Origin of the sequence: Lentzea sp. NPDC051213 (assembly GCF_044455585.1) — a bacterium.
GTDB lineage: Bacteria > Actinomycetota > Actinomycetes > Mycobacteriales > Pseudonocardiaceae > Lentzea.
The window spans coordinates 315,116-426,651 of sequence record NZ_JBITEX010000009.1 but is presented as its reverse complement, the minus strand read 5'-3'; the positions used below and the strand labels follow the sequence as shown (position 1 = coordinate 426,651).

The 111,536-nt window shown below is 68.7% G+C and carries 112 protein-coding genes, 2 tRNA genes and 2 pseudogenes (1 of these 116 cut by a window edge); 48 read left to right on the top strand and 68 right to left on the bottom strand.

What is annotated here, in order from left to right:
* The 4 genes from ACIA8G_RS36325 to ACIA8G_RS36310 all read left to right on the top strand — a co-directional run.
* On the top strand, positions 1-375 hold the 3' portion of the coding sequence (locus tag ACIA8G_RS36325; RefSeq protein ID WP_396423270.1) for an SRPBCC domain-containing protein. 351 nt of this gene lie to the left of the window's left edge; 375 of the gene's 726 nt are visible here — the last part of the coding sequence; its start codon lies beyond the left edge, outside the window; the stop codon is at positions 373-375.
* A 47-nt stretch (positions 376-422) separates the two neighbouring features.
* Entirely contained in the window at positions 423-1,694 is a 1,272-nt protein-coding gene (gene dctA, locus ACIA8G_RS36320; protein ID WP_396423269.1) for a C4-dicarboxylate transporter DctA, read from the top strand.
* A gap of 60 nt (positions 1,695-1,754) precedes the next feature.
* Entirely contained in the window at positions 1,755-2,411 is a 657-nt protein-coding gene (locus ACIA8G_RS36315) for an HNH endonuclease family protein (RefSeq protein WP_396423268.1), read from the top strand.
* Between the two features lie 103 nt (positions 2,412-2,514).
* Positions 2,515-3,411 (top strand): hypothetical protein, encoded by an 897-nt coding sequence (locus tag ACIA8G_RS36310; protein WP_396423267.1) that lies wholly within the window; start codon positions 2,515-2,517, stop codon positions 3,409-3,411.
* A 371-nt stretch (positions 3,412-3,782) separates the two neighbouring features.
* On the opposite strand, the gene ACIA8G_RS36305 is transcribed toward ACIA8G_RS36310, so the two are convergent.
* Positions 3,783-3,856, bottom strand: a tRNA-Thr gene (locus ACIA8G_RS36305).
* Between the two features lie 74 nt (positions 3,857-3,930).
* On the opposite strand from ACIA8G_RS36305, the gene ACIA8G_RS36300 reads away from it, so the two are divergent.
* Complete coding sequence (locus tag ACIA8G_RS36300; RefSeq protein ID WP_396423266.1) at positions 3,931-5,337, top strand: hypothetical protein; 1,407 nt, start codon at positions 3,931-3,933, stop codon at positions 5,335-5,337.
* On the opposite strand, the gene ACIA8G_RS36295 is transcribed toward ACIA8G_RS36300, so the two are convergent.
* A complete protein-coding gene (locus tag ACIA8G_RS36295; protein ID WP_396423265.1) occupies positions 5,291-6,484 on the bottom strand; it encodes a glucuronyl hydrolase in 1,194 nt (397 codons plus the stop codon). The genes ACIA8G_RS36300 and ACIA8G_RS36295 overlap by 47 nt on opposite strands.
* Positions 6,481-8,070 (bottom strand): L-lactate permease, encoded by a 1,590-nt coding sequence (locus ACIA8G_RS36290; RefSeq protein WP_396423264.1) that lies wholly within the window; start codon positions 8,068-8,070, stop codon positions 6,481-6,483. The genes ACIA8G_RS36295 and ACIA8G_RS36290 overlap by 4 nt, the downstream gene beginning before the upstream one ends.
* A 133-nt stretch (positions 8,071-8,203) precedes the next feature.
* Between ACIA8G_RS36290 and kduI the strand changes: the two genes are divergently transcribed.
* The 3 genes from kduI to ACIA8G_RS36275 are packed head-to-tail and all read left to right on the top strand — an operon-like array spanning position 8,204 to position 10,487.
* Complete coding sequence (gene kduI, locus ACIA8G_RS36285) at positions 8,204-9,031, top strand: 5-dehydro-4-deoxy-D-glucuronate isomerase (protein ID WP_396423263.1); 828 nt, start codon at positions 8,204-8,206, stop codon at positions 9,029-9,031.
* Positions 9,028-9,753, top strand: coding sequence for an SDR family oxidoreductase (locus ACIA8G_RS36280; protein WP_396423262.1), 726 nt, complete (start codon positions 9,028-9,030; stop codon positions 9,751-9,753). Before kduI ends, ACIA8G_RS36280 begins: the two co-directional genes overlap by 4 nt.
* Positions 9,750-10,487, top strand: coding sequence for an IclR family transcriptional regulator (locus ACIA8G_RS36275; RefSeq protein WP_396423261.1), 738 nt, complete (start codon positions 9,750-9,752; stop codon positions 10,485-10,487). Before ACIA8G_RS36280 ends, ACIA8G_RS36275 begins: the two co-directional genes overlap by 4 nt.
* Here ACIA8G_RS36275 and ACIA8G_RS36270 read toward each other — a convergent pair.
* The 10 genes from ACIA8G_RS36270 to ACIA8G_RS36225 form a co-directional block, all read right to left on the bottom strand.
* Positions 10,484-11,680, bottom strand: a complete 1,197-nt coding sequence (locus tag ACIA8G_RS36270; protein WP_396423260.1) for a DNA polymerase III subunit delta' — start codon at positions 11,678-11,680, stop codon at positions 10,484-10,486. The genes ACIA8G_RS36275 and ACIA8G_RS36270 overlap by 4 nt on opposite strands.
* Before the next feature lie 23 nt (positions 11,681-11,703).
* Positions 11,704-13,743, bottom strand: coding sequence for a bifunctional MFS transporter/dTMP kinase (locus ACIA8G_RS36265; protein ID WP_396423259.1), 2,040 nt, complete (start codon positions 13,741-13,743; stop codon positions 11,704-11,706).
* 72 nt (positions 13,744-13,815) lie between these two features.
* Entirely contained in the window at positions 13,816-14,250 is a 435-nt protein-coding gene (locus ACIA8G_RS36260; protein WP_396423258.1) for a hypothetical protein, read from the bottom strand.
* Between the two features lie 17 nt (positions 14,251-14,267).
* Positions 14,268-17,036, bottom strand: a complete 2,769-nt coding sequence (gene topA / locus ACIA8G_RS36255; protein ID WP_396423257.1) for a type I DNA topoisomerase — start codon at positions 17,034-17,036, stop codon at positions 14,268-14,270.
* A 129-nt stretch (positions 17,037-17,165) separates the two neighbouring features.
* Positions 17,166-17,738 (bottom strand): hypothetical protein, encoded by a 573-nt coding sequence (locus tag ACIA8G_RS36250; protein ID WP_396423256.1) that lies wholly within the window; start codon positions 17,736-17,738, stop codon positions 17,166-17,168.
* A 66-nt stretch (positions 17,739-17,804) separates the two neighbouring features.
* Positions 17,805-18,353 carry a hypothetical protein gene (locus tag ACIA8G_RS36245; protein ID WP_396423255.1) on the bottom strand — a complete coding sequence of 183 codons (549 nt, stop codon included), beginning with the start codon at positions 18,351-18,353 and terminating at the stop codon, positions 17,805-17,807.
* Positions 18,354-18,357: 4 nt separating this feature from the next.
* Positions 18,358-18,954: a hypothetical protein gene (locus ACIA8G_RS36240; RefSeq protein ID WP_396423254.1), complete on the bottom strand. Its 597-nt coding sequence runs from the start codon at positions 18,952-18,954 to the stop codon at positions 18,358-18,360.
* Positions 18,955-19,020: 66 nt separating this feature from the next.
* Positions 19,021-19,578, bottom strand: coding sequence for a hypothetical protein (locus ACIA8G_RS36235; RefSeq protein WP_396423253.1), 558 nt, complete (start codon positions 19,576-19,578; stop codon positions 19,021-19,023).
* Positions 19,579-19,606: 28 nt separating this feature from the next.
* Positions 19,607-20,179 carry a hypothetical protein gene (locus tag ACIA8G_RS36230; RefSeq protein ID WP_396423252.1) on the bottom strand — a complete coding sequence of 191 codons (573 nt, stop codon included), beginning with the start codon at positions 20,177-20,179 and terminating at the stop codon, positions 19,607-19,609.
* Positions 20,180-20,243: 64 nt separating this feature from the next.
* Positions 20,244-22,553, bottom strand: a complete 2,310-nt coding sequence (locus tag ACIA8G_RS36225) for a sodium-translocating pyrophosphatase (RefSeq protein WP_396423251.1) — start codon at positions 22,551-22,553, stop codon at positions 20,244-20,246.
* 216 nt (positions 22,554-22,769) lie between these two features.
* Between ACIA8G_RS36225 and ACIA8G_RS36220 the strand changes: the two genes are divergently transcribed.
* Both ACIA8G_RS36220 and ACIA8G_RS36215 read left to right on the top strand, forming a co-directional pair.
* On the top strand, positions 22,770-25,067 hold the full coding sequence (locus tag ACIA8G_RS36220; protein ID WP_396423250.1) for a DEAD/DEAH box helicase: 2,298 nt from the start codon (positions 22,770-22,772) through the stop codon (positions 25,065-25,067).
* 137 nt (positions 25,068-25,204) lie between these two features.
* Positions 25,205-25,972: an aminoglycoside adenylyltransferase domain-containing protein gene (locus ACIA8G_RS36215; RefSeq protein WP_396423249.1), complete on the top strand. Its 768-nt coding sequence runs from the start codon at positions 25,205-25,207 to the stop codon at positions 25,970-25,972.
* A 546-nt stretch (positions 25,973-26,518) separates the two neighbouring features.
* Here ACIA8G_RS36215 and ACIA8G_RS36210 read toward each other — a convergent pair.
* The 8 genes from ACIA8G_RS36210 to ssd form a co-directional block, all read right to left on the bottom strand.
* Positions 26,519-27,139 carry a bifunctional DNA primase/polymerase gene (locus ACIA8G_RS36210; RefSeq protein WP_396423248.1) on the bottom strand — a complete coding sequence of 207 codons (621 nt, stop codon included), beginning with the start codon at positions 27,137-27,139 and terminating at the stop codon, positions 26,519-26,521.
* A 193-nt stretch (positions 27,140-27,332) separates the two neighbouring features.
* Positions 27,333-27,758: an Rv3654c family TadE-like protein gene (locus ACIA8G_RS36205; RefSeq protein WP_396423247.1), complete on the bottom strand. Its 426-nt coding sequence runs from the start codon at positions 27,756-27,758 to the stop codon at positions 27,333-27,335.
* Positions 27,755-28,054 (bottom strand): TadE family type IV pilus minor pilin, encoded by a 300-nt coding sequence (locus tag ACIA8G_RS36200; RefSeq protein WP_396423246.1) that lies wholly within the window; start codon positions 28,052-28,054, stop codon positions 27,755-27,757. The genes ACIA8G_RS36205 and ACIA8G_RS36200 overlap by 4 nt, the downstream gene beginning before the upstream one ends.
* Before the next feature lie 10 nt (positions 28,055-28,064).
* Complete coding sequence (locus tag ACIA8G_RS36195) at positions 28,065-28,226, bottom strand: DUF4244 domain-containing protein (protein WP_396423245.1); 162 nt, start codon at positions 28,224-28,226, stop codon at positions 28,065-28,067.
* A gap of 13 nt (positions 28,227-28,239) precedes the next feature.
* Positions 28,240-28,767 carry a type II secretion system F family protein gene (locus ACIA8G_RS36190; RefSeq protein WP_396423244.1) on the bottom strand — a complete coding sequence of 176 codons (528 nt, stop codon included), beginning with the start codon at positions 28,765-28,767 and terminating at the stop codon, positions 28,240-28,242.
* Positions 28,764-29,531, bottom strand: a complete 768-nt coding sequence (locus ACIA8G_RS36185; RefSeq protein WP_396423243.1) for a type II secretion system F family protein — start codon at positions 29,529-29,531, stop codon at positions 28,764-28,766. The genes ACIA8G_RS36190 and ACIA8G_RS36185 overlap by 4 nt, the downstream gene beginning before the upstream one ends.
* Entirely contained in the window at positions 29,528-30,643 is a 1,116-nt protein-coding gene (locus tag ACIA8G_RS36180; protein ID WP_396423242.1) for a TadA family conjugal transfer-associated ATPase, read from the bottom strand. Before ACIA8G_RS36180 ends, ACIA8G_RS36185 begins: the two co-directional genes overlap by 4 nt.
* Positions 30,644-31,161: 518 nt before the next feature.
* Entirely contained in the window at positions 31,162-32,196 is a 1,035-nt protein-coding gene (gene ssd / locus ACIA8G_RS36175; RefSeq protein WP_396423241.1) for a septum site-determining protein Ssd, read from the bottom strand.
* A 446-nt stretch (positions 32,197-32,642) separates the two neighbouring features.
* Here ssd and ACIA8G_RS36170 point away from each other — a divergent pair, with 446 nt between their 5' ends.
* From ACIA8G_RS36170 to ACIA8G_RS36155, 4 genes are all read left to right on the top strand, one after another.
* On the top strand, positions 32,643-33,437 hold the full coding sequence (locus ACIA8G_RS36170; protein ID WP_396423240.1) for an HAD-IB family hydrolase: 795 nt from the start codon (positions 32,643-32,645) through the stop codon (positions 33,435-33,437).
* A gap of 651 nt (positions 33,438-34,088) precedes the next feature.
* Positions 34,089-35,747, top strand: coding sequence for a glycoside hydrolase family 3 protein (locus tag ACIA8G_RS36165; protein WP_396423297.1), 1,659 nt, complete (start codon positions 34,089-34,091; stop codon positions 35,745-35,747).
* Positions 35,744-36,955 carry an exo-beta-N-acetylmuramidase NamZ domain-containing protein gene (locus ACIA8G_RS36160; protein WP_396423239.1) on the top strand — a complete coding sequence of 404 codons (1,212 nt, stop codon included), beginning with the start codon at positions 35,744-35,746 and terminating at the stop codon, positions 36,953-36,955. Before ACIA8G_RS36165 ends, ACIA8G_RS36160 begins: the two co-directional genes overlap by 4 nt.
* Before the next feature lie 7 nt (positions 36,956-36,962).
* On the top strand, positions 36,963-38,486 hold the full coding sequence (locus tag ACIA8G_RS36155) for a serine hydrolase domain-containing protein (RefSeq protein ID WP_396423238.1): 1,524 nt from the start codon (positions 36,963-36,965) through the stop codon (positions 38,484-38,486).
* Here ACIA8G_RS36155 and ACIA8G_RS36150 read toward each other — a convergent pair.
* Positions 38,469-39,806, bottom strand: coding sequence for a PLP-dependent aminotransferase family protein (locus ACIA8G_RS36150; RefSeq protein ID WP_396423237.1), 1,338 nt, complete (start codon positions 39,804-39,806; stop codon positions 38,469-38,471). The genes ACIA8G_RS36155 and ACIA8G_RS36150 overlap by 18 nt on opposite strands.
* 50 nt (positions 39,807-39,856) lie before the next feature.
* Between ACIA8G_RS36150 and ACIA8G_RS36145 the strand changes: the two genes are divergently transcribed.
* The 3 genes from ACIA8G_RS36145 to murQ all read left to right on the top strand — a co-directional run bounded on the left by ACIA8G_RS36145 (position 39,857) and on the right by murQ (position 42,238).
* Positions 39,857-40,303 carry a carboxymuconolactone decarboxylase family protein gene (locus ACIA8G_RS36145; RefSeq protein WP_396423236.1) on the top strand — a complete coding sequence of 149 codons (447 nt, stop codon included), beginning with the start codon at positions 39,857-39,859 and terminating at the stop codon, positions 40,301-40,303.
* 106 nt (positions 40,304-40,409) lie between these two features.
* Positions 40,410-41,330 carry a MurR/RpiR family transcriptional regulator gene (locus tag ACIA8G_RS36140; RefSeq protein WP_396423235.1) on the top strand — a complete coding sequence of 307 codons (921 nt, stop codon included), beginning with the start codon at positions 40,410-40,412 and terminating at the stop codon, positions 41,328-41,330.
* Positions 41,327-42,238, top strand: coding sequence for an N-acetylmuramic acid 6-phosphate etherase (murQ, locus tag ACIA8G_RS36135; protein WP_396423234.1), 912 nt, complete (start codon positions 41,327-41,329; stop codon positions 42,236-42,238). The genes ACIA8G_RS36140 and murQ overlap by 4 nt, the downstream gene beginning before the upstream one ends.
* Here murQ and ACIA8G_RS36130 read toward each other — a convergent pair.
* Complete coding sequence (locus ACIA8G_RS36130; RefSeq protein ID WP_319968931.1) at positions 42,227-42,667, bottom strand: Lrp/AsnC family transcriptional regulator; 441 nt, start codon at positions 42,665-42,667, stop codon at positions 42,227-42,229. The genes murQ and ACIA8G_RS36130 overlap by 12 nt on opposite strands.
* A gap of 106 nt (positions 42,668-42,773) precedes the next feature.
* Between ACIA8G_RS36130 and ACIA8G_RS36125 the strand changes: the two genes are divergently transcribed.
* Together ACIA8G_RS36125 and kynU are read left to right on the top strand one after the other, a co-directional pair.
* On the top strand, positions 42,774-43,589 hold the full coding sequence (locus tag ACIA8G_RS36125; protein WP_396423233.1) for a tryptophan 2,3-dioxygenase: 816 nt from the start codon (positions 42,774-42,776) through the stop codon (positions 43,587-43,589).
* Positions 43,586-44,695: a kynureninase gene (gene kynU, locus ACIA8G_RS36120; RefSeq protein WP_396423232.1), complete on the top strand. Its 1,110-nt coding sequence runs from the start codon at positions 43,586-43,588 to the stop codon at positions 44,693-44,695. Before ACIA8G_RS36125 ends, kynU begins: the two co-directional genes overlap by 4 nt.
* Here kynU and ACIA8G_RS36115 read toward each other — a convergent pair.
* A complete protein-coding gene (locus ACIA8G_RS36115; protein WP_396423231.1) occupies positions 44,685-45,413 on the bottom strand; it encodes an oxidoreductase in 729 nt (242 codons plus the stop codon). The genes kynU and ACIA8G_RS36115 overlap by 11 nt on opposite strands.
* Before the next feature lie 259 nt (positions 45,414-45,672).
* Between ACIA8G_RS36115 and acs the strand changes: the two genes are divergently transcribed.
* The 4 genes from acs to ACIA8G_RS36095 all read left to right on the top strand — a co-directional run bounded on the left by acs (position 45,673) and on the right by ACIA8G_RS36095 (position 50,304).
* Positions 45,673-47,655: an acetate--CoA ligase gene (acs, locus tag ACIA8G_RS36110; RefSeq protein ID WP_396423230.1), complete on the top strand. Its 1,983-nt coding sequence runs from the start codon at positions 45,673-45,675 to the stop codon at positions 47,653-47,655.
* A 131-nt stretch (positions 47,656-47,786) separates the two neighbouring features.
* Positions 47,787-48,953, top strand: coding sequence for a Na+/H+ antiporter NhaA (gene nhaA, locus ACIA8G_RS36105; RefSeq protein WP_396423296.1), 1,167 nt, complete (start codon positions 47,787-47,789; stop codon positions 48,951-48,953).
* The gene (locus ACIA8G_RS36100; protein ID WP_396423229.1) at positions 48,950-49,390 is read left to right on the top strand and encodes a phage holin family protein; all 441 of its coding nucleotides are present in this window, start codon (positions 48,950-48,952) and stop codon (positions 49,388-49,390) included. Before nhaA ends, ACIA8G_RS36100 begins: the two co-directional genes overlap by 4 nt.
* On the top strand, positions 49,387-50,304 hold the full coding sequence (locus ACIA8G_RS36095; protein ID WP_396423295.1) for an alpha/beta fold hydrolase: 918 nt from the start codon (positions 49,387-49,389) through the stop codon (positions 50,302-50,304). Before ACIA8G_RS36100 ends, ACIA8G_RS36095 begins: the two co-directional genes overlap by 4 nt.
* Here ACIA8G_RS36095 and ACIA8G_RS36090 read toward each other — a convergent pair.
* A complete protein-coding gene (locus ACIA8G_RS36090; protein WP_396423228.1) occupies positions 50,276-51,760 on the bottom strand; it encodes an FAD-dependent oxidoreductase in 1,485 nt (494 codons plus the stop codon). The two genes, ACIA8G_RS36095 and ACIA8G_RS36090, sit on opposite strands and share 29 nt — an antisense overlap.
* Before the next feature lie 69 nt (positions 51,761-51,829).
* Here ACIA8G_RS36090 and ACIA8G_RS36085 point away from each other — a divergent pair, with 69 nt between their 5' ends.
* Complete coding sequence (locus tag ACIA8G_RS36085; RefSeq protein WP_396423227.1) at positions 51,830-52,525, top strand: TetR/AcrR family transcriptional regulator; 696 nt, start codon at positions 51,830-51,832, stop codon at positions 52,523-52,525.
* Here ACIA8G_RS36085 and ACIA8G_RS36080 read toward each other — a convergent pair.
* Genes ACIA8G_RS36080 through nth form a run of 4 tightly spaced genes read right to left on the bottom strand, consistent with a single transcriptional unit; the run spans position 52,522 to position 55,648 of the window.
* Positions 52,522-53,709: a MarP family serine protease gene (locus ACIA8G_RS36080; RefSeq protein WP_396423226.1), complete on the bottom strand. Its 1,188-nt coding sequence runs from the start codon at positions 53,707-53,709 to the stop codon at positions 52,522-52,524. The genes ACIA8G_RS36085 and ACIA8G_RS36080 overlap by 4 nt on opposite strands.
* 15 nt (positions 53,710-53,724) lie before the next feature.
* Positions 53,725-54,384, bottom strand: a complete 660-nt coding sequence (locus tag ACIA8G_RS36075) for an NUDIX hydrolase (RefSeq protein WP_396423225.1) — start codon at positions 54,382-54,384, stop codon at positions 53,725-53,727.
* Positions 54,381-54,944 (bottom strand): TlpA family protein disulfide reductase, encoded by a 564-nt coding sequence (locus tag ACIA8G_RS36070; RefSeq protein ID WP_396423224.1) that lies wholly within the window; start codon positions 54,942-54,944, stop codon positions 54,381-54,383. Before ACIA8G_RS36070 ends, ACIA8G_RS36075 begins: the two co-directional genes overlap by 4 nt.
* Positions 54,941-55,648, bottom strand: a complete 708-nt coding sequence (gene nth / locus ACIA8G_RS36065; protein ID WP_396423294.1) for an endonuclease III — start codon at positions 55,646-55,648, stop codon at positions 54,941-54,943. The genes ACIA8G_RS36070 and nth overlap by 4 nt, the downstream gene beginning before the upstream one ends.
* Positions 55,649-55,784: 136 nt before the next feature.
* Between nth and ACIA8G_RS36060 the strand changes: the two genes are divergently transcribed.
* From ACIA8G_RS36060 to ACIA8G_RS36050, 3 genes are all read left to right on the top strand, one after another.
* The gene (locus ACIA8G_RS36060; RefSeq protein ID WP_396423223.1) at positions 55,785-56,024 is read left to right on the top strand and encodes a hypothetical protein; all 240 of its coding nucleotides are present in this window, start codon (positions 55,785-55,787) and stop codon (positions 56,022-56,024) included.
* 182 nt (positions 56,025-56,206) lie between these two features.
* Positions 56,207-56,881, top strand: a complete 675-nt coding sequence (locus ACIA8G_RS36055; protein ID WP_030477589.1) for a Crp/Fnr family transcriptional regulator — start codon at positions 56,207-56,209, stop codon at positions 56,879-56,881.
* A 331-nt stretch (positions 56,882-57,212) separates the two neighbouring features.
* Positions 57,213-58,466 carry an MFS transporter gene (locus ACIA8G_RS36050; protein ID WP_396423222.1) on the top strand — a complete coding sequence of 418 codons (1,254 nt, stop codon included), beginning with the start codon at positions 57,213-57,215 and terminating at the stop codon, positions 58,464-58,466.
* 60 nt (positions 58,467-58,526) lie between these two features.
* On the opposite strand, the gene dnaN is transcribed toward ACIA8G_RS36050, so the two are convergent.
* On the bottom strand, positions 58,527-59,618 hold the full coding sequence (dnaN, locus tag ACIA8G_RS36045) for a DNA polymerase III subunit beta (RefSeq protein WP_396423221.1): 1,092 nt from the start codon (positions 59,616-59,618) through the stop codon (positions 58,527-58,529).
* A 39-nt stretch (positions 59,619-59,657) separates the two neighbouring features.
* Here dnaN and ACIA8G_RS36040 point away from each other — a divergent pair, with 39 nt between their 5' ends.
* A complete protein-coding gene (locus tag ACIA8G_RS36040) occupies positions 59,658-60,071 on the top strand; it encodes an HIT family protein (RefSeq protein ID WP_396423220.1) in 414 nt (137 codons plus the stop codon).
* Between the two features lie 109 nt (positions 60,072-60,180).
* Here the strand turns inward: ACIA8G_RS36040 and ACIA8G_RS36035 are convergent, their stop codons facing one another.
* Positions 60,181-60,990: an MBL fold metallo-hydrolase gene (locus ACIA8G_RS36035; RefSeq protein ID WP_396423219.1), complete on the bottom strand. Its 810-nt coding sequence runs from the start codon at positions 60,988-60,990 to the stop codon at positions 60,181-60,183.
* A complete protein-coding gene (locus tag ACIA8G_RS36030; protein ID WP_396423218.1) occupies positions 60,987-61,781 on the bottom strand; it encodes an NUDIX hydrolase in 795 nt (264 codons plus the stop codon). Before ACIA8G_RS36030 ends, ACIA8G_RS36035 begins: the two co-directional genes overlap by 4 nt.
* Positions 61,782-61,820: 39 nt before the next feature.
* Between ACIA8G_RS36030 and ACIA8G_RS36025 the strand changes: the two genes are divergently transcribed.
* Positions 61,821-62,177 carry a hypothetical protein gene (locus tag ACIA8G_RS36025; RefSeq protein WP_396423217.1) on the top strand — a complete coding sequence of 119 codons (357 nt, stop codon included), beginning with the start codon at positions 61,821-61,823 and terminating at the stop codon, positions 62,175-62,177.
* Positions 62,178-62,191: 14 nt separating this feature from the next.
* On the top strand, positions 62,192-63,082 hold the full coding sequence (locus ACIA8G_RS36020; RefSeq protein ID WP_396423216.1) for a Gfo/Idh/MocA family protein: 891 nt from the start codon (positions 62,192-62,194) through the stop codon (positions 63,080-63,082).
* A 1-nt stretch (position 63,083) separates the two neighbouring features.
* On the opposite strand, the gene ACIA8G_RS36015 is transcribed toward ACIA8G_RS36020, so the two are convergent.
* Genes ACIA8G_RS36015 through ACIA8G_RS36000 form a run of 4 tightly spaced genes read right to left on the bottom strand, consistent with a single transcriptional unit; the run spans position 63,084 to position 65,482 of the window.
* Entirely contained in the window at positions 63,084-64,220 is a 1,137-nt protein-coding gene (locus ACIA8G_RS36015) for a hypothetical protein (protein WP_396423215.1), read from the bottom strand.
* A gap of 11 nt (positions 64,221-64,231) precedes the next feature.
* Positions 64,232-64,834, bottom strand: coding sequence for a hypothetical protein (locus ACIA8G_RS36010; RefSeq protein WP_396423214.1), 603 nt, complete (start codon positions 64,832-64,834; stop codon positions 64,232-64,234).
* Between the two features lie 40 nt (positions 64,835-64,874).
* On the bottom strand, positions 64,875-65,330 hold the full coding sequence (locus ACIA8G_RS36005; RefSeq protein WP_396423213.1) for a RidA family protein: 456 nt from the start codon (positions 65,328-65,330) through the stop codon (positions 64,875-64,877).
* The gene (locus tag ACIA8G_RS36000) at positions 65,327-65,482 is read right to left on the bottom strand and encodes a DUF4177 domain-containing protein (RefSeq protein WP_086668176.1); all 156 of its coding nucleotides are present in this window, start codon (positions 65,480-65,482) and stop codon (positions 65,327-65,329) included. The genes ACIA8G_RS36005 and ACIA8G_RS36000 overlap by 4 nt, the downstream gene beginning before the upstream one ends.
* A gap of 68 nt (positions 65,483-65,550) precedes the next feature.
* Between ACIA8G_RS36000 and ACIA8G_RS35995 the strand changes: the two genes are divergently transcribed.
* Genes ACIA8G_RS35995 through ACIA8G_RS35985 form a run of 3 tightly spaced genes read left to right on the top strand, consistent with a single transcriptional unit; the run spans position 65,551 to position 67,963 of the window.
* A complete protein-coding gene (locus tag ACIA8G_RS35995; protein WP_396423212.1) occupies positions 65,551-65,802 on the top strand; it encodes a hypothetical protein in 252 nt (83 codons plus the stop codon).
* Between the two features lie 44 nt (positions 65,803-65,846).
* Positions 65,847-66,839, top strand: a complete 993-nt coding sequence (locus ACIA8G_RS35990) for an ArsA-related P-loop ATPase (protein ID WP_396423211.1) — start codon at positions 65,847-65,849, stop codon at positions 66,837-66,839.
* Positions 66,836-67,963, top strand: coding sequence for an ArsA family ATPase (locus tag ACIA8G_RS35985; RefSeq protein WP_396423210.1), 1,128 nt, complete (start codon positions 66,836-66,838; stop codon positions 67,961-67,963). Before ACIA8G_RS35990 ends, ACIA8G_RS35985 begins: the two co-directional genes overlap by 4 nt.
* A gap of 2 nt (positions 67,964-67,965) precedes the next feature.
* Here the strand turns inward: ACIA8G_RS35985 and ACIA8G_RS35980 are convergent, their stop codons facing one another.
* A complete protein-coding gene (locus ACIA8G_RS35980; RefSeq protein WP_396423209.1) occupies positions 67,966-68,256 on the bottom strand; it encodes a WhiB family transcriptional regulator in 291 nt (96 codons plus the stop codon).
* Positions 68,257-68,493: 237 nt separating this feature from the next.
* Here ACIA8G_RS35980 and ACIA8G_RS35975 point away from each other — a divergent pair, with 237 nt between their 5' ends.
* Positions 68,494-70,953, top strand: coding sequence for a penicillin-binding protein (locus tag ACIA8G_RS35975; protein WP_396423208.1), 2,460 nt, complete (start codon positions 68,494-68,496; stop codon positions 70,951-70,953).
* A gap of 3 nt (positions 70,954-70,956) precedes the next feature.
* On the opposite strand, the gene ACIA8G_RS35970 is transcribed toward ACIA8G_RS35975, so the two are convergent.
* A complete protein-coding gene (locus tag ACIA8G_RS35970) occupies positions 70,957-71,616 on the bottom strand; it encodes a GntR family transcriptional regulator (RefSeq protein ID WP_396423207.1) in 660 nt (219 codons plus the stop codon).
* Between the two features lie 54 nt (positions 71,617-71,670).
* On the opposite strand from ACIA8G_RS35970, the gene ACIA8G_RS35965 reads away from it, so the two are divergent.
* Positions 71,671-72,387 (top strand): HAD-IA family hydrolase, encoded by a 717-nt coding sequence (locus ACIA8G_RS35965; RefSeq protein WP_396423206.1) that lies wholly within the window; start codon positions 71,671-71,673, stop codon positions 72,385-72,387.
* A gap of 44 nt (positions 72,388-72,431) precedes the next feature.
* Here the strand turns inward: ACIA8G_RS35965 and ACIA8G_RS35960 are convergent, their stop codons facing one another.
* Positions 72,432-72,902, bottom strand: a complete 471-nt coding sequence (locus tag ACIA8G_RS35960; RefSeq protein WP_396423205.1) for a GatB/YqeY domain-containing protein — start codon at positions 72,900-72,902, stop codon at positions 72,432-72,434.
* A gap of 68 nt (positions 72,903-72,970) precedes the next feature.
* On the opposite strand from ACIA8G_RS35960, the gene ACIA8G_RS35955 reads away from it, so the two are divergent.
* The 5 genes from ACIA8G_RS35955 to ACIA8G_RS35935 all read left to right on the top strand — a co-directional run bounded on the left by ACIA8G_RS35955 (position 72,971) and on the right by ACIA8G_RS35935 (position 75,646).
* On the top strand, positions 72,971-73,924 hold the full coding sequence (locus tag ACIA8G_RS35955; protein ID WP_396423204.1) for a metallophosphoesterase: 954 nt from the start codon (positions 72,971-72,973) through the stop codon (positions 73,922-73,924).
* 18 nt (positions 73,925-73,942) lie between these two features.
* A tRNA-Pro gene (locus tag ACIA8G_RS35950) sits at positions 73,943-74,016 on the top strand.
* Positions 74,017-74,226: 210 nt separating this feature from the next.
* Positions 74,227-74,760: a hypothetical protein gene (locus ACIA8G_RS35945; RefSeq protein WP_396423203.1), complete on the top strand. Its 534-nt coding sequence runs from the start codon at positions 74,227-74,229 to the stop codon at positions 74,758-74,760.
* Positions 74,761-75,116: 356 nt separating this feature from the next.
* Positions 75,117-75,338: a hypothetical protein gene (locus tag ACIA8G_RS35940; protein WP_396423202.1), complete on the top strand. Its 222-nt coding sequence runs from the start codon at positions 75,117-75,119 to the stop codon at positions 75,336-75,338.
* Between the two features lie 17 nt (positions 75,339-75,355).
* Positions 75,356-75,646 (top strand): antibiotic biosynthesis monooxygenase family protein, encoded by a 291-nt coding sequence (locus tag ACIA8G_RS35935; protein ID WP_396423201.1) that lies wholly within the window; start codon positions 75,356-75,358, stop codon positions 75,644-75,646.
* Here ACIA8G_RS35935 and ACIA8G_RS35930 read toward each other — a convergent pair.
* From ACIA8G_RS35930 to ACIA8G_RS35920, 3 genes are read right to left on the bottom strand one after another with little or no spacing between them, the layout of a single operon-like run.
* A complete protein-coding gene (locus tag ACIA8G_RS35930) occupies positions 75,639-76,118 on the bottom strand; it encodes a GAF domain-containing protein (RefSeq protein ID WP_396423200.1) in 480 nt (159 codons plus the stop codon). The two genes, ACIA8G_RS35935 and ACIA8G_RS35930, sit on opposite strands and share 8 nt — an antisense overlap.
* Before the next feature lie 9 nt (positions 76,119-76,127).
* On the bottom strand, positions 76,128-76,601 hold the full coding sequence (locus tag ACIA8G_RS35925) for a DUF3291 domain-containing protein (protein WP_396423199.1): 474 nt from the start codon (positions 76,599-76,601) through the stop codon (positions 76,128-76,130).
* Positions 76,598-77,194, bottom strand: coding sequence for a hypothetical protein (locus ACIA8G_RS35920; RefSeq protein ID WP_396423198.1), 597 nt, complete (start codon positions 77,192-77,194; stop codon positions 76,598-76,600). The genes ACIA8G_RS35925 and ACIA8G_RS35920 overlap by 4 nt, the downstream gene beginning before the upstream one ends.
* Positions 77,195-77,236: 42 nt before the next feature.
* Here ACIA8G_RS35920 and ACIA8G_RS35915 point away from each other — a divergent pair, with 42 nt between their 5' ends.
* Together ACIA8G_RS35915 and ACIA8G_RS35910 are read left to right on the top strand one after the other, a co-directional pair.
* Positions 77,237-79,048 carry a prolyl oligopeptidase family serine peptidase gene (locus tag ACIA8G_RS35915; RefSeq protein WP_396423197.1) on the top strand — a complete coding sequence of 604 codons (1,812 nt, stop codon included), beginning with the start codon at positions 77,237-77,239 and terminating at the stop codon, positions 79,046-79,048.
* Positions 79,049-79,227: 179 nt separating this feature from the next.
* Positions 79,228-80,178 carry a DUF4872 domain-containing protein gene (locus ACIA8G_RS35910; RefSeq protein ID WP_396423196.1) on the top strand — a complete coding sequence of 317 codons (951 nt, stop codon included), beginning with the start codon at positions 79,228-79,230 and terminating at the stop codon, positions 80,176-80,178.
* Here ACIA8G_RS35910 and ACIA8G_RS35905 read toward each other — a convergent pair.
* From ACIA8G_RS35905 to ACIA8G_RS35895, 3 genes are all read right to left on the bottom strand, one after another.
* Positions 80,175-80,651, bottom strand: a complete 477-nt coding sequence (locus tag ACIA8G_RS35905; RefSeq protein ID WP_396423195.1) for a Dps family protein — start codon at positions 80,649-80,651, stop codon at positions 80,175-80,177. The two genes, ACIA8G_RS35910 and ACIA8G_RS35905, sit on opposite strands and share 4 nt — an antisense overlap.
* Before the next feature lie 16 nt (positions 80,652-80,667).
* On the bottom strand, positions 80,668-81,090 hold the full coding sequence (locus tag ACIA8G_RS35900; RefSeq protein WP_396423194.1) for an organic hydroperoxide resistance protein: 423 nt from the start codon (positions 81,088-81,090) through the stop codon (positions 80,668-80,670).
* A gap of 88 nt (positions 81,091-81,178) precedes the next feature.
* A complete protein-coding gene (locus ACIA8G_RS35895) occupies positions 81,179-81,748 on the bottom strand; it encodes an NADPH-dependent FMN reductase (RefSeq protein WP_396423193.1) in 570 nt (189 codons plus the stop codon).
* A gap of 65 nt (positions 81,749-81,813) precedes the next feature.
* Here ACIA8G_RS35895 and ACIA8G_RS35890 point away from each other — a divergent pair, with 65 nt between their 5' ends.
* Positions 81,814-82,866, top strand: coding sequence for an alpha/beta hydrolase (locus tag ACIA8G_RS35890; protein WP_396423192.1), 1,053 nt, complete (start codon positions 81,814-81,816; stop codon positions 82,864-82,866).
* Here ACIA8G_RS35890 and ACIA8G_RS35885 read toward each other — a convergent pair.
* Genes ACIA8G_RS35885 through ACIA8G_RS35855 form a run of 7 tightly spaced genes read right to left on the bottom strand, consistent with a single transcriptional unit; the run spans position 82,842 to position 89,959 of the window.
* The gene (locus tag ACIA8G_RS35885; RefSeq protein ID WP_396423191.1) at positions 82,842-84,017 is read right to left on the bottom strand and encodes an MFS transporter; all 1,176 of its coding nucleotides are present in this window, start codon (positions 84,015-84,017) and stop codon (positions 82,842-82,844) included. The genes ACIA8G_RS35890 and ACIA8G_RS35885 overlap by 25 nt on opposite strands.
* Positions 84,014-85,204: an MFS transporter gene (locus tag ACIA8G_RS35880; RefSeq protein WP_396423190.1), complete on the bottom strand. Its 1,191-nt coding sequence runs from the start codon at positions 85,202-85,204 to the stop codon at positions 84,014-84,016. Before ACIA8G_RS35880 ends, ACIA8G_RS35885 begins: the two co-directional genes overlap by 4 nt.
* Before the next feature lie 38 nt (positions 85,205-85,242).
* The gene (locus tag ACIA8G_RS35875; protein ID WP_396423189.1) at positions 85,243-86,652 is read right to left on the bottom strand and encodes a gluconokinase; all 1,410 of its coding nucleotides are present in this window, start codon (positions 86,650-86,652) and stop codon (positions 85,243-85,245) included.
* Positions 86,653-86,655: 3 nt separating this feature from the next.
* Positions 86,656-87,396 (bottom strand): class I SAM-dependent methyltransferase, encoded by a 741-nt coding sequence (locus ACIA8G_RS35870; protein WP_396423188.1) that lies wholly within the window; start codon positions 87,394-87,396, stop codon positions 86,656-86,658.
* A gap of 47 nt (positions 87,397-87,443) precedes the next feature.
* Entirely contained in the window at positions 87,444-87,575 is a 132-nt protein-coding gene (locus ACIA8G_RS35865; protein ID WP_396423187.1) for a hypothetical protein, read from the bottom strand.
* A gap of 57 nt (positions 87,576-87,632) precedes the next feature.
* Positions 87,633-88,697, bottom strand: coding sequence for an aspartate-semialdehyde dehydrogenase (locus tag ACIA8G_RS35860; protein ID WP_396423186.1), 1,065 nt, complete (start codon positions 88,695-88,697; stop codon positions 87,633-87,635).
* Positions 88,694-89,959: an aspartate kinase gene (locus ACIA8G_RS35855; RefSeq protein ID WP_396423185.1), complete on the bottom strand. Its 1,266-nt coding sequence runs from the start codon at positions 89,957-89,959 to the stop codon at positions 88,694-88,696. The genes ACIA8G_RS35860 and ACIA8G_RS35855 overlap by 4 nt, the downstream gene beginning before the upstream one ends.
* Before the next feature lie 104 nt (positions 89,960-90,063).
* On the opposite strand from ACIA8G_RS35855, the gene ACIA8G_RS35850 reads away from it, so the two are divergent.
* Positions 90,064-91,284 (top strand): hypothetical protein, encoded by a 1,221-nt coding sequence (locus ACIA8G_RS35850; RefSeq protein WP_396423184.1) that lies wholly within the window; start codon positions 90,064-90,066, stop codon positions 91,282-91,284.
* Positions 91,284-91,841 carry a nitroreductase family protein gene (locus ACIA8G_RS35845; RefSeq protein WP_396423183.1) on the top strand — a complete coding sequence of 186 codons (558 nt, stop codon included), beginning with the start codon at positions 91,284-91,286 and terminating at the stop codon, positions 91,839-91,841. The genes ACIA8G_RS35850 and ACIA8G_RS35845 overlap by 1 nt, the downstream gene beginning before the upstream one ends.
* Before the next feature lie 4 nt (positions 91,842-91,845).
* On the opposite strand, the gene ACIA8G_RS35840 is transcribed toward ACIA8G_RS35845, so the two are convergent.
* From ACIA8G_RS35840 to ACIA8G_RS35830, 3 genes are read right to left on the bottom strand one after another with little or no spacing between them, the layout of a single operon-like run.
* Complete coding sequence (locus tag ACIA8G_RS35840; RefSeq protein WP_396423182.1) at positions 91,846-92,346, bottom strand: NUDIX domain-containing protein; 501 nt, start codon at positions 92,344-92,346, stop codon at positions 91,846-91,848.
* A 10-nt stretch (positions 92,347-92,356) separates the two neighbouring features.
* Positions 92,357-92,644 carry a hypothetical protein gene (locus tag ACIA8G_RS35835; RefSeq protein WP_396423181.1) on the bottom strand — a complete coding sequence of 96 codons (288 nt, stop codon included), beginning with the start codon at positions 92,642-92,644 and terminating at the stop codon, positions 92,357-92,359.
* Positions 92,645-92,660: 16 nt separating this feature from the next.
* A complete protein-coding gene (locus tag ACIA8G_RS35830) occupies positions 92,661-92,957 on the bottom strand; it encodes a hypothetical protein (RefSeq protein WP_396423180.1) in 297 nt (98 codons plus the stop codon).
* Positions 92,958-93,173: 216 nt separating this feature from the next.
* Here ACIA8G_RS35830 and leuA point away from each other — a divergent pair, with 216 nt between their 5' ends.
* Positions 93,174-94,964: a 2-isopropylmalate synthase gene (gene leuA / locus ACIA8G_RS35825; RefSeq protein ID WP_396423179.1), complete on the top strand. Its 1,791-nt coding sequence runs from the start codon at positions 93,174-93,176 to the stop codon at positions 94,962-94,964.
* Here the strand turns inward: leuA and ACIA8G_RS35820 are convergent.
* From ACIA8G_RS35820 to ACIA8G_RS35805, 4 genes and pseudogenes are all read right to left on the bottom strand, one after another.
* Positions 94,961-95,842, bottom strand: coding sequence for a hypothetical protein (locus ACIA8G_RS35820; RefSeq protein WP_396423293.1), 882 nt, complete (start codon positions 95,840-95,842; stop codon positions 94,961-94,963). The genes leuA and ACIA8G_RS35820 overlap by 4 nt on opposite strands.
* Positions 95,834-97,035: pseudogene (locus tag ACIA8G_RS35815) on the bottom strand (MFS transporter); the annotation flags it as partial. The gene ACIA8G_RS35820 and the pseudogene ACIA8G_RS35815, both read right to left, overlap by 9 nt.
* A 12-nt stretch (positions 97,036-97,047) precedes the next feature.
* Entirely contained in the window at positions 97,048-98,616 is a 1,569-nt protein-coding gene (locus ACIA8G_RS35810) for a discoidin domain-containing protein (protein ID WP_396423178.1), read from the bottom strand.
* A 153-nt stretch (positions 98,617-98,769) separates the two neighbouring features.
* Complete coding sequence (locus ACIA8G_RS35805; RefSeq protein WP_396423177.1) at positions 98,770-99,465, bottom strand: DUF4184 family protein; 696 nt, start codon at positions 99,463-99,465, stop codon at positions 98,770-98,772.
* Positions 99,466-99,557: 92 nt separating this feature from the next.
* Between ACIA8G_RS35805 and ACIA8G_RS35800 the strand changes: the two are divergent.
* Positions 99,558-99,980, top strand: a pseudogene (locus ACIA8G_RS35800) (DedA family protein); the annotation flags it as partial.
* 20 nt (positions 99,981-100,000) lie between these two features.
* On the opposite strand, the gene ACIA8G_RS35795 reads toward ACIA8G_RS35800, so the two are convergent.
* The 6 genes from ACIA8G_RS35795 to ACIA8G_RS35770 form a co-directional block, all read right to left on the bottom strand.
* Positions 100,001-100,582, bottom strand: coding sequence for a TetR/AcrR family transcriptional regulator (locus ACIA8G_RS35795; protein ID WP_396423176.1), 582 nt, complete (start codon positions 100,580-100,582; stop codon positions 100,001-100,003).
* Positions 100,583-100,684: 102 nt separating this feature from the next.
* A complete protein-coding gene (locus tag ACIA8G_RS35790) occupies positions 100,685-101,791 on the bottom strand; it encodes an ABC transporter ATP-binding protein (protein WP_396423175.1) in 1,107 nt (368 codons plus the stop codon).
* On the bottom strand, positions 101,788-102,789 hold the full coding sequence (locus ACIA8G_RS35785) for an ABC transporter ATP-binding protein (protein WP_396423174.1): 1,002 nt from the start codon (positions 102,787-102,789) through the stop codon (positions 101,788-101,790). The genes ACIA8G_RS35790 and ACIA8G_RS35785 overlap by 4 nt, the downstream gene beginning before the upstream one ends.
* Positions 102,790-102,795: 6 nt before the next feature.
* Positions 102,796-103,719 carry an ABC transporter permease gene (locus tag ACIA8G_RS35780; RefSeq protein ID WP_396423173.1) on the bottom strand — a complete coding sequence of 308 codons (924 nt, stop codon included), beginning with the start codon at positions 103,717-103,719 and terminating at the stop codon, positions 102,796-102,798.
* 5 nt (positions 103,720-103,724) lie between these two features.
* The gene (locus ACIA8G_RS35775; protein WP_396423172.1) at positions 103,725-104,729 is read right to left on the bottom strand and encodes an ABC transporter permease; all 1,005 of its coding nucleotides are present in this window, start codon (positions 104,727-104,729) and stop codon (positions 103,725-103,727) included.
* Between the two features lie 41 nt (positions 104,730-104,770).
* Positions 104,771-106,450 carry an ABC transporter substrate-binding protein gene (locus tag ACIA8G_RS35770; RefSeq protein WP_396423171.1) on the bottom strand — a complete coding sequence of 560 codons (1,680 nt, stop codon included), beginning with the start codon at positions 106,448-106,450 and terminating at the stop codon, positions 104,771-104,773.
* Positions 106,451-106,666: 216 nt separating this feature from the next.
* Here ACIA8G_RS35770 and ACIA8G_RS35765 point away from each other — a divergent pair, with 216 nt between their 5' ends.
* A complete protein-coding gene (locus tag ACIA8G_RS35765; RefSeq protein ID WP_396423170.1) occupies positions 106,667-109,945 on the top strand; it encodes an AfsR/SARP family transcriptional regulator in 3,279 nt (1,092 codons plus the stop codon).
* Here the strand turns inward: ACIA8G_RS35765 and ACIA8G_RS35760 are convergent.
* From ACIA8G_RS35760 to ACIA8G_RS35750, 3 genes are read right to left on the bottom strand one after another with little or no spacing between them, the layout of a single operon-like run.
* A complete protein-coding gene (locus ACIA8G_RS35760) occupies positions 109,924-110,442 on the bottom strand; it encodes a uridine kinase (RefSeq protein WP_396423169.1) in 519 nt (172 codons plus the stop codon). The genes ACIA8G_RS35765 and ACIA8G_RS35760 overlap by 22 nt on opposite strands.
* On the bottom strand, positions 110,439-111,047 hold the full coding sequence (recR, locus tag ACIA8G_RS35755) for a recombination mediator RecR (protein ID WP_396423168.1): 609 nt from the start codon (positions 111,045-111,047) through the stop codon (positions 110,439-110,441). The genes ACIA8G_RS35760 and recR overlap by 4 nt, the downstream gene beginning before the upstream one ends.
* Before the next feature lie 3 nt (positions 111,048-111,050).
* Complete coding sequence (locus ACIA8G_RS35750; RefSeq protein WP_396423292.1) at positions 111,051-111,353, bottom strand: YbaB/EbfC family nucleoid-associated protein; 303 nt, start codon at positions 111,351-111,353, stop codon at positions 111,051-111,053.
* Positions 111,354-111,536 lie beyond the last annotated feature (183 nt).

The following is a 111,536-nucleotide window of genomic DNA, read 5'->3' as shown; positions in this document are numbered from 1 at the left end:
CAGAGCTCGCACGGCTGGGACATGTACCTGTTCACGATGGCCTCGTACGTCAAGTACTTCTCCGGCCGGCGCGCCACCTACGTGTTCGCGCAGGCGCCCGAGCAGCCGGAGGGCACCGACAACTGGCCGAAGCTGTTGGCGGCGCTCGGTGTTCCCGCTGATTTCAAGATCGGCGACGAGGTGACGCTGGAGCCGTTCGGCATCACCGGTGTCGTCGACTACGGCCTGGCCGGGGTGTTCCTCGGCGTGCGCGCGGCGGACGGCATGTACCGGTTCCACGGCACTCGCGCCGTCGGGCACCACGTGTTCGGTGACGCGACGGGTCAGAACGAGAAGTGGAAGGCGTTCCTGGATCAGGCGTTCGCCCAGGCGTAACACGACGGGCACTCCATCACTCACAATTGAGATTTAGCTTCCGGCAGGTGAAAAGTCGGTCGCTGTTCGTACAGCTCCTCATCGCCGTGGTCGCCGGCGTGCTGGTCGGCCACTACTTCCGGGCGTTCGGCGCCGACCTGAAGCCCATCGGTGACGGCTTCATCAAGCTGATCAAGATGGTGATCGCACCACTGATCTTCTGCGTGGTGGCGACGGGCATCGCGAAGGTCGGCGACCTGCGCGCGGTCGGCCGGATCGGCCTGAAGGCGCTGATCTACTTCGAGGTCGTGTCGACGGCCGCACTGGCGTTCGGGCTCCTGGTGGGCAACGTCGTGCGGCCGGGCGAGGGCATGAACGTCGATCCGTCCACATTGGACGCCTCCGCCGTCGAGGCGAAGACGCAGGGCGGCCACCTGCCTGGCGTCGTGCAGTTCCTGCTGGACCTCATTCCGTCCAGCGTGGTGGATGCCTTGGCTCGCAACGCGTTGCTTCAGGTGCTGCTGTTCGCGGTCCTGTTCGGCTGCGCACTGGCCCAGCTCGGCGAGCGCGGCAAGCCCGTGGTCGACCTCATCGAGCGGGTCAACCTGGCGTTCTTCGCGGTGCTGGGTTACGTGATGAAGCTGGCGCCGCTCGGTGCGTTCGGCGCGATGGCGTTCCTGGTCGGGCAGTACGGGCTGGGGTCGCTGCGCACGTACATGTGGCTGATCCTGGCTTCTTACGGTGCGGCCCTGCTGTTCTGCACGCTGCTGGGCGTGATCGCGTGGGTCTTCGCGCGCGTCAACCTCCTGCGGTTCATCAGGTACGCCAAGGAAGAGTTCCTGCTGGCGCTCGGCACGGCGTCGTCGGAAGCCGTGCTGCCGCGGATGATGGTGAAGCTGCAGCGCGCGGGCTGCGCACCCACCTCGGTAGGGCTCGTGCTGCCGACCGGTTACTCGTTCAACCTGGACGGCGCCTCGATCTACCTGTCGCTGGCGACCGTGTTCCTGGCGCAGGCGTTGAACATCCCGCTCGACCTCGGCGACCAGCTGACGATCGTGCTGGTGCTCGTGCTGACCTCCAAGGGCATGGCGGGCGTGCCGGGCTCGGCGTTCCTGGCCCTGTCCGCCACGGTCGCCGCGGTCGGCTCGATCCCGGCCGCGGCGGTCGCGTTGCTGCTCGGCGCCGATCGGATCATGGACTCCATGCGGGTCTTCACGAACCTGCTGGGCAACTGCGTGGCGACGTTCGTGGTGTCGCGGTGGGAGGGCATGCTCGATCTGGAGGAGATGAGGGCGACGCTGGGTGGTGAAGTCGTGGAGGCCGCCGAACAGCGCGTCTAGTTACGCCGTTGGGCGGCCATCACCAGCGTTGAGGGTGGGTAAGCCCTCACCATGCGGTGGATGCTCCTGATCATCCTGTTGACCGGCTGCTCCGCGTTCCCCCTGACACCCCCGGCACAAGTCGACCGAGTACCCGCAGGCACCCTCGACGCCGCGACGGCACGTACCTCTCTCGCAGCGCTGCCTGTCGCCACACCGGGCCGGCTCGACGGGTACTCACGCGACTGCAAGGACGGCGCGTGCGTGTTCGGTCAGCCGTGGTTCGACACCGACGGCGACGGCTGCGATCAACGCAGCCAGGTGCTGGCACGCGATCTGACGGCCGTGGAGCGCAAGCCGGGACGGTGCGGCGTGCAAGCCGGGACGTTGGACGACCCCTACACCGGCAAGCGGATCACCACCGTGTCGAAGATCCAGATCGACCACGTGGTGCCGTTGGCCGAGATGTGGCGCAGCGGGGCCGCCGGGTGGGCTTTGGACCAACGGGTCGCCGCCGCCAACGACCTGCGGAACTTGGTCGCGGTCGAGGGCAAGGTCAACCAGTCGAAGGGCGACAAGACGCCGGATGAGTGGATGCCGCCCAATGCCGGGTATGCGTGTTCGTACGGGCGGATCTATGTGACGGTCAAAGCGGCGTATGCGCTGAGTGTGGCTCCGGTGGAACGGGCGGCACTGGAGAACGCACTCACCACCTGCGACACACCTCCTGCTACATAAACCGCGGAACAATGCCAATTGATTGACAATTGGCCCTCCACCCATTTGTACCAACTTCGATGACGACGCCAACTCAACCGAGTTACTCTTCTTGGTCTGGCACGTGCGACCGAGCAGAGGGGTGGACTGGGTGCTCAAGTCGTTCGCGCAGTGGCTGGAGAAATTCCTGCAGGAGGAAGGTGCGGTCGGGTTCGTCAAGGGGTTGCTCGGACTCGTCGCGTTCGGCGCGGTGTTGTCCACGCTGTTCGGCCCGGTCGCCATTCGCTCGGCATTTGTCGTGGCCGCGATCGTCCTGGTGCTCCTCCTGGTGGTCCACCTGAGCACCCGCGTCGCCAAGCTCGAGTCGGACTCCCGCGAGTACCGCGCCCTGCTGTCCACGTACTGCAAGATGCTCACCGAGCTGCAGCCCAGCGTGTTCGACATCAAGGTCTGGGAGCAGGTGGCCGTGATCGAGGCGAACGGCGACACCAAGGAGTTCATCACGGTCACCGCCGTGATCCGCGGCGCGGACGCCGACTTCTTCCGCCTGGTCTTCGGGGCCGGCTGGGATCAGCCGAAGGCGATCCAGAAGGACGTCACCGCGAGGGTCCGCAGCCTGGAGGTGGACGGCACCGAAGGCCCCAGCTTCGTGGTCACTTCACATTGGCGTGACGACGGAAAGCTCGACATGGTGTCCCATTTCCACTCGCCCGCCGAAGTGGACAGCGAAGTGCGGCTGAAAATGGAGTGGACCTGGCCCAAGAAGTGCGTTCCGCTCATGGTTCACAAGAAACCGGACCGGTTCGTCTTCTACTTCCGGCAACCGGTCGAGCGCGCGACGTACAAGATCGTGCTGCCACCTGGCGTCGACGTGCGCTGGGGCGTGGTCTCGCTCAACCGGGTCAGGGACGACTACGACATCGTCCCGACGAACACCGGCGGCCGCACCGAGATCAAACTGACGCTCAACAACCTGCCCGCCGACCGCAAGGTCGGGATGCTGTTGGAGCTCAAGAGGTAGAACAGCCTGCACGGCCGGGTGCGGTGCAGGCACGAAGCCCAGGTCAGCGACTCACTTGTCGCCGTTCTCGCCGCCCATGTACGACATGCTGTGCGTTCCTCCTTCTGCCTTCAAAGTGGTGCGCATCAGATCACCACCGCGCGGGGCGGCAGTGGAGGCTCGCCGGATCCCTTGGTGGCCTGATCGCGCTGAAGGACGCGCATGTTAGCCACCAGGTTCACCCTCACTTTAGGTGGCCCTGAGGAAGCGCCTGGTCACTGCGTCTCCTCAGGAGTACGTGCGAGCTTAGACCGCCGTTCAGGCGATGGCCTGCCGTATCGCTAAAAGCAGAAGGACCAGGCCACGAGTGACCTGGTCCTTCCGTCTCACCGAGCCGCCTATCGGAATCGAACCGATGACCTGCTCATTACGAGTGAGCCGCTCTGGCCGACTGAGCTAAGGCGGCGAGACGCGTTAACTATAGCGGGTCCAGCGACCCGTCACTCACGGGGGTCGCCTTCGTTGTACGGTCCGTGACCGATGTCACCCCTCACCGCCGAGGAGTGGTTCATGCGCCGTTCGTTGTCCGTGCCGCTGGCCGGGTTGTTGCTCGCGCTGGTGGCAGCACCCGCGCTCGCGCAGCCTCCCACCACGCCGGTGCCTGGGCCGCGCGACCCCAACCAGCCGCCCGCGTCGGCGCCCAACGGGCCGCAGCCGCTCGCGCACGCCGTGGGGGATGCGGGGACCGGGCTCACGATCATCCGGCTTGGGCCGCAAGGGGTACCGACGAACACGATCCTGCCCGGGCTGGGTGACCAGCTGCCCAAGCAGTCGGTGACCGAGCTGGGGCTGGGGCTCGCGAGCGCGCAGGTCAACACCGAGGCGTTCCTGGGCACCGAGCGGGTGGTCACGCAGGCGAACCCGTTCGGCTTCGCGGTGGCCGGGCGGTCGCCGCAGACGCCGGGCACGCTGGTGCAGACGGCGATTCCGGACAACCCGCAGCCGACTAACGGCGGGCTGCCGATTCCGGAGACGCCGCTTGCGAAGGTCGGACTGCTCAACGGCAGTGTGCACGCGCGGTGGGACGAGAAGGTCGGGCCGTGCGTCGAGCCGCTGGCTTCCGCGCGTACTTCGCTTGCCGGGTTGCAGGTGCTCAGTGCGTTGCCGGCTGAGGTGCCGTTGCCGGTGAAGACCAGCCTCGTCAGCATTCCGGACACGTTCGAGGCGTCGTCCAAGGTGCGGCTCGTCGACCTGCCGGGCTCCAAGAACAAGGCTGTCGAATCGACGTCGACGATGCGCGCGGTCAGCGTCGAGCTCGCGGGCGGCGTCAAGATCGACGTGGTGAGTCCGCCGACGCTCACCGCCCTCGCGACCGGGGACGAGAAGACGTCGAAGATCACCTACACGGCGCCGGTGCTCAAGGTCAGTCAGAACGGCAAGGAACTCGGCACGCTCGATGCCGCTCACCCGGTGCTGGACGTTCCGCTGCTGCTCGACCTGGTCGTGCTCAAGCTGCAGATCGCCGGGCTCAACGAGAAGAAGGCGAGCTTCAGCGGCAGCGGGTTCAGCGGGTTCCAGCTCGGTGCGACCGCGCGGATGCTCGACGTGCAGGTGTTGCCGACGGACAAGTTGAAGCTGCCGAACCTGCCGGCGGCGCTCGCGCAGATCTCGCTGGGCGAGCAGATCGCACGGGCCGCGGCGCCGCAGGGTGGCGTGGTCTGCGGGACGGCGCAGCCGCCGACGACGAACACGCCGCAACAGCCCGGCGGGCCGGCGGCGCCTCCCAAGCAGAAGGCACCGCCGCTCGCCTACACCAACGCCGCGTACCAGTCGCTGCCGCTGTTCTGGACGGGTACGGGACTGTTGCTCGTGGGTGTGGTGCTCGTGGCCGCGCTGCCGGTCAGAGGCCGATCGCGCGAGCGAGCTCCCGAGGTTTCAGAACCCTGAGCAACGCCTCCATCAGGTAGTAGTCGCCGTACGGCAGGGAAACCTCGATGCCGACCTCGATGCGGCGGTTGCGGGTGCCGCGCGCCAGGACGGCCTCGTGCCGTTCGGAACGGGTCGTCAAACACGTGCGGCACAACGCATCCAGGATGCGCAGGGCCGCTATCCGGTAGGAGAACCGGCCAGAGGCGGCAGCCAGGTCGAGCAGGCCGCACGCCATGATGGCGCCCGCCGACGAGTCCTTGACGTCGTTGGGCGCCAACGGTGAGCGGTAGTCCCACACCGGGATGTGGTCCGGGGTGAGGGCGTCCAGCGCGAAGTCCGCGAGTTTTCTCGCGGAATCCAGGAACTCACGCTTGCGGGTGCGCCGGTACATCGTGGTGAACCCGTAGATGCCCCACGCCTGGCCGCGCGACCAGCACGACGTCGGGCTGTAGCCCTGGTTCGTGTTGGGGCCGATGTCCGCGCCCGTCTCCGGATCGAAGTCGAACACGTGCGGCGTGGAACCGTCCGGGCGGATGAACTTCGCGCTCGTCGTCCGCGCGTGCGCCACCGCGGCGTCCAGGAACCGCGGGTCCCCGGTCTGCTCGGACGCGAACGCCAGCAGGTCGAGGTTCATCATCGTGTCCATGATCGCGCGGCCCGCGTTGCTGGGCGTGCCGAGCGCTCCCCACGCCCTGATGAAGCGGCCCTTTTCGTTGTACCGCTGGATCAACGACGACGCGGCCTGCACCGCGCCATCACGCCAGGAGACATCGCCCGTCAGCCGGAACGCCGTCACCCACGACGGGTAGAACAGGAAGCCCAGGTCGTGGATCGACGTGTCGGTGCGCCGCGGGGACAGCCGCAGCGCAGACTCGACGGCCCACGTCCTGAACTGCTCGTCGCCGGAGTCCAGGAATGCCAGCCAGTGCATGCCCGGCCAGAATCCACCGACCCAGCCGCCCGAGTTGACGTAGATCCACTTCTCGAACTTGGTCTCCTCGGGGAAGGAGGTGACGTTCGGGGCGACCTGGCGGAGCTTCCGCACCGCGTAGTCCAGCGACTCGCGGAAGAGCCGGCCGGAAGCAGCCTCCGCAGCCGGGGTCATGCCGACCGCGACGGAACCGGCGGCAGCCGCGCCGAGCAGGGTTCTGCGGCTGAACGTCATGGCACCATCCATCCGAGCACGGGTGTCGCCTGCAGGTACGCGATCACGCACATCGCCAGCAGCAGCAACAGACTCCAGCCGAAGACCTTGCGGAACAGGTCTCCCTCGCGACCCACGAGCCCGGCCGCGGCGGTACCGATCGCGAGGTTCTGCGGCGAGATCATCTTCGCCATCACGCCACCCGAGCTGTTCGAGGCGCCGAAGAGGAACGGTGACGCACCCAGCTGTTGCGCCGCGGTGACCTGCAGACCGCCGAACAACGCGTTGGAACCCGCGTCCGTACCGGTGATCGCGACGCCGAACCAGCCCACGACCGGCGACAGGAACGCGAAGAACGCGCCGGTCCCCGCGAGCCAGAGGCCCAGAGTCGTGATCTGGCCGGAGTAGTTCATGACGAACGACAGCGAGAAGACCGCGAAGATCGCCAGGATCGCCCAGCTGAACTGCTTGATCGTCTGGCCGTAGATCTGCGCGCCCTTGCCGGCGCTGATCCCCAGCAGCACCAGCGTGATCAGGCCGGACACGAACAGCAGCGTGCCCGTCGCGGACGCCCAGTTTAACGCGTACTCGACCTTGATCGGTTTGCCGTTCGGCGCGACCAGGTGCGTGCCCGGCCAGGCGAACTTGTACGTCAGCGAGTCGAGGAACTTCTTCACCGGCACGATCTGCGCGACCGAGAAGATCGCCACGATGATCGCGTACGGGGTGAAGGCGGTGATCACGTCACGGCGCGAGTCCGTCGTCGAGCCGCCCGCGATCACCGGCGGGATCGAGCGTTCCGGCTGCCACACGCGCATGAACCCGATCACCGCGAGCACCGACACGACGGCCGCGATGATGTCGCAAAGCTTGTAGGACCAGAAGTTCGAGACCAGGTACTGCGTGATCGCGAACGAGCCGCCTGCCACCAGGGCGGCGGGCCACGCCTGCTTGAAGCCGCGCCTGCCGTCCACCACGAAGATCAGCACGAACGGGACCAGCAGCGCCAGGAACGGCACCTGGCGACCGGTCATGGCACCGAACGTGTCCGCGGGCAGCCCGGTGACCGTGTTCAGCACCGTGATCGGGTTGCCCATGCCGCCGAACGCCACCGGCGCGGTGTCGGCGATCAACGACAGCGCGACCGCCTTCATCGGGTCGACGCCCAGCGCGATCAGCATGACCGAGCAGATCGCGACCGGGCCACCGCCGCCCGCCAGGGCTTCGAGCAGCGCGCCGAACGAGAACGCGATGACGATCGCCTGCACCCGCTGGTCGTCGGAGATCGAGCTGAACGACCGCCGCAGCACGGCGAAATGTCCGCTGTGGACAGTGAGGTTGTAGATCCAGATGGCGTTGAACGTGATCCACAGGACCACGAGCACGCTGGTCGCCGCACCGAACGCCGCCGAGTTCAGCGCCTGGCCGACCGGCATCGAGTAGCCGAACACCGCTACGCCGATCGCCAGCACGAGCGCGGTCAGACCCGCCCAATGCGCCTTCCACTTGAGACCGCCGAGCAGCACGAGCACGGCTACGAGCGGTATCAACGCGAGCAGAGCCGAGAGGAACAACGACCCCATCGGATTGGGGTTCTGCTGGTACACCAAGGCCGCCTTTCGTCGCCTCGCGGGACCGGCGGCGTGGTCGGCGGAGGCTTGTTCCAGTCCACGGAACGTAGTTCCATGTTGGTCGGCGCACATCGTGTCACTCCGCCGCCCCGATCGGAAGGCTCCACTGATGCAAATCAGGCACTCGACCCATCCGGCGCAGTTGCCGGGGTTCGACACGGAAGGGCTGCGGCAGCACTACCTGGTGGACTCTCTCTTCGTACCGGGTGAGGTCCGCACCGTCTACACGCACGAGGACCGGATTGTGGTGGGCGGTGCGACGCCGCTGCATGGCAAGCCCCTCAAGCTGGAAAGCGCTCCCCCGCTGAGGTCGTCGTACTTCTGCGAACGGCGTGAACTCGCGGTGCTCGCGGTCCGCGGCTCGGGTTCCGTCACGGTCGACGGCACGGAACACAAGCTCGGCACCCGCGACTGCGTCTACGTCGGCCAGGGCTCGGTGGACGTGGAGTTCCACGCCGCCGACGAGAACACGCGCTTCTACCTGTTCTCCACGTCCTCGCACGCCTCCTTCCCCACGGCCGTCGCTCGTTTCGACGACGTCGACGTACTCAAGCTGGGCGACCAGAGCACGGCGAACGTCCGGGAGATCCGCAAGTTCGTGCACGCGGACGGAATCCGCTCCTCGCAGCTGGTGCTGGGGGTGACGTCGCTGGCGCCGGGCAGCGTCTGGAACACCATGCCGCCGCACACCCACGACCGCCGCACCGAGTGCTACCTGTACTTCGACCTGCCAGAGGACCACCGCGTGATCCACCTCTGCGGCGAGCCGCAGAACACCCGCAACATCGTGGTGCGCAACGAGGAGGCGGTGATCTCCCCGTCCTGGTCCGTCCACAGTGGAGCGGGAACGCACTCCTACACGTTCGTCTGGGCCATGGGCGGCGAGAACCAGGCCTACGACGACATGGATCCCGTCGCCGTGACGGAGCTGCGGTGAACTTCTCCCTGCAGGACAAGACGGCGCTCGTCACCGGCGCGCGCACGGGCATCGGTCGTGCCATCGCCCGCGGTCTCCACGACGCGGGTGCCCAGCTGATCCTCGTCGGGCGGGGTGACCTGTCCGACGTGGCTCCCGCGCTCGCGACCGTGTCCGTCGACCTGTCGGACCCGGCGTCGATCGAACCCGCGCTGGCACCGGTCCTCGCCGAGCACCGGGTGGACGTGCTGGTCAACAACGCCGGGACGATCCACCGCGGGGCCGCCGTCGACGTCTCGCTGGCGGACTGGCAGCGGGTGATGGCGGTCAACCTGGACTCGGCGTTCGAGATCTCGAAGCTGTGCGGAGCCCAGATGATCGCCAACGGCGGCGGCAAGGTCGTGAACATCGCCTCGCTGCTGTCGTTCCAGGGCGGCATCCTCGTCTCCGCCTACACCGCCTCGAAGCACGCGCTGGTCGGTATGACGAAGCTGCTGGCCAACGAGTGGGCCGCGTCGAACGTGCAGGTCAACGCCATCGCACCGGGCTACATCGAAACGAACAACACGGCTCCGCTGCGCGCGGACCCCGACCGCGAGCCCGCCATCCGCAGCCGCATCCCGGCCGGCCGATGGGGCACACCGGAAGATCTGGTTGGTCCGGCGGTGTTCCTTTCGTCCGCTGCGTCCGATTATGTGACCGGACACGTACTGGTGGTCGATGGAGGCTGGCTGGCGAGATGACCGATACCGCCGTGGAAAAAACGCTCGCGGTGCTGGAGGCCCTGGCCGACCACACGCGCATCACGGACATCGCGCGGGTCACCGGCCTGCCGAAGTCGACGGTCCACCGTCTGCTGCAGACGATGGTGGACCGCGGCTTCGCCACCCTCGGCTCGGAGGGTTACCTGACCGGCCCGCGCGTGCTCGCGCTGGCCGGCAAGGTCCTCCGGCCGATGGACACGGTGGAGCGCGCACGGCCGTTCCTGCGTTCGCTGCAGGAATCCACCGGGTGCACGGTGCACCTGGCCGTGCTGTTCGGCGACGAACTGGTCTACGTCGACAAGATCGAGGCCAACAAGCCGTACCGGATGGCGTCACGGCTGGGCATGTCGCTGCCCGCGCACGGGACCGCCATCGGCAAGGCCGTGCTGGCCTCGCTCGCGCCCTCCGAACTGGACGCGTACCTCGCACGGGTGGGCCTGCCGGGCCGGACACCGCGCACGATCACCTCGGCGCCGCGGTTGAAGGCGCAGCTGACGCGGGTCCGGCGGTCGCGGTTCGCGCTGGACGACGAGGAGAACGAGGTCGGGGTGCGCTGCGTCGGGTCAGCCGTCCGGGACCACGCCGGTGTCGTGATCGGCGGGGTTTCGGCTTCCTCGCTGGCGTTGGAGCACTCGCTGCCTGAGCTGATCGCGCTCGGGCCGCGGGTGCTGCGGGCGGCGGACGAGGTGTCCGCTGCGCTCGGGTGGAGCTAGCCCCGGTGCAACGTCGTCACCATCGCCTCGATCGCGATGCGCGGCTTCACGTTGACCTCGATCGCCTCCCGGCACGCCAGCACCGCCTCCAGCCGGCGCAGGATCGACTCCTGCGACCACTGGGCGGCCGCCGTGCGCGAGTCCCCCGACCGGTCCGGGTGCATCAGAGCGGCCTCGGAACCGGTCTTGGTCACCAGAGCGTCGCGGTAGAACCCGGCGAGGTCCACCAGGGCCATGTCCAGTGAGTCGCGCTGGGTCCGGGTGGCGCGGGACTTCTGGCGCTTCTCCAGATCCTTCAACGCCCCCTTGGCCCCACGGGTGGCGGCAGCGGTCCCCTTGCCCGTGCCGCCGGCGCCCATCGCGGTCTCCAGCGCCGACCGCTCAGCGTCGTTGCGGGACTCGTTGGCCGTGGTGGCGTCCTCTTCCGCGGCCTTGATCAGCTCATCGGCACACGTGAAGACATCAGCGGGCCGGCGCAAACCCAGCGGGATCCGCAACACGGCCTCACGACGTTCCCGAACCTCGGCATCAACGGCCAACCGACGCGCACGGCCGACGTGACCGCCACACACAGAAGCCGCCCACTGCGCCATTTCCGGCGGAACGCCGTCAACCGCCTCCAACGCCGAGGCGATCGCGGACGGACGGGGTGAGCCCAGAGAGACCAGACGGCAGCGGGAGCGAATGGTCACCGAGACGTCGTCAGGATGGTCGGAGGGCGCGCACAGGAGGAACACCGTGCGCTCCGGCGGCTCCTCGACGGCCTTCAGCAACGCGTTCGCGGCGCCCTCGGTCAACCGGTCCGCGTCCTCGATGATGACCACCTGCCAGCGACCGGAGGTGGGGCGGCGGGCGGAGATCTGGACCAGCGACCGCATCTCGGCGACCGAGATCGAGAGGCCCTCGGGGGCAACGACGCGCACGTCGGCGTGGGTGCCGTGCAGAGTCGTGCGGCAACCTGAGCACTCGCCGCAACCGGGGCGGTCGTCGGCCACCACGCACTCCAGCGCGCCGGCGAAGGCGCGTGCGGTGGAGGACCTGCCTGACCCGGGAGGGCCGGTGAAGAGCCAGGCGTGGGTCATCACGCCGGGTGCCGGGGTGCCGCCCGCGACGATCATGGCTGCGGCTTCCGCGGCCGCGGACAGGGTTTCCACTGCGTCGGGCTGGCCGACCACCTCGTCCCACACGCTCATGGGTGCAGTCTTCCAGCGGGCGGTCAGACCGCGGCTTGGGGGACCGCGCGGCGGCGGGTCGCCATCAGCGGCAGCACGGCGGAGCGGACTCGGTCGGCCACCAGGTCGGCGTCGCCGTCGGCCTCGACCACGAGGTAGCGATCCGGGTCGGCGGCGGCCATCTCGCTGAGCAGGCGCTGCACCCGCCAGTGGTGTTCCAGGCCGATCGACTTGCCGTCGGCGGCCGCGCGGTCCAGCAGGATCGTCAGATCCGGGCGCAGGCGGCCGGTGGCCCAGTCGACCAGGCCTTCGAGTTCCTGGTGTTCCAGCGAGCTCGTGGCGGTGAAGTGCGCGAGCGGCGAGTCGACGTAGCGCTCCATCACGACGACGGAACCCTCGTCCAGAGCAGGGCGCACCTGCCGTTCGACGACATCGGCGCGCACGGCGGCGGCGACCAGTGCCTGCGCTCGCACGCCTGCCAGGTCGGCGGAGGACAGCATCGTGCGCAGGCGGCGTTCGTCGTGCTCGGGGTCGGCGGCCAGCAGGACGTCGAGGCCCTCGGCGCGCAACGTCGCGGCCAGGCGGCGGGCCTGCACCGACGTGTCCTCGCGGGTGTCGCCCTCGATCGCGATCAGCATGCCCTTCGTGGGCCTTCGCCCGCGGATCGCCGCGAACAGCGACGACAGCACCGGTTCCTCGCGGCGGTCGTCCATCTGCCGGTAGGCGACCAGGCCGAGCACGATCGCGATCACCGCGCCGCCGAGCATCACCGGGCGGGTCGCGTCGACCTCCATCGGGTGGCCGAACACGCTGACCTGCCGCTTCTGGAGCAGCGCGACCAGCAGCGGGGCGCCGGCCGACGCGCCGAACAGCACGACCTTGAGCAACGACTGGATCAACGCGACCGTGCGGCCGCGCATCTCGTCCTCGACCTGCGAACCAACGATCGTCAGGCCGGTCAGGAAGGCCACGCCCGCACACGCGCCGACCATCGCCACCGTCAGCAGCGCGATCCACAGGTGCGGAGCCAGCGCGACCAGCGTCAACGTGACGCCGGCGCCCACGATCGTCACGCCGAACAGGCGGTTGTAGGCGAGCCGCTGAGCCAGCCGGGGCGCGGTCGCCATGCCGATCGCGAGCCCGACGAACACGGCCACGAACAGCAGGCCGAACGTCGAGGCACCGCCCAGCAGCGACTGCGAGTAGAGCTTCGCGGTCGCGATCACCACGCCGGCCGCGGCGAACGCGCCGATCATGCCGATCACCAGGCCGCGGACCAGCGGCGTCGCGGCGGCGAACCTCAGGCCGTCGCGGAACATCGCGACGAAGCCCGGCTTGTCGGCGTCCTCCGCCTTCTTGCGCGCCGACTCGACCCGCCCGGACAGCTCCGGCAGGCGGGTCGCGATCAAGATCGCGGAGGTGAAGTACAGCAGGCCGTTGATGATCACTGCGATGGTGGCGATGCGGAACTCGAGGTTGCCGCCCTGCAGGTTCAGGTACCCCGGGATGCCCGCGATCAGCGAGTACAGGCCGAAGCCGCTGATCGTCGAGATGCCGTAGGTCATCACCAGGCCGAGCTGGTTCGCCGACTCGACCTGGTCGGGGCGGCGCAGCAGGTTCGGGACCGCCGACTCCTTGGCCGGGATCCACAGCATCGCGCAGCAGCCGACCAGGAAGTTCGCGATGAAGAGCCAGATCGGCGAACCGATCAGCGCGATCGAGATGAACAGCGACCCGCGCAGCACGTCGCAGACGACCATCACCTTGCGGCGGTCGAACCGGTCCGCGAGCACGCCGCCGATCGGGGCGAAGAGGATGCCGGGCAGAAGCTGCGTCAGCACGACCAGGCTCAGCGCGAAGGACTGCCACTGGTAGCTGTCCATCATCTCGGAGACCAGACCGGTCAGCGCGAGCAGCGACAACCAGTCACCGACGCTGCACAGGTAGGTCACCAGCCACAACCGCCGGAACGGCCGGATGGCCAGCACCGAGCGCAGCCGGTGGACCGTGGACACGCTGGACTGGGCCTGCCCAGCCTGGCCTGCCTCGGTCACTCCTGTGTCCGCGTCCTGAATCTCAGTCACCCCTAATCGGCCCACTCCGTGCGATCAGCGTAACCGGAGGTGGTGAGTGAGGATGCCGGACTCTCAGCACGGCTAGCTGAAGATCGCCCCAAGAATGTTGACGACCACCAGCACGAAGAAACCGATCACCACCAGGCAACCGATGAACGCGGCCACGCCGTTCGTCTGCCTGGTGGGCTGTTGTTGTTGCGCCACAGGTATCTGCGCCGGCGGGAGGTACTGCTGCGGCGCGTACTGGTGCTGCTGCGGGGCCGGAGGATGCGGACGACGACCGCGCGGCCGCCGCTGCTCCTGCTCCATCGCCGCCCAGATGGCCTTGCGCATCTCCTCGGTCGGCGTCGGCGGTATGGCCGCCACCACACGTGACTCCGCATACTCCGACCACTGGCCGGACCACTTGGACGACCTCCACGTGTCGGCCGTCACCAGACCCGCGGTCGGGTCCGGGAACAGGCGAGGCGGTGGCGGCGCCTGTGTCCCATCAGGACCGAACTCGTTCGTCGGCACCGCCACCTCCACCAACCTCAGCTCTTGGACTTCGCCGGAGCCTTCTTCGCCGCCGGCTTCTTCGCCGCCGCGGGCTTCTTGGCCGGAGCCTTCTTCTTCACGGGCCCCTTGGCGCGCTTCTCCGCCAGCAGTTCGGCCGCGCGCTCATCGGTGATCGACTCGACGCTGTCCGTCTTGCGCAGCGACGCGTTCGCCTCGCCGTCGGTGACGTACGGGCCGAACCGGCCTTCCTTGATCACCATCGGCTTGCCGGACACCGGGTCGTTGCCCATCTCGCGCAACGGCGGAGCGGCGGCGGCGCGGCCGCGCTTCTTCGGCTCGGAGTAGATCTTCAGCGCCTCTTCGAGCGTGACGGAGAAGATCTGGCTCTCGTCGACCAGCGACCGCGAGTCCGTGCCCTTTTTCAGGTACGGGCCGTAGCGGCCGTTCTGCGCGGTGATCTCGGCGCCCGTCTCCGGGTCCTTGCCGACCACCCGCGGCAGCGAGAGCAGCTTCAACGCGTCGTCGATCGTGACCGTGTCGAGCGACATCGACTTGAACAGCGAGCCGGTGCGCGGCTTCGGCGCCTTTTTGGAGGCCGCCGCCCCGTTCTCGGCCGGGTCGGGCAGCACCTCGGTCACGTACGGCCCGAAGCGGCCTTCCTTGGCCACGATCTCGTTGCCCGAGACCGGGTCGGTGCCGAGCGAACGGCCCTCCTGCGGCGTCGAGAAGAGCTTCTCCGCGATCTCGTTCGAGAGCTCGTCCGGCGCCAGGTCGTCCGGCAGGTTCGCGCGCTGCGCGGCCCCGTCGACCTCGCGCTCCAGGTACGGCCCGAAGCGGCCGACGCGCACGACGACCGTGCGGCCCTCGGAGTCGCTGAACAGCGGGATCGAGTTGACCTCACGCGGGTCGATGTCCTCGACACCGGTGCCGACCAGCTTCTTCAGGCCACCGGAGCGGCCGATCGAGCCGTCCGGGCCGATGCTGCCACCGAAGTAGAAACCGGACAGCCACGTCGTGCGCTGCTGGCGACCGGCGGCGATGCCGTCGAGCTCGTCCTCCAGCGCGGCGGTGAAGTCGTAGTCGACGAGGCGGCCGAAGTGGCCCTCCAGCAGGCCGACCACGGCGAACGCCACCCACGACGGGACCAGCGCGGCGCCCTTCTTCCACACGTAGCCGCGGTCCTGGATGGTGCTGATGATCGACGAGTAGGTGGAGGGACGGCCGATGCCGAGCTCCTCCATCGTCTTGATCAGCGACGGCTCGGTGTAGCGCGAGGGCGGCGAGGTGGTGTGGCCGTCCGCGGACAGCTCCGCGATCGTCAGGGCCTGGTCCTTGACCAGCTGCGGCAGGCGCGACTCCGCGTCGTCCGACTCGCCACCGGCCTCCGCGTCGACGGTCTCGACGTAGGCCTTGAGGAAGCCGGCGAACGTGATGGTGCGGCCGGACGCGGCGAACGTGACCTCCTGGCCGGTCGCCGCCTTGCCCGAGATGCGCACGCTGGTCGTGTTGCCCCGCGCGTCGGCCATCTGGGAGGCGATCGTCCGCTGCCAGATCATCTCGTAGAGCTTGAACTCGTCCGCGTCGAGCTCGGCGGCCACCTGGCCGGGCGTGCGGAACTCCTCGCCCGCCGGCCTGATCGCCTCGTGAGCCTCCTGCGCGTTCTTGACCTTGCGCGTGTACTGGCGGGGCTTGTCCGAGACGTACTGCGCGCCGTAGAGGTCCGTCGCCTGCGTGCGGGCCGCGTTGATCGCGGTCTCCGACAGCGTCGTGCTGTCGGTACGCATGTAGGTGATGTAGCCGTTCTCGTACAGCTTCTGCGCCGTGCGCATCGTGCGGTCGGCGGAGAACCGCAGCTTGCGGCCCGCTTCCTGCTGCAGCGTCGAGGTCATGAACGGCGCGTACGGCTTGCGCGTGTACGGCTTCTCCTCGACCGAGGAGACCTTGACCGGCGCGTTCTGCAGCCCGGCGGCGATGGCACGGGCCTGCGCCTCGTCCAGCACCGTGACGTCGGACTTGCCGGTCAGCTTGCCGTCCGAACCGAAGTCGCGGCCGGTGGCGAGACGGGTGCCGTCGACGGCGACGAGCCGCGCGCCGAACTTGGGCGGCGTCGCCTGGGCACCGGCGTCCATCTGGGCCGAGATGTCCCAGTAGCTCGCTGAGACGAACTTCATCCGCTCGCGTTCGCGCTCCACGACCAGACGCGTCGCCACGGACTGCACGCGGCCAGCCGAGAGCTTCGGCATGACCTTCTTCCACAGCACCGGGCTGACCTCGTAGCCGTAAAGACGGTCGAGGATGCGGCGGGTCTCCTGCGCGTCGACCAGGTCCTGGTCGAGGTCACGGGGGTTCGCGGCGGCGGCCTGGATCGCGGACTCGGTGATCTCGTGGAACACCATCCGGCGAACCGGGACCTTCGGCTTGAGCGTCTCCAGCAGGTGCCACGCGATGGCCTCGCCCTCGCGGTCACCGTCTGTCGCGAGGTAGAGCTCGTCGACGTCCTTCAACGCTTCCCGCAGCTCGGTGACCAGCGACTTCTTGTCGGCGGAGACCACGTAGAGCGGCTCGAAGTCGTGGTCGACGTCCACGCCGAGCCTGGCCCACGCCTGGCCCTTGAACTTCACGGGAACGTCGGCGGCACCGCGCGGCAGGTCCCGGATGTGTCCCCTGGAGGACTCCACGACGAAGTTGCTGCCGAGGTACGACGCGATCTTTCGCGCCTTCGTGGGCGACTCGACGATCACAAGCCGTCGGATGTTGCCGCCCTCTCCTCCGCTGCTCTTTCTCGTCCGTGTCGATCCAGCCACTCGCCGTCCCGCTCTCTTCCAAACCCGGTTCCCAGGCCCGCCAGTGTTACCCAGCGTCAGCCGAAAAGCACACCATCTGCGACGCCCGTACGACGAGACAGAGTGACACAACCATGCCCGACCGCCCGCTCAGGCCGCCGGCCAGGTGCTCATCGCCACCCCGTGCGGAGGGCTTCCGACCAGCTCAGCCAGCCTCGCCAGCCGCCGTCGGCCGGTTACCCGCAACGCGGGCGCCCCTACCAGGGTGCACGGAAGTCCGGCCGCAAGCAGGGCATTTTGCAACGGTAGGTGTGTCTGCGGTGCGTTGGGGTCCAAACCGAGCAGGTACGCCGACTCCATCCAGCTGCCCGCCGCCAGCGCCCAGACCCGCAGCACTGCGCCGTTCAGCTCGAAGTCCGGCGGCACGTTCTTGACAGATCCGTCCAGCCAGCGGGCGGCCAGAGGAGTGAGATCGGTGCGGAACGGCGTGCGGACGAACCGCGTGCCCTCCTCGTCGACGCACAGGTCGGACGTGACCCCTCGCTCGGCGCAGGCCTGTCTGAGCGGCCGGTGGCGCCACTCGTCGCGCAGCTCGACGTACACGCGGGCAGCCGTGCCGCGCGCGAAGCTGACGGCCTGTCCCGGCCCGCAGAGGAAGCCGGCGAGATCCGCCTTGGCCGGCGTTCTCGCCTCGGCCGAGAAGAAGGACAGCTGCCCAACCACGGCCCACAGAGTAGAACAGACGTTCGACTGTGACCAGTGGGGCAGTTGTTAACTACGCCAGTCGAGTTATTGCTGGCCACCGCTCTTCAGTTCGGTGCACGGCGTCGACTTGCCCATCGCGGCGGCGTACTTGGGCGACTTCTCCAGCGCGTCGAAGGTCGCCCGCAACTGCTCCGGGCTCCCCACCTGCGAGGTGTCTGCCAGCGCCTTCTCGGCGCCCTCCCAGAACTGGCCGTTCGGCTCCAGCGCGGTGACCGGCGCCTTCGCAGCCTCGTAGGACCTGGCCGACTCGCCGAGGTACGTGACCAGCCGCTCGTGCGTGTTCTTCAGCTCGTCCGACGGCGGGCCGAGCTCTTTCAGTTTCTTCTCCGCGTCGGCGAGCGCCGTGGCGTTGCCCGTGACCAGCTTCAGGTAGGCCGCCTTGACCGCCGCCGGGTCGGCCGGGTCCTGTGCCTTGAGTTCCAGACCGGCCTTCATCCCGGGCAGCAGGCCGCCGCAGAACGCGTCGATCCAGCGGCCCTGTGCGTCCGTGAGCGGCTTGTCCTCGTCGGAGCCGCACGCGCCGACCAGGGTGACGGCACCGGCCAGCACGACGGCGATCAGGCGTGATCTCACCGCTCTATTTTCCACCGGGCTGTTTGGCGAGGTTCTGCCAGTCCGTGCACACCTTGTTCGTGCGGAACGTCTCGGCGTACTTCGGGATGTCCACGATCTGTTTGAACATCACGTCCGCACCATCGCTGTTGCCCCCGCGGCTGGCCATGACCTGCTGGAACCGCTCCGGGAACTTGTCATCGGCCGCCAGCGCCCGCACCCTCCCGGCGGCCTCCTCGAAGCCGTTCGCCTCGAGGCGCAGGGACTTGATCAGCCGCCCATGAGGGTTCTGCACGTCGGAGCCGAGCGGGCCGAGCTTCTCGATGTCGTCCGCCATCTTGCGGTTCGACGCCGCGGCCGTCGACGCCCAGCTCGCCGCAGCCTCCTTCACGGCGGCCGGGCCTTGCGGCACCTGACCTGAAATTGCAAGTCGCGCGGTCTCCACGACGCCCATCGGGCCGCAGTAGGCCTCGAACCACGCCGTCGGGTCGGCGCCGGGCACCTCCACCGTCGTGGTGACCGTGCTGGTGATGGTCGGCGGGGAGGCCGGCGGCTGCCCGGCGCACGCACTGACCGGAACGACGCAGGCGAGGACGACGCCCGCGAACAACCTTGCTCTCACTGAACCCCCAGCTCAGATCGCAGATCGCCCGAACAGTACTCGTTCGGGCGATCTGCGAATGAGCTGTTACGAGGCCGGCGCTGCCGCGAGGCCCTTGCAGTTCGCGGCCTTCTTGGAAACTTCCCCAAGACCCGTCTCGTCGAACTTCTTCTGCACCTCGGCGCCCGTCTTGTCCATCGTCGCCGCCTTGCCGAGCATCTCGGTGAAGGCGGCGATGATCTGAGTCGCGTCGGTCGTCGAGTCCAGCTTCGACCGGGTGTCCGCGAGCAGCGTCTTGGCCTGGCCCAGGCCGTTCTCGGCGGCGGTGGCCAGCTCCTTCGACTTCGGGTGCGGCCCGTTCTCGAGCGCCTTGAGGTCCGCGATCGACCTGTCGATCGCGGCGACCTTGCCGTTCAACCACTCGGACAGGCCGGCCTTGAGCGCCGACGGGTCGTTCATGTCGATCTTGGGTTCGTCGGACATGGACTGCACGGTGCCGTTGACGGCACCGCAGACCTTGTCCATCCACGCCACCACGTCGGCCTCACTGGCCGCCGGTGGCGTGGAAGATCCTCCGCTGCTGCACGCGGTGACGGCGAGCAGGCAGCCGGCGAGGAGCGCGGTGGCTGTGCGAAGGCTCGTCATGGCCGGAAGCTACTCCGAACGCCCTCGCTCAGCTGGTCGGTGAAACGTTGAGCCGCTGCATCTCCTGGCACTTCGGCGCGGCCTGCGTGGCCTTCTGCAGCTCCGGGACGGCCTTGAGGTCGCGCAGCGGATCGGCGAGTTCGGAGAGCCTGCCGATGGCCACTCCGGCGGCCTGAAGGCCTCCGTTGGCGTTGTTGGGGTCGGCCTGCTCGACCTTGACCTTGGCGTCGGCGAAGAGAGCGCTCAGCGAGGTGAAGGTCTCGGTCAGCTTGTTGACGGCCTCCTCGCCACCCGCGACGGGTGACGGGCCGACTTTCCTGAGTTCGTCGGCGGACTTGACGAAGGCGTCGGCGAGCTGGCCCATGTAGGCGGCCATCTCGGACTTGAGCTTGGCCGGGTCGCCGGCGTCGAGCCTCGGAGTGTTCTTGTCGACCTTGGCGAACTCGGACGCGGCGCCGCACACCTTGTCCATGTAGGCGACGGCCTCGGGGCTGGCCGCGCCGCTGGTGGGCGTCGATGAAGTGCCGGAGCCGCCGCCATTGGTGCACCCGGCCAGCGCAGCGGCGGCGACAACGGCAGTGGCGACGAGGCGGAGCCTCATGTCGTAACTCCTCGGTCGGGGTACGTCGGGGGGAGACCCGAACGTACCCCGACCGGCTGTGGAACTACGCGGCGCCGTTGCTCACGGTCTCCGCGGGAGCGTCCGCGATCGCGGTACCACGACGCTTGGACACGACCACCGCACCGATGATGATCAGGGTCGCGACCACGGCGATCGCGATCCGGATCGGGTCGGAGGCGCTGTCACCGATGGAGAAGGTGACGATGGCCGGCGCGATCAGCACCGAGACCAGGTTCATGACCTTGATCAGCGGGTTGATGGCGGGGCCGGCGGTGTCCTTGAACGGGTCACCGACCGTGTCACCGATCACCGTGGCGGCGTGGGCGTCGGAGCCCTTGCCGCCGTGGTTGCCGTCCTCGACCAGCTTCTTGGCGTTGTCCCAGGCACCACCGGAGTTGGCCAGGAAGACCGCCATCAGCGTGCCGGTCGCGATCGCACCGGCGAGGTAACCGGCCAGCGGGCCGACGCCGAGGCCGAAGCCGACGGCGACCGGGGCGAGCACGGCCATCAGACCCGGAGTCGCGAGCTCACGCAGCGAGTCCCTGGTGCAGATGTCGACGACCTTGCCGTACTCCGGCTTGACGGTGCCGTCCATGATGCCGGGGTTCTCGCGGAACTGACGGCGCACCTCGAACACGATGGCACCGGCAGCGCGCGTCACGGCGTTGACCGCGAGGCCCGAGAACATGAACACGACGGCCGCACCGATGGTGATGCCGACCAGGATGTTCGGGCTGAACACGAAGTTGGTGAACGACACGGGCAGGTCGCCCGTGATGGTGCCCACCTTGGCGATGGCCTGCTCGATCGCGTCGCGGTACGAGCCGAACAGCGCCGTCGCGGCGAGCACTGCCGTCGCGATCGCGATGCCCTTGGTGATGGCCTTCGTGGTGTTGCCGACCGCGTCGAGCTCGGTGAGGATCTGCGCGCCCTCGCCGTGCACGTCACCGGACATCTCGGCGATGCCCTGCGCGTTGTCCGAGACCGGGCCGAAGGTGTCCATCGCGACGATGACACCGACGGTGGTCAGCAGACCACAACCGGCGAGCGCGATCGCGAACAGCGACACGACGACCGAACCGGACAGCAGGAACGCGCCGTAGACGGCGGCACCGATGACCAGCGCGGTGTAGACGGCCGACTCGAAACCGACCGAGATACCGGACAGGATCACCGTGGCCGCACCGGTCAGCGAGGTCTGGCCGACCTCCTTGACCGGCTTGTGCTCGGTGCCGGTGTAGTAGCCCGTCAGCCAGAGGATGACGCCGGCGAGCACGATGCCGATGATCACCGCGACGGACGCGATCAGCGCCGGGTTGCCGCTGGTGGCCTTGATCGCGTCGGAGATGCCGTTGAGGTCCGCGAAGGAGCTCGGCAGGAACGCGAACGCCGCGATCGTGCACAGCACCGCGGAGATGACCGCGGAGATGTAGAAGGAGCGGTTGATGGCCGTGAGGCCGTTCTCCCCCGCCTTCGCCTTCGTCGTGTAGACACCGATGACCGCGGTCAGCACACCGATCGCCGGAACGATCAGCGGGAAGAGCAGGCCCTGCGCGCCGAAGGCGGCGGTGCCGAGGATCAGCGACGCGACGAGCGTGACGGCGTAGGACTCGAAGAGGTCCGCGGCCATACCCGCACAGTCACCGACGTTGTCACCCACGTTGTCCGCGATGGTGGCGGCGTTGCGGGGGTCGTCCTCGGGGATGCCCTGCTCGACCTTGCCGACCAGGTCGGCACCGACGTCGGCGGCCTTGGTGAAGATGCCACCACCGACACGCATGAACATCGCGAGCAGCGCGGCGCCGAAACCGAAGCCCTCCAGGACCTTCGGGGCCTGACCCGCGTAAACGAGCACGACCAGTGCGGCGCCGAAGAGACCGAGGCCGACCGTGGTCATGCCGACCACACCACCGGTGCGGAACGCGATGCGCGTCGCCTTTTCGCGACCGCCTTCTTCGTTCGCGGCGGCGGCGACACGCACGTTGGCGCGCGTGGACAACCACATGCCCAGGTAGCCGATAGTCGCCGAGAACGCGGCACCGACGATGAAGAACAGAGATCGGCCGATTCGTTCGGCAAGATCATCTGCCGGTAGCGCGAACAGCAGAACGAACACGATCACGACAAAGATGCCGAGCGTGCGGAACTGCCGGTTGAGGTAGGCCGCTGCGCCCTCCTGAACCGCCTTGGCGATGTCCTGCATCTTGGGGGTGCCCTGGCCGGCGGCCAGCACCTCCTTGAGCAGCACGTACCCGACGGCGAGAGCAGCCAGGGCGACCACGGCGACCACGGCTACGACGCCGCGATCACCCCCGGAGAGCTCGAGGCTCTCCGCGAGGAATTGCCGGGACATCCGTCCTCCTGGTGAGTTGCCATGTGCAGCGCCAGGGCAGTCCAGCCGCCCAGCGCGACGTGACGCATCCCTCATTGGATGCGATGAGCGGGGAGTCTAGGGGTTGCTTGCAACGAGGCAACGAAGTGTCCCGATCCGTGCACACACCGTTATCTGCGCAGGAAGTCGAGTACGGCCCGGCCGGAACTGTCGGTGCCGTGTGCGAAGCTCGGCCTCGTGGTGGATCAGGGACGCCGGTTGCTGGACCGCGTGCTGGCGGGAGTGCCCGCCGGGGAGTCTCCCCTCACGCATGCGCGTGATCTGCCGTTACGGCAGGCAGATCACGTGCCGTGGCCCGCGTGGGCCGCCCCGCCGGTGGTCGCCGCGTTCACCGAGACGGGTGTGCGCGAGCCGTGGCGGCACCAGGCCGAGGCGGCGACGCTCGCGTGGTCGGGCAGCCACGTGGTGCTCGCGACGGGCACCGCTTCTGGCAAGTCTCTTGCCTACCAACTCCCCGTGCTTTCCACTCTTTTGGCGGACACGAAGGCCACCGCGCTGTACCTGTCACCGACCAAAGCCCTTGGGGCGGACCAGCTCCGCGCGCTCGACGAACTGGGGATCAAGGGGGTCCGCGCGGCGGCCTACGACGGCGACACCCCGATGGCCGAACGCGACTGGGTCAAGGCGCACGCGAACTGGGTCTTCACCAATCCGGACATGCTGCACCGCGGAATCCTGCCGCAGCACCCGAAATGGCTGCGGTTCTTCCGCAGGCTGAAGTACGTGGTGATCGACGAGTGCCATTCCTATCGCGGCGTTTTCGGGTCGCACGTGGCGTTGTTGATGCGCCGGTTGCGGCGGGTCGCGCGCAAATACGGCGCGGATCCGATCTTCGTTCTGGCATCGGCCACTGTGGCTGATCCTTCTTCGTCGGCGGAGCGTTTGCTCGGCGTGCCGGTTTCCGCGGTGGTGGACGACTTCTCGCCGCGCGCGTCGCGGACCGTCGCGTTGTGGGAGCCGCCGCTGACGTCGCTGGAGGGCGAGAACGGCGCTCCGGTGCGACGTTCGGCCGGCGCGGAGACGTCGCGGATCCTCGCCGACCTGGTGGTCGAGGGCGCACGCTCGCTCGCGTTCGTGCGGTCGCGCCGCGGTGCCGAGCTGACCGCGATGGGCACCCAGCGGATCCTGTCCGAAGTGGACGGTGAGCTGCCCGGCCGGGTGGCCGCCTACCGCGGCGGGTTCCTGCCGGAGGAGCGCCGCGCGCTGGAGAAGTCGCTGTCCACGGGCGATCTGCTCGGTGTCGCGACCACGAACGCGCTGGAGCTGGGCGTCGACATCGCCGGGCTGGACGCCGTGGTGGTGGCGGGGTTCCCCGGCACGCTCGCGTCGTTCTGGCAGCAGGCGGGCCGCGCCGGCCGGTCGGGTGACAGCGCGCTCGTGGTCTTCGTGGCGCGCGACGACCCGTTGGACACGTACCTGGTGCACAACCCGGCGGCGGTGCTGGACCGGCCGGTCGAGGCGACCGTGCTGGATCCGTTGAATCCCTATGTGTTGGGACCTCAACTGGCGTGCGCCGCCTCCGAGATGCCGTTGACCCGGACATGCCTCGACGACTTCGGCGGGCCGCTCGCCGAGGCCGTGCTGGAGGAGCTGGTGGCGGAGAAACTGCTGCGCAAACGCCCGGCCGGGTGGTACTGGGCGTCGCACGACCGGCCGCACGCGGGTGTCGACATCCGCGGCTCCGGGGGCGACCAGGTGGCCGTGGTGGAAGCGGACTCCGGCCGGATGCTCGGCACGGTCGACCCGGGATCGGCCTGCTGGCAGGTGCATCCGGGTGCGGTGTACCTGCACCAGGGGCGGGCGTACGTGGTCGACGACCTGGATCTGGAGAGCGGCCTCGCGATGGTGCACCGCGAGGACCCGGAGTGGACGACGCAGCCGCGTGACTGCGTCGACATCACCGTCGTGCGCGAGATCGAACACGCCGAGTTCGGCGGCGTGTCGGTGTGTCTGGGCGAGGTGGAGGTGACCACGCAGGTCGTCGGCTACCTGCGTCGGCTGCCGTCCGGCGTGGTGCTGGACCAGATCCCGCTCGACCTGCCGGAGCAGACCCTGCAGACCCGTGCCGTCTGGTACACCGTGGACGAGTCGCTGCTGCTCGACGCAGGTGTTGAAGGCAAACGGATCCCCGGCGCCCTGCACGCCGCCGAACACGCCGCCATCGGCCTGCTGCCGTTGTTCGCAACGTGCGACCGCTGGGACATCGGCGGCGTCTCGACGGCCGCGCACCCGGACACCGGGATGCCGACGGTGTTCGTGCACGACGGCCACCCCGGCGGCGCGGGCTTCGCGGATCGTGGCTACTCGGCACTGCGGGCGTGGCTCTCGGCGACCCGTTCGGCGATCAAAGCGTGCTCCTGCCCGATGGGCTGCCCGTCGTGCGTGCAGTCGCCGAAGTGCGGCAACGGCAACGACCCGCTGGACAAGGCCGGCGCCGTGCTGGTGCTGGATGTGGTGCTGAGCAAAATCGCCTGACCGGGTGGCCTTTTCTTGGCTACGGTTGCCTGGTGAACACATGCAACGCCACTGACCGGACCCGTCGCCTCTAGGCGCGGCCGAGTCCGATGCTCCGCCGCGCCCGTTGTCCAGCCACGGGTTCATAGGAGTCTGCTTTGTTCACGCCTTTTGCTGATCTGAACGCACTGCTCGCCGACCTGGTCTCCTCGGTCCGCGAGATCCTCGGCCCCACCTACGTGGGCGCCTATCTCCAGGGCTCGTTCGCCTTGGGCGCCGGGGACATCCACAGCGACTGCGACTTCATCATCGCCTGCACCGAACTGCCGTCCGGTGCTGCTCTGGACGGGCTTCGGGCCCTGCACGACGAGATCCCGCTGCGGCCGGGCCACTGGTCGACCGAGATCGAGGGCTCGTACGCCGACGTGGAGTCGCTGCGCTCGGTGGCGGGCCTCGGGGTTCCGTGGCTGTTCAACGACCACGGCCACCGCACGCTGGTCTGGGACACCCACTGCAACAGCCCGCACGCCCGCTGGATCCTGCGCCACCACGGGATCGTGCTGGACGGCCCGCCGATCACCACACTGGTGGACGAGGTGCCGGCTTCCGCACTGCGTTCGGCGATGCGAGCCGAGATGCCGCACGTGCTGACCGGGATCGAGGAGTGGGCGCCGAAGGGCAATGCCTGGACTCAGCGCTACATCGTCTCGACGTACTGCCGGATGCTCTACACGATCCACACGGGAGAGGTGGAGTCGAAGCGCGGTGCGCTGCTCTGGGCGATGAAAATGCTCGATCAGCGGTGGCACCCGCTGATCGAGCAGGTCTTGGGGGACCGGGATCTCGGCTGGGACGCCGAGGCGGTGCCGCGCCCGGGAAGCATGGAGGCGACCTACGCCTTCGCTGCCTACGCCGAGCGGTTCTAGCTTTCGTGCGGTTCTAGCTCCCTCGGGGGTCTGGGGGTCGTTCCCCAGACAACAACCGAAACGACGCGGTCCGCGCTCTCCGCGGACATACGTCCCCCGAGTTTCGTGGGCGCGCGCCGCAGGTTTCACGGGTTTCCTGCGGCGCGCGCTCTCCACGTGCCGAACACTGTGTTCCCGCCTGCTACCGCTTCGCGACCGGATCCGTGGAACATCGGCGGATCTCGTTTGTTCGTCTCAACAGGACACGCGGGAGGCGACGGTGTCGACTGTCTTGGGACGAACTCCGGGGAGGAGCCGGCTTCGCCGACCGCGGCAGAGCTGTTGCCCTGCCACTAACGTTCCTCGGTCCGGTCACTGGTGCGGGAGGCTGTCCTTCGGGGTGCGTGTTCGGCTTTTCGCCCGTTCCTCAGCGGCCCCCGAAGTGCGGGGTACGGAGGCCGATCATCGGATCGGGCTGGGGTGGAACGGCCGCGCAGGGCATCGTCTTCGGGGTTGTCGGGGAGAGTCCACGACGACACCCAGCGCGGCCGGGCTCTGTAGTTGTTGTCAGGCTGCTTCGAGCTGGTAGCCCGTCGGGGTGTGGAGCGCCTCGACGAGTGCGTCCTGCACGATGTGCGAGTCCGGCAGGTTCCAGCCGCAGATGGACGGCTTGACCCGCCAGTGCACGACACCGTGCGCCATCGGGGTGGGCGGCAGCGGGATGGTCTCGCCCTGGGCGTACTGGTGCACGTCCTGGTTGTTGGCCAGCTCGGCGTTGAGCTTCGAGCCGGACTTCACCATGAACATCCACCGGCCGGACGGGGTCGCGGCGATCGGCACGGGAACGCTGATCGAACGCAGTGCGACGGCCGCGCGGCGGCCGAGGTCGGTGCCGACCTCGATCGCGTCCACCACGTGACCGGTGGCGAGGAGAAGGCTGTAGGAGCGACCCGCCCACCAGGTGGCGACCTGGTCGGACCGCGTACCGATGCGGTCGACCCAGTCGCGGTGCACGGGGATGGGCCCGTGGAGCTCGAGCCCGCTGCGACCCGCCCACTGGGTGACACCCTGCTCAGAACCGGCCGGATACGTGCCGGGCAGTACGGGCCAACCGCGGTACGCGAGGCTGACGGCCTCGGCACGCAGTTCAATGCGGAAGGCCCCGCGCCAGCTATCCGACCAATCCATCTTCCTTCGCCTCCAAGGCTTCGAAATCGACATCGACGTGGTGTCGGTTTTCCTGAGACACCGCGTCGGTGCCGCCACTACAACTAACGACACCGGCACCAGCCCGCGTAACCCCCGCTCGACAACTGGTAGCTACGGGACGGCGAACGCCCTTACCCAGAACGAGGCACTGAACTGTGCACGTTTAGTTCGATCACCGTTCAGCATGTCCGAGCGGCGATGTGAGTCCGCTCACCGCGGACGAACGACCGCTCGTCGCGCTCCAAACGCTTCGATCTTCGGCAGGACCTGCCCTGGCACGTGCGCTCACCGGGCCGAACGGCGTAGTGGCCGACACCTCCACAACCACCTCCCAGCCACTCACCGTGCACTGATCTGTCCGGGCACCGTTGGCTTCGGCCACGCGTTTCGCCTGCTCACAAGCATTTCCTTCGCCTTCCGTCAGGCCAGCGGCGGCGGCCAGCGCAGCCAGATCGGCCGCACCGGTCACCCGGTGCCGCGCAACGACCGCCGCGCCTATCTGCGCACCGCCGACTGAGACGACGAGCAGCAGGAGCATCGCCGCCACACCGCTCACCGCAGCCGAACCTCGCTCGCAACCAGGTGCTTCACCGTTCATCGCGGCTCCACGACGGCGACCGCCTCCGCGCTGAGCGGCAGCCCCAACGGCCCTTTCTGGCTGACGACAACCCTGATGACGTCCCCTTCGTCGCGGAACACCACCGCAGCCCCCGGCACGATCTCGCCGGCCGCCGCCTCACCCCGCTGCCGTTCACCGCGAGCCGCGAGCCGCGCGGCCTCTCTCGCGGCGTCGGTGCACCGCAGTTGCTCGATCACCGCCGTCAGCCCGGCGGCCCCGAGCCCCACGACGACGAGCAACGCGCACACCGCGATGGCCGCCTCCACGGTGACCATGCCCCGGTCATCAGACCGAAGACAGCGCACGCTGTATCAGCCCTTGCAGCAGGTCGTTCACGAAGTCGCTGGTCGCCAACGCGTAGAGCACCCCGGCGAGCGCGGCCGCGGCCAGCACGCCCAGCGAGTACTCCACGGTGCTCATGCCGCTGTCGTCCTTGAGCAGTTCCATCAGTCTTGCCTCTCTAGTTGAGGAATTGGCCTGCCAGCCCCAGCACCACCGGCGCGACGCCGAGGCACAGGAACGCCGGCAGGAAACACAGTGCGAGCGGCGCGGCCACGGCCACCGCGGCCCGTTGCGCCTTGGCCTCGGCCAGGTCGACGGCCTCGGCCCTGGTCCGCTGGGCGAGCTCGGCCGCCTGCCGGGCCAGCGCCGCCCCGGACCGGGCGGTCCTCCTGGCAGCCCTGGCGAGCACGGCCGTACCCGGTTGCTCCAGCGCGGCCGCCCAGGCCGTGACCGGGTCGGCACCGAGCTTCAGCAGGTCGGCGACCTGGCTCAGTTCCCGGATGCCGACCGCCTGGATCGCCGTCGGCACCGGCAGCCCCGCCCTGAGGCAGGCGGCCAGCAGGTCCCAGGCAGCGGACCGTTCGAACGGCCCCTGCTGTTGTGTTCGAAGGCGGGGCGGGTCGTGCGCCCTGGGCGTCAGCCGGTCGACCGCTCGTGGCGGCATCGGGGCGACGAGGACCGCCAGTGCCAGGAGGAGGAACGTCACGGCTCCACCTCCGTGATCCGCTTCGTCCACCACAGGCCGGCCGCCAGGAACACCGCGCCCAGCACGAGCAGCACCTGCCCCGCCGGGGTGGACAGCAGCACGTGCAGCGGTCTGGCGCCGCTGAGTTCACCGAGCACCACCCCGAACACCGGCAACCCGGCGAGCACCACCGCGCTGGCCCGCGGCCCCGCCATCCGCGCGTGCACCTGCCGTGCGAACGCGGCCTGCTGGTCGAGATCACGACGGGTCGCGTCCAGCACGTCCGCCAGCGCCACGCCGTGCTTCGCCGACACGTGCCACGCCTTGGCCAGCTGGTCCACCGCCTTGTGCAGCAGCGGCTGCCGGAGGTCGCGAAGGGTTCGCTCGACGTCGCCACCCAACCGCGAGGTGGCCGCGGCGGCTCTGAGCACATCGCCGGCCGGGGCAGGCGTGTCCTGGGCGGCACCTTCGGCTGCGGTGGCGGGGTGCGCACCCGCTCTGAGCTCGTCGATCACGCCGCCCAGGCCGTTGCTGAGGGCTTCGGTCGCCGTTCTCAATGCACGACTTCGCCTGCTCTGCTTGAGGATTCGGTAGGTGACCGAAGCGAGAACGGCCCCGGCGATCAGCCCGCCGATACCTGCGACCAGGTACGTCACCGCGACTGCCGCAACCAGCCAGACCCAGTGCGGCACAACGACTTCTCGTTTGCCCGCCGGTCTGAGCCGGCGGATCGATTTGAGCTGCGGCCACACCAGCAATGCCGTCGCCAGGAGCAGGAGGCTCACCACAGCAGCTCCTTGTTCTGCCAGCCTTGCTCTCTGGTCCAGACAGGACGGACCGTCAGTCCGCCTGCGGTTCGTGCGAAGGCACCGATCTCCACCAGGTGGCGAGCACCGGTTTCGGTCCGTCGCATGTGGAGCACCAGCCGCACCGCCGCGGCCACCTGGCTGTGCAACGCCTGCGGCTCAAGCCCGCCCAACGCCCCCAGCGCCTCCAGCCGCGCCGGAACCTCGGCAGGCGAGTTGGCGTGGAGGGTGCCGGCACCGCCTTCGTGCCCGGTGTTCAGCGAGGTGAGGAGTTCACGAACTTCGGCGCCGCGCACCTCGCCCACGACGATCCGGTCAGGCCGCATCCGCAACGCCTCCCGCACCAGCGACCGCACGGTGATCTCTCCGGCGCCCTCGACGTTCGGCGGCCGCGCCACCAGCCGCACGAACTGCGGGTGATCGGGCCGCAACTCCCCCGCGTCCTCCACGCACACGATGCGCTCAGCCGGAGGCACGCACCCGAGCAACGCGGACAGCAACGACGTCTTGCCCGACCCCGTACCGCCGATCACCAGGAACGCCATGCGCTTGCGGACGATCGCGCGCAGCACTTCGGCGATCTCGGCGTCGAACGTGCCAAGCCGCTGGAGCGCCGGGAGGTCGTGCGTCGCCGGGCGCAGGACGCGCAGCGACAGGCACGTGCTCTCCGCGATCGGCGGCAACACCGCGTGCAGGCGGACCCCGGTACCGGGCAGCCAGCCGTCGACGCACGGGGAGGCGTCGTCGAGCCGCCGCCCCGCGGCCACCGCGAGACGCTGGGCGAGCCGGCGCACGGCATCCTCGTCGGGGAACGCGATGCCGGTGCGGCGCAGGCCTTTCGTGCCGTCGACCCACACCTGGTCCGGCGCGGTCACCAGGACGTCGGTGGTGCCGGGGTCGGTGAGCAGCGGGTCGAGCGGCCCGGTGCCGGTGAACTCCTGGCGGAGAACTTGGAGGGCTTCCAAGACGTCCGAGTCGGCGAGTACGCCGCCGGCTTCCGAACGGACCGCTTGCGCCACGACGGCGGCCGTCAACTCCATGTCCGCGCCCGCCAGGCGGTGGCGGACCCGGTCGATCAGCGCCGCGGTCATGTCGCGGCTCCTGGGCGGCGGGCGTGCCGGCCGTAGGTGATCTCGCGGCCTAGGAGTCGCTGCCAGGTTTCGTTGCACCACGCTAGGAACCAGGTCATTTCGGTGGCTCCCGGAAGATGTAGGGCGGTGGGATGGGGCGGCCGTAGCGCAGGAGGTTGAGCAGCATCCGGCACCAGATGCGGAGGCGGGTCATGGGAGCGGCTCCTTCTGGTTCTGCGGCGAGGTGGTCGTAGGTGGGGGTTCTGGCGCGCTGAGACGGATCCGCCGGAGGATCACCATTCGGCGGACGCAGTCGGGGCCGGACTCGGGTGCTGTTCCTACTGCGGCTGCTGGGGATTGGTGTGGTCGCGGATCCCGTGGGCGGCTGTCGGCGGAACGGCTCGCTACGCGGGTGGTGGGTACCGCTTGCTCCGCACCGGCCGGGGATTGGTGTGGCCGCAGACCCGCCAGCCAGCCGCCGCCAGCACCACCTGCCCCGCGGGCCACGGCTCCCTCCACACCACCGGCAACCGGGCGCGTCACGGGCACAGCTCCTTCAGCACCAGGCGGGCCGCGGTAGCCAGAGGGCCCTTGGCATTGCGGGGAAAGCGCCCCCGCTCCACCGTCTCGGCCAGGCCCGGCTCGGGGCGCATCTGGGTCAGCAGCGGCACGCCGATCACGTCCGCCATCTCGGAGGGCTGCAGGTTGCCGGGTGACGGGCCGCGGACCACCAGGCGGAGGTTGCGGCCTTGGGTCAGCAGGCGGGAGGCGACTCGGGTGGCCGCGGCGGTGGCGCGGACTTCGGCCGGCACCACCAGGACCGTCAGATCCGTGCGGTCCAGGGCGGCCGCGGCGGCGGCTGTGGGGTGGCGGGGGAGGTCGCACACGACGGTGCAGCCGGCTCGGCGGCCCGCGTCCAGGACTGCTGCTACCGCGGCGGGTTCTGGGTCTGGGCCCGCTCGGTCGCAGGCCAGGATGCTCAGGCTGCCGGCTACCGGGAGGGCTGCGCGCAGGGCCGACATCGGGACTCGGCCGCCGCTGCAGTGCACGCCCGGCCAGCGGGCGCCCTCGTCGGATTCGGTGCCCAGGGCCAGGTCCAGGCCGCCGCCCAAGGGGTCGCAGTCGACGAGCATTGCCTCGCCGCCGGACGCCACTGCCTCTCGGCCGCAGGCGATGGCCAGGATCGAGGCGCCCGCGCCGCCGCGGCCTCCCACGAAGGAGACCACCCGGCCTCGGTCGGAGGGTGGGCCCTCGCCCAGGTCGGCGAAGGCGCTCACCAGGGCGCGGCCTTCCACCGGGAGTTCCAGGACTCCGTCCGCGCCCAGGGCCACCGCGGGTGCCCAGGGCGGGTCGCCTCCGTGGACGACCAGGACGCCGGTGCGGCGCGGGAGGTTTGCCTCCAGGCAGGCGGAGACGGCGGGCGGGTCCAGCAGCACCAGCGGGGCCGAACTCCATTGCGAGCGCAACGAAGTCACGTCGGGAGCGCAGGAGAGCGGGCAGTCCGCGGCGGCGGCGATGCGGAGGACCTCGTCGAGCAGGTCCTGGTCGCTGAGCAGGGCGATGGGGTGGGTCATGGGTCCACCGTGCTGAGTCGTGATGAACGACACAACGGGTGAAGATCCAGATGTGGACAAATCGGCGGGTGTGGACAAGTCGCGATCTTGAGTGCCCTGAACAGGCAGAAGTGTCGGACCTGTGTGCGATGGTGAGGGGTTGGGGACCAAACAGGGCCGCAAGGGCCGCAGAGGTCCAGTCCCAGCCGCGGGGAAACGGGCCCTGGATATGGGACGACCCCCGCCAGGGGGGAGGGACGGGGGTCGTCAATGGTTCAGTCCCGGGGGGTCGGACTGAACCCGTCCGTCGAACCGGACCCTCCTACTGTATCCCCATGCGCCAGTGCCGCGCGCAACTTCCGCAACAGCTGCGGGCCAAGTTTCGGTAACCGTGGCGCACAACGGTTTCGTCCAACGGCGAAATGCCGCCCGAACGGCCTACTGACGAGTACGCCTAAGCTGAGGCAATGAGTCGGATCGCCGCCTTCTTCGACCTCGACAAGACCGTGATCGCGAAGTCGAGCACGCTGGCGTTCAGCCGTCCCTTCTTCCAGGAGGGCCTGATCAACCGCCGCGCCGTGCTCAAGAGCGCGTATGCGCAGTTCGTTTTCATGCTGGCCGGCGCGGACGCGGACCAGATGGATCGCATGCGCGCGCACATCACGGCACTGGCCGCCGGCTGGGACGTCGAGCAGATCCGCAGCATCGTCAGCGAAACGCTGCACGACATCGTCGACCCGTTGGTCTACAAAGAGGCGACTCAGTTGATCGCCGACCACAAGGCCGAGGGTCACGACGTCGTCATCGTGAGCGCGTCGGGCGAGGAACTCGTTGCCCCGATCGCGGAGATGATCGGCGCCTCCTACAGCGTCGGCACCAAGATGGTGATCCAGGACGGCCGCTACACCGGCGACGTCGACTTCTACTGCGCGGCCGACAACAAGGCCGTCGCGATCAAACAGCTCGCCGCCGAGCACGGCTACGACCTGACCAAGAGCTACGCCTACTCGGACTCGGTCACGGACCTGCCGATGCTCGAGGTCGTCGGCCATCCGACGGTCGTCAACCCGGACCGGGGCCTGCGCCGCACCGCCGCGCTGAAGGGCTGGCCGGTGCTCCAGTTCTCGGATCCGGTGAGCCTGCGCCACCGCATCCCGACGCCGTCGGGCAAGACCGTCGCGGTCACGGCCATCAGCCTCGGCGCGGTCGCCGCGGCCGGTGCCGCCTGGTACGGCCTGCGACGCAGGCGCAACCGCGATTAGTCAAGCCCCGCGACCCAAGTCGAAGCCTTCGGGAGGGGTACTCGCGAGTAGCGGCAACGCCGTGCACTCGTGGTGCCCGCGTGAGTGCACGGAGCCAACCTGTCAGCGGTACCCGAACATGTACAGAACCTCACAAACGCTGAAACCGCAGTACTTTCACTACTTAACGTGGCTTGACCGGTGCACCCCTTCGAGCCCTTGCTGTGACCGGCCCCACGCACTTAAATGGGTGGTGCGGACCTCGGGTCGGCCAGGGGCCAGACGAAGAGAAGTCAGGATCCACCCCGACCAAGCTCCGTGCGCGGACTTACAAGTACCCACGCGCAGCACGCCGCGGGAGGCTTGTCGTCTAGGGCCTGCGTACCGGGACGCCGGACGCCGAGGCCAGGGTTGTACGACTGGAGTTGCACGCTTGGTAACTCGCAAGCCCGCGCTGTCGACAGGGGCACCCACTCGTTGGGTGCCCCTGTCGCTTTTGTGTGAAGGGTCGCTCTGACCCTGTGAAGAACCCACCCGGACGGCAGAATGCGCCCCCGTTGACCCATCGGCTCGACGTCACTAACTTGCGTAACGAGCCTGTTATTTAGTGGGAAGATCACCGGGAGGCGCAACACCGTGCGGAAAATCGCCGCGTTCAGCTTGGCCGTCGCCATGGTCGCCGTAGTTCCGGCGGGGCGAGCGGACGCGTCCGTGACCACGCTGCGCGGGATGTCGCTGGAGGAGAAGGTCGGCCAGCTCTTCGTCACCTACGTCAACGGCCAGGCCGCCGACGTCGCGCACCCCAAGAACCAGACCGACTTCGGCGTGGGCACACCCGCGGAGATGGTCCGCAAGTACCACCCCGGCGGCGTCATCTACTTCAACAACTCGAGCCGCGACAACATCGACACCCCCAAGCAGATCGCGCAGCTCTCCAACGGCCTGCAGAAGGCGAGCAAGATCCCGCTGCTCATCTCGACCGACCAGGAGATGGGCCTCGTCACGCGCATCGGTCCGCCCGCCACGCAGCTGCCGGGCAACATGGCGCTCGGCGCGGGCCGCAGCACGCAGGACGCGGAGGAAGCCGCCCACATCACGGCGATGGAACTCCGGGCGATGGGCATCAACCAGGACTTCGCCCCGGACGCGGACGTGAACTCCAACCCGACGAACCCGATCATCGGCGTGCGCTCCTACTCGAGCGACCCGACACTCGCGGCCGACATGGTGAAGGCCCAGGTCCAGGGTTACGAGGGCCGCCGCTGGTTCGCCATGGACTCCGTCACGGCGACCGCCAAGCACTTCCCGGGCCACGGCGACACGTCCGAGGACAGCCACACCAGCCTGCCGGTCTCCAACCGCAGCCTCGACCAGTGGCGTCAGATCGACGCGCCGCCGTTCAAGGCGGCCATCGAGAGCAAGATCGACTCGATCATGACCGCGCACATCCAGGTGCCGCAGATCGAACCGTCCGGCGAGCCGGCCACCCTCTCGCCGAAGATCATCACCGGCCTGCTCCGCGAGGAGCTGAAGTACGACGGCGTCATCGTCACCGACTCGCTGGAGATGGCCGGCGTTCGCAAGCTGCACCCCAACGACGCGGAGATCCCGATCCTCGCCCTCAAGGCCGGTGTCGACCAGCTGCTGATGCCGCCGAACCTGGGCGTCGCGGTCGAGAGCGTCCTCACGGCCGTGCGCACCGGTGTCATCTCCGAGCAGCGCATCAACGAGAGCGTGCTGCGCATTCTCAAGATGAAGCTCCTGCGCGGCGTGATGCTGACCGCCGAGGTCGACGAGAACAAGGTCGACCAGATCGTCGGCTCCAACACCCAGGCCGCCCAGCGCATCGCCGACCGCACCATCACGGCCGTCCGCAACGACGCTCAGGCGATCCCGCTGCAGGCCACCGCTCCCCTGGTCGTCGGCACCAGCGACGCCCCGGTCACCGCGCTCGCGACCAGGCTCAAGGCGACCAAGTCCGTCACCGCCACCAGCCCCACACCGGCGCAGGTCCAGCAGACCCTCGCGGCTGCCGCGAAGGCCGACAAGATCGTCGTGCTGACCAACGGCCTGGGCACCAGGCCGGCTCAGCTAGACCTGCTGAACCAGCTGGTCGCCACCGGTAAGCCGGTCATCGCGGTCGCCACGGGCGTGCCGTACGACGTGGCCCACAGCAACGCCAAGACGTGGCTCGCCAGCTACTCGACCACGAACGTCTCGATGGAGGCACTGGCCAAGATCCTGCTCGGCGAGACGAAGCCGCAGGGCAAGCTCCCGGTCGACGTGCCAGGCCCGGCCTCCTACCCGTTCGGCCACGGATTGAGCTGGTGACGATGCGGCGACGACAGTTCCTCGTAGCCGGTTCACTGTCAGTCCCGCTCTTCACAACAGGAACAGCCAACGCCTCCTGCACCCTCACCACGGGCGCGGAGCAGCTGGCGCAGGACGGCTGGCGCAAGCTCAAGGGCCGCAAGGTAGGCGTGCTCACGAACCCGACGGGCGTGCTCAAGGACCAGACGCACATCGTCGACTCGATGGTCGCCCACGACGCCAAGCCGACGGCGGTGTTCGGCCCGGAACACGGCTTCCGCGGCACGGCACAGGCCGGCGGATCCGAGGGCGACTATCAGGACCCACGCACCGGTGTCCCGGTGTACGACGCGTACGGCGCCAACGCCACGAAGCTCGCAGCGATGTTCACGAAGGCCGGCATCGACACGGTCGTGTTCGACATCGCGGACGTGGGCGCGCGCTTCTACACCTACATCTGGTCGATGTACACGGCGATGCAGGCCGCCCCGAACCTGGACTTCATCGTCCTCGACCGCCCGAACCCCATCGGCGGCAAGGCCAACGGCCCGCAGCTCGATCCCGCCTATGCCACCGGCGTCGGCCTGAAACCGATCGTCCAGCAGCACGGCATGACCGTCGGCGAACTGGCCCGATTCTTCAAGAACGAGTTCGACGCCAAGACCAACCTCGAAGTCGTCAACGTGAGGGGCTGGCGCCGGGACCAGCTCGACACCGGCCTGCCCTGGGTGCCGCCGAGCCCGAACATGCCCACCCAGGACACCGCGCTCGTCTACCCCGGCACGTGCCTGTTCGAGGGCACCGTGCTCTCGGAGGGCCGCGGCACCACCCGCCCGTTCGAGACGGTCGGTGCACCCGGCATCGACTGGCGCTGGGCCGAGTCCCTGAACGCCTTGAGCCTCAAGGGAGTCAGGTTCCGGGAGACCTACTTCGCCCCGACGTTCAACAAGTTCCAGGGCAAGACCTGCGGCGGCGTCACCCTGCACGTGACCGACCCGCACGAGTTCGACGCGATCAAGGCGGCCGTCGCCATGATCGCCACCGCGAAGTCCTTGTACCCCAGCGTGTTCGCCTGGCGACCGGACAACTGGATCGACAAGCTGAGCGGCTCCGACCGGCTGCGCAAGATGATCGACGCGAACGCCAGTCTCGACGACATCATCGGCGCGTGGCAACAAGAACTGCAGCAGTTCCGCCGCACCCGCCTGCCCTACCTGCGCTACCGGTGAGGACGCGATGCTCATCCCTGCACTGGCCGTCGCTCTCGTGACTGCCGCCATGCCCGGCCACTTCGACCAGCCCCAGGACGGCTTCGCACCGGCGTGGACCACGCTGCGGCAGTCCAACCCGTACTGGGCGCACCTCGATCCCGAACCGATCAACGCGGCGTTGCGCCAGGTCAGGGACTTCACCAAACCTCAGGCCAACGGCAAACCGCTGTTCGCCGGCGCCGTCACGATGTACGTGCACGACGGCAAGATCGTCACGCACGATCGCACCGGCTACGCCGTCCTCTACCAGGACCAGCAGACCCAGCTGCCGGAAGCAGATCGCGTGCCGATGAGGCAGGACACGATCTTCGACCTGGCTTCGATCTCCAAGCTCTTCACGTCGATCGCGGTGATCCAGCAGGTCGAGCAGGGCCGGGTCAGCATCGACGAGAAGGTCGCTCACTACCTGCCCGAGTTCGGTGTGAACGGCAAGGAGAACATCACCGTCAAGCAGCTCCTCACACACACGAGCGGCCTCGAACCGTTCATCCCGTTGTGGAAGCTGTACCCGGACGTCCCGTCCCGCATCAAAGCGGTGATGGACGTGAAGCCGAAGTCCACGCCCGGCACCACCTACGTCTACAGCGACCTGAACCTGATCACGCTCGGCGAGATCATCCACAGGGTCAGCGGCAAGAAGCTCGACGAGGCCGTCAAGGACGGCATCACCAGGCCGCTCGGCATGAAGGACACCGGCTACAACCCGAAAGCCAAGGACCGCACGGCCGCCACGGAGTTCCAGGTCGCACCGCCGCGCGGGATCGTCCGCGGCGAGGTGCACGACGAGAACTCGTGGTCCCTCGGCGGAGTCGCCGGCCACGCGGGTGTCTTCGGCACCGCGCGGGACCTCGCCGTCCTCGGCCAGACGATCCTCAACGGCGGCACCTACAACGGCCGCCGCATCCTGAAGGAGCACAGCGTCGAACTGATGCTGACGAACTTCAACCAGCAGTTCCCGGACAACGCGCACGGGCTCGGTTTCGAGCTGAACCAACGCTGGTACATGGGCGCGCTGAGCGCACCGGGCACCGCCGGCCACACCGGCTACACCGGGACGTCGTTCGTGATCGACAAGGCCTCCCGGTCGATCGCGATCCTGCTCAGCAACCGCGTGCACCCCAGCCGTGACTGGGGCAGCGTGAACCCCGCCCGCCGCGCCGTCGCCGACGGACTGGCCAACGCGCTCGCGGTCAAGACTTCCGGAAAGCAGTGGCGCGCAACGACTTCCGGCGGCACCCTCACGACCGATCGCCCGGTCGAGGTCTTCGTCGACGTCGACAAGGGCGACAAGCTGACGATCCAGCACTGGGACGGCACCGCCTGGCAGGACGTCCGCACGATCACCAGCACGAACCGCCGTTGGGTGCCCACAGAGGCCGTCAAGACGAGGTTCGTCTACACGAAGGCAGACCTGTACAACGGCCGTGGCGTCTACGTGCACGCCCGTGGCGACGTCACGGCAGAAGGCTGGTCAGTGGCACGCCGCTAGCACCGACGCGAAGGTGTCGAGCGCCCGTGGAAACGCGGGCGCTCCGAAGCTCACCACGATCCCCGTGCGGTCGTCGTCGCTCAGCTCGTGCCGGAACCACGAGAGAGGACTGACCTCCATGCCACGTTCGCGCGCCGTCTGAACGATCAACGACTCGCGCGGGGTGTCGAGCACGGCGTGCATCCCCGCCGCGATGCCGGAGACCTCCACGTACGGCGAGACGGCCTCGACGAGCCGGTCACGCCGTCGCTGGTATTTCAGCCGCATCCGCCGCACGTGGCTGTCGTACGCACCGCATTCGAGGAAGTCGGCCAAAGTCAGCTGGTCGAGCATGCTGATGTACTGCTCGCGATCGGTCTTCAAGGCCAAGATCGGGTCCACGAACCGGTCCGGCAGCACCATCCACGCGATCCGCAACGCCGGTGACAACGCCTTGCTGGACGTGCCCAGGTAGACGACGTGCTCCGGATCAAGCCCTTGCACCGCCCCGACGGGCTGCCGGTCGTAGCGGAACTCGCCGTCGTAGTCGTCCTCCAGCACAAGACCGTCAACGCGCCGTGCCCACTCCACCGCCGACGCGCGCCGCAACGGGTGCAGAGGGCCTCCCAACGGAAACTGGTGCGCCGGAGTCAGCACGACCGCACGCCGGTTGTCCGGCAGTTGCTCGGTGTTCGCGCCGTGGTCGTCCACCGCCAGCGGGACCGTCGACTTCCACAACGACCGGTGGAAGCCCAGCCCGTACTCCTCCACGACGACCGGCGGCTTCAGCAGCTGGTTGAACATCCGGATGGCGTCCGCGAACCCGGAGCACACCACGATCCGCTCGGGACCGGCCCGCACCCCGCGGGCCCGCGCCAGGTACTCGGCCAGCGCCGTCCGCAGCTCGATCCGCCCCTGCGGGTCACCCGGCCCGAACGCCTCCGACGGCGCCGCCAGCAACGCCCGCCGTGTCGACCTGATCCACTCCGCGCGCGGGAACTCGGTGATGTCCGGCGTGCTCACCGTGAGGTCGAACCGCACGTCCGGTCCTGGCGTCACGCGCTTGAGCGGCGGAGGTGGCGCGACCCGTTGCGCGACAACGGTTCCAGAACCCTGCCGCGCGGTCAGCCAGCCCTCAGCCACGAGCTCCGCGTACGCCTCGGCGACGGTGTTCCGCGCGATCCCGAGATCGGCGGCGAGCGACCGTGACGCCGGCAAGCGCGTGCCGGGCGGCAGGCGCGCCGACCGGACCGCGTCCCGCAGCGACGCCGTCAACCGCTGCCGCAGTCCACCCGGACCGGACAGGTCCAGGTGGAAGTCAAGATTGGCCCACGATTCCACGATCGAATTGCACCATGCCGGAGGACAATCGGCGCCCTAACTTTGTGGACATGACGAACCGCATCGACCTCGCCAAGAAGGCACCGAAGGTCTACCGCGCCATGATCGCCCTCGACGCCGCCGCCCGCGAAGGTCTGGACGAGCAGCTCGCCGAGCTCGTCCGCATCCGCGCCTCCCAGCTCAACCACTGCGCCTACTGCCTCAACATGCACACGGTCGACGCCCGAAAGGGTGGTGAGTCCGAGGCCCGCATCTACCTGCTGAGCGCGTGGGAGGAAGCCGGCGACCTCTACACCGAGAAGGAGCAGGCCGCACTGCGCCTCACCGAGGCCATCACCGTCCTGAGCAGCCACGAGTACGTCAGCGACGAGGTCTACGAGCGGGCCGCGAAGCACTTCGGCGAGGAGGAGCTGGCCCAGCTCATCGCGCTGATCTTCACCATCAACTCCTGGAACCGGATCGCCGTGTCCACGAGGAAGGTGCCCGACGTTCGGTGACATTCCGCGGAAAATTCGCCCGACCGGAGTGACTTTGGGACACAGTTGGGGTGAGTTCCGCCCACACTCCGTTGACCCTCGGAGTGACGGTTAGTAAGTTTCCCACGTGTCCACTGACAGCAGTGCCGAGTCCAGTCCACTGGTCAAGATCCGGTCGTTGCTACCGGGTCTCGCGCGCGCCGAGCAGCGCGTCGCGAAGGTGGTGCTGGAGAACCCGGGGACGGTCGCGCACCGCAGCATCACCGAGGTCGCCGAACAGGCCGGCACGAGTGAGACGACGGTGACGCGGTTCTGCAAGGCGATCGGCGTCGGCGGCTACCCGGAGCTGCGCATCGCGCTCGCCGCCGACACCGCCCGCAGTCAGGCCAGGGCCAACCACGACATGGGCGGCGACATCGGGCCGGGCGACGACCTGAAGCAGGTCGTCGGCAAGGTCGCGTTCGCGGACGCCCGCGCCGTCGAGGAGACCGCGGAGCAGCTCGACATCGAGTCGCTCGACAAGGTGATCCAGGCCGTCGCGGGTGCCCGCCGGGTCGACGTCTACGGCTTCGGCGCGAGCGCGTTCGTGGCGTTCGACCTGCAGCAGAAGCTGCACCGGATCGGCCTCACCTGCTTCGCGTGGAACGACACGCACATCGCGCTGACCTCGGCCGCCGTGCTGACCCCCGCCGACGTCGCCGTCGGCATCTCGCACACCGGCTCGACCTCGGAGACCGTCGAGGCCCTGCGCGTGGCCAAGGAGACCGGCGCCACGACGGTCGCGCTGACGAACTTCCCGCGCTCGCCGATCACCGAGGTCGCCGACCACGTGCTGACCACGGCCGCGCGCGAGACGACGTTCCGCTCCGGCGCGATGGCGAGCCGCATCGCCCAGCTCACGGTGATCGACTGTCTGTTCATCGGGGTCGCCCAGCACCACGTCGACACGGCGAAGACCGCGCTGGAGGCGACTTACGAAGCGGTGTCCGGCCACCGGCTGGGAGCAAGACCAGACGGCCGCCGACGGTCTCGGGAGACGACTAAATGATCTCCCCCCGGAACGGTGTGGTGGTGCGCGTGGAATCTCCGACCGAGCAGCGGAACCCTCGCACAACCGACATCGACCGGGTCCCCACGATCGACGTGCTGCGGATGATCAACGACGAGGACCGCACGGTCCCGGCCGCGGTCGCCGAGGCACTGCCGGAGCTGGCGCGCGCGGTCGACCTGGGCGTCGCCGCGATCATGTCCGGCGGCCGGGTCCACTACGTAGGTGCCGGCACGTCCGGCCGTCTGGCGACGCTCGACGCCGCCGAGCTGGTGCCCACGTTCAACGTTCCCGGTGACTGGTTCGTCGCTCACCACGCGGGTGGCTCCGAGGCCCTGGTCCGCGCGGTCGAGGAGGTCGAGGACAGCTCCGGTGCCGCGCAGATCCGCCGTTCCGCCACCGCGAAGGACCTGGTGGTGGGCGTGACGGCGTCCGGGCGCACGCCGTTCGTGATCGGCGCGCTGCAGGAGGCGCAAGCGCTTGGCGCCCACACGGTCCTGGTCTCGAACAACGCGTCCGTGCCGTTCGCGGCGGACGTCCTGGTCGCGTTGAACACCGGCCCCGAGGCCATCGCAGGCTCGACCAGGATGAAGGCGGGGTCGGCGCAGAAGCTGGTGCTGACGTCGTTCTCGACCGCGGTGATGGTCAAGCTCGGCCGCACCTACTCGAACCTGATGGTCAGCATGCGGGCGACGAACGCGAAGCTGCGCGGCCGCACGATCCGGATCCTGCGCGAGGCCACGGGCCTGGCGGAGGCCGAGTGCGAGCAGGCGCTGGCGGAGGCGTCCGGTGACCTCAAGGTGGCGCTCGTGCACCTGCTCTCCGGCGTGCCGACCGAACGTGCGGCCGCCGCCCTGGAAGACACGAAGGGCCACGTTCGCAACGCTCTGGACCGGCTAGCCGGGTAGGACGGGACGCCACGGGATCGGCGTCGAGAGCACCATCGCGCTCGACGTCTCCCCGTGGCTCGCGAGCCGGACCAGCAGCCGTTCGAGCTCCAGGATCGACGTGGTCACGACCTTCACGACCGAGCAGATGTCGCCGGTCAGCCGCACCACCTCGACCACCTCCGGGCAGTCGTCGAGCAGCTCCGGGTGCACCGTGATGCACCTCGGGCCGTAGCACTTCATGCGCACCAACGCGACGACCGGACGCCCGACGACGGTGGGGTCGACCACGGCGCGATAGCCGGTGATGGCGCCCATGTTCTCCAACCGACGGACCCGTTGCGCGACCGTCGGCGGTGAGACGTGGACCCGGCGTGCGAGCTCGTTGTACGACAGCCGCGCGTCCTCTTGGAGGGCCTCCAAGAGGGCCTTGTCCACCTCGTCCAGCATGAACGCAAAGCTACTCGCCCATCTGATTTGTGTTTGAAAGAAGTCTCGGGCCAACGCCTTTCGTCGCCCATTCAGGTGACGGCCGGTTCGAAGGAGGATTGAGGGCATGAGCTGCCCCGTATCCCCCAAGCTGGATTTCGGCGGCACCACGCCGTACGAGGACTACGTGCACGCGTCGGTGCTGCACACCCTTCAGCAGCAGTGGTCCAAAGACCCACGCGAGATGTCGTTCCTGGTCATCACGCAGGTGATGGAGCTGTACTTCGGCCTGCTCTGCTTCGAGTGGCGGCAGGCCCAGACCGAGCTGCGCGCCGACGACCTGCGCGCCGCCATCCGCACGCTGCGCCGCTCGGACCTGCACCTGCAGGCGCTGTCCGCGGCCTGGCGGCCGATCGCGCGCATGACGCCGACCGAGTTCAACTCGTTCCGCGACGCGCTGGGCGAAGGCTCCGGCTTCCAGTCGGGCATGTACCGCGAGATGGAGTTCCTGCTCGGCGAGAAGTCCGCGTCGATGCTCGTGCCGCACCGGGCGGTGCCGGCGATGCACGACCAGCTGGAGCGCTCGCTGGGCCTGCCCTCGCTCTACGACGACGTGCTGGCCGCGTTGAAGCGCCAGGGTTTCGACATTCCCGCTGCCGTGCTGGAACGCGACCTCACCAAGGCGTACGAGCCGTCGGCCGAGGTCGAGCAGGTCTGGGCGGCGATCTACCGCGGCAACGACCGCGACCTGCTGGAACTCGGTGAGGCACTGACGGACATCGCCGAGGAGTTCGCGCGGTGGCGCTACGACCACCTGCTCGCGACCCGGCGGTCGATGGGCTCCAAGGTCGGCACGGGCGGGTCCGCTGGTGTTGCCTGGCTGGAGAAGCGCACCCAACGAGCGGTGTTCCCGGAGCTGTGGACGGCAAGGAGCTACGTGTGAGGCGTGAGCTGTTCGATCTGCCGGAAGGCGTCATCTACCTCGACGGCAACTCGCTCGGCGCGCCACCGAAGGCCGTCGCCGAACGCATGCAGGAGGTCGTGAAGCACCAGTGGGGCACGCGGCTGATCCGCTCGTGGTCCGAGGGCTGGTGGGAGGCGCCGCAACGGATCGGTGACCGGATCGGCCGGCTGATCGGGGCAGCGGAAGGCCAGGTCGTGGTCGGCGACTCCACCTCGGTCAACGTCTTCAAGGCGTTGATGGGCGCGGTGAAGGGCACCACGCGGTCCGAGATCGTCGTCGACGAGTCGACGTTCCCGACCGACGGCTACATCGCGCAGTCCGTGGCCTCGTTGACGGGCATGAAGATCCGTGCGACCGCACCGTCCTCATTGGAGCTTTCTGAAGACACCGCCGTGGTCCTGCTCAACCACGTCGACTACCGCACCGGCGCGATGCTGGACATGGCGAAGCTGACCGAGCAAGCGCATTCCGTTGGCGCACAGGTGGTCTGGGACCTCTGCCACAGCGCAGGCGTCATCCCGATCAAGCTGGACGAACTCGGGGTGGACTTCGCGATCGGCTGCACCTACAAGTTCCTCAACGGCGGACCGGGTTCGCCGGCCTACATCTACGTGCCGAAGGACCGGCAGGAGTCCTTCGAGAACCCGCTTTCCGGCTGGAACGGCCATCGCGTGCCGTTCGCGATGGAAGCTGGCTACGACCCCGATCCCGGCATCGCGCGGGCACGCGTCGGCACGCCGGACATCCTGTCGATGCTGGCGCTCGACGCGGCGCTGGACGTGTGGGAGGACGTCGACCTGCACGTGCTGTGGAAGTGCGGGCTGAGCCTGACCGCGTTGTTCCGCTCGCACGTGGAGCAGCTGACCTCGCTGGAGATCCTCACGCCGAACGAGATCCCGCGCGGCAATCAGATCTCGGTGCGCTGTCCCGATGCGGCCGGAGTCATGGAGAAGCTGATCGCGCGCGGCGTCATCGGTGACGTCCGGCCGCCGGACATCCTGCGGTTCGGGTTCGCCCCGCTCTACAACACCAGCCAGGACGCGATCCAGGCCGCCAAGATCCTGGCCGAGGTCGTCAACTCGTGAGTGCGGCGTCCGCGATGCTCTTCGCCTCGCGGGCGCCCGCTTCCAGCGCCGAGCAGACGAAGAGGATCCACTGAGCCAGGCCTTCGAGTTCGCCCGACGCGAACGCCACGGAGGCGGCCTCGTACTCGGTCGAGCGGCGCAGGCAGGCCACCTCCGGCACGCCGAGGCCCTTCGGGTCGAGGCCGGTGGAGATCGACGTCAGCCGGGCGGCGGCACGGGCCACCACGCCGTTGGCGACCTCGAACGGTGCCAGCCCGAGCAGTTCCCCGTGCACCACGGCGACCAGCACGGGCGCCGGTACGGACGTGCCGCCGGTGACCAGAGAGCCGATCAGGTCGAGCCGCGCCGACACGTCCTGCGAAACCCGTGGCCGTCCGACGTCCGCCGTGAGGTCCGCGGCGGCGAGGACGTGCAACCGCGCGAGGGCCTGCAACGGCGCGCGCTGCCACGTGGCGACGAGTCCGCCCAGTGCCTCCGCGATCCGCAAAGACCCTGCCAGCACGGGATCCGACACCTCGCCGGACGCCGGAATTTCGGTCGGGCCGCCCTCCAGAGCGGCCGACGCACGGGCCGCGCGGACCGACGCTTCCGCCGCGGTCGTGGCCCAGCCCCGCAGGTTCACCCGATGGCGGTGCACCTGGAAGACGGCGTCCTTGGCCGCATTGGCGGCATCTGCCACACCAGGCAAGGAAAGCAGCGGAGCAAGCGCATCGGTCACGGTGGCGCAGAGTACCTGACCAGGTGAAACGCGTGACCCAGCTCACTGGGCAGACCGTTGAGCGCGCAACTTCGCCCGTTCAACGCCTCACACGTGCCTAGACCAGACAAAACGGGTTACACAATGACAGCTGTGTAACCCACCTCCCCAGATTGGTCTGAACCTTTCGGGGGAGGAGCCTGTTGGAAGTGAACTGGCTCGCACTACGGTCAGTACCCGCATCCCCCACCGGTCTGGATTTTCCAGGAGGTCTCGCACCATGACCCAGTCGCCAGGCCAGGGCCAAGCCCTGGACAACCTGCTCACGGAGAGCAGGACGTTCCCGCCTTCCGACGAGTTCGCGGCGCAGGCGAACGCGCAGCCCGAGCTGTACGAGGAGGCGAAGGCCGACCGCGAGGCGTTCTGGGCGAAGCAGGCGGAACGGCTGCACTGGGACACCAAGTGGGACCAGGTCCTGGACTGGTCGGACGCGCCCTTCGCCAAGTGGTTCGTCGGCGGCAAGCTCAACGTCGCCTACAACTGCGTCGACCGGCACGTCGAGTCCGGCCACGGTGACCAGATCGCCATCCACTGGGAGGGCGAGCCCGGCGACACCCGCGCCATCACCTACGGCGAGCTGCAGCGCGAGGTCTCCAAGGCCGCGAACGCGTTGACCGCGCTGGGTGTCGGCGCCGAGGACCGCGTCGCGATCTACATGCCGATGGTCCCCGAGGCGATCTTCGCGATGCTCGCGTGCGCCCGTGTCGGTGCCATGCACAGCGTCGTGTTCGGCGGCTTCTCCGCCGAGGCGCTGCGCACCCGCATCGAGGACTCCTCGTGCAAGCTCGTCATCACCACCGACGGCCAGTACCGCCGCGGCAACCCGTTCCCGCTCAAGCCGGCCGTCGACGAAGCCGTCGCCGCCGCGCCGTCGGTGGAGAAGGTGCTCGTCGTCAAGCGCACCAACTCCGACGTCGCGTGGACCGACAAGGACGTGTGGTGGCACGAGCTGGTGGACTCGCAGTCCGACCAGCACACCCCCGAGGCGTTCGACTCGGAGCACCCGCTCTTCATCCTCTACACGTCGGGCACCACGGGTAAGCCGAAGGGCATCCTGCACACGTCCGGCGGCTACCTCACGCAGGCGTCGTACACACACCACAACGTGTTCGACCTCAAGCCGGACACCGACGTGTACTGGTGCACCGCGGACATCGGCTGGGTCACCGGCCACAGCTACATCGTCTACGGCCCGCTGTCGAACCGCGTGACGCAGGTCGTCTACGAAGGCACGCCGAACACCCCGCACGAGGGCCGCCACTGGGAGATCGTGCAGAAGTACGGCGTCTCGATCTACTACACGGCGCCGACGCTGATCCGCACCTTCATGAAGTGGGGCGCGGACATCCCGGCCAAGTACGACCTCAGCTCGTTGCGGGTCCTGGGTTCGGTCGGCGAGCCGATCAACCCCGAGGCGTGGATCTGGTACCGCGAGAACGTCGGCGGCGGCTCCGCCCCGATCGTGGACACGTGGTGGCAGACCGAGACCGGCGCGATCATGATCTCGCCGCTGCCCGGCGTGGTGTCCACGAAGCCCGGCTCCGCGCAGCGCCCGCTGCCCGGCATCGGAGCGAAGGTCGTCAACGACGAGGGCGTCGAGGTCCCGCACGGTGGCGGTGGCTATCTCGTTCTGGACGAGCCGTGGCCGTCGATGCTGCGCGGCATCTGGGGCGACGAGGAGCGCTACCGCGACACGTACTGGTCGCGCTTCAAGGACCAGGGCTTCTACTTCGCCGGTGACGGCGCGAAGTACGACGACGACGGCGACATCTGGCTGCTCGGCCGGGTCGACGACGTGATGAACGTGTCCGGTCACCGCATTTCGACCACCGAGGTCGAGTCGGCGCTCGTGTCGCACCCGACCGTGGCCGAGGCGGCCGTCGTCGGTGCGGCCGACGCGACCACCGGCCAGGGCATCGTGGCGTTCGTGATCCTGCGCGGTGGCGCGGGTGCGGACGCCGGCGGCGCGGACGCGATCAAGGCGCTGCGCGACCACGTGGCCAAGGAGATCGGTCCGATCGCGAAGCCGCGGCAGATCATGGTCGTGCCGGAGCTGCCGAAGACGCGGTCCGGCAAGATCATGCGCCGTCTGCTGCGCGACGTGGCTGAGAACCGCGCGGTCGGCGACGTGACGACGCTGGCCGACTCGTCGGTGATGGACCTGATCTCGGCAGGCCTGCAGTCGGGCAAGGCAGAAGACTGATCTGATCTGGGCCAACGTGACGGGCGTCCTCATTGGAGGGCGCCCGTTCGCGTTAAGATCCCGTCTAGGTGAGCCGGGAAGTCTGGTCGGCGCGAGTATCGCTGTACCCGCCGAACGCCCCGGGAGACCTGTTGTCGCGCAAGAAGGCCGTAGTCGCCGAGTTCGCCCGCTACCTCCGCACGGAAACCGTCGGTGGCACCGTGCTGCTCGCCGCCACGGCCGTCGCGCTGCTGTGGGCCAACTCGCTGCTCGCCCCCGCCTACTTCGGGCTGCGGGACCTGCACCTGGGGCCGTTGTCCGTCGGCGACTGGGCCAAGGACGGGTTGCTGGCGATCTTCTTCTTCGTCGCCGGGCTCGAGCTCAAGCGCGAGCTCGTCGTCGGGGAGCTGTCGGAGTTCAAGGCCGCGATCCTCCCGATCGTCGCGGCGATCGGCGGGATGATCGTGCCCGCCCTGATCGCGTTGTCGATCGGCTGGGGCGAGCCGGGGATCGAGAAGGCGTGGGCGATTCCGGTCGCTACGGACATCGCGTTCGCGCTGGGGGTGCTCGCGCTGACGGCGTCGGGGCTGCCGTCGAGCCTGCGGGTCTTCCTGCTGTCGCTGGCCGTGGTGGACGACCTCGGCGCGATCGTGGTGATCGCGATCCTGTTCACGGCGAAGTTCAACCTGCTGGCGGCGGGCGCGGTCGTGCTGCTGCTCGCGCTGTACTGGTTCCTGCAGCACAAGAGGATCACCTCGCCGTTCCTCTACGTGCCGATCGCGCTCGCGACCTGGTGGTTCATGCACGAGTCGGGCATCCACGCCACGATCGCGGGGGTCGCGCTGGCGTTGCTGACCCGCGTGAAGCGCGACCCGTACGAGCAGGAGGCGCCGGCGGTGCGGCTGGAGCATCGGTTGCAGCCGTGGTCGGCCGGGGTGGCGGTGCCGGTGTTCGCGCTGTTCGCGGCGGGTGTGCCGGTGGGCGCGGAGGCGTTCGGGAAGCTCTTCTCGGACAAGATCGCCATCGGCGTGATGGTGGGTCTCATCGTCGGCAAGGTGATCGGGATCGTGGGCGCGTCGGCGCTGGCGGTGTGGCTCAAGGCGGCCGTCTGGCCGTCCGGCGCGGGGCCGCGCGACATCGTCGCGGTGGCGGTGCTGGGCGGGGTCGGGTTCACGGTGAGTCTGCTGATCGCGGAGCTCTCACTCGATCAAGCCGAGACCGCGAAGGCGGCCGTGCTGCTCGCCTCCATGATCGCGTCGCTGCTCGCAGCGGTGTTGCTCATTCGTCGCAGCCGGGCACATGGCACGATGTCCGGGTGACCACCAGGGAGCACATCGCGTCGATTCCGCTGACCGCAGACGACCCGACAGCCGAGGCCTCGATCGGCGGTCTGGTCCGCGACGCGACCTCGCACATGTCGACTCTGGTCAGAGCAGAGGTCGAACTCGCCAAGGGCGAGATCGCCGACTCGGTCAAGAAGGGCGTCAAGGGCAGCGTCTTCTTCATCATCGCGCTGACGGTGCTGTGCTTCAGCCTGTTCTTCCTGTTCATGACGCTCGGCTTCGGGTTCGCCCACTGGTTCGGCTGGCCCACGTGGGGCGGCTTCGCTCTCGTGTTCGGCCTGATGCTGCTGACCGCCGGCCTCTTCGGGTTCCTCGGCTGGCGCAAGGTCAAGAAGATCAAGGCGCCGGAGAAGTCGATCGCGGCCGCGAAGGACACCGTCGCGGCCCTCACTCGCAGGGGCGACGACAACTGAGCCGCAAACCCGACCCGTCGGTGGTGCGGGTCGCGGGTCCGTGGACGCACCGCGACGTCTCGGCCAACGGCATCCGCCTGCACGTCGCCGAGCTCGGCGAGGGACCTCTCGTGCTGCTCCTGCACGGGTTCCCCGAGTTCTGGTGGTCGTGGCGGCACCAGCTGACCGCACTGGCCGAGGCCGGCTACCGCGCGGTGGCGGTCGACCTGCGCGGATACGGCGACTCGGACAAACCGCCGCGCGGCTACGACGGCTTCACGCTCGCCGGTGACATCGCGGGCCTGGTCAAAGCGCTCGGCGCCCAACGCGCACACCTGGTGGGTCACGCGTGGGGCGGCGCCACGGCGTGGACGGTCGGTGCGATGCACCCGCGCGTGGTCTCGTCGATCTCCGTGCTGTCCGCACCGCACCCTTTGGTGACGCGCCGGGCGTTCCGCAGGCATCCTCGCGTGAACTCCCACGTGCTGCGCTTCCAGCTCCCGCTCTACCCGGAACGCTGGCTGACCGGCGAGAACGCCCTGCAGGTCGCCAAGCTGCTGTCCGCCTGGTCGGGCCCGAAGTGGCGGTCGGCACCCGAGTTCGACGAGGTCATCCGCCGCTGCCGGCAGGCGATGACGGTGCCGGGCGTCGCGCACAGCGCGATGGAGTACTACCGCTGGGCGGTGCGCTCACAGCTGCGCAGCGACGGACGGCGGTTCGCCGAGGCCGTGGACAAGCCGATGCAGGTGCCGGTGCTGCAGATCCACGGCGCGCTGGACCCGATCACGCTGGAGTCCTCGGCACTGGACTCCCGGCCGTGGCTCGGCGCAGGGTCGGAGTTCCGCTCGCTGCCCGAGGTGGGGCACTTCCCGAACCAGGAAGCGCCGCACACCACGAGCAGGCTGATCACCGAGTTCCTGCAGAAGACGAGCTGAACGCGGCCTTGAGCGCGCCGGCCGGGTCGTCGGGCAGGTCGGTCGAGCGCCAGGCGATGTAACCGTCGGGGCGCACGAGCGAAGCCCCCTTCGCGGACAGCCCGAAGACGTCCAGCTGCTCGACCCGTTCGTACCGGACTCCGGTCTGCTGCGCGGCCTCCTCCCACTGCGGGTGGTCGGCGACGAGCACCCAGCCGCGTTGGAAGAGATCCAAAGTGGACTTCCCCGGCTCGATCCACACGTGCGGGGCACGCGTGCCTGGCTGGCCGTTCCACTGCTCGGGGAGCTGCGCCGGCGGCAGTTCCGGGCCCGCGCCGAGCACCGCGGCCGAGCGGTAGAGGACGCCGTAGTGCATCGCGTTGTTGTCGATCAGCGGCGCGTCCTCCGGTTCACCGTCCCGGTTGTGGCCGTCGCTGCGCGCGAAGATCTGCTGGTGGCACAGCAAGGCGACCGGGCGCCGCTCCGCGTCGTAGGTGTCCAACAGGGACGGACGTGACTCGCCGTTCAGGACGGCGGCGAGCTTCCAGGCGAGGTTGTGCGCGTCCTCGATGCCGACGTTCGCCCCGAACCCGCCGCGACTCGGCGGCAACGTGTGCGCGGCGTCGCCGGCCAGGAAGATCCGGCCTTGGGAGAACTGGTCCGCGACCGCCGCGCTGATCGTCCAGCGGCCGGTGGTGATGATCTCGACGTCCAGATCGTCGCGGCCGATGGCCTGGAAGATCTTCTCCCTCAGTTCGGGCTCGTCGTACTCGCGGTCTTCGAGCATCAGGACCCAGCGGCCGTCGCCGTAGGTGGTCAGGAAGCCGACGCCGTCGACGATGAACTGGCCGATCCCGTCCTTCAGGTACTCCTCCAGCGGCGCACGGAACAGCACGCTGCGAGAGGTGTGCATGTAGCCGCGGCCGCTTCGGGTGATGCCGAGCGCCTCCCGGACCGGGCTGCGGTGGCCGTCGGCAGCGATCAGGTAGTCGGCGCGGATCTCGTAGGGCTCGCCGTCGCCCTGCACGACCGCCGTGACGCCGTCGTCGTCCTGCGTGAACTCCAGCATCCGGGTGCTCATGCGGATGTCCGCGCCGAGCTCGCGGGCCCTGTCGCGCAGGATCGGTTCCATCCTGTCCTGGGCCACCCCGACGCCTGCGCTGGGCGAGTACTCGGTCTGGGACACCTCGGCGGGTGGCGACCAGAAGGTCTCCTCGAACCGCTCCCCGACCAGGCTCGCCACCCGGACCCGCCGGATCCCGAAGCCCTTCGCCATCCGGCTCGGCGGTAACCCGTCCTCCAGCCCGGCGGCGCGCAGCAACTCGCCCGTCCGCGCCGTGAATCCGACCGCCCGAGGGTGCGGTGAGCTGCCCGGGTGCTTCTCCACCAACGTCACGGGCACCCCGCGCCACGCCAGGAACAGCGCCGCCGAGGTCCCGGCCAGTCCCCCACCGACCACCAACACCGAAGTCTTCATCGCATCCTCCCGATACGCCGTATCGCTCAATACACTGTATCGCGATGAGACGGTGTATCGTCCAGCCCGATGTCGAACGAACTCGTGTGGGACCGCCCAGAGCCGCCCAGCAAGCCGTCGCCGACCCCGTTGAGCAGGGATCTGATCGTGAAGGCCGCGATCAGGCTCGCCGACGCGGGCGGGCTGGACGACGTGTCGCTGCGCAAGGTCGCGGCCGCCCTGAAGGCCGGCCCGATGCGGCTGTACGGCTACCTGTCGACCAAGGACGAGCTGCTCGACCTCATGGTCGACGAGGTCTACGGCGAGATCACGCCACCGGACCCGTCAGCGGACTGGCGCGCCGGGCTGAGGCACGTCGCGCACGGCATCCGGGACGCGGTGAAGCGGCACGAGTGGTTCATCGACCTGCTCAGCGGCCGGCCGCACCAAGGCCCCAACTCCTACGCGCACATGGAGAGCACGCTCGCCACGGTCCGCTTCGAGAACATCGACCAGGTGCTCGGCACGGTCGGGACGGTCATGGCGTACGTCTACGGCGCCGTCCGCAGCGAGGTCACCGAACTCCGCGCGGAACGGTCCACCGGCATGACCGAGGAGCAGTGGCAGCGCGCGTCCGGGCCCTACATGGAACGGATGCTCGCCACCGGCCGGTTCCCGATGCTGACCAAGGTCGTCTTCGACGCCGCCGACCGCGACCCCGCGGAGGTGTTCGACGCCGGCCTCGACTACGTGCTGGACGGCATCGCCGCCCGGCACGACCTCTAGGAGGCGCAACCCTGGGTCGAGGCCCGGCGGGTCAGCGTCTGCGCCTTCTGCACGAGTTGCTGCACCTGCTGGGCCGTGAGCACGAAGCCGGTCTCCGGGTCGTCGACCGCGGCACCGAACACCACGCCCATCACCCGGCCGGTCGGGTCGACCAGCGGGCCACCGGAGTTGCCGGACCGCACCTCGGCACGGACGGTGTAGACGTCGCGGGTCACGGTCTGCGCGTCGTAGATGTCCGGGCCGCGCAGCAGCGGGATCCGCTCGCGCACACGGGCCGGGGACGCCTTGTACGGGCCGTCCAGCGGGTAACCGAGCACGATGCCGTCCTCGCCCGGCTGCACCTCGTCCGAGCGGAACTGCAGCGGCGTGGCCTCCAGGTCGGGCACCGCGAGGATGGCGACGTCGACCTTCGGGTCGTAGGCGACCACGGTCGCGTCGAACTGGCCGCGGCCGACCTCGACCGTCACCTCGTTCGTGCCGGCGACGACGTGCGCGTTGGTCATCACGCGTTCCGGCGCGATCACGAACCCGGTGCCCTCCAGGGCGCGCGAGCAGGAAGGCGCGCGGCCGCGGACCTTCAGCACCGAGGACCGCAGCTTGCTCGCCACCGGGGAGTTCGCCAGCGCGCCGTCCGGCGGGCTGACGTCCTTGAGCGGCGTGCGGTTGAACGGGTCCATCGCCTGCGGGAAGCCGGAGACGTCGAAGAGCTTCTGCAGGTCACCGGACAGCACGCGTGCGGCCTGCGGCATGGTCTTGTCGACCTTGCCGAGGATCACCGACTGCTTCAGCGACGAGGTGAGGTCGGGAAGGCCGACGACCGAGGTCAGCGGGAGAGCGATCATCCACGCCACGACGAAGACGACCAGGCCCTGCACGATCGCGCCGAGCGCGTTGTCCGCGCCCTTCAACGGCGACGCGTTCACCCGTGCCTTGATCGTCCGGCCGATGTAGACGCCGATCGTCTCGCCGAGCGCCACGAGCAGCACGACGATGCCGACCGCGAACACGACCTTTGTGACGACGTTCTCGAACTGGGACACCAGCAGCGGTGCGATCTGTGTGCCGAGGATCAGGCCGACGAGCACACCGACGAAAGCCGGGAGCGCGACGACCATGCCCTGCCTGGCCCCTGACAGCGCGGCGATCGCGGCGAGGCCCAGCACGAGCAGGTCAACCCAGTTCAACCGAAAACCTCCGCCTCACTGTGTAGCGCGCAACGCTAGTTCAAGGTCACGCACATCGGTCGCATCCCACGGCTGTTCCCAGCCGCCGAGTGCGATCAGGCCGTTGATCAACCCCGCGGTGAAGCCCCACACCAGCATGCCCGGTGCGGAGAAGGCCGCTCCGACGTAGCCCGAAGGGTGACGCACCCGGAATCTGTTCGCAGGATCCGCGAGGTGCGCGACGGGCACCCGTGCGACGGCGGCGGTCTCCGCCGGGTCGACAGGGGCGACGGGGCTCGGCTGTTCCCAGTAGGCGAGCACGGGCGTGACCACGAACCCGGACACCGGCACGTACAGCTCCGGTAGAAGGGCGAGCGGTCTCACTCCTGACTCAAGTACACCGGTCTCCTCGTAAGCCTCGCGTAATGCGGTGCCCACGGGGCCGTCGTCGTCCTCGTCGACCGACCCGCCGGGGAAGGCGACCTGGCCCGGATGCGAGCCCAGCGTGTCCGATCGGCGCAGCAGGAGGATGTCCGGCCCGTGCTCCTCGTTGTCACCGAACAGCATCAGCACGGACGCCTTGCGAACGCCTTCCGTCGGTGTGCGCGGACCCCGCATGAACGTTCGTGCGTCGATGGTCTCGGTGGCCTTGGCCAGGCGCTGCATCCAGTCGGGTGGCTCTGTCGCCTCCGTCATCGCACCGCCTTCTCCACCTGCTCGGGCGCCGTGAACAGCGGCGGGTCCGTGACCTGGCGGACCGAGCCGTCCGCTGCTACGTAATACGTAGCGGGCAGCGTTATCGGCGCCTTGACGCGTTTGCGCAGCTCGTCGGACCCGTCGTAGACCGAGGGCAGCCGGACGCCGAGCCGGGCGAGCAACTCGAGGCCGTCGGCCTCCCTGCTCTCCACAAGAACTGGGACGACCGGGACGGCACCTGGTTGCTTCGCGTAGGTGTCGAGCACTGGCAGCTCCTCCTGGCACGGCTGGCACCAGGTCGCCCAGAAGTTGATCAGGAGCGGCCCCTTGAGCGCGAGGGCCGTCCGGGTGCCGTCGCCGAGACAGGTCACGTCGACGCCGCCCTCGCCCGCCGGGTGACAGGCCCTCAGCTGAGCCTGGGCGCGCAACGCCGACACGTCCTGGGCCGGGCGGGCCGACGTGGGCTGCGGGTCCGGCGCGCGGTCACGCGGCCACAGCGCCACGACGCCCGCCACGCCCACGACGAGCACGAGGACCAGCCAGCGGGTGCGGTTGCTCACCCGACCAGCTTCTCACCTGACCGAACCCGGTCGGCGAGCTCGATCAGGTGCGGCTTCTCGTCACCCTTCACGAGCTTCTCGGCCTTGCTCGGGTCCTCGGGCCCGAGGCCGTACGACGGGCAGTCCTTCATGAGCAGACATGCCCCGCAAGCAGGGGTTTTGGCGTGGCAGACGCGGCGGCCGTGGAAGACGATCCAGTGCGAGGCCATGGTCCAGTCGCGCTTCTCGATGAGCTCACCGACGGCGTGTTCGACCTTCACCGCGTCTTCGAGATCGGTCCACCCCCACCGGCGCACGAGGCGGCCGAAGTGGGTGTCGACTGTGAGCCCGGGCACATCGAACGCGTTGCCGAGAACCACGTTGGCCGTCTTGCGTCCTACACCAGGGAGCTTGACCAGCTCCTCCATCGAGCCCGGCACCACACCGTCGTACTGCTCCACCAGAGCAGCACCGAGACCCATCAGAGACGTCGCCTTGTTCCGGAAGAAACCGGTCGGGCGGATCATCTCTTCGAGTTCGACCCTGTCGGCGCCGGCGTAGTCGGCCGCAGTCGGGTACTTCGCGAAGAGCGCGGGAGTGACTTCGTTGACCTTCTTGTCGGTGCACTGCGCGGACAGAATGACCGCCACGACGAGCTCCAGCGGCGTGGTGAAGTCCAGCTCGCAGTGCGCGTCGGGGTATCCCTCGGCAAGCACGCGCACCATCCGGCGGGCCCTGCGGGTCAGGCCGAGTTTGGTTTCCGGTTTCTTGGTAGCGGGCACTGATTCAGCGTAGTCAACACGCCGAACCCACCCCCTAGATCCGTACTCGAATCCCTCATGCGCCACACTGCGGAGCATCATGACTGCCTGGTTTGTGATCGTCGTCCCGATCGTGATCATGTTCTTCGCGCTCTTCATGGAGCGCGTCGAAGCGAAGCTCCGGCACGTGGCCGTGCAGGAGAACGAGGTCGAGGAGTTCCTGGAGTCCGCCAGGCCTGAAGAGGTCAAGGCGCTCTACGGCCACGGCATCGGTCGCGCCCTGGAACTGTTCCGTCTTCGTCGTCGCGGCCGCGGCGGTGTGCGCAAGCGCGTCCGCTAGATGGCGTAAGCTGCCTCGTTGGGCTTCTGGATCGAGCCAGTCGGGTTGTTCCTAGTAAGACGGCGAGCCGAGCGACGATCCACAAGAGAGCCCTTAGACTGCAACGCAGTGATCGGCGGCACGGCGCTGACTCCACCAAAGATGGTGGTAGGCGTGCCGTCGCGTCGATTAGGAGGGACGAGGTGGACGAGACCCTGGCGCGAGCGGGCATCTTCCAAGGTGTTGACCCGGCAGCCGCTGAGGCGCTGGCGACGACCTTGGAGACGGTGGAGTTCCCGCGTGGCCACGTGATCTTCGCGGAGGGTGAGCCGGGCGATCGCCTGTACATCATCCAGTCCGGCAAGGTGAAGATCGGCCGCAAGTCGCCGGACGGCCGCGAGAACCTGTTGGGGATCTTCGGGCCCTCCGACATGTTCGGCGAACTGTCCATTTTCGATCCCGGCCCCCGCACGTCGACTGCGACGACGGTGACCGAGGTGCGCGCGGTGTCCATGGACCGCCCCGCGCTCCGGCAGTGGATCACCAACCGGCCGGAGATCGCCGAACAGCTGCTTCGGGCGCTTGCCCGCAGGCTGCGCAGGACGAACTCCATGCTGGCCGACCTGATCTTCACGGACGTGCCCGGCCGCGTGGCCAAGGCGTTGCTGCAGCTCGCGCAGCGCTTCGGCTCGCAGGAGGCCGGTCTGCTCCGCGTCACGCACGACCTGACGCAGGAGGAGATCGCCCAGTTCGTCGGCGCGTCCCGCGAGACCGTGAACAAGGCGCTCGCCGACTTCGCGCACCGCGGCTGGCTGCGGCTCGAAGGCAAGAGCGTGCTGATCCTGGACCCCGAGCGCCTCGCGCGCAGGGCCCGCTAAGGCTCAGGCAAACACAAAGGACCGGGCGCCACCCCCGACGTGGCGCACCGGTCCTTTGTGTTGCACGGCCCATCCCCCGACGAACCGTGCCTTCCATCCCTCTGGCGTGCAGGCCCCGACCCTCAGGCCAGAGGTTGGTCTCGGTGGATGAGTCAACTTTCGCACGTCTCCACCCCGACCGCTCAAGTCCTTTCACCCTCAAGGACCCAATGTCTGGTCATTTCGTTGCATGTTTCACCCGGTCATCCCATTCTCGTGACCCAATCGCAACCAGGGTGACCCTGCGCACCCGAACTGGTACATCCGTACCAGGTTTGGCATACTGGTACACATGTCCCACTCTGCCCGCCTCTCCGACTACCGCGCCGCACTGACGACCCCCGGCATGCGCGGCCCTGTGGTCGCGTCGCTGCTCGCCCGCCTGCCCATCGCGATGGTCGGGCTCTCGCTGCTGCTCTACGTCGAGCGCGCGACGGGTTCGTTCGCGGCCGCCGGCATGGTCTCGGCGGCGGCGCTGGTCGGTGTGGCGATGGGCTCGGTCGTCCAGGGCAGGCTGATGGACCGCTTCGGACCCACCCGCCCGCTCACGGTGGTGACGGTCTTCTTCGCGCTTTTCGTCACGGTCTCGGTGATCGGTGTCGAGGCGGGCGCACCGGTGTTCGTGCTGGTGCCGCTGGCCCTCGGCGTCGGCGCGACCGAGCCGATGGTGGGCTCGGCGTCCCGTGCGCTGTGGGAGCGGATGCTCCCGAGCGGCGCGACGCGGATGGCGGCCTACGCCTACGAGTCGATCAGCATGGAGGTCTTCTTCATCCTCGGTCCCGGTCTCGCCGGTCTGCTGCTGGCAGCGCCGTGGGCGGGCACCGGCGTCGTGGTCGGCTCCGTCGCGATGGTCATCGGTGCGATGTGGTTCGCGTTCAACCCCGTCGTGCGCGCCTGGGGTCCGGTCCAGCAGGCCCCGCGTCCGCTGCTCGGCGCGTTCGCGTACCCCGGCATGCGCACGGTCGCGCTGGCCGCGCTGGGCTTCGGCGTGACGATCGGTTTCGTCGAGGTGGCGGTGCCCGCGTTCGCGAAGGCCGCAGGCCAGGCCTCGATGGGTGGCCTGATGCTCTCGCTGTGGTCGATCAGCTCGGTGATCTTCGGCGTGCTGTACGGCATGCGCCCGTGGCCGCGCCCGATGCACCTGCGGCTGCCGGTGCTGCTGGGCGGCTTCGCCCTGCTCGCGCTGCTGCTGGCGATCCCTTTGACGCTGGTCGGGCTCGGCGTCGCGCTGTTCGTGGTCGGCACGCTGATCACGCCGCAGTCGACCGCGCACTCCGCGGCGATCGAGCAGGTCACGCCGAACGGCATGGCCGCGGAGGCGTTCGGCTGGGTGATCACCTCGGTGACCGTCGGCCTCGCCATCGGCCAGGGCCTGTCCGGCCAGTTGATCGAGCACTTCGGCACGCGGCCGGCGTTCGTCGCGTCGGGTGTCTTCGGCCTGCTGATCGCTCTCGCGGTCTGGCTGCTGCGCGGCACGGTCCGCCGTGGCGTGCCGGTGGCGGAGCCGCTGCCGGCGCGTTCCGAGATGGAACTGGCCGCGCGCTGAGACCGCACGCGGGGCCCTTCCGTGCGCAACAAGCGAACGAAAGCTCCCCGCGTGCACCTTCTAGGCCACTGACCGCATCGGCACGACGAGGTACGTCAGCTCGACGCCGTCTTCGCCCGGTGTCGAGGTGAGCACCGTCGATCGCAGGCCGTCCTGGATCTTCAACTCGATCCGGCGGCCTGCGAACGCCTTCAGCGCGTCCGCGAGATAGCGCGCCTGGAACGTCTTGGTCACCCGGTCACCCTCCACAGTGGCCTTGACGAACTCCTCCGACTCCCCGTGCTGCGGGTCGCTGCCCTTGACCCTGATCTCGGAGTCCTCGACCTGGATGGTCACCGCCTGGTGCGGCCCGCCGTAGGGCGTGGCACGCCGGACCGCGCGAGCAAGCGCGTCCGCGTCCACGAGCACCGTGCTGTCGATGACTGCCTCCAGAAGTCGGCGCGCCCGGTCGTCCGGGAACGGTGCGGCCAAGAGCGCGGTGGTGATCGAGTTCCGGTTCCACCCGAACCCGATGCGGTCCTGGTCGGCGTGCAGGGCGACGGTTCCCCCGGCCTGCCGGGCGGCCTCGGCGATGGCCTTCGCGGGCACCAGCACGTCGATCGCGCCGTGCGCGTCCCACGGCAGCGTCGCGTACGCCATCTTGTAGCGGTCCGTGGCGATCACGTGCAACTTCCGCTGGTCGCTCTGGACCCGGACACCGGTGAAGATCGGCAACGCGTCGTCCTTCGACGCCGCACTCGCGACCGCCGCGATCACCCTGAGCCGCTCGGCGTCGACGTGCCCCTGCAGCGGCGGCAACTCCGGGATGCCGGGGTGGTCGTCCAGGTCGAGCAGCGGGATCGCGAACCTCGACTGCGGGGTGCGGATGGCCAGCCGCTGCCCCTCGACCTTGAGCCGCACCTGGGGGTCGTCCAGCGCCTGGAGGGTCGCGGCCAGCGGCTTCGCGGGCACCAGCACCTCGCCCTCGGCGTGCACCGTCGCGTTGACGGTGAGACGCACGCCGTGTTCGCGGTCGCTGCCCGCGATCTCCACGTCGGTGCCTGCCCGGAGGCGGAGGCCGGCCAGGACCGGGTCGAGCACGCGGGCCGGGAGGAGCCTGGCCACTTCGGCGGCGGCGCCGGCCAGCTCGGCTGTCGTGGCGGTGAGGTCCATGCTTTTGGACGTTAGCGACGACCCCTGACAATTTCGGGCATGACGACGGACGGGTGCCTGATCTGCGCCAAGCACAGGGGCGAGGGACCGCTGGTCGGCCCGGTGGTGTGGGCCGACGATCTGGTGGTCGTGTCCCACCGGCCGAGCGGGGTGACCGGCTACCTCTTCGTCGAGACGCGCCGGCACGTTGCGGCTCTGGACGAGCTCACGGTCGCCGAGGTGGAGGCGGTCGCACGGGCGGCGCGGCTGGCGGCCATCGCGTTGCGGGCCGAGCTGGCTCCCGAGTTCGTCTTCTCGGCGATCGCGGGGCGGGGCGTGGCGCATTTCCACCAGCACGTGTTCGCGCGGCACCGTGGCACGCCGGCCGAGCTGCCGTGGACCGAGGTGGAGTGGCCGGGGGCGCCGACCGGTGATCCTGCTGAGCTCTGCGCCCGGCTTCGGGCCTACTTCTAGCGTCCTGAGTCGCCCGCACGCTTGCGTGGCGAGTTGGGTGTAGTTGGCGGCGATTCGATCAAGAGTTGGTAGTACTTGCAGACGCCCGGCGAGCTCACGGCTCAGGGCGCTAGCCCTCGGTGCGCAGGTACTCCAGCTGAGCCCGCACCGACCACTCCGCCGCCGGCCACAACACCCGATCAACGTCCGCGTAAACGACCTCGACAACCTGCCGAGGCGAAGCAGCCCCACCCAGCGACTCCACCGCCCGCCGAACCTGCTCCAGCCGCTGCGTCCGGTGCACGAGATAAGCCCGAGCAGCCTCACCGGCATCCGCGAGCTCCGGCCCGTGCCCAGGCAGCACAGCGGTGTCCGGCGGCAGATCAGCCAAAACCCGCAGAGACTCGAAGTAGTCGCCGAGCTTCCCGTCCGGATGCGCCACGATCGTCGTGCCGCGCCCGAGAACCGTGTCCCCGGTCAGCACGGCCTCCCCCGGAAGCACGAAGCAAAGCGAGTCACTGGTGTGACCAGGCGTGCCCAGCACACGCAGCTCCAGCCCGGCACTGGTGACAACGTCACCGTGCACCAGACCCTCAGAGCCGTAGGTGAAGGACGGGTCCAGCGCGCGCACCGGAGCGTTGACGAGCGAAGAAAGCTCGCGCGCGCCGTCGGAGTGGTCGGGATGACCGTGGGTCAGCAGGATCTCGGCGACCGGGCCGAACGAAGCGATCCGCTTCAGGTGCACAAGATCCAACGGCCCAGGGTCGACCACGACGAACGAGGAGGCGTCCGGGGCCTTCAGGAGCCACGTGTTGGTGCCGTCCAACGTCATCGGTGAGGGGTTGTCGGCCAGCAGCACGGCAGCGTGCGAGGTGACCTGACGCAGCTCGCCGTACAGAGGGTGGGACGCGCGGGCGCCGATCAGGGGCGAGCCGCTCACGAGAGGACCACCCGGATCACATCGCCGTCGCGGACGAGCTTGGGGATGATCTTTTCGACGCTCCGTTCGGCGGCCATCACGGCGGCCACTGTGCCGAGCGCGCCTACCTCGTCGAGGGTGCGCCAGGTGGGCGGCATGAGCATGCGGCGGCCCTCCTGTGCGTCCTCGATGGCGGCGGCGGGGGTTTGCCAGGCCGCGTCGGAGGCCTCGGTGGTCTCGCCGTCGGCGCGCTGGCCGGTGGGGAGGGCGGCTACGAAGAAGCGCGTGTCGTAGCGGCGGGGCTCGTCGTACGGGGTCACCCAGTTCGCCCACGGGCGGAGCAGGTCAGCGCGCAGAACCAGGCCTTCGCCAGCCAGGAACTGGGCCAGGGAGAGTTCACGATCCACGAGTTGCTGGCGGGCCGCGGCGAACGCCGAGGTGTCCTCGACCACCGAGGAGGGGTCGGGGCCGGCCAGGAGGACGCCGGACTCCTCGAAGGTCTCGCGCACGGCCGCGCACACGAAGGCGCGGGCCAGCGCGTCGTCGACGCCGAACGCGGCGGCCCACCACGACGGCGGCGGTCCGGCCCAGGCCACGGACGTGTCGGCGTCGCGCTGGTCCACTCCGCCGCCGGGGAACACGGTCATGCCGCCCGCGAAAGCCATGCCCTTCACGCGGCGCAGGAGGAAGGCTTCCAGGCCCGGAGCACCATCACGAAGCAGCACCACGGTGACGGCGTCGCGGGCCTCGGCTGGTTGAGTCACCGGCGAGGTGGGTACCAGGTTTCCCGGCAAGGTCATGTCCTCGGGCATTGTCCGAGCGTACGACCGGGCTCAGTCAAGGGTGGTGTGATGGCGACGAACGTCTCCGGCTGTCTGGTGAAGATGCTGGTGTTCCTGCTGGGCGTGGTGATGGGCACCGGCCTCACCGCGGTGGCGGGCGTGCTGCTGTTCATCCCCGACCGCACGACCGTGATCAGCGTCGACCCGACGTCCACGGCACCGGGCGTGTACGTCAAGAAGGTCGACCGGGTGGTCGGCGGCACCTACTACGAGATCTGGCTCGGCCCTTCGCCGGACCGCGGCCACGTCGTGACCGTCCCGGCCGGCTGGGAGCACGATCCGCAGCGGGAGACGACCGGCGACGGCATGCGGCTGAAGTTCGACAACGGGGGCGAGATCTTCGTCCCCAAGGCCAGTTACTCCTGAGGCAGGATGTGCGAGTGGACGAACAGCTGCGCGTAGGACTTGTCGGTGCGGGCCCGTGGGCGAACATGATCCACGCCCCCGGCATCGCGAACCACCCGGGAACCACGCTGACCGGCGTGTGGGCCCGACGGCCGGAGGCCGCGACGGAGCTCGCCAACGCGCACGGCGCCGAGCCGTTCGCGGACTACGCGGAGCTGCTGTCCACTGTGGACGCCGTGGCGTTCTGCGTGCCGCCCGGCGTGCAGGCGCCGATGGCGATCGAGGCCGCCAACGCGGGCAAGCACGTGATCCTGGAGAAGCCGATCGCGGAGTCGGCCGAGGTGGCGGAGAACCTCGTCGCGGCGGTCGAGGCCGCTGGCGTCGCGTCGCTGGTCGTGCTGACCCGCCGGTACGCCCCGGAGACCAAGGAGCTGCTGACCCAGCTGCACCGCACGGGCGGCTGGACAGGCGCCGACGGACGCTGGCTGACCGGTGCCCTGCTGGACGGCCCGTTCTCGGACTCCCAGTGGCGGCACGAGAGGGGCGCGCTGGACGACATCGGCCCGCACGCGTTCGACCTGCTCGACGCGGCACTGGGCGAGATCACCGACGTGATCGCGGCGAACGTGTCGGAAACCGGGCTGTGGCAGCTGATCCTGCAGCACGCGGGCGGCGCCACGAGCACGCTGTCGCTGACCCTGTCGTTGCCGCTGCAGCCGCCGTTCGCGGACTTCACCGTGTTCGGCACCAACGGCCACCGCACGCTGAACAGCCGCGACACGTCCGCGCTGGACTGCTTCACGAACCTGCTGGACGACTTCGTGGCCATGGTGCACAGCGGCACCACGGCTCACGACTGCGACGTGCGGCGTGGCCTGCACCTGCAGAGGATCATCGACCTCGCGAGGCGCAAAGCCGGGGCCTGAACTACGGGGTCGGGTGGCCGTTGTTCGTGGCCCCGAACGCGGACTGACGGGCAGAAGACCTGTCGATCTGCCAGCGACCGGTGTCAGTCGCCTTGGCACCGGTCTGCTCCCGCTGCGCCAGCTCCTCGTGCAGCTGCTGCAGCAACGCCCGCTCGCGCTCGGACAGGTTCGCGTCCACCGACGACGGCTCGTCCGGCGACTCGGCCAGCGCGGCCTGCAACGCCGCCAGCTCGTCCGCCTTCAGCTCCGTGGTCACCTCGGCCCGGTTGATCGGCATCGGCTCCGGCAGAGCCTCGATCTCCGGCTCGACCGGCGCCACGTGGATGCGCTTCACCGGCTTGGGCGGGAACGGCTGGGATCCTTCGAGTGTCGACGACGACGTTGAACGCGCGCGACGTGAGCCGGTCTCTTCCAAAGGCTCCGGCGCCGGTGTCGGCTCGGCCACCGGCGCCGGAGCGGGAACCTCTTCGGACTGGTCGAACCAGGCCGCCGTGGGCGACACCGACTCCCTGGCGGCCGCGACCGGTGCGGGAGCACCGGAGATCGGCACCTGGGTCGACGACGTCACCGCGGCGGCGTGGTACTCGCTGAGCTGCGTACCGGTGGTCAGCACCTCGACCGACGCGCGGACGCCGGCCTTGCGCAGCACAGAGTCGACCCGGTAGGCGGTCGCGGGCGCGAAGCCCTGCGGACCGATGTCCACCAGCACCACGCGCTGCGGCAGCGGACCGGGCGTCGAGCCGGCGGGTGAGGAACGCCAGACGCACCGCACCGAGCGGACGTCCGGGAGCACCGACACCGCGCGGGTCAGCGGCCCGATGAGGTCGGAGGCCGGGTCGGTCTCGGAGGTGAAGCGGTGGCGCACGAACGGCAGCATCTCGACGACCGGCAGCCGGTCGGTGAGGGAGCCGTCGGAACGCACCTCGTGCAGCAGCCACGTGATGGCCGCTCGCTCGTCCGGCAGCACCGGGATGCTGCCCGCGAGGAGCGTGCCGATCAGCATCTCTACCGCGCGGTCGAGCTCTCCGACCGCGAGGAACTCGCGTGCCTGCGACAGGGCGGCGTCGTCGACGCGCCCGGCCATCGACAGCAGGAGATCGTGGAGACGGACCGGTAGACCGACACCGTCGTTCGTCACGTCAACTCTCCTTAGCTGAGCACCAGGTGCTCCTCGGACTCGGCACCGGCACAGACCAGTTCCGAAGCCGCCAACGCCGCCCGGTGGTAGGGCGGCAGGTCCAGACCGGACGGCACGACCTCGACGCACGGATCGTGTTCGCCCAATGCCCGCAGAACGCGCTGCAACTCGCCGGTCAGCCGGGAGTGGCCGGTGGTGGCCGCCACCAGCAGAACGCGGTTGATCCCGGAGGGACCGATGCGCCAGCACGAGCGAACTTCACCGACCCCATGACGGCCTCGCAGCGTGGCACCGAGCACGACGGTCGCGGAATCCCCCATCGGCACCCGATCGGGTGATTCCGGGGAAAAGGTGTAGTCGGTGGGTGGCAGTTCGTCCAGCCCTTTGACCGAACTGACAGCACCCGGTTCCGCCCCGTAGGGCACGAGCGCGTCCTGCAAAAGGCGCAGTTCGTGATCGGTCAGAGGGATGCGCCCGTGCAGCAGGGTGCGCGGCAAAGACCGTGCTAGCACCGCATACGCGTCCGAGGCCGCCCAGTCCCGGTACCGCCACAGCAGTTCGTCCGGGAGGCGCCCGGCGAGCCGCAGCAGCAGTTCGTGGCACGTGTCCGACATGTCACACCCTTCCCCAGAACCCGGGATGAGAACCGGGAACTCAGACCTCGACGATCAGTTCGATCTCCACCGGCGCACCGATCGGCAGCTCCGCCACGCCCACGGCGGAGCGCGCGTGCTTGCCGGCGTCACCGAAGATCTCGCCGAGCAGCTCCGAGGCACCGTTCACGACACCGGGCTGGCCGGTGAAGCCCTCGGCGGAGGCCACAAAGCCGACAACTTTCACGACTCGCTTGATCGAGTCAATCCCCACGAGCGCGTGCACGGCGGCCAGCGCGTTGAGGATGCAGGTCGCGGAGTACTGCTTGGCCTCCTCCGGGGAGACCTCAGCGCCGACCTTGCCGGTGGCGGGGAGCTTGCCGTCGACGAACGGCAGCTGGCCGGAGGTGTAGACGTGCGAGCCCGTCTGGATCGCCGGCACGTACGCGGCGAGCGGCGCGGCGACGCCGGGCAGCTCGATGCCGAGCTCCTTCAGGCGCGTGGACCAGGTGCTCACGCCTTCACCCGCTTCAGGTACGCGACGTGCTGCTCACCGGTCGGATTCGTCAGCACGGTGACCAGCTCCCAGCCGTCCTCGCCCCACTGGTCGAGGATCTGCTTCGTGGCGTGGATCAACAACGGCACGGTCGCGTACTCCCACTTCGTCATGCTCGGAGCCTAACTTGCCACCCGATCGACCTCTGCGCGGTTCTCGCTGTTCGGGCTACCTTGATCACATGGAGACCTGGCGGATCGTCGCCACCAGCCTGTTCGGCGTGGGCGGGCTGGTGATGGTGCTCGTCGCCATGGCGCAGGTCCGGGACCGCAAGCACAGCCACCACGCGGACGTCGTGAAGGCCGGGCTGATCGGGCTCGTCGTGGTGGCCGTCATCACGGTCAGCATCGCGCTGTGGCTGCCCTCGGTCGTCGCGTGGGCGCTGGTCGCCGCAACCGCTATGGCCGTTTTCTTCCTCACCATGATGGATTGACCGACCAGTCCACACCCGGCCGGATTCACACATAGTCTGGACGGGTGACGTCGTGGACCGAGGAGCTGACCCGAGCCCGCCTGCACGTGGTCTCCGGCAAGGGCGGCACGGGGAAGACCACGGTCGCGGCCGCACTGGCGCTCGCTCTCGCCACCGGAGGCCGCCGGGTCCTGCTGATCGAGGTCGAGGGCAGGCAGGGCATCGCCCAGCTCTTCGACCACGCCCCGCTGCCCTACTCCGAGGAACGGATCGCGACCGCGCCTGGCGACGGTGAGGTGCACGCGCTGGCGATCGACGCCGAGGCGGCGCTGCTCGAGTACCTGGCGATGTTCTACAACCTCGGTTTCGCGGGCAGGACGCTGCGCAAGATGGGCGCGATCGAGTTCGCGACCACGCTCGCGCCCGGCCTGCGGGACGTGCTGCTGACCGGCAAGGTCAAGGAGTGCGTGAACCGCACCGGCAAGGACGGCCGCCACCTCTACGACGCGGTGGTGCTGGACGCGCCGCCGACCGGGCGCGTGGTCAAGTTCCTGGACGTCACCAAGGCCATGGCCGACCTCGCGAAGGTCGGGCCGATCAAGGGACAGAGCGACGGCGTGGTGCGGCTGCTGCACTCCGGCGACACGGCGGTCCACCTGGTGGCGCTGCTGGAGGAGATGCCGGTGCGCGAAACCCTGGACGCGGTCGCCGAGTTGGACGGCGCTGACCTGCGACCGGGTGCGGTGCTGGTCAACCGGGTCCATCCGGCCAGGCTGCCCGCCCGTTCGGTCACCGCCGCGGCAGGAGGCCGGGTGGACGCGGAACGGGTGCGCGCCGGGCTCGCCTCCGCCGGGCTCGACCTCGACGAGTTCACGGTCGAGGGCCTGGTCGACGAGACGGTCGAGCACGCGATCCGGGTGGAGTCGCAGCAGGAGGCGATGGAACTGCTCGGCCACTCGGACCTGCCGACGGTGGAGCTGCCCGAGCTGACGGACGGGGTGGACGTGGCCGCGCTGTACGAGCTGGCCGAGGTGCTGGTCGCGGCAGGTGTCCGGTGACCACCAGGCTCGACTTCGACCCGCTGCTGGACGATCTGGCGACGCGCGTGCTGGTGTGCTGCGGTTCCGGTGGCGTCGGCAAGACGACCACGGCGGCGGCGCTGGCGTTGCGCGCGGCGGAACGCGGCCGGCGCGTGGTCGTGCTGACGATCGACCCGGCGCGCCGGCTGGCCCAGTCGCTGGGCCTGCGCGAGCTCGACAACCATCCGCGTGAGGTCGTGGTCGAGGGCTTCGAGCCCAAGGGCGAGCTGTTCGCGATGATGCTGGACATGCGTCGCACGTTCGACGACATGGTGCTGACCCACGCGGGCCGCGACCGGGCCGACCAGATCCTGTCGAACCCCTTCTACCAGACCATTTCCTCGTCGTTCTCCGGCACGCAGGAGTACATGGCGATGGAGAAGCTGGGCCAGCTGGTGGCGCAGGACGAGTGGGACCTGATCATCGTCGACACGCCGCCGTCGCGGTCGGCGCTGGACTTCCTGGACGCGCCGCAGCGGCTCTCGACGGTGCTCGACGGCAAGTTCATCCGCATGCTCTCGGCGCCCGCGCGAGCGAGCGGCCGCGGGCTGCTCAAGATCGTCGGAACCGGTTTCAGTCTTTTCACCCGTGCTGTCTCGACGATCGTCGGTGGCCAGCTGTTGCAGGACGCCTCGACGTTCGTTCAGGCGTTCGACAGCATGTTCGGCGGATTCCGCGAACGGGCTCAGCGCACGTACGAGCTGCTCCGCTCACCGGGCACCGGATTCGTCGTGGTGGCGGCCGCGGAACCGGACGCGTTGCGCGAAGCGAGCTATTTCGTCGAGCGACTAAGCGCCGAGAAGATGCCGTTGTGCGGGCTCGTCGCGAACCGGACGCATCCGGTGATCGCGGCAGAGTTGCCCGCGGCGAAGGCGCTCGCCGCAGCGGAAGATCTGGACCGCTCCGGTGAGGCGCCGCTCGCCGCGGCAGTGCTCCGGCTGCACGCGGACCGGGTAGCAGTCGCGGATCGAGAGAAGCGACTGCTGGCCCGGTTCACCCGTGCTCACCCCGGCGTCGCGCTGGTCGGCGTGCCCGCGTTGCCCGCGGACGTGCACGACCTCGACGGTCTGCGGGAGATAGGCCGCCGACTCGCCGGGGAGTAGCCCTAGCCGACCCTGGAGTCCTCGAAGTGCTCCTGACGTGCGTTGTCGAGCAGTTCCAGCCACGACGTCACGTCAGGACGGCGACGCAGCAGAGCGCGGCGTTCGCGCTCGGTCATGCCACCCCAGACCCCGAACTCGATCCTGTTGTCCAGCGCTTCGGCCAGGCATTCCATGCGCACTGGACAACCCAGGCACACGAGCTTCGCCTTGCGCTGCTCCGCACCTCGGACGAAGAGCTGATCCGGCTCCTCATCACGGCACGAAGCGTTGATACGCCAATCCCCCTGGTTCATATCCCCCACTCCTCAGTGCTGTCCAAATGTGGAAATCCGCCACACCCCTGCCACGGATGCCGTAGCGTTCGAGCCACGGCTGCATTCCTTGGACGTTGACGGACTGTAGTGCCGTTCGGTTCCCCGTCCAAGCCTGGGTCACCCGACTGTTACCTGTCTTGCGTATCTCTACTCATGCTGAGTAACGGCCCTTACTGATCTCGATCACCCGTTCGTGTACGGCGTACGCTGACCCGCGTGCGAGTCAGGAATGGCGTGCTCAAGATGCTCGGCCTGTGCCTGCTGGCTGGGGTTCTCCTCGCCGGCATGCTGTTCCCGGTGGTGGGCGCGACAGGCCTGGTCTCCAACCGCGCCAGCGACACCGTGGACAGCATCTCCGCCGACCTCGTGACCACCGATCCACCGTTGATCACCACAGTGACCGACAAGGACGGGGCTCCGATCGCGTACCTGTACGACCAGTACAGAGTCCTGACACCGCCCGAGAAGATCTCGCCGACCATGAAGGCGGCGCTGATCTCGGTCGAGGACCGGCGGTTCTACGAGCACCAGGGCGTGGACTGGAAGGGCACCATCCGCGCCGGCCTGACGAACCAGGTCAGCGGCTCGGTGTCGCAGGGCGCGTCCACGCTGACCCAGCAGTACGTGAAGAACTACCTGGTCCACGTCGTGGCGCGGAACAACAAGCTGGAGCAGGCCAAGGCCCAGGAGCAGACCATCGCGCGCAAGATGCGCGAGGCCCGGATCTCCCTGCAGCTCGAGCGCAAGCTCGGCAAGGAGGAGATCCTCGCCAGGTACCTCAACGTCGTTCCTTTTGGTTCGACCATTTACGGCATCGCGGCGGCATCGCAGGCTTACTTCGGCACGACTCCGGACAAGTTGACGGTTCCTCAGGCCGCGATGCTCGCGGGAATGGTGAACAGTCCGTCAGCACTCGACCCCGAAGCGTATCCGGACAAAGCGCTGGAGCGTCGCAACAAAGTGATCGACAGGATGGTCGAGAACGACAAGCTGTCCCGTGACGCAGGTGAGGCGGCGAAGAAGGAAGGACTCGGACTCGCGACTCCCGTGCGCACCCCGCCGAACGGTTGTGTGGGCGCCGGTCCGGAAAACGGATTCTTCTGCTCGTACGTCGTGAACTACTTGCAGCGCGCGGGTTTCAGCGAAGAGCAGTTGCGCACCGGCGGCTACACCATTCAGACCACTTTGGACAGAGCGGTCACCTCGCAGGCGAAGGCCTCCGCCGAGGCGGGCGTCGGCAAGGGCACTGACGGAATTGCGAACACGATGGCCGTCGTGCGGCCCGGCAAGGACCGCCACGACGTGCTGGCGTTGGTCGCGAACCGCGACTACGGCCTGAAGGCGCAGCAGAACCAGACGACGTTCGACCTGCCCAGCGGCGTGGAGAACAAGTTCGGCGCCGGTTCCGTCTACAAGGTCTTCACGGCGGCGGCCGCGCTGGAGAAGGGCCTCGGCATCGAGAACGTCATCCCGACGCCGACGCACCACGTCTCGCGGGTCTTCAAGGGTGGCGCCCAGCGTTGCCCGAGCACCGGCGAACCGGGCACCCGCTGGTACTGCCTCTCGAACTTCGACGGCAGCTACCCGTCGTCGATGTCGCTCCAGCAGGCCCTGCAGACCTCGCCGAACACCGGCTTCGTGATCCTGGAAGAGCAGACCGGCATGGACGCCGTCGTCGACATGGCCTCGCGGCTCGGCATGCGCGAGACGATGGCGACGAACCTGCAGGGCACGCGCCCGGACCCGAAAGCCAAGGACAAGCAGAACCGGATCTCGCAGACCGAGTTCTACAAGCAGAACGGCGGCAACGCGTCGTTCACCCTCTCGCCCGCGCCGGTGTCCACACTGGAACTCGCGAACGTCGCCGCCACCATCGTGTCCGGCGGCAAGTGGTGCCCGCCGACGCCGATCGCGAAGGTGCTGGACCGCAACCTCAAGGCCGTGCCGCTGAACGAGGCGCCGTGCGAGCAGGTCGTCGCCGAGGGCCTGGCGAACGGCCTGGCCGCCGGCATGAGCAAGGACGACCAGGGCAACGGCACCGCCGCGGCCCCCGCCCGCCAGTTCAAGTGGACCCGCCCGATGATCGGCAAGACGGGCACCACCGAGGAGTACAAGTCGGCGGCGTTCATCGGCGCGACCCCGGATCTGGCCGGCGCCGTGCAGACGTTCAACGACGGCATCACGCCCCGGCCGATCTGCGTGGGCGGCGCACCCCGCCTGTGCGGCGGCGGCAACATCTTCGGCGGCACCATCCCGGCCCGCACCTGGTTCGACACGATGACGAAGCTGCACACGGGGTTGCCGGTGAAGCAGCTGGCACCGGTCGAGCCGCGCTATCTCAAGGGCGGCCGGGAGATCCAGATCCCGGACGTCGTCGGCCGTCAGATCAACGACGCGGTGCGGATCCTGGAGAACGCGGGCTACAAGGTGAGCCAGCAGACGATCAACTCCGACCAGCCGAAGGGGACGGTCGTGAGCCAGTCGCCGCGCGGGAACGCGTTGCGCGGCACGATCGTCACGCTGTCGGTGAGCTCGGGGTACGTGCCGCCACCGGTGCCGACGGAGCCGACGAACGGCAATCCCGATCCGGGGAATCCCGGCAACCCGGGCAACCCGGGCAATCCCGGGGAGCCGCCGCCGATCACCCTCCCGACGGAACCCGTGCCACGCAGGTAGACCTCAGCGACGTTCGCCCAGCATCTCCTTGAGACGCTGGGCGTTCGTGTCTATGTGTGCCCGGATCTCCGCAACGGCCCGGTCGCGGTCGCCCTCCTTGATCGCGTTCAGGATGACCTCGTGCTCGGCGACGACCTGCTCGGGCGTCTCCGACTTCGACAGCACCGTGAGGAAGAAGCGCAGTTCCTTGGTCATCTCGGCGTAGAACGCGTCGAGCCGTGAGCTGTCGAGCAGCGCCACGATCGCCTGGTGGAACGCGAGGTCGCGGTCGACGATCTTGCCCGTGTCACCAGTCTCCGCGGCCTCGACGAGCTCACCGAACGCCGCGGTGATCGCCTCGAGCTGCCCGGGGCGCGGGGTGCGGGCGGCCGCGGCCGTCTCCAGCCGTTCGCGCGCGGTGTAGAGGGCCTCGACGTTCTCCGGCGTGGGCGCGATGACGACGGCGCCGCGGTTGACCTCGTAGCGGACGAGACCGGTGAGCTCCAGGATGCGGACGGCCTCGCGGATCGTGTTGCGCGCGACGCCCAACTCAGCGGCAATGGCGCTCTCGCGAAGGCGGTCACCAGGCCCGAAGGCGCCGGCCATGATCCGTTCCGACAGGCCGTCTGCCAGCTGCTGGGCAGTAGTGGTGCGGCGCACTTCGAGGCCGTCGAGGGCTGACATGACGCCTAGTTTAACCAGTTGCCCTACAGTTGAACTGTACTACAGTTTGTTCTCATGGACCTGACCAAGTTCCAGGCGCTCAGCTTCGACTGCTACGGCACGCTCATCGACTGGGAGGCCGGTATCGCCGCGGTGCTCTCGCCGTGGGCGCACGAACAGGGGCTCTCGCTCAGCCCTGAGGAACTGCTGCTCACCTACGGCGACCACGAAGCCGCCGTGGAGGCTTCAACGCCGTCCGCGTTGTACCCGGAGGTGCTCGCCACGGCGTTCCGCCGAACCGGCGACGTGCTGGGGGTTCCGGTGAGCGACGACTGGGCGCGCCGGCTCGGTTCGTCGGTGCCGGACTGGCCGGCGTTCCCCGACTCCGCGGACGCACTGGCCCGCCTGGCCGCGCGCTACAAGTTGATCATTCTGTCCAATGTGCACCGCGCCGGGTTCGCGGGCAGCAACAGGCACCTGCGCGGGGAGTTCGCCGCGATCATCACGGCGGAGGACGTCGGCGCGTACAAGCCGGCCGAGAACCACTTCCGCGCGCTGGACAAGACGCTCGGCGAGCTCGGCGTGGATCGCTCCGGCCTGCTGCACGTGGCGCAGAGCCTGTTCCACGACCACGTGCCGGCCAAACGGGAGGGCCTGCCGTCGGTGTGGATCAACCGGCGCAGCGACCGGCCGGGATGGGGCGCGACACCGCAGCCGTCCGGTGACTTCAGCTACGACCTGGAGTTCGCCTCGATGGGCGAGTTCGCGGACGCGGTCGAGCGGGCGTTCTGATTTCCGAACCCGCGACCTCGCGGTGAGGTCGCGGGTTCCGTTCGTCAGCTGGTGAGCTTGGCCTTGACCGCGCCGGCGACACGACCGCCCTCGGCGCGCCCGGCGACCTCGGCGTTGACGGCCTTCATGACGAGACCCATCTGCTTCGGCCCCGGCGTCTCCCCGAGCTGCGCGGCGACAGCGGCCACCGCGGCGTCCACAATGGACGCCAGCTCCGCGTCGTCGAGCTGGGCGGGCAGGTAGGCCTCCAGCACGGCGAGCTCCTTGCGCTCCAGCTCCGCCTGCTCGGTGCGACCCGCGCCGGCGAACGCCTCGGCAGCCTCCTTGCGCTTCTTCGCCTCGCGCGTGAGGACCTTCACGACCTCCTCGTCGGAGAGCTCCCTGGCAACCTTGCCGGAGACCTCCTCGGTCGTGACCGCCGTGAGAGCCATGCGCAGCGCGCCGGCCGTGACGTTCTCCCTGGCCTTCATAGCCACAGTCAGGTCGTTCTTCAGCCGCGTCTTCAACTCCGCCATGACCGGGAACGGTACCGCCCTCCGGATGCCGCGCCGATCGAGTTAACCGCCTTCCGTACCCTTGACACGTGAACAAGCTCGGCCGCGCCCTCCTCGCCACGACCGTTCTCGGCACCGCGACCATCGCGTACGCGGCGGGAATCGAGAGAAGGCACTGGACCCTGCGCACAGCGACGGTGCCGGTCCTGTCCCCCGGCGCCAAGCCGATCCGGGTGCTGCACATCTCGGACCTGCACATGACCCCGAACCAGGTGTCGAAGCAGCGCTGGGTGGCCGCGCTGGCCGACCTGAACCCCGACCTGGTCGTGAACACCGGCGACAACCTCGCGCACAAGGACGCCGTCCCCGGCGTGCTGCGCGCGCTCGGCCCGTTGCTGGACAAGCCGGGCCTGTTCGTCTTCGGCAGCAACGACTACTACGCGCCGCGCCTCAAGAACCCGGTGCGCTACCTGCTGCCGTCGTCCAAGACGAAGCGCATCCACGGCGTGACGCTGCCGTGGCGCGACCTGCGCGCCGGCATGATCGAGCGCGGCTGGGAGGACCTGACCCACGTCCGGAAGTCGATCGTCGTGAACGGCCAGACGATCTTCGCGGCCGGCGTCGACGACCCGCACCTGAAGCGCGACCGCTACCACGACATCGCGGGCGCCCCAGACCCTCATGCCGTGCTGCGCCTGGGTGTCACGCACTCGCCGGAGCCGCGGGTCCTCGACCCGTTCGCCGCCGACGGCTACGACTTCCTGATGGCCGGCCACACCCACGGCGGCCAGCTGCGCGTGCCGTTCTACGGCGCCCTCGTGACGAACTGCGAACTGGACCGCTCACGGGCGCGCGGGGTGTCGCGGTGGGGCTCGCACATGTGGATGAACGTGTCCGCGGGCATGGGCACTTCGCCGTACGCGCCGGTGCGGTTCTGCTGCCCGCCGGAGGCTTCGCTGCTGACTCTGGTTCCTCGGCCCGTTACGCCTGGTCAGGGGCGAAGTGAGGGGGTCCGATTCGGAGCTGGGGCGGACATGATGTAGAGTTCAACTCGTTCGAACCGGGGTGTGGCGCAGTTTGGTAGCGTGCTTCGTTCGGGACGAAGAGGTCGCAGGTTCAAATCCTGTCACCCCGATTTAAATAGTTATAGATCAGCCCCTGTCCACAGTTGATGTGGACAGGGGCTGATTTGCGTTTCGGGCCGTTCTGAGAAAAGCAAGTGATCTCCCAGCAAGCCTTCCGCATCTCATTTGGAAGCGCTTCCACAGGTTATCTCCAGGTAGAGCATGTCACTCGCCACAAACCTTGACAGGAGACTGTAAGCGCTTGCAGTCTCGTGTGGAGGGTGGCCACCAGGGCGACCTGCGGCAAGGCCGATTCGTCAGCCATGGCGCATGGATGGAGAGCGGAAAAGATGCAGATCAAAGGTAATCGGAAGTCTGGCCGAATCAGCAGGCGAGCCGTCACCGGTGCCATCGCAGCGGTGGTCGCCCTGGCCTCGGCCACGATCGGGACCGGTGTCGCCAACGCCGCCAGGACTCGGGTGAACTGCGACAACGGCAGCTACTTCATGATCACCTACGCCAACGGAAATTCCCGGTGTTACGCCGAGACCAGCCTGGAATTCAGCAGCCTCGTACGACTCGACCTCATGCTGGGAGCAGTCAGCAACTTCAATGTCCACGCCTTCTTCAACGGCGGCGCGTGCGCGAGCCTTCAGGTAGATGTTCGCGGATTGAAAGATCGACAGTCCTTCCGGGCGGGTAGCCCGATGAAGGGGACCATTCACAACGGCACATGGTCTCCGGGGGCGACGTCCGGCCCCCCTTCGGGAATGATCGGCGGCTGGAACGGGAATTTCAATTGCAGGTGGTTGTAGCCGCGTAAGGCTGCGATGGTCAGCGGCAACGCCGCCGGCCCTCCTGAGGGTGATCAAACGTCCCGCCCGGAGCAGGGTCCAACGTCTCCGCCTGCTCCGGGAAAGGGCATCGATTCACGCGTACGAGCCACTCGATCGAGTGAGGAAGCTCGACACGGGCAGCCCAGAAGGCCACCGTGTCTGTATGCACGCTGCGCCACCGTTCCACACCAAACAATCCGGAACTGTCACGTCGCGTTAACCCGTACGAGTGACGGTTGAAGTTTCAACTCACGGTACGTAACGGCTTCCATGATCGTTGCGACACAACGGGCGGTTCGTTTGGCCCTCGTTGAAAAGTCGGGAGATACGTTCTGATGAACTCCGCCGCCATCTTCAAGGGAGTCCATAGGTCCTGGATCGTCATAGCGGCCAAGACCATTGTGGTGTTGCAGTCGCTGGGGATCGTTTACCTGCTCACCTCTGTTTGGGTGACGGTCGCGGTGGCGGCCGTGTTCGTACTGGTGATGACGGCGATCAGGACGTTGTCGCGGGCCTCGCGGCAGATCGACCGGATCTTCGAAGAAGAGCTCGGCTGACGAATACGATCGGCGCCATGATGACCCGTGTGTCCGAGGCGCTGGTGAAACCGGGGCGGGAGCAGGAGTTCGTCGAACGGGTGCGGGCGCTGGTCGCGACCTTTCCCTCCACTTATGCCGGGTTGCTCGGCCATGAGGTGCTCGTCGACCTGGATGATCCCGGCCGCGTTCAGTACGTGAGCCGGTGGCGGGACGAGCAGGCGCTCGTGGAGTACGCGGGCCCGAATTGGCGGACCGACCCGGTGACGTTTCCGGACGAGGACGAGTTCCTGCAGCGGCCGCTCGTGCTGAGGCACTTCGTCAGTTGAAGAAGCCGCGCGGGGGCAGGCCTTCCGGGAAGCGTTCCAAGGCGTCGCCGGCGGCCAGGGCCAGCGACTCCAGCAGCTCGGTCTCGGCCGGGGTCGCGGTGTGCGGAACGGCCCAGTAGCAGCCGATCGCGCCGATCGGGTCCGGGCGCAGGATCGGGGCCATCAGCAGGCTTCGCACGAAGGTCGGGCGGTAGGCCTCCTGGGGAATCCGCGCGTCGACGCGGATGTCGCGGATGGCCACGGTCTGGCGGTGCAGCATGGCCCAGCCGCTGATGCAGTTCACGGCGGGGAAACGCTGGCCCTTCCACAGGGGGCTCATCGAGTCCTCGTCGGCGTAATAGCAGAGGTCACCGTCTAGCAGCACCAACGTCGCACCGTGTGCCGACAGCGACGCTCGGGCCGTGGTGCGCACGACCTGTTGCACTTCCTCCAAGGTGGCGGCCTCTGCCAGGCGCTCCCTCGTGTCGGACATGCATCAACGTTAACTCTTGCCCGGCTCAGCACCTAGGTATTCCGGCGCGGGTGAAATCTGCTTCAGCGTGAACGCGGTGAAAGTAGGGCCGTGCTCGCGCAGGTGCACCAGGCGTTCCTCCGCCTCCGCCACCGACGGTCGATGGCCGGCTGGCACCCACCAGAGCGCGGTCATGGCCTCGGCCGGGTGGTGGAACCACTGGCGGCGGCCGCGCAGGATGGCCCTGTGGGCGTCGCCGTAGACGTAGTCCAGCAATGCCTTCGGTGATTCCCAGACTGACATGTTCACGATCAGCCAGTCGTCGTCGAAGACCCGGATCGCGGTGGCGTCGCCCTCCTCGCCCTGCAACCGCCAGCGGAAGCCGGGGGCGGCGTCCGCGACCGCGTTCACCGGGTCCAGGGCGTCGACGAACTCCTTGAGCTGCGGGCTGTCCAGCGGCGTCAGCAAGCGCGAGATGTTGACCTGGGCCAGTTCCGCGGTCATCGGCGGTTCCTCGGCACGTGTCCCTGTGCGAGCGAGAGCTGGTGCTTCGCCACGATCCACCGCTTCACGGCCGGCCGGGTCGCGAGGAACAGGCTGAACGCGCAGACGCAGATCAACGCGCCGACGCCCAGTGATGGGATGAGCTCGGCCGCGCCGTGGCGGAGTGAGCGGACCAGCATCACGCCGAGCAGGACGATCGTGATGCCACCGGAGATCTGCGATGCCGTGGTGTTCGGGAAGTACGGGTGGTTGATCGACAGCGCGCCCAGCGCGTTGAACGCACCGAACAGCGTGATCAGGGCTGCCAGGATGATGCCGACGACCAGGGTGCCCTCGGACATCAGGAAGCTCACGATCACGAACGCCGCGATGCCGAAGATGCCCGCGGCGAGCACCCAGTTCAGGAGCGCGAGGATCGTCAGCTGCGACGGCTTCGGCGGCAACCAGCCGGGAGGCTGGTGGTACATCGGCGGCGCCTGCTGCGCGTAGAACTGCGGCGGCGGTGCATATCCGGGCTGTGGATGCGGACGTGGAGCCTGGAACGGCGGCCGCTGAGGTGGCGGCGGCCCTCCCCACTGTGGTGGTTGTGTCATCTCGAATCCCCCTAGGACCTCAGCTGACTCTAGTGTTGAGACGTGACGACGCACCCCGCTCCCAACGTTCCGGACCAGCTTTTCGAAGATCCGGTTGCCGAGACCCGGTGGCGTGAGCGGTTCACCGCTCCCCGGATGAGCCTGCCCGGCTGGGCCGACGACGCACCGGACCGCACCCTGTACGTCTCCAACGCCAGTGGCGTCTGGGAGATCTACTCCTGGGACCGCGCGACGAACGAGCACCGCAAGGTCACGGACCGGCCGAACGGCACCTCGCACGCCACGCTGAACCCGGACGGCACCGAGATCTGGTGGTTCGACGACCACGACGGTGACGAGTTCGGCGTGTGGGTGCGCGAGCCGTTCCTGGCCGACGGCAGCAAGGCCGAGCCCGCGGTCGAGGGCGTCACGGCCGGCTACCCCGCCGGGCTGGAGATCGGCAGGAACGTCGTCGCGGTCGCCGCTTCGACCGACGACGGCACCACGGTCTGGTTGTCGCGCAACGGACAGACCGAGGTGCTCTACCAGCACGTCAACGACGCCGGCGTCACCGCGATGTCCAAGGACGAGTCGATCGTCGTGATCGCGCACTCCGAGCACGGCGACAACCGGCACATGGCGCTGCGGGCGCTCGACGCCGGTAGCGGCGAGACCAAGGCCGAGAAGTGGGACGGCAAGGGCAGGGGCCTCGACGCCATCTCGTTCAGCCCGGTCCGCGGTGACCAGCGGCTGCTCGTGCTGCACGAACGGCGCGGCCGCGAGGAGCTGCTGATCTGGGACGTCGCCGCCGACACCGAGCAGGAGATCGTCCTCGACCTGCCGGGCGAGGTCGCCGCCGACTGGTACCCGGACGCGACCGCGCTGCTGATCGTGCACACCCACCACGCCCGCAACACGGTGCACCGCTACGACCTCGCGACCGGCGAACTGTCCACTCTGGACACCGCGCCCGGCGTGATCGGCTCCGCGGGCGTGCGGCCGGACGGCACGATCGAGTACTCGTGGTCGTCCGCCGAGAGGTCCACGGTGATCCGCGCGCTGACCACCGACGGCACCGAGAGCGTGCTGGTCGAGCCGCAGGGTGCGAAGCCCGCGACCTCGGCGAAGCTCGAGGACGTCTTCGTCGGCGAGGTGCACGCGCTGGTCGCGAAGCCCGAGGGCGAAGGCCCGTTCCCGACCGTCTTCCTCATTCACGGCGGTCCGCACTCCTCCGACGAGGACCGCTTCTCGGCGTACCGCGCGGTCTGGCTGGACGCCGGGTTCGCGACCGTGCACGTGAACTACCGCGGCTCCAGCGGCTACGGCTCGAAGTGGCGCGACGCCATCGAGGGCAGGCCGGGTCTCGTCGAGCTGGAGGACATCGCCGCCGTGCACGACTGGGCGGTCGAGTCCGGGCTCACCGACCCTGCCAAGTCGGTCCTGAACGGCGCTTCGTGGGGCGGCTACCTGACCCTGCTCGGCATCGGCACCCAGCCGGAACGCTGGGCCGTCGGCGTCGCGGGCGTCCCGGTGGCCGACTACCTCGCCGCCTACGAGGACGAGATGGAGCCGCTGCGGGCGTTCGACCGGGCGCTGTTCGGTGGCTCGCCGGAGGAGCTGCCGGAGCTCTACAAGAAGTGCTCGCCGCTCACGTACGTCGACCAGGTGACCGCGCCGGTGCTGGTGCTCGCGGGCGAGAACGACCCGCGCTGCCCGATCCGGCAGATCGACAACTACCTGGACGCGCTCGCGGCCCGCGGCCACACCCACGAGATGTACCGCTACGACGCGGGCCACGGCTCGCTGGTCGTCGCCGAGACCATGCGGCAGACGGCTGCCGAAGTGGACTTCGCACGGCGGCACCTCGCGAAGTAACCTGGTGACGGCGCTGCCGAGCGCCTCACCTCCTGATCGGTCACCCACGCTGACCGGCGTCGCGGAGGCAAAGGGGACTCCTGTCCTCCCGGCGCCGGTCAGTCGTGTGCAGGAACGCAGCCCGGACGAGCAGAGCAAGGCGTGGGGAACGGCTCCGGCGCGTCCGCGAGAGGCACGTCATGACCGAGCAGAAATCGTTCAAGCGCCTGGTTCGCGCCCGGATGGAGCGCACCGGCGAGTCCTACACCACCGCACGCCGGCACGTGCTGAAGGACGCCCGCCCGACCGGGCAGATGCACGACTCCTGGCTGCTGCGGGAGATGCTCGACGACGAGTGGTCCGAGGCGATGCTGGCCGGGCTCGCCGGCGGCATCGGGTTCATGTACTTCGTCTTCGAGTACAAGGGCCACACGCCCACGATGACCATCGTCGCGCGGCACCACCCCGCACCGTTCATCCCGACCGCGCTGATGCACGCGAACATCGCCCACGACGTCACGTCCACGACGTCCGCGCGCAAGGCGGAGGCCCAGCTCAGGAATGCCGACGGTCCGGTGATCTGCTTGCTGGGCAAGGAAAAGCATCCGGTCGGTGTGCTCGGCGTCGACGACGACGCGGTCACCGTGCACAACCACGGCACGAACGTCCAGCCACTCGCCGAGTTCATGACGAACTGGGGCCAGGGCAAGCACGAGATGATCAGCATCGGCGAACGGACGGGTGAGCCGGACGTCGAAGCCGCCGTGCGGATGACGTGCGAGCACCTCACGGGTCCGGTGCTGGGCAACAACTTCGACGTGAACTTCGGCTTCTCCGGCATGCGCAAGCTCGCGGAGCAGTTGCGCGACAAGGGGAAGAAGGGCTGGACGCAGCGCTGGGCCGACGACCCCGGTTTCGTGAAGCAGCGCCTGCACGAGTGCCTGGAAACGCAGTACACGGCATCGGGCGCGACCCGGCCGCTGTACGCCGACTTCCTCGACGAGGCAGGGCTGCCCGGCGCACACGAGTTCCGGCAGTCCGGCGAGCTCTGGTCGCAGATCGCGCGCGGCGGTGACTACGCCGAACTGGCCGACAAAGTCGACGAGGCCCGCTCCATCGAGGAACGGGCCGTCCGTCAACTCATGCTCTAGGCGGCCTGGGCCTGCCACATCCAGTGGGCCTGCTCCAGCTGCTGGGTGATGCCGATGAGCAGGTCCTGGGTGACGAGGTCCGGCTTGTCGGTCTCGTCGATGCGGGAACGCATGCGGGAGATCAGTGACGCCAGCGAGGACGTGATCGCCGTGACGACCTGCTCCTCCTTCAGCCAGCCGCTCTCGACCCCTGTCACGCCGGACGACGCGGCGATGGTCTTCGCCATGCCGTTCGGCGTGACACCGAGAGCGGCCGCTCGCTCGGCGACCTGGTCGGCGGCGTTGCGGGCCGCGACGACCAGTTCGTCGAGCTGGAGGTGGACGCTGCGGAAGTTCTTGCCGATCACGTTCCAGTGCGCCTGTTTCCCGATCAGGGACAGGTCGACGAGGTCGACGAGTGTTGCCTGCAGCACCGCTCCGACAGCATCACGGTCAGCGTCGGGGAGCGGGCTGGTGATCGGGTTCCTGGCCATGGTTGAACGCGCCTCCTCAGACGGTGGCGGTGATCGCCACCTCGATGTTGCCGCGCGTCGCGTTCGAGTACGGGCAGACCTGGTGGGCCTGCTCGACGAGCTTGTCCGCGATCGCCTTGTCCATGCCGGGGATGTGCACGGCGAGCTCGACGGACAACTGGAAGCCGCCGGTCCCGTTCGGGCCGATCCCCACCTTGGCGGTTACCTCGGACGAGGGGAGCTGAATCTTCCCGGCGCGCGCGACGGCGGCGAGGGCGGAGTTGAAGCAGGCCGCGTAACCGGCTGCGAACAGCTGCTCGGGGTTGGTCGCGTCGCCGCCGGGGCCGCCCATCTCCTTCGGGATCGACAGAACCTCGTCGATCACACCGTCGGAGGACCGGACCTCGCCGTTGCGCCCTTCGCCGTAAGCAGTCGCCTCAGCCGTGTACAGCGTGCTCATTTTCCGCTCTCCCTCGAGTCAGTGGTTTCTTGTTACCCACTGGTTCGAACGGATCGCGCACGACTTATCTGCCCGATCGTGATTCAGTTCACGTCGGAATGTGCGCCTGCCGCAGCGCGAACTCGACGACCTGGCGGCCGATCACCCGCAGGTTGCGGTCGACGTCGGCGTCCGAGCAGGCGCCGTCGCCGTCGAACTTGACCTGCGCGGAGTTGATCGCGGAACCCAGCGGCGTCGGCCAGCCGCGCAGCGCGTGGACGATCGACCGGACCGCCGCGAGCGTGTTCACCGCGGCCTGCCAGCCGTACGCGGCCGTGATGGTGCCCACGGCCCGTCCGTCGAGGTACGGGCGCTCGTCCTCGCGCAGGTCCTCGATGTAGTCGAGGGCGTTCTTCACCAGACCGGACACGGTGCCGTGGTAGCCGGGCGACACGACGATCACGCCGTCGGCCCTGCGCAGGTCCTCGACCATCTTCCTGGCGATGTCCGTGCGTTCCGGCACCGACGGGTCGTAGAACGGAAGCACCAGATCAGGGCCGCTGTACTGGATTGTCTCCGCACCGAGCTCGCGTGCGCCCTCCAGAGCCACCCGCAGCGCCCGCTCGGACTGCGAGTCGGACCTGATCGAGCCCCCGATGCCCACCACCGTCACCGTCATAGCAACGATCCTTCCACCTCCAGATACCTGGAGATCCAGCACTACTCGCGAGTAACCTGCAACACATGTCGAACTTCCAGGCCGGCGTACTGGCCGGCGCTCTGCGCTTCGCATTCGGTCTGCCCGGCCCTGTGCGCCGCCTCATCGCCGGTACGCCCATCCGCCTGGACGGCCAGGACCTGCACCCCGAAGCGCAGCTGCTGCTGAGACTGCAGCAGCTGTCCGGGACGGATTGGCGCACGAAGTCAGCTTCCGAGAGCCGACTAGACCTGGAGTTGAGTTCGAAACTCGTCTCCGGCCCGAAGATCACCGGGGTCGGCGCGCGGGAGCTCACGATCGGTGAGTTCGCCGGCCGCCTCTACACCCCGCACGGCCTGGCTGAGGGCTCGCCGTTGTTGATCTTCTACCACGGTGGCGGCTGGGTCACCGGTGGTCTGGAGACCCACGACAACCTGTGCCGGTTCCTCGCGCGGGAGGCCGGGGTGCGGGTGCTGGCCGCCGACTACCGGCTCGCGCCCGAGCACCCGTTCCCGGCGGCGGCCGACGACGCGGCCGAGGTGCTGCGGTACGCCGTCGCCAAGGCGGAGGACCTGGGCATCGACCCGGCGCGGATCGCGCTGGGCGGTGACAGCGCAGGCGGCAACCTGGCCGCGGTGACCGCGCACAGCGCCGAGATCGGCCTCGCGTTCCTGCTGCTCTTCTACCCCGGCGTGGACGCCTCGGTGCGCCGGCGGTCGCGCGAGATCTTCGGCAACGGGTTCTTCCTGACCGACGAGAAGATGGACTGGTTCCTCGACCAGTACACCGAGGGTGGCCGCGACCGGCACGACCCGCGCCTGTCGATCATGCTCGCCGAGGACCTCTCGAACCTGCCGCCCACCTACATCGCGACCGCGGGCTACGACCCGTTGCGCGACGAGGGCGAGGCCTTCGCGGAACGCCTGGCCGCCGAGGGCGTGCCGGTCGTGCTGCGCAGGCACGAGGGCCTGTTCCACGGCTTCGCGAACGTGCTCGGCGTCGGCGGGATCTTCCGCGAGGCCGTGTCCGAGGCCGTGGGCGCGCTCCGGACCGGCTTCGCGCTGGCGAACTCCGCTCAGGACGTGGCCGACACCGCCTGACCCTGGCGGGAGAACACCCAGCCGAGGCCGGCGATCACCAGTCCGGCCAGACCGGCGACGGCGAAGCCGAGCGGGGGTCCGCTGTGGTCAACGGCGACCCCCGCGAGCGGCTGACCGGCCGCGACGCCGAACGTGAAGGCCGAGCCCTGCAGGCCCAGCGCCAGTCCCCGCGCGGTGGCGGGCGCGTGCTTGCTGATCAGCTCGGTCGATGCGGCGATGGTCGGCGCGCACAGGAGGTTCATCGGGACGAGCGCGATGGCCAGCAACGCCACACTGCCGTCGCCGAGGCCGACCGGGATCTCGAGCAGCGCCATGACCGCCAGCAGCACGACACCGCCCGGCACGCGTTTGAGGCTGCCGTAGACGAGCCCGCCGACGGCCGACGCGGCGCACATCACCACGAAGACCAAGCCGAGCCAGCCCTGCATCCCCGCGCGCTCCAGGCTGGCGATCGACGCGATCTCCATGCCCGACAACGTCACCGTGGCGCCGAACGGGATGATCAACGCCGCGATCACCGGCCCGCGCAACCACTCCCTCACCTTGGGTTGAGGACCGTCGACGACCTCGTCCTCGTGCACCAGCACGGGGTTCACCACGAAGAGCACCGCGCTGGCCACCAGGATCGCGACGCCGATCGCGATGAGCGCCGTGCCGGTGGAGAACCTGGTCGCGATCAGCACGCCCGCCGCCGGTCCGACCATGAACGACAGCTCGACCGAGATCGAGTCCAGCGAGAACGCCGGACGCCGGTGCGGCTCGGGGACGAGCGCGGTGAGCGCCTGCCTGCCGATCGACATCATCGGCACCGCCACCAGCCCGTTGGCGAACGCGAGCACGAGCAGCACGTAGTAGTCCATCAGCGGCGCCGTGACCCAGAAGGCGCCTTCGAGCACGCTGAGCACCAGCACGAACCGCAGGCCCCTGCTGTCGACCAGCTTGCCCATCAGCGGGGACCCGAGGCCGAGACCGACCATGGTCGCGAAGCCGACCGAGCCCGCCGCCGCGTACCCCTTGTCGAGCGTGGTGACGACGTGCAGCGTCACCGTGACGCCCGCCGCGGTCGGCGGAATCCTGGCGAACAGCATCAGCAGCATCAGGGGACGTACCCCCGGCAGCGCCAGGACCGATTTGAACGGGGCGAGGTTCACGGTGCCATCGTGACCTGGCTGGCAACGGGTTTACGTTGCCGGGCGAGCACCCACGCGACGACCGCCACCAGCAGCCCGACCACGCCGACGATCGCGAACCCGGCCGGGGCGCCACCGCGGTCGATCGCGACACCGGCGATCGGCGCGCCGATCGCGTTGCCGACGGTGAACGCCGACCCCTGCAGGCCGATCGCGAGGCCACGGGCGGTGGGCGGCGCGAGCCTGCTGATGTGCTCACCGGAGGCCGCGATCAACGGCGCGCACATGATGTTCATCGGGAGAAGGAGCAGGCACAGCAGGAGCACGTTGCCGTCACCCAGGCCCACCGGGATCTCGAAGGCGGCCATGAGCACCAGCAACACCAGCACGCTGGGCGCCTTCTTCACGCCGCCGTAGACCAGGCCGCCCAGGATCGACGCCGCGCACATCGCGAAGAACACCACACCGAGCCAGCTCTGCTTGCCGATGTGCTCGAGCGACGCGATCGCCGAGACCTCCATGCCCGCGAGGCACACGGTCGCGCCGACGCACACCACCAGCACGCCGACGAGCCGGCCGCGCAGCCACTCGGCCACGCGCGGCTTCGGCCCGTCGACGACCTCGTCCTCGTGCACCATCGGCGGGTTCGCCCAGTACAGCAGCGCTCCGGCCACCAGGGTCGAGACGCCGATGAACGCGAGCGCCGCGTTCGTGGAGAACTGGGTCGCGACGAACACGCCTAGCGCGGGCCCGCCCATGAACGACAGCTCGACGGAGATCGAGTCGACGGACAACGCGACGCGGCGCTGGCCCTCCGGCACGAGCGCGGTGATGACCTGCCTGCCGATCGACATCATCGGCACGCCGAGCAGGCCGACCAGGAACGAGGTGAACAGCAGCGTCCAGTAGCCCATCAACGGCGCGGTGAGCCAGAAGGCCGCCGACGCCGTGACGCTGACCGCCAGCATCAGCCGCAGGCCGCGTTCGTCGACCAGCTTGCCCATCAGCGGGGCACCCAGCCCCATGCCGATGGTGCCCACCGCCCCCACCAACCCCGCAGCGCCGTAGCCCTTGTCGAGCGTGACCGCGACGTGCAGCGTCAGGATCACGCCGGTCGCGGCCGGAGGCATCCTCGCGAAGAACATCAGCAACGCCAGGGGACGGACCCTGGGCAGCATCAGGACGTGCTTGAAGGGGGCGAGGTTCACACCGCCATCCTCACTCGGATGGCAAAAGGTTTTCTTTGCTAACGATGTGATTCGCCGTACAGCTCCTCCAGCGCCCGGTACGCCTTCGCCACGAACGGCCGTGCCCGCGCGTACTTCTCGATCGCGGCCTCGTCCGGCGTGATCGTCTGCGTCGGCCGCACGAGGTCGACCGTCAGACTCGGAATCTCGTCCAGCGCGCGCCAGGCCAGCAGGGCGGCACCCACGGCCGAACCGCCGCTGTCCTCGGTGAGGTGCAGCGGCATGCCGAGCGTGTTCGCCAGCGTCTGAGCCCAGATCGGCGCGCGGAAGGCACCGCCGGTGATCCGCAGCGAGTCGACCCGCGGCACGGCGTCCAGCACCAGCGCCAGTTGCTGGCACACGCCTTCTACCAGCGCTTTCGTGATCTGCTGAGGCGTGTGCTCGCGACGCAGGCCGAGGATCGCGGCATGGGCGGTCGGGTCCCACCACGGTGCCCGCTCGCCGAGCAGGTACGGCAGGGCGACCAGGCCGTCGGAGTCCACGCCCGCGGCCTGGTCGAGGAGATCGCCGACCGCGATGCCGAAAGTCTCGGCGGCCCACTGGGCGACCACGCCGCCGTTGCTGATCGCGCCGCCGCGGACCCAGAGGCCCTCGGCGATGGCGTAGCTGAAGGTGCGGCCTTCCTCGTCGACGCCCGGACCCTGCTGCGCCACGCGCAGGGCGCCCGACGTGCCGAGCGAGACCGCGCCCGCACCGGGCGTCGCCGCGCCGACGCCGAGGTTGCCCAGCGGTCCGTCGCCCCCACCGACGATCACCGGGATGCCCTTGGGCAGTCCGGGGATGTCGGCTGTGAGCGGTGTCGAGTGCGTCGGTTCGACGAGGGGCGGGAGCTGGTCGGCGGTGACGCCGGCGAAGTCCAGCGACGGCTGGTGCCACTGCAGGGTGTGGATGTTCATCAGGCCGGTGCCGGAGCCGGACGAGTGCTCGTTGATCAGCTCGCCGGTCAGGTGGAGGTGCACGAAGTCCTTGATCTCGCACCACTTCGCGGCGCGGACGCCGTTCTCGTGGAACCACGCGAGCTTCATCAGCGGCGTGAACGAGTGGATCGGCGCGCCGGTCGCCTGGTGGAGCGCACGCCCCTCCGCGGTGCCCCTGAGGCGTTCGGTCTGCTCGACCGCGCGGTTGTCGGCCCAGCTCAGCGACTCCGTGACCGGCTTCAGCTCCGCGTCCAGGCCCATGATCGAGTGCATGGCGCCGGTCAGCGCGATCGCTCTGACCTCGTCTGACGCCAGTTCGCGGAGGGCGTCGAACGCCGCGTCGAGCACCTGTTGCGGGTCGTGCGTGGCTTCGGCACCGCTGGTCCGCATCGGGTAGCCGCGTTCGGTCGACGCGACCACGCGGGCCTGCTCGTCCACGGCCACGACCTTGGTCGCCGTGGTGCCGAGGTCGACCGCCAGCACGACCGCCACGGACTACCTGCCGTTCCGCAGCGCGGTGAACACGCCGAAGCTCGGGGACAGCCGCAGCGGGCCCCAGAACTCCTCGCCGCGCTCGTCCTGCGGCACCACGGTCGGCTGCCGCGTCACGTCCGAGAGGCCGGCGCGGGTCAGCGCCGCGTCGAACACCCCGCGCTGCCAGTAGAACGAGTCGAAGTCGAACGGCGGATCGCCCAGCACGTGCACCCGGACCGGCTGCTTCAGGTTCATCGGGCCGGTCCGGATGATCTCGTAGCCGTAGCGCCCGTACTGCCCGAGCAGGTCCCAGTCCGCGTCCGGGTTCGGCACCAGCACGACGAGCCTGCCGCCGTCGGCGAGGTTCGCCTTGAGGTTGCCGATCATGGCGTCCAGCGCGGCCTCGTCGTCCGCGTAGCCGAGCAGCCACACGGCCGTCACGACATCGAACTGGCCGAGGACGGGCAGGTCCGTCGCGTCCTGCTGCTCGTAGGTGATGCCGCGCGGTTCGCGGTTCTCGACGTGACGGGCGTACCCGATCATCTCCCCCGCCGAGTCGACGCCGACGACCTTCGCCGCGCCCAGGTCGTGGAAGAGCCTCGCGTAGAACCCGGTGCCGCAGGCCACGTCCAGCACGGACTTGCCGCGCAGGTCACCGACCGCCGACAGCAGGGTGGCTCGTTCGGCCAGTCCGGTGGGGATGTGCTTGGCACGCTCGTAAACCGCACCCAGGGCGTCGTACTGATCGTCGCTCTCCGCCATGACAGCAGCCTAGAGAAAATCAGGTCGGCCGGTACCTGATCGGCCACTCAGCGGATCGTGATCACCTCCAGGTACTCGGCAGGAACCACGACCGAGCCGTCGGTCGCCGTGTTGAACCGCGCCGTCACGGACTTCAGCCGGTCGGCCGGCTCTTCCTGGCCAGCGGGGCAGCTTCTCATGCGAGAAAGCTGAAAGCCCCTGTCGCCCGAAGGGCAACAGGGGCCGGTTGAACCAGCTCAGAGTCGCTTGGCGAGCTCTTCCGCGACCTCGTAGGTGTTCAACGCCGCACCCTTGCGCAGGTTGTCACCGCACACGAAGAAGTCCAGCGTGTTCGGGAAGTCCAGCGCCTGGCGCACGCGGCCCACGTACGTCGGGTCCTCGCCCACGGTGTCCGCGGGCGTCGGGAACCGCTTGGCCGCCGGGTCGTCCACGAGCACGATCGACGCCTGCGACTCGAAGATCTTGTGCGCGGCCTCGACCGTGACCTCACGCGCGAACGTCGCGTGGACGGACAGCGAGTGCGTGGTGACGACCGGGACGCGGACGCAGGTGGCCGAGACCTTCAGGTCCGGGATGCCGAGGATCTTGCGGGCCTCGTTGCGGACCTTCAGCTCCTCGGACGACCAGCCGTCGTCCTTCAGCGAACCCGCCCACGGCACCACGTTCAGCACCAGCGGGGCCGGGAACGGGGAGTCGGCGGCGGACAGGCCGGCGGCGGACAGCACCTCGGCCACGTCGCCGGCGACGACGCCCGCTTCCTTGCCCGCCAGTGCCGAGATCTCGGCGTACAGGCGGTCGATGCCGGACTGGCCGGCACCGGAAGCGGCCTGGTAGGAGGCCACGACGAGCTCGCGGAGCTCGAACTCGCGGTGCAGCGCACCGAGCGACGCCATCATCGACAGCGTCGTGCAGTTCGGGTTCGCGATGATGCCGCGGGGGCGGTTGCCGATCTGGTCCGAGTTCACCTCGGGCACGACCAGCGGGACGTCGTCGTCCATCCGGAACGCACCGGAGTTGTCGATCGCGACCGCGCCGCGCTCGGCGGCGATCGGGGCCCACTCGGCCGAGACCTCGTCCGGCACGTCGAACATCGCGATGTCGACGCCGTCGAAGGCCTCGGGGGACAACGCGATGACCGTGACGTCCTGGCCACGCACGTTGATCTTCTTGCCCGCCGAGCGCGGGGACGCGATCAGCCTGATCTCGCCCCACGGCACGGAGGAACGGGTGTTGATGATGTCGATCATCACAGTGCCCACGGCACCGGTCGCGCCCACCAGCGCGAGTACTGGGGCGGTCATCGTCCAGTCCCTGCGTAAACGACGGCCTCTTCGTCGCCACCGAGCTCGAACGCGTCGTGCAGGGCACGGACGGCGTCGTCGAGCTGGGTGTCGCGGCAGATGACCGAGATGCGGATCTCCGAGGTGGAGATGATGTCGATGTTGACGCCGGCCGTGGCCAGCGCCTCGCAGAACGTGGCCGTGACGCCGGGGTGCGAGCGCATGCCCGCGCCGATCAGCGACACCTTGCCGACGTGCTCGTCGTAGAGGACCTGGTCGAAACCGATCTCGCCACGCGACTTCTCCAGCGCCGCCACCGCGCGCGGGCCGTCGACCTTGGCCAGCGTGAACGTGATGTCGGTGCGGCCGGACGCGGCCTGCGAGACGTTCTGCACGACCATGTCGATGTCGAGCTCGGCCTGCGCCACGACCCGGAAGATCTTGGCCGCGATACCGGGGTGGTCCGGCACGGCGGTCACGGTGATTTTGGCCTCGGACCGGTCGTGCGCGACGCCGGTGATCATCGCCTGTTCCACGTGAAGGTCCTCCACTGAACCGGACACGATGGTTCCGGTCTTGTTGCTGAACGAAGAGCGGACATGCACGGGCACGTTGTAGCGGCGGGCGTACTCCACACAGCGGAGCATCAGCACCTTCGCGCCACACGCGGCCATCTCGAGCATTTCCTCGTACGTGATCGTGTCGAGCTTCTTCGCGTTCGGCACGATGCGCGGGTCGGCGGTGTAGACGCCGTCCACGTCGGTGTAGATCTCGCACACGTCGGCCTTGGTCGCTGCCGCGAGCGCCACCGCGGTGGTGTCGCTGCCGCCACGGCCGAGCGTGGTGATCTCCTTCGAGTCCTGCGAGACACCCTGGAAGCCCGCCACGATCGCGATGGCCCCCTCGGACGTCGCGTCCTGGATGCGGCTCGGCGTCACGTCGATGATGCGCGCTTTGCCGTGCACGGCCGTCGTGATCACGCCTGCCTGCGACCCCGTGTAGGAGCGCGCCTCGGCACCGAGCGAGTGGATCGCCATGGCGAGCAGCGACATCGAGATCCGCTCGCCCGAGGTGAGCAGCATGTCGAGCTCACGTGCGGGCGGTACCGGAGACACCTGGCGGGCGAGGTCGAGCAGTTCGTCGGTCGTGTCACCCATGGCGGACACGACGACCACTACGTCGTTGCCCGCTTTCTTGGTCGCGACGATGCGCTCGGCCACGCGTTTGATCCGCTCGGCACTTCCAACCGATGAACCGCCGTACTTCTGGACGACGAGCGCCACCGACCTGACCTCCTTCGAGCGACTAAAACCCCACGTCGAAGGCAGCCTACCCGGACCACCTGGTGAGACTCTTGAGCCGTGATGCGCGTGACTACTCTGTCCGGGTGTCGTCCGTCGATGTCGTGGAGGCCCCAGCAGCCGTGCATGAGAGCAGTGCGCGCACACGGTTGACCGAGGCGCTCAGACACCCCGCCGCGCTCTGGGCGGCCCCCGCGCTGATCTACCTGTTCGTCCGCCAGGTGGGTCTCTTCGTGCTGCAACTGGTGGTCGACTACCAGAACCAGCTCCGCGGCGGGGGCAACACCGCGTCCGGCGAGCTGAAGTCGTGGGACGGGGAGTGGTTCCTCGGGATCGCCGCCGGTGGTTACAACGACGTGCCGGCCCGCCTGACCGACGCGGCGGGCAGGCGCTCGGCCGAGACGCCGCTCGCGTTCTTCCCCGGCTACCCGGCGCTGATCAGGTGGGTCGACGGCCTGCCGGGCGTGACCGTGGAGGGCGCCGCGTTCGCGGTCAGCGTGATCAGCGGGCTGTTCTGCGTGTACGGGCTGTTCGTGCTGGGCCGCTCGGTGCTCGGCGGCTCGTCGAAGGCCGGGCTGATCTTCGTCACGCTCTTCTCCGCGTCCCCGATGGCGGTCGTGCTGTCGATGACGTACTCGGAGGCCACGTTCTGCGCGTTCGCCGCGTGGGCGCTGGTCGGCGTGGTGCGCAAGCGCTGGATCCTGGCCGGCGTGTGCTGCGCCGCGGCCGGTCTGGTGCGGCCCACGGCGGCCGCGCTGATCGCGGCGGTCGTGCTCGCGGCGCTCGTCGCGGTGATCGCGGACAGGCGCGACTGGCGGGCGTGGGTCGGTGCCCTGGTCGCCCCGCTCGGCCTGCTCAGCTACCTCGGCTGGGTCGCGATCCGCACGGGCGACCTCGCGGGCTGGTTCGGCGTGCAGCAGCGCGGCTGGGGCTCGAAGTTCGACGGCGGGGCGGCGACCCTGGAGTTCACCCTCAAGCACCTCGGCAACCCGCAGTCGGAGCTCGAGACCGGCACGGTGTGGCTGCTGATCGTCGCGATCCTGCTGGTCGTCTGGGCGTTCCGGCGGCGGCTGGAGTGGCCGCTGATCGTGTACGGCCTGGGCGTGCTGATCATGGACATCGGCTCGAACGGCCTGATGAACTCCAAGGCCAGGCTGCTGCTGCCCGCGTTCACGCTGCTGATCCCGGTGGCGCTGGCGCTGGCGAAGCGCCGGATGTCGACCCTGCTGACCCTGCTGGGCTTCGCGACGCTGCTCAGCGCCTGGTTCGGCGCCTACGCGCTCGCGGTTTGGCAGTATGCGATCTGATGAACGAGCTGATCTCGAAGCGCTGGAGTCCGCGCGCTTTCTCCGCTGAGGCAACGGTTTCCGACGACGAGCTGCGCATCCTGCTGGAGGCGGCGCGCTGGGCGCCGTCGCACGGCAACAGCCAGCCGGCCAGGTTCGTCGTGGGGCACCGCGGCACACCGACGTTCGACGCGACCTTCGAGACGCTGCGTCCCGGCAACAAGACGTGGGCGTTCCGGGCGTCGGTGCTGCTCGTCGGCTGCGTGATCACCCAGGACGCGCGGGGCGACCTGCCCAACGTCGAGTTCGGCCTCGGGCTCGCGATGGAGAACATCGCCCTGCAGGCCGTCGAGTCCGGTCTGATCGCGCACATGATGGGCGGCTTCGACAAGGCGGCCGCGCACGAGGCGTTCAAGATGCCCGACGACGTGCGCCCGCTCGTCGTGATGGCGATCGGGCGACCGGGCCGGCTGGAGGACCTCCCGGAGGACCTTCAGGCTCGTGAGCAGCGCGAACGTCTCCGGCACCCGCTGTCCGAGACCGTGTTCACCGGGTCTTGGGGTGAATCCCTGTTCTGACGGGTCACAGCTCGGTTGAGAAGTACTTCGTCGCGACCTCGTTGTGCAGCGGGAACGCCAGCGGCTCGCACTCGAAGATGACCCTGCGCTCGGAGGCCTCGTCGTTGGGCACGAACGGCGGCATGTCCTCGGCGTTGATGGCGGGGGCGGTCGCGAACAGCAGCACCGTCCCGCCGTCCGGGGTGGAGACGAAGTGCAACGGGCGCAGGTCGTCCGGGTTCACCGTGACGCCGGCTTCCTCGTGCAGCTCACGGGCCGCGCTCTGCTCCCACGACTCACCGCGGTCGATGAACCCGCTGACGAACGCGAGCTGCCCGACCGGCGGAATCGCGCGCCGCACGGTCAGCAGCCCGGTGCGCGGGCCGTCCTTGACCGGGACGAGCAGCACGACGACCGGGGAGGGGTTCGCCCACACCATGTGCGCGCAGCTCGCGCACGTACGCGGGTAGGAGGCGGTGTCCGCGTAGGCGGTGCCGCAGTTGTTGCAGAAGTCGTCGCGCGCCATGAGGTCGAACCTAGTTCAGACGCCTCACGAGCTTAAGGACGATCGCTCGAACGGCCAGCCAGAACAGCGCCGCGAGCCCGAAGTTGACCAGCACCCGCAGCTTGGCGTCGGCGGGCGTGAAGAGGTCCTTGAACGCCAGCGCCAACGGCTCCGCGAGAGCACGGACGGTGCTGGTGATGATGTTGTCGGGGTTGGCCCCGCCGACGGTCAGCACGACGTGAACGACGAGCACGACCGCCAGCGCGAGGCCGACCCAACTGACAACCCCGGCGGCGATCCCGACCACACGCGTTCGCATGGCCGGAATCTACTACTCAGTAGCGAGAGACCGCACGGGCGAGCAGACCGGTCACGACCAGCCAGAACACGGCGGCGAGACCGTAGTTGAGGAATACGTCGAGGTTGTAGTTCCCCGTCTGGAAGAGACCGGGGAAGAACAACGCGAGGGGCTCGGCGAGGGACCCGACGAACCGGAAGAACGCGTTCGCCTGGTTCGCACCGAGAATGATCATCAGGATGTAGAGGATCTCGATCAGGGCGAAGACCGCTCCGATGCCGCTGATCACGCGTGACGCCGTGCCGCGGCCGCTAGTCGTACGTAATCTGGCCATACATGAGCTTTTCCCGGGTTTGCCCCGGTCGAAACGAAATCCCACGATCCGGTCCCCGAGTTCCATCTTCGGCATGACAGTGGCTAGTCTGTTCGGCGTGTGGCGTTCCCTCCTGCTTCGCTGCCGTGACGGGGTCTGATCAGACCGGCCCCCCGTCGCGGGACTCAGCGTTGCCGCCGGTCGTAGTTCTCAAGCGACCAGCAGGAGCACCCCGAAATGACTTCGCCTGACGCCTACACCTCCGGTAACAGCCGCCTGCGCCAGCCCGCGCGCCCTGCCCCGGACAGCCAGCCCTCCTGGAATCCCCAGCTCGGTTCCTTGATGCCGTTTCACCGCTACCGGCCGTTCCACGAGGTCGTGGAGGTCGTCGAGGTACCGGACCGCACCTGGCCGGGCAAACGCATCGAGAAGGCCCCGCTGTGGTGCGCGGTCGACCTGCGCGACGGCAACCAGGCCCTGATCGACCCGATGTCGCCCGCGCGCAAGCGCAAGATGTTCGACCTGCTGGTCAGGATGGGCTTCAAGGAGATCGAGGTCGGGTTCCCGGCGGCCAGCCAGACCGACTTCGACTTCGTGCGGGAGATCATCGAGGACGGCGCGATCCCGCCGGACGTGACGATCCAGGTGCTGACGCAGTGCCGCGAGGAGCTGATCGCGCGGACGTTCGAGTCCCTGCGCGGAGCGAACAAGGCGATCGTCCACTTCTACAACTCGACGTCGATCCTGCAGCGGCGCGTGGTGTTCCGCAGCGACCGCGACGGCATCAAGAAGATCGCCGTGGACGCCGCGAAGTTCGCCCGTGAGCAGGAGAAGGACTACCCGGAGACGGACTTCCGCTACGAGTACTCCCCCGAGTCCTACACCGGCACCGAGCTGTCCTACGCGCTCGACGTCTGCAACGCGGTCTCCGCGGTCATCGCGCCGACGCCGGAGAAGCCGCTGATCATCAACCTGCCGGCGACCGTCGAGATGGCCACGCCGAACGTCTACGCAGACTCGATCGAGTGGATGTCGCGCAACCTGGCCAACCGCGAGTCGATCATCCTGTCGCTGCACCCGCACAACGACCGCGGTACCGGTGTGGCCGCCGCCGAGCTGGGTTACCTGGCCGGCGCGGACCGGATCGAGGGCTGCCTGTTCGGCAACGGCGAGCGCACCGGCAACGTCTGCCTGGTGACGCTGGCGATGAACATCTTCAGCCAGGGCATCGACCCGCAGCTGGACTTCTCCGACATCGACGAGGTCCGCCGCACGGTCGAGTACTGCAACCAGCTGCCGGTGCCCGAGCGGCACCCGTACGGCGGCGACCTGGTCTTCACCGCGTTCTCCGGCTCGCACCAGGACGCGATCAAGAAGGGCCTGGAAGCGCTGGAGGCCGACGCCAAGGACGCGGGCCAGCACGTCGACGACTTCCAGTGGGAGGTCCCGTACCTGCCGATCGACCCGAAGGACGTGGGCCGCAGCTACGAGGCCGTCATCCGGGTCAACTCGCAGTCCGGCAAGGGCGGTGTGGCCTACCTGATGAAGCAGGAGCACCACCTCGACCTGCCGCGGCGCCTGCAGATCGAGTTCTCGAGGGTGATCCAGGAGGTCACCGACACGCAGGGCGGCGAGATCAACCCGAAGGAGATGTGGGACGCGTTCGCGGAGGAGTACCTCCACGGCAAGGTTCCGCTGCACCTGCTGCGGCACCGGGCTTCGTCGGACGGCAGCGGCCACGAGGAGATCACCGCGGTCCTGCTGATCGACGGCGAGCAGCAGGAGATCACGGGTTCCGGCAACGGCCCGATCGCCGCGTTCGTCGACGCGCTCGCGTCCGTGGGCTACGACGTGCGGGTGCTGGACTACGCCGAGCACGCGCTCTCGGCCGGTGACGACGCCCGCGCCGCCGCGTACCTCGAGTGCGCCGTGGGCGACCGGGTCCTGTGGGGCGTGGGCATCGACTCCTCCACGGTCGCCGCGTCGTTCCGCGCGATCGTGTCCGCGATCAACCGCGCACAGCGCTAAGGCACGACGGACGGGGAGGACGCGTGGGGCACGAGTTGTCTCGGCGCGCCCTCCCCGTTCGCCTGCACGGCCCAAATGCCCTCTCCGGGCAGGCCGTAGGCGATGGTGTCGTTGTCGAGCCACACGACCTGGTCGTCGATCCCGCGGATCTCCGCCAGCGGTGTCTCCACCATCGTGGTCAGGTCCAGCACGTGCTGACGCCACGGCCGGGCGCCGTCGCCAGGCACTCGCTTCTTGAACGCCACTCGCGTGCCGTCGGGTGACAGCGACGGGCATTCCACGTTCTCCCGCAACGGCTTCGCGGAGGTGTCGGCCGCGTCGCCGTTGATCAGGTAGGTCTTGCCGGCCGTGGACATCGTGGCGTAGTAGGAGCGGTCGTCGCCGGTGAACGTGACGCCCCAGTAGTTCATGTCCTCCGTCCGCTTCATGCCGGCGATCCGGGTGCCCTCGAGATTGCTCCGGTACTCCTGCGTCTGCCGGTCGTAGATGCCAGTGCGGGTGGAGAACGCACCGGTCTGCGCGTACGAGTCACCGGTGACGAACGTCGTCCAGGACGCCATCCGCCCGTCCGCCGACAGCTTCGCCCGGTTCGGCACGCCCGCGACGTCGATGCGGTGCGTCTCCGCGAGCGACTGGTCGACGAAGATCGAGACCGACCCCGGGAACGGGCCTGCTCGGTCCGCGAGACACAGCCCCTGCCGCGCCGCGGTGAAGAACCGCTTGCAGGACAACGTGCTCACCCGGCGCGGGCCACCGGGATCGGCCAGCGGCACCGACGCCACCTTGCCGCTCGCGTCGTCCACGAACAGCAACCGGCCGCCGGTCAGCTCGACCGGACCCGGCTCGATCGCGACGGAGACCTCGGCCGGTGGGCGCAAGGCGTAGGCGGTGGCGCCCACGCCCAACACGATCACGGCAGCGACGACGAGCAGGATCCTCACCACGCGAACCACGTCCACAACGCGCCGAACAGGACTGAGGAACTCGCCCGCGCGAGCACCTGGCCGGTCTGGAGCAGGGCCAGACCGGACGTGCGCAGCTCGTCCGGGATCAGCGGGCCTGCGACGGCCATCAGCACGCCGTCCGTGCAGGCGTAGAAGAGTCCGTGCAACACCAGAACCCCTGCCAGCAAGGCGATTCCGGACGAGCCCGCGAACAGCAGGTACGCGCCGAGCAACGCGAGGTGGCCGGCCAGGAACATCCGCCACCGGCCGAACCGGTCGGCCAGCGCACCCATCGGCACGGCGGCGAGCAGGTACACGCCCGCCGTGCCGAGGGGCAGCAACGCGATGTAGGCGACGTCGACGTCGAGTTTCTTCTGCAGCAACAGGTAGATGAACCCGTCGCCCAGCGTCAGGAACCCGAGCCCGCACGCGACCAGGCAGACCCGCCGGAACGGCCTGGACCGCAACAGCCCGAAAGCATTTCGAAGCGACACCGCGACGCGTGGCAGCACGTCCCGGTGGTCCCGCACGAACAGCACCAGCACCAGCAAACCCAGCGCGGCGAAGCAGAAACTCACCACGAACACCACGTCGTAGCGAGCCGGCAGCGTCCACAAGAGACAGAACGCCACCAGTGGACCGAGGAACGCGCCAACGGTGTCCATGGCACGGTGGACACCGAAGGCGCGTCCGAGCGCCGAGGGCTCGCTGCTCAACGTGATCAGCGCGTCCCTCGGCGCCGTGCGCAAGCCCTTGCCCGTCCGGTCCCCGGTGAGGACGAGACCCATGGCGGTCGCGGAGGTCCCGGCGGCGAGCAGTCCGAGTTTGCCCACCGCCGAGATCCCGTACCCGAGGCCCGCCACGAGCTTGCGCCGTTGCCAGCGGTCAGCCGCATGACCGCCAACGATGCGGACCAGTGCCGAGACACCGGTGTAGATGCCGTCGAGCACACCGAACTGCAGCGGGGAGAACCCCAGCCCCAGCACGAGGTACAGCGGCAGGATCGCGGTCACCATCTCCGAGGAGACGTCCGTGAGGAGGGAGACGGCCCCCAGGGCGATGACGTTCGCCGCGATCCTGCCGGTGCCACCCGCGGCGGGAGCTTGTCGAGCGGTTGCGATGTACACGACGGCCTCAGCTCAACGGCAGTTGTAGGGACCGGCCTTGTCGCGCACCGTGCCGGCCGTGTCGATGACCTCCCACGAGTAGGAGCGGCCGGACAGGGTGAGCTTCATGACGCCGTGGCTGTCCGAGAAGTACTTCTCGACGCCCACCCGCGGGGTGCGCTCCTTGTAGAGGAAGTCACCGCCGATGCCGACGACGGCCGAGCGCATGCCGTTGACCTGGTCGATCGCCCCGCTCTTGCTCAACGGTGAGAGCCGCTCGTAGTGGTGGTTGTGGCCGCCGAGCACCAGGTCCGCCTTGGCGTCCGCGAACGCGTTCCAGTACGGAGCCATCGCCGAGTTGTCGCCGTACTTGCCGGAGGTGAACCGCGGGTGGTGCCAGTAGCCGACGACACACGGCTTGGTGTTCGCGGCCAGGTCCGACTTGATCCAGGCGAGCTGCGCGGAGTCCGAACCGTGTTCGTCGAGCGGCCAGGAGTCGACCGAGACCATGTGGAACTCGCCCACGTTCCAGCTGTAGTACGGCTTGCCCTGCGGGAAGGCGATGGAGCCGAAGTACTCCTTGTAGCCGCGGAGCTCGTCGTACCACTCGTGGTTGCCGGTCGCGGGCCTGGTGATGCTCTTGTACTTGCCCCACGACTTGTCGTAGTGGGCCCGGTACTCCGCGATCGTGCCGCTGTCGTACTGGTTGTCGCCGACCGTCGCGACGTAGTTCGGCTTGATCTGGTCGATGAGCTTCGCGGTCTCGTAGTGCTCGCTGTTCGTCAGCGACGCGATGTCGCCGGAGACCACGACCGTGATGTTCTCGCCGGGTCCGGCGGGCAGGGTCGTCGCCTGCACCGCGTTGCTCGCGGGCCCGAGGTTCCCGGCCGCGTCCCGCGCGCGAACTGTGTAGGTGAAGGTCGTGCCGGACGCCAGACCGCTGTCAGTGAACGAAGTGCCGGTGGGCGTGCCCACGACACTGCCGTTGCGCAGGACGTCGTAGCCGGTCACACCGTTCTCGTCGGTCGCGGCCGTCCACTGCAGACTCACCGAGCTCGACGTGGTGCCGGTGCTGGCGAGGCCGGTCGGTGCGGTGGGCGGCGTGACGTCGCCGTTGTTGCTGCTGCCCCAGACCTCCAGTTCGAAGAGCGAGTAGCCGTAGGGGGTGCCGCGCTTGGTCCCGTAGATCCGCACGTACCGGCCCGTGGCGCTCAGGCTGGTCTCGTCGATGCCGCCGTTCTGGCCGGTGAGCGACTTCTTCGTGCTCCAGGACGTGCCGTTGGTCGATGTCTGGATCTGGTAGCTGGAGGCGTACGCGGCCTCCCAGCTGAGCTTGACCTTCGAGATGGTGGCGTTCCCGCCGAGGTCGACAGCGATCCACTGCGGATCGACGCCTTCGCGGCTCGCCCAGCGAGTGGTCGGATCTCCGTCCACGGCATTGGCGCCGCCGAAGGTCGCGGCCTCGACGGACGAGGTGGTGGTGGGCTTGTTGGCAGACAGCAGGGAATCAGCCGCATTTGCCGTGCCTGACGCCGCGATCTGGGGTATCACCAGCGCAAACAGGGCTAAGGCGACACCCGTCCGGGTGTGCTTTCTGATCACTTCGTCCTCCTGGGCACAGGCGGCGGCTCGAAGGATTGGTAAAGAAGGTATCCGATTGAGATCGGAGGTTAACGGCGGGCAAACACAACGGTCAACGGCAGAAGTGCCGGATGAACACATGACAGATCGGAGGTTTTGGGCCGAAAGCGGCGGTCACCGGCTGTCATTTGGTGACTTGTTGAATTGCCACAGAAGGGCGTGAGCCATCAGGGCCGCGCATGTGCCCTGGATCACGCCCAGGAGCAGCCTGCGCATCCAGTCATACAGGCTGACCTGGCTGACAGGATCGGACAAAGACCAGGTCGCGCCTGCCGCCGCCGCGAGGGCGATGAAGATCCAGAATTTGTACCGGGATTTCCCGGTACGTGACGGCCAGTCATGCGCGGCGGGGCGGCGGGAGGCCGTCCAGGCCAGCAGGGCCATGCCTCCGAGCGATGACACGTAGCCGATCACGTTGTAGAGCCGGTGCGGACCGGCGATCGACACCGTCAGCCAGTCCCACCGCTGCACGAACCACCCGTCGGTCTGCGTGAAGGCGTCCCACAGCAGGTGGGTGAGCACACCGGCCACAATGGACAGAACCATCCACAACGGCCTGCGCGCCGGCCCCGGCCGCGCCACCCGTTCCCGCACGAACGCCGGCGTGATCGCCATCACCGAAGGCAGCAGCAAGCGCCCGAGCAACAGCAACACAACCGCGGCAAGGGATCCGCCGAGCACGTCGTGCGTCGGCGCCACCGGGAGATAATAGCCCAGGTCAGGCGCGACAGCACCGGCCACCAGTCCGGGGAACCAGAGATACCGGCGCAGCGGCAGAACAGCGGCCGGATGCGCAAGGGTGAACGGCACACCTCGACCCTAGATCGGCCTCAATCCTGTAGGCACCCTGAAGAAACACCCAGGTCGGGATTGTTCACCTCGGTCACGTACGTTCACCGATCATGAGCGCTACAGCCGCCAGCCTCGTCGTGCTGTTCCTGGTCGCCGTCGTGCCCTTGGCACCGACGGAGGCCGTGCTCATCGGTGCCGGCGTGCTGGCCGCGTCCGGTGAGGTCCCGCTGTACCTCGTCGTCGCCGTCGCCGCGGTCGGCTGCCTCGCCAGCGACATGATCAACTTTACGGCAGGGCGCCGGATGGGGATCAGGGCCCTCGACCGGCTCAACAAGAGCGCCAAGTCGCGGGCCATGGTCGTGTGGACGGCCGACCAGCTCGGGTCCAAGGGCGAGACGATCCTCATCGCGGCGCGGTTTCTACCCGCGGGCGGCATCGTGGGCGCGCTGCTGGCGGGTGCGCTGAAGTGGCCCACCAAGCGGTTCGTGCCCGTTGCGGCGGTCGGGTCGGCGCTGTGGTGCCTCTACCCCGCCACCGTGGGGTACATCGGCGGTCAGATCATCGACGAGACCTGGCTCGCGATGCTGCTGTCGTTCGGCCTGGCGACGCTCATCTCCGTGCCGGTCGGCATGGCGATCCGGGCGCGCAACGCCAACCGCACTCTCTCGTACGCCGAAGCGTCGTCGTAGAGCACGGCGAACCGGTCTGCGGCGGCCAGGAGGGCGTCGACCTCGAACGCCAGCTGGGCGTCGCCGGTCAGCCGTTCCAGCAATGAGGCCCAGCGCAGGTGGAAGAGCATCAACGCGTCGCGCACGCGGCCTGGCCTGGCGGCGAACTCCGAGCGCGTGACGACGAAGAAGCAGCCGCCGGGGAACACGCGGCGCTTCGAGTAGTCGAGCCAGCGCTCGCACAGGTCCAGCGCGGCACCACCGGCTATCACGACCTCGCGCGTGAAGATCTCCGCGGCCTTGTGCACGGCCGAGAGCTGCAGCTCCTCCTTGGAGCCGAAGTGGGAGAAGACCCCGCTCTTGCTCATGCCGAGCTCGATCGCGAGCCGCCCGATCGTGACCCCTTCGAGCCCGTCGACGGACGCGATCTCAGCAGCCCTCAGCAGAATCGCCCCACGACTGTCCACCCCACGACTGGACCAGCCACCGCTCAAGCCCGCCTAGCGAAACGCACGCGGGGGCCCCGCGTTCCCCTGAAGGAAACGTAGGGCCCCCGCGTGACTTTGAAACTAGGGGTTGAGCGCTTCGGTTACGGAGGCTGGGCCTACGAGGGGGATGTCCGGTGAGAGGCCGGTGTCCTCCTCGACCAGGATCGGCTTCACCTCGTGCGGCTGGATCCGGCCGGACTGGATCTGCTCGGCGTAGTGGCACGCCACCTTGTGGCCCGGCTTGAGTTCCCTCAACACAGGCCGCTCGGTGTCGCACTTGGTCGCCTGCCGCCACGGGCACCGGGTGTGGAACCGGCAGCCGCTGGGCGGGTTCGCCGGCGACGGGAGGTCGCCCGCGAGCAGAATCCGTTCGCGCCGGTCCTCGATCACGGGGTCGGGCACCGGGATCGCCGACAGCAGCGCCCGCGTGTACGGGTGCAGCGGCTCGGAGTAGAGGTCCTCGGAGCTGGCCTCCTCGACCAGGCCGCCGAGGTACATCACGCCGACGCGGTCGGAGATGTGCTTGACGACCGCGAGGTCGTGCGCGATCACCAGGTACGTCAGGCCGAACTGCTCCTGCAGCTCCTCCATCAGGTTCACGACCTGGGCCTGCACCGACACGTCCAGCGCGGACACCGGCTCGTCGGCGACGATCAGGTCCGGCTCGAGTGCCAGCGCACGCGCGATGCCGATGCGCTGGCGCTGACCGCCCGAGAACTCGTGCGGGTACTTGCGCAGCGCCGTGGTCGGCAGACCGACGGCCGTGAGCAGGTCGCGGAGTCGCTTGTTCGTCGACTCCTTGCCCTTGTCCAGGTCGTGCGCCCGCAGGCCCTCGATCAGGATGGACTCCACGGACTGGCGCGGGTCGAGCGACGACAGCGGGTCCTGGAACACCATCTGGATCCGGCGCCGCATCTTGCGCAGCTCCTCGCCCTTCAGTGCCGAGAAGTCCTGCCCGTCGAAGATCATCTTGCCCGCGGTCGGCTCGTTCAGCCGCAGCATCGCCCGCCCGAGGGTGGACTTGCCGCAGCCGGACTCGCCGACGAGCCCGTAGGTCTCGCCGCGCTTGATCTCCAGGTCGATGCCGTCGACCGCGTAGACGTAGCCGACGGTGCGGTCCAGCAGCACACCCCGCTTGATCGGGAAGTGCACCTTCATGTCCTGGACGGAAACCAGGGTCTCGCTCATACCGGCACCTCCTCCTCGGCGGCGGGAGTTCCCGGCACGACCGGGTTGTGGCAGCGGAGCAGCCGGCCCAGCTGGTCTTCCTCCGCCGGCGTTTCCGCGAAACAGAGGTCCAGGGCGTTCGGGCACCGCGGTGCGAACGCACAACCGTTCGCCCACGGGATGTTGTCCGCGACGGAACCCTTGATGGGCGTCAGCTTCGAGTGACTGGCGGCGTCGAGTCGCGGGATGGACGCGAGCAGGCCGTGCGTGTACGGGTGGCGCGGCTCGGCGAAGAGCTTGTGCCGCATGGCCTTCTCGACCACCTTGCCGCCGTACAGCACGTTCACGTCGTCACACAGGCCGGCGACGACACCCAGGTCGTGAGTGATCATCACGAGCGCGGTGCCGAGGTCCTGCACCAGTTCCTTCATCAGCGACAGGATCTGGGCCTGGATGGTCACGTCCAGCGCCGTCGTCGGCTCGTCCGCGATCAGCAGCTTCGGCCGGCACGCCAGCGCGATCGCGATGAGCGCGCGCTGCCGCATACCGCCGGAGAGCTGGTGCGGGTATTCCTTGAGCCGCCGGTTCGGGTCCGGGATGCCGACCTTGTCGAGCAGGTTCTTCGCCTCGATCATCGCTTCCTTGCGGGCCAGGCCGCGGTGCCGTTCGAGCACCTCGGTGACCTGCAGGCCGATCGGGATGACCGGGTTCAGCGACGACAGCGGGTCCTGGAAGACCATGCCGAGCTCGCTGCCGCGCTTGTCGCGCATCTGCTTGTCCGACAGCTTCAGCAGATCCGTGCCGTCGTAGGTCACCGTGCCGGTGACCGTCGCGCCGCGCTTGGGCAGCAGGCCCATGATCGCCAACGATGTCACGGACTTGCCACAGCCCGACTCGCCGACGAGGCCGACCGTCTGGCCGGGTTCGACGTCGAAGCTGACGCCGTCGACCGCGCGGAACGGCTCCTCGCCCTTGCGCTGGAAGACCACGGTGAGGTCACGTACTTCGAGCAGTGCCACGACGACTCACCGCCTGTTCTTCGGATCGAGGGCTTCGCGCAGCGTCTCGCCCATGAGCGTGAAGCCGAGCGCGACGATGATGATGCAGACCGCGGGCCACACGGCGAGGTGCGGATGCGTGTCGAAGACGTTCTGCACGTCGCCGAGCATCTGCCCCCACTCCGGCAGCCGGTCGTCCGGGTTGCCGAGGCCGAGGTACGACAGCGCGGCCGCCTCGATGATCGCGGTGGCCAGCACGAGCGTGGACTGCACGATCACCGGGCCGAGCGAGTTCGGCAGCATGTGCCGGAACACGATCGCGCCCTTCTTCACGCCGAGCGCCGTCGCCGCCAGCACGTGGTCGCTGTGCCGTTGCGCGAGCATCGAGCCTCTGAGCAACCGGGCGAACACCGGGATCTGCACGATCGAGACCGCGAGGATCACGCTGAACTGGCTGGGCCGCGCGAACATCGCCGCGATCGAGAACGCGAGCAGCAGGCTCGGCAGCGACAGCATGACGTCGACCAGGCGCATGACGGCCGAGTCGACCCAGCCACCGATCGCGCCCGCGAGCGTGCCGAGGATCAGGCCGCCGGTCAGGCCGATCAACGTCGCGCCGACACCGACGATCAACGTCTGCTGCGAACCGACCAGCAGGCGCGACAGGAAGTCACGGCCCTGCAGGTCGCCGCCGAGCGGGTGGCCCGGCTGCGGCGGCGGGATCTCGTTGCGGGCCTTGACGACCTGGTCGATCAGCATCGGCTCGGACGGGCTGTGCGGTGCGAGCCACGGCGAGAGCAGCGAGACCACGATGAAGATGCCGATGATCACCGCGCCGATGAGGAACACCGGGCTGCGCTTCAGCCGCTTCCACGCGCTCGCCGCGAGCGAGACGCCCGCGGTCTCGGCGAGGCCGTCGATCTTTTCCTTCTTGGAGATTCCGAGTACCACTGCGCTCACCTCGTCCTGATGCGCGGGTCGATGAGCGCGTACGAGAGGTCGACCAGCAGGTTGACCACGACGTAGACGATCGTGGCCATGATGATCAACAGCAGCAGCACCGGGTAGTCACGCCGTTCGAACCCGATCGCGAGCGCCTGGCCCACGCCGGGTATCGCGAACACCCTCTCGGTGAGCACCGCGCCGGAGAGCAGCGCGCCGGTCTGCAGACCGATCGTCGTGACGACCGGGAGCATCGCGTTGCGCATCACGTGCCGGCGGCGGATCAGCTGTGCGGTGAGGCCCTTGGACTCGGCGGTGCGCACGAAGTCCTCGTCGAGGACGTCGAGCACGGCCGCTCGGGTGATCCGGAAGATCACCGCGAACGGGATGGTGGCGAGCGCGATCGCCGGCAGGATCAGGTGCTCCAGCGCGTCGAACGTCGCGTCCCACTCACCGGTGAGCACGCCGTCGAGGGTGAAGAACCCGGTGACGCGGGTGGCGTTGATGTCACCCTGCCTGCCCTGCGACGGCAGGCCGAGACCGACCGACGCCGCGTCCTTCAGCACGTAGGCGAGGAAGAACACCGGCACGGCCACGCCGATCAGCGAGCCGATGACGGCGATGTTGTCGAACCAGCCGCCGCGACGCTTCGCGGCGAGGTAGCCGAGCGGGACGCCGATCGCGATCGCGAGCACGATCGCGAAGAAGCTGAGCTCGAGCGTCGCGGGGAACCGCTGGATGAAGATGTCGAGCGCCGAGTCACCGGGCTGGACACCGGTGGAGACGCCGAAGTCGCCGGTCGCGGCGCGACCGAGGAATTTGAAGTACTGCACGATGATCGGCTGATCGAGGCCGAGCTGAATGGTGAGTGCCGCGCGCGACTCCGGCGTAGCGCGCTCTCCCAGGAGGGCCGAAACCGGCCCTCCTGGGAGGAGTCGCATCCACGCGAAGAGCAGCAGCGAGAGCACCATCACCACGCCGACCAGCTGAATCAGCCGTCGAATGGTGTAGCGGAGCACTTGAGCTACCCCGTTGTTCTCTGTGGTGGGAGCTAGTCAGCTCAGCCCTTGGAGGCCGGGCCGAACTTCTCGTCGGTCAACGGGCTCGGGACGACACCCTTGATGTCCGACTTCAACACCAGAGCGGGCGGGGAGTGCGAGATCGGGACCGCGGGCAGGTACTGCTCCATGATCTTCTTGTTGATCTCTTCGTACATCTTGGTGCGGTTGGCCTCGTTCGGCTCGGCGTTGGCCTTGGCCAGGTCGTCCTTGAGCGAGGCGCCCCACGCCGACACACCGGTGTTGAAGCGGTTGTCGGTGCGGCCGAAGAACGTGCCGACCCAGTTGTGCGCGGTGCCGTTGTCACCGGTCCAGCCGAGCAGGAACAGGTCCGGGATGGAGTTGTCGACGTCGGTCAGGTAGCCGCCGTTCCACGGCTTCGTGACCACATCGATCTTGATGCCGGCCTTCTGCAGGTCGCCGGAGATCGCGCCGAACAGGTCCTTCGGGGAAGGCATGTACGGACGCGTGACCTCGGACGGCCAGTAGAACTTCAGCGTCAGGTCGGTGGCACCGGCCTCGGCCAGCAGCGACTTGGCCTTCTCGAGGTCGTACTTGACCTCGGTGATCGACTTGTTGTAGCCGTTCACGGTGTCGGGCATGAACTGCGTCGCGACCTTGGCACCCTCGGGCAGCTGCGACTTGACCAGCTGCTCGCGGTTGATCGCGTACATCAGGGCCTGACGGACCTTGAGGTCGGCGAGCTTCGGGTTGTTCTTCTGGTTGATGCCCAGGTAGAACACGTTGAACGCCGGGCGGATCGCGACGTTGAAGCCGTCGGTCTTGAGGCCGGCCCAGTCAGCGGCGTTCGGCAGGTCGTAACCGTCGATGTCGCCGGCCTTGAGCGCCTGCTTGCGGGCGGTCTCGTCCGGGATGATCTTGAAGACGACCTTGTCGAGCTTGGCCTTGGTGCCGTGGTAGTCGTCGTTGCGGACGAGCTCCACGGTGTTGTTGGCCTTGTCGTACTTGCCGAACTTGAACGGGCCCGTGCCGGTCGGGTGCTCGTTCGCGTAGGCCGGGTAGGTGAAGGCGTCACCAGCGGCGACCACGTTGTCCGCGTCGTACTTCTTCAGCGCCTCGGGGCTCGAGATCGAGAACGAGGTGAAGCCGAGGACCGACGGGAACTGCGACGTGACGTCGTTCAGCTCGATGACCGCGGTCTTGGCGTCCTTCGCCGTGCACGATTTGTACAGCGAGGGCTTGTCCGGCGTGTCCTTGAACCCGCCGAAGTTGTCCAGCCAGTACTGCGACACCGCGTCGCTCTGGCCGGCGCCCTTCTGGTTGTACCAGCGCTCGAAGTTGAAGCAGACAGCTTCGGCGTTGAACGCGGTGCCGTCGTGGAACTTCACGTTCTCCTTGAGGGTGAACGTCCACGTCTTGCCGTCCGCGGAAGGCTCGTACTTCGTGGCGAGCGCGGGCTCGACCTCGGCGGTACCGGCCTTGAAGCCGACCAGGCCCTCGTACATCTGGCGAGCGACCCGGAAGGTCTCGCCGTCCGTCGCGTAGAACGGGTCGAACAACTTCGGCGCACCAGCGGCACCGAAGGTCAGCGTGCCGCCTTGCTGGCCGCCACCCCCGGAGTCGCGCTGGGATTGTGCGCACCCGGACAGGGCGAGCGCGCTGACGCTGAGGAAGCCGATCGCGGCAACCCAACGGCGGCGAGCCGTTACTGAGTGGACCATCAAACACCCCTTGGACAATCCGCACATCTCACGGTGTGGTCGCCGACCATAACCGTTGTACATACCCCCTCCGGGGCAACTCAGGTCACGATCCGGCCACTAGACCAGGCATTCTGATACGTCCGGCGCACGCCCGCTGACCCAACGTGAGCACGGCAGATACGTCGAACGCTCTCCTAGGCTGTAGAAACAACAACGACACGCGGAGGAGGTCGCATGAGCAGGCAGGTCGAGTTCCGCGTACTCGGCCCTCTCCAGGTGCTCATCGACTCCGAACCGCTGCTCGTTCGTGCAGGCCGGCAGCGGGCGCTGCTGGTGTCGCTGCTGCTGCGCGCTGGCACGAGCGTGTCCGTGGACGAGCTCGCCGGGAACGTGTGGGGCGACGAGCCGCCCGCACGGGCCAGAGCGACCCTCCAGACCTACGTGATGAGGCTCAGACAGCTGCTCGGGCCGTCTGTGCCGATCAGGACCGTGCCGGACGGGTATCTGATCGACGTCGACGAGAAGACGATCGACCTGATGCGCTTCGAGCCGCTGATCGACCAGGGCGAGCAGGAGCGCGGCGCCGGCAACCTGCAGGCCTCGTCCGCCGCGTTCGCCGCCGCGCTGGGCCTGTGGCGTGGTCCGGCCCTGGTCGACGTGCCGTCGGAGATCCTGCACCGCGACGAGGTGCCACGGCTGAACGAACGCCGCCTCCACGTGCTCGAACGCCGGGTCGAGGTGGATCTCGAGCTCGGCCGCCACGGCGAGCTGGTCGCGGAGCTGTCCAGGCTGACGAGCGATCATCCGTTGCGCGAGCGGTTCTGGGCGCAGCTGATGGTGGCGCTGTACCGCTCCGGCCGGCAGAGCGAGGCGCTGGCCGCCTACCAGCGGGTTTCCCGGTTGCTGGGCGACGAGCTGGGCATCGATCCCGGCGACGAGCTGCGCCGCGTGCACAGCCAGGTGCTCTCCGGCGCGATCGACGCGGTGGCCACCGCCGCCGCCGGCACGCCGATGGTGGCCGCGAAGCCCGAGCGGGTCGTGCCGTCGCAGCTACCTGCGGACATCCCGGACTTCGTGGGCCGGGACGAGGCCGTTTCGTTGATCATCGCGCTGCTGCGGACCGCGCAGGGGGTGCCGGTCGTGACGCTGGCGGGCCCGCCGGGCGTGGGCAAGACCGCGCTGGCCGTGCATGCCGCGCATCGGATGCGTGGGGACTTCCCGGACGGCCAGCTGTACGTGAACCTGCGCGGCTACGCCCCCGGCCCGCCGTTGAGCGCCGTCGACGTGCTCCCGCGGTTCCTGCGCGCCCTCGGAACTGAACCCGATCAGGTGCCACTCGATCAGGACGAGCAGGAGGCGATGTTCCGGTCGACGCTGACCGGCCAGCGGGTCCTCCTGCTGCTCGACAACGCCTCGTCGGCCGAGCAGATCCGGCCGTTGCTGCCCGGTTCGCCGGGGTGTGCGGTGCTGGTCACCTCGCGCGACACCCTGCGCGGCCTGGCCGTGTCGCACGCGGCCTCGAACGTGCGGCTGGACGTGCTCGACTGGCACGAGACGAAGTCGTTGCTCGCCGGCATCCTCGGCGCGGACGAGGTGGCCTCCCAGGAGGAGGCCGCGCACGAGCTGGCGTCGTTGTGCGCTCATCTGCCATTGGCTTTGCGTATCGCGGCGGCGAACCTGGTGTCGCGGCCGGAGCTGTCCATCGCGGACTACGTGGAGGAGCTCCGCGCGGGCAACCGGCTCGCCGCGCTGGCGGTCGAGGGCGACGAGCGGGTCGCGGTGCACGCGGCGTTCGACCTCTCCTACACGGCGCTGAAGCCCGAGCTGGCGCAGATGTTCCGGCTGCTGTCGCTGGTGCCCGGCACGGACTTCACGCCGGAGATGGCGGCCGCGCTGTCGGGCCTGACCACCCAGGACGCCCGCCGCCGGCTGGACCGGCTGGCCACCGCGAACCTGATCGCGAACCACGCGCCGTCCCGCTACCAGTTCCACGACCTGCTGCGCGACTACGCGGCCGAGCGCCTGGCGTTCGAGGAGGGCCGCGCCGATTCGCGGCTCGCGTTGCGGCGGCTGCTGGACTGGGCGGTGCGCTCGGTCGACAACGCCACGTCCGCGATGAAGTCGACGCTCTTCCGCTTCCCGCGCCCGGCGCCGCTGGACGGCGTGGTGCCGCGGACGTTCAGCACCAGCACCGAGGCGCTGGCGTGGCTCGACATCGAACGGGCCAATTTGGTCGCGTTGGTCGCGCACGGCGTCGAACGCGACCCCGAAAATTCGCCGTGGCAGCTGGCCGACGCGTTGCGCGGCTACTACTACACCCAGGGGCTGACCGCGGAGTGGCGTGAGACCGCGAAGGCCGGGCTGCTGGGCGCCCGCGCGCCGCGTGACGAGCTCGGCCAGGTCGCCATGCTGTCGTCGCTGGGCACGCTGTACTGGGTGACGGGTCAGCACCGCAACGCGCTGGGCTACTACCAGCAGGCCATCGCGCTGCAGGAACGCATCGACCTGCCGGAGGCGGAGGCGGCCGTGCTGTCCAACGCCGGCAGCGTGTACATCGACCTCGGCGAGCTCGAGCACGCCGCCGAGCACCTCGAACGCGCGCTGGTGATCGCCCGCCAGAGCCGCGCGCCGCAGCTGCTGGCCAACGCCCTGTTCAACGTCGGCGGCGTCTACATGCAGCTCGGCCAACTCGACCGCGCGACCTCGGTGTTCGAGGAGGCCCTCGACGCGGGGCGCCGCCTCGACTCGTGGATCACCCAGGCGAGCTCGATGCGCGCGCTCGGCGAGGTGCACGCGTACCGCGGTGAGCCAGAGCTCGGCGCCTCCTACTTCATGCAGGCGAGCGAGCTGTACGAACGTGCGGCCGCCCGCAACTTCGGCCACACGATGCACGAGGGCATGGCCATCACGCTGATCATGCGCGGCCGCTACGACGAGGCGGCGATCGAGGCCAGGGCGGCCATGGAGATCGCCCAGGACCTGGAGAACGTCAAGAGCGTCTGCGACGCCATGAACCTGCTCGGCCGCTCCCTGGAGGGTGCGGGGCGGTACGAGGAGGCGGTGGAGCAGTTCTCGTCGGCACTGGCCATCGCGGTCGAGACCGGTTACTCGTGGGGCGTCTGCTCGGCCCGCCGCGGCCTGGCCTCCGCGTACCGCGGGGTGGGGCGGTTCGACGAGGCCCTGTCGATGGCGACCTCGGCCCTGGTCGAGGCGGGCCGCTCGCAGTTCCGGCTGGCGGAGATGGAGGTGCTGCTCGTGCTGGGGCGCATCCACCTCGACACCGCGGACGCCGCCGGTGCGCTGGAGTGCGCGTTGCGGGCCGCCGCCGTCGGCGAGAAGTCCGGGCACCGGTGGGTGTTCGCGCGCGCGTTGCAGCTGGCGGGCGATGCTTCGGCGGCGCGGGACGACGTGACCGCGGCTCGGTCGTACTGGACGTCGTCGCTCGAGGTGTTCAGCGCGATCGGAACGCCTGAAGCCTCCGCCGTCCGAGCTCAGCTCGAGGTGACAACGTAGTCAGCCCTGGCTTTGGTTTCGTCAACGGCGAACCAGCCTCTTTCGTAGTGCTGCCAACGGATGAAGTGCTCCCGATGCTCTTCACCGTCACGCCGGACAGCACGTTCCAGCCTCGCCGCTTCGTCCTCGAAGTCGACGAAAATGGCCAGGCTGAGCCATTTGTTGGCTTTCCTGGCAGACGAGAATCCTTCGAGGACGACCGTCTCCTGTGGACGGATCTCGACCTCGTCGCCCTCGCCGACGCACGGAAAGCCTTGGGACCAGTCGGTTTTCCGGTACCGGCCCGGCTGACCCTCCGCTACTCGGCCGAGAGCTGCCGCGAGGCGTGGCCACCACCGGGTCGTGGGGTCGTCCCAGGTCGCGAAGTGGTCGGTGCTGATGAGCTGGGCGCCGAGGTCCTGCGCGAGGTTCCGCGCGAACGTCGACTTGCCCGCGCCCGACGGACCGTCCACCGCGACCAGGCGAGTCGTGCCCAGCCGCGGTGGACTGTTCGTCACATGCTCCGGCGACCAGATAGCGCACGCCCCAGCGTCAGCTCGTCCGCGAACTCCAGGTCGCCGCCCATCGGCAGGCCGCTGGCCAGCCGGGTGACGGTCAGGCCGGGGAAATCGCGCAGCATCCGGACCAGGTAGGTGGCCGTCGCCTCGCCCTCGGTGTTCGGGTCCGTGGCGATGATGACCTCGGAGATGTCCACTCCGTCGACGGCCGTGCCGATCCGGTTGAGGAGCTGGCGGATGCGCAGCTGGTCCGGTCCGACGCCGCTGAGCGGATCCAGCGCGCCACCCAGGACGTGGTAGCGCCCCTTGAACTCCCTGGTGCGCTCGATGGCCTGGACGTCCTTCGGTTCCTCGACCACGCAGACCAGCGCGAGGTCGCGCTTGGGGTCGCGGCAGATGCGGCACCTGGTCTCGGCGGAGACGTTGCCGCAGACGTCGCAGAAGACGACGCCTTCCTTCACCTTCTGGAGCGCGTTCTGCAGCCGCTCGATGTCGGCCGGTTCCGTTGCCAGGAGGTGGAAAGCGATGCGCTGGGCACTCTTCGGGCCGACGCCGGGAAGCCTGCCCAGCTCGTCGATGAGGTCCTGTACTGGGCCCTCGTACACCGGTTACCCGAGCAATCCGCCGAGGCCACCCTGAGCGAGCGGGCCGAGCTTCTGCTCCACCAGCGCCTGCGCCTTCTGGTTGGCGTCCTTGATCGCGGCGATCACGAGGTCCTGGAGGGTCTCGACGTCCTCCGGGTCCACGATCTTCGGGTCGATCGTGAGGTCGGTCAGCTCGCCGCCGCCGGTGACGGTGGCGGTCACGAGGCCGTTGCCCGCGTTGCCGGTCACCTCGGTCTCGGCCAGTTCCTGCTGGGCGCTTGCCATCTGCTGCTGCATGTTCTGGGCCTGCTGGAGCAGGGCCTGCATGTCGAACTGACCGGGTTGCACCGCTGGTCCTCTCTCAGGTGGGTGTTGTCTTCCAGCGTACGGCGACCCTGGTTTGGCGGGGAAAACACGGTGGGGGGGGGGTATTTGCCCCGCGGGGGTTTTTGGGCCAAAAAATTACAACGGTCGGGGGTGGCGGTTTAAGGGGGGGGGGGCCCCGGTGGT

What these genes read in the sequence shown, in the direction of transcription:
- ACIA8G_RS35940 (WP_396423202.1), top strand. Translation starts at nt 75,117, where the DNA reads ATGAACTCCGCCGCCATCTTCAAGGGAGTCCATAGGTCCTGGATCGTC.
- ACIA8G_RS35925 (WP_396423199.1), bottom strand. Translation starts at nt 76,601, where the DNA reads ATGACCGCGGAACTGGCCCAGGTCAACATCTCGCGCTTGCTGACGCCG.
- ACIA8G_RS36025 (WP_396423217.1), top strand. Translation starts at nt 61,821, where the DNA reads ATGGCGACGAACGTCTCCGGCTGTCTGGTGAAGATGCTGGTGTTCCTG.
- ACIA8G_RS36000 (WP_086668176.1), bottom strand. Translation starts at nt 65,482, where the DNA reads ATGACGAAGTGGGAGTACGCGACCGTGCCGTTGTTGATCCACGCCACG.
- ACIA8G_RS36090 (WP_396423228.1), bottom strand. Translation starts at nt 51,760, where the DNA reads ATGAAGACTTCGGTGTTGGTGGTCGGTGGGGGACTGGCCGGGACCTCG.
- ACIA8G_RS36225 (WP_396423251.1), bottom strand. Translation starts at nt 22,553, where the DNA reads ATGTCCCGGCAATTCCTCGCGGAGAGCCTCGAGCTCTCCGGGGGTGAT.
- ACIA8G_RS36075 (WP_396423225.1), bottom strand. Translation starts at nt 54,384, where the DNA reads ATGACGGAGGCGACAGAGCCACCCGACTGGATGCAGCGCCTGGCCAAG.
- ACIA8G_RS36200 (WP_396423246.1), bottom strand. Translation starts at nt 28,054, where the DNA reads ATGGTCACCGTGGAGGCGGCCATCGCGGTGTGCGCGTTGCTCGTCGTC.
- ACIA8G_RS36235 (WP_396423253.1), bottom strand. Translation starts at nt 19,578, where the DNA reads ATGACGAGCCTTCGCACAGCCACCGCGCTCCTCGCCGGCTGCCTGCTC.
- ACIA8G_RS35960 (WP_396423205.1), bottom strand. Translation starts at nt 72,902, where the DNA reads ATGGCGGAGTTGAAGACGCGGCTGAAGAACGACCTGACTGTGGCTATG.
- ACIA8G_RS35930 (WP_396423200.1), bottom strand. Translation starts at nt 76,118, where the DNA reads ATGTCCGACACGAGGGAGCGCCTGGCAGAGGCCGCCACCTTGGAGGAA.
- ACIA8G_RS35910 (WP_396423196.1), top strand. Translation starts at nt 79,228, where the DNA reads ATGACCGAGCAGAAATCGTTCAAGCGCCTGGTTCGCGCCCGGATGGAG.
- ACIA8G_RS35980 (WP_396423209.1), bottom strand. Translation starts at nt 68,256, where the DNA reads ATGAACCAGGGGGATTGGCGTATCAACGCTTCGTGCCGTGATGAGGAG.
- ACIA8G_RS36130 (WP_319968931.1), bottom strand. Translation starts at nt 42,667, where the DNA reads ATGCTGGACGAGGTGGACAAGGCCCTCTTGGAGGCCCTCCAAGAGGAC.
- ssd (WP_396423241.1), bottom strand. Translation starts at nt 32,196, where the DNA reads ATGACCCACCCCATCGCCCTGCTCAGCGACCAGGACCTGCTCGACGAG.
- acs (WP_396423230.1), top strand. Translation starts at nt 45,673, where the DNA reads ATGACCCAGTCGCCAGGCCAGGGCCAAGCCCTGGACAACCTGCTCACG.
- ACIA8G_RS36230 (WP_396423252.1), bottom strand. Translation starts at nt 20,179, where the DNA reads ATGAGGCTCCGCCTCGTCGCCACTGCCGTTGTCGCCGCCGCTGCGCTG.
- ACIA8G_RS35770 (WP_396423171.1), bottom strand. Translation starts at nt 106,450, where the DNA reads ATGGTCCACTCAGTAACGGCTCGCCGCCGTTGGGTTGCCGCGATCGGC.
- ACIA8G_RS35935 (WP_396423201.1), top strand. Translation starts at nt 75,356, where the DNA reads ATGATGACCCGTGTGTCCGAGGCGCTGGTGAAACCGGGGCGGGAGCAG.
- ACIA8G_RS36195 (WP_396423245.1), bottom strand. Translation starts at nt 28,226, where the DNA reads ATGGAACTGCTCAAGGACGACAGCGGCATGAGCACCGTGGAGTACTCG.
- ACIA8G_RS35870 (WP_396423188.1), bottom strand. Translation starts at nt 87,396, where the DNA reads ATGGCGGAGAGCGACGATCAGTACGACGCCCTGGGTGCGGTTTACGAG.
- ACIA8G_RS36170 (WP_396423240.1), top strand. Translation starts at nt 32,643, where the DNA reads ATGAGTCGGATCGCCGCCTTCTTCGACCTCGACAAGACCGTGATCGCG.
- ACIA8G_RS35970 (WP_396423207.1), bottom strand. Translation starts at nt 71,616, where the DNA reads ATGTCAGCCCTCGACGGCCTCGAAGTGCGCCGCACCACTACTGCCCAG.
- ACIA8G_RS36210 (WP_396423248.1), bottom strand. Translation starts at nt 27,139, where the DNA reads ATGGATTGGTCGGATAGCTGGCGCGGGGCCTTCCGCATTGAACTGCGT.
- ACIA8G_RS35845 (WP_396423183.1), top strand. Translation starts at nt 91,284, where the DNA reads ATGAACGAGCTGATCTCGAAGCGCTGGAGTCCGCGCGCTTTCTCCGCT.
- ACIA8G_RS36180 (WP_396423242.1), bottom strand. Translation starts at nt 30,643, where the DNA reads ATGACCGCGGCGCTGATCGACCGGGTCCGCCACCGCCTGGCGGGCGCG.
- ACIA8G_RS35835 (WP_396423181.1), bottom strand. Translation starts at nt 92,644, where the DNA reads ATGCGAACGCGTGTGGTCGGGATCGCCGCCGGGGTTGTCAGTTGGGTC.
- ACIA8G_RS35860 (WP_396423186.1), bottom strand. Translation starts at nt 88,697, where the DNA reads ATGACCGCCCCAGTACTCGCGCTGGTGGGCGCGACCGGTGCCGTGGGC.
- ACIA8G_RS36205 (WP_396423247.1), bottom strand. Translation starts at nt 27,758, where the DNA reads ATGAACGGTGAAGCACCTGGTTGCGAGCGAGGTTCGGCTGCGGTGAGC.
- ACIA8G_RS35900 (WP_396423194.1), bottom strand. Translation starts at nt 81,090, where the DNA reads ATGAGCACGCTGTACACGGCTGAGGCGACTGCTTACGGCGAAGGGCGC.
- ACIA8G_RS35765 (WP_396423170.1), top strand. Translation starts at nt 106,667, where the DNA reads ATGAGCAGGCAGGTCGAGTTCCGCGTACTCGGCCCTCTCCAGGTGCTC.
- ACIA8G_RS35995 (WP_396423212.1), top strand. Translation starts at nt 65,551, where the DNA reads ATGGAGACCTGGCGGATCGTCGCCACCAGCCTGTTCGGCGTGGGCGGG.
- ACIA8G_RS36145 (WP_396423236.1), top strand. Translation starts at nt 39,857, where the DNA reads ATGACGAACCGCATCGACCTCGCCAAGAAGGCACCGAAGGTCTACCGC.
- ACIA8G_RS36295 (WP_396423265.1), bottom strand. Translation starts at nt 6,484, where the DNA reads ATGACGTTCAGCCGCAGAACCCTGCTCGGCGCGGCTGCCGCCGGTTCC.
- ACIA8G_RS36125 (WP_396423233.1), top strand. Translation starts at nt 42,774, where the DNA reads ATGAGCTGCCCCGTATCCCCCAAGCTGGATTTCGGCGGCACCACGCCG.
- murQ (WP_396423234.1), top strand. Translation starts at nt 41,327, where the DNA reads ATGATCTCCCCCCGGAACGGTGTGGTGGTGCGCGTGGAATCTCCGACC.
- ACIA8G_RS35830 (WP_396423180.1), bottom strand. Translation starts at nt 92,957, where the DNA reads ATGGCCAGATTACGTACGACTAGCGGCCGCGGCACGGCGTCACGCGTG.
- ACIA8G_RS36040 (WP_396423220.1), top strand. Translation starts at nt 59,658, where the DNA reads ATGACGACGGACGGGTGCCTGATCTGCGCCAAGCACAGGGGCGAGGGA.
- ACIA8G_RS35790 (WP_396423175.1), bottom strand. Translation starts at nt 101,791, where the DNA reads ATGAGCGAGACCCTGGTTTCCGTCCAGGACATGAAGGTGCACTTCCCG.
- ACIA8G_RS35905 (WP_396423195.1), bottom strand. Translation starts at nt 80,651, where the DNA reads ATGGCCAGGAACCCGATCACCAGCCCGCTCCCCGACGCTGACCGTGAT.
- dnaN (WP_396423221.1), bottom strand. Translation starts at nt 59,618, where the DNA reads ATGGACCTCACCGCCACGACAGCCGAGCTGGCCGGCGCCGCCGCCGAA.
- ACIA8G_RS36165 (WP_396423297.1), top strand. Translation starts at nt 34,089, where the DNA reads ATGGTCGCCGTAGTTCCGGCGGGGCGAGCGGACGCGTCCGTGACCACG.
- kduI (WP_396423263.1), top strand. Translation starts at nt 8,204, where the DNA reads ATGCAAATCAGGCACTCGACCCATCCGGCGCAGTTGCCGGGGTTCGAC.
- ACIA8G_RS36155 (WP_396423238.1), top strand. Translation starts at nt 36,963, where the DNA reads ATGCTCATCCCTGCACTGGCCGTCGCTCTCGTGACTGCCGCCATGCCC.
- ACIA8G_RS36010 (WP_396423214.1), bottom strand. Translation starts at nt 64,834, where the DNA reads ATGTCGGACACGTGCCACGAACTGCTGCTGCGGCTCGCCGGGCGCCTC.
- ACIA8G_RS35965 (WP_396423206.1), top strand. Translation starts at nt 71,671, where the DNA reads ATGGACCTGACCAAGTTCCAGGCGCTCAGCTTCGACTGCTACGGCACG.
- ACIA8G_RS36315 (WP_396423268.1), top strand. Translation starts at nt 1,755, where the DNA reads ATGCTCCTGATCATCCTGTTGACCGGCTGCTCCGCGTTCCCCCTGACA.
- ACIA8G_RS35895 (WP_396423193.1), bottom strand. Translation starts at nt 81,748, where the DNA reads ATGACGGTGACGGTGGTGGGCATCGGGGGCTCGATCAGGTCCGACTCG.
- nth (WP_396423294.1), bottom strand. Translation starts at nt 55,648, where the DNA reads ATGGTGCGCGTGCTTGCCGAGGGATACCCCGACGCGCACTGCGAGCTG.
- ACIA8G_RS35920 (WP_396423198.1), bottom strand. Translation starts at nt 77,194, where the DNA reads ATGACACAACCACCACAGTGGGGAGGGCCGCCGCCACCTCAGCGGCCG.
- ACIA8G_RS35865 (WP_396423187.1), bottom strand. Translation starts at nt 87,575, where the DNA reads ATGAGAAGCTGCCCCGCTGGCCAGGAAGAGCCGGCCGACCGGCTGAAG.
- ACIA8G_RS36270 (WP_396423260.1), bottom strand. Translation starts at nt 11,680, where the DNA reads ATGAGCGTGTGGGACGAGGTGGTCGGCCAGCCCGACGCAGTGGAAACC.
- ACIA8G_RS35890 (WP_396423192.1), top strand. Translation starts at nt 81,814, where the DNA reads ATGTCGAACTTCCAGGCCGGCGTACTGGCCGGCGCTCTGCGCTTCGCA.
- ACIA8G_RS36030 (WP_396423218.1), bottom strand. Translation starts at nt 61,781, where the DNA reads ATGCCCGAGGACATGACCTTGCCGGGAAACCTGGTACCCACCTCGCCG.
- ACIA8G_RS35750 (WP_396423292.1), bottom strand. Translation starts at nt 111,353, where the DNA reads ATGCAGGCCCTGCTCCAGCAGGCCCAGAACATGCAGCAGCAGATGGCA.
- ACIA8G_RS35840 (WP_396423182.1), bottom strand. Translation starts at nt 92,346, where the DNA reads ATGGCGCGCGACGACTTCTGCAACAACTGCGGCACCGCCTACGCGGAC.
- ACIA8G_RS36300 (WP_396423266.1), top strand. Translation starts at nt 3,931, where the DNA reads ATGTCACCCCTCACCGCCGAGGAGTGGTTCATGCGCCGTTCGTTGTCC.
- ACIA8G_RS36060 (WP_396423223.1), top strand. Translation starts at nt 55,785, where the DNA reads ATGACTGCCTGGTTTGTGATCGTCGTCCCGATCGTGATCATGTTCTTC.
- ACIA8G_RS36085 (WP_396423227.1), top strand. Translation starts at nt 51,830, where the DNA reads ATGTCGAACGAACTCGTGTGGGACCGCCCAGAGCCGCCCAGCAAGCCG.
- ACIA8G_RS36050 (WP_396423222.1), top strand. Translation starts at nt 57,213, where the DNA reads ATGTCCCACTCTGCCCGCCTCTCCGACTACCGCGCCGCACTGACGACC.
- leuA (WP_396423179.1), top strand. Translation starts at nt 93,174, where the DNA reads ATGACTTCGCCTGACGCCTACACCTCCGGTAACAGCCGCCTGCGCCAG.
- ACIA8G_RS36275 (WP_396423261.1), top strand. Translation starts at nt 9,750, where the DNA reads ATGACCGATACCGCCGTGGAAAAAACGCTCGCGGTGCTGGAGGCCCTG.